114 protein-coding genes, 1 other RNA gene and 1 other annotated feature (2 of these 116 cut by a window edge) are annotated in these 115,343 nt (G+C 39.9%); of the genes, 90 read left to right on the top strand and 25 right to left on the bottom strand.

What is annotated here, in order from left to right; genetic code table 11:
- From queC to AC1TO5_RS12880, 15 genes are all read left to right on the top strand, one after another.
- Window positions 1-399: the 3' portion of a 7-cyano-7-deazaguanine synthase QueC gene (gene queC, locus AC1TO5_RS12810; RefSeq protein WP_482063643.1), read on the top strand. The gene continues 279 nt to the left of window position 1, outside the view; the window shows 399 of its 678 coding nt (coding positions 280-678); its start codon lies beyond the left edge, outside the window; the stop codon is at window positions 397-399.
- The gene (gene queD, locus AC1TO5_RS12815) at window positions 399-863 is read left to right on the top strand and encodes a 6-carboxytetrahydropterin synthase QueD (protein WP_482063213.1); all 465 of its coding nucleotides are present in this window, start codon (window positions 399-401) and stop codon (window positions 861-863) included. Before queC ends, queD begins: the two co-directional genes overlap by 1 nt.
- Window positions 860-1,591 carry a 7-carboxy-7-deazaguanine synthase QueE gene (gene queE, locus AC1TO5_RS12820; RefSeq protein ID WP_482063214.1) on the top strand — a complete coding sequence of 244 codons (732 nt, stop codon included), beginning with the start codon at window positions 860-862 and terminating at the stop codon, window positions 1,589-1,591. The genes queD and queE overlap by 4 nt, the downstream gene beginning before the upstream one ends.
- Before the next feature lie 806 nt (window positions 1,592-2,397).
- Complete coding sequence (gene queF / locus AC1TO5_RS12825) at window positions 2,398-2,895, top strand: preQ(1) synthase (protein ID WP_482063215.1); 498 nt, start codon at window positions 2,398-2,400, stop codon at window positions 2,893-2,895.
- A gap of 320 nt (window positions 2,896-3,215) precedes the next feature.
- The gene (locus AC1TO5_RS12830; RefSeq protein ID WP_482063216.1) at window positions 3,216-3,623 is read left to right on the top strand and encodes a cupredoxin domain-containing protein; all 408 of its coding nucleotides are present in this window, start codon (window positions 3,216-3,218) and stop codon (window positions 3,621-3,623) included.
- A 399-nt stretch (window positions 3,624-4,022) separates the two neighbouring features.
- Window positions 4,023-4,310 (top strand): Dabb family protein, encoded by a 288-nt coding sequence (locus AC1TO5_RS12835; RefSeq protein ID WP_482063217.1) that lies wholly within the window; start codon window positions 4,023-4,025, stop codon window positions 4,308-4,310.
- A gap of 151 nt (window positions 4,311-4,461) precedes the next feature.
- On the top strand, window positions 4,462-4,884 hold the full coding sequence (locus tag AC1TO5_RS12840; RefSeq protein WP_482063218.1) for a DUF86 domain-containing protein: 423 nt from the start codon (window positions 4,462-4,464) through the stop codon (window positions 4,882-4,884).
- 40 nt (window positions 4,885-4,924) lie between these two features.
- Entirely contained in the window at window positions 4,925-5,569 is a 645-nt protein-coding gene (locus tag AC1TO5_RS12845) for a helix-turn-helix transcriptional regulator (RefSeq protein ID WP_482063219.1), read from the top strand.
- Window positions 5,570-6,051: 482 nt separating this feature from the next.
- A complete protein-coding gene (locus AC1TO5_RS12850) occupies window positions 6,052-6,510 on the top strand; it encodes a DUF948 domain-containing protein (RefSeq protein ID WP_482063220.1) in 459 nt (152 codons plus the stop codon).
- A gap of 61 nt (window positions 6,511-6,571) precedes the next feature.
- Window positions 6,572-6,904 (top strand): YtxH domain-containing protein, encoded by a 333-nt coding sequence (locus AC1TO5_RS12855; protein ID WP_482063221.1) that lies wholly within the window; start codon window positions 6,572-6,574, stop codon window positions 6,902-6,904.
- Window positions 6,905-6,976: 72 nt separating this feature from the next.
- Window positions 6,977-7,882: a glutamate racemase gene (gene racE, locus AC1TO5_RS12860; protein ID WP_482063222.1), complete on the top strand. Its 906-nt coding sequence runs from the start codon at window positions 6,977-6,979 to the stop codon at window positions 7,880-7,882.
- Window positions 7,883-8,135: 253 nt separating this feature from the next.
- Window positions 8,136-8,372 (top strand): hypothetical protein, encoded by a 237-nt coding sequence (locus tag AC1TO5_RS12865; protein ID WP_482063223.1) that lies wholly within the window; start codon window positions 8,136-8,138, stop codon window positions 8,370-8,372.
- A gap of 40 nt (window positions 8,373-8,412) precedes the next feature.
- A complete protein-coding gene (locus AC1TO5_RS12870) occupies window positions 8,413-8,715 on the top strand; it encodes an iron-sulfur cluster assembly accessory protein (RefSeq protein WP_482063224.1) in 303 nt (100 codons plus the stop codon).
- Window positions 8,716-8,754: 39 nt separating this feature from the next.
- Entirely contained in the window at window positions 8,755-8,982 is a 228-nt protein-coding gene (locus AC1TO5_RS12875) for a YuzB family protein (protein ID WP_482063225.1), read from the top strand.
- An 80-nt stretch (window positions 8,983-9,062) separates the two neighbouring features.
- Window positions 9,063-10,490 (top strand): PDZ domain-containing protein, encoded by a 1,428-nt coding sequence (locus AC1TO5_RS12880; RefSeq protein ID WP_482063226.1) that lies wholly within the window; start codon window positions 9,063-9,065, stop codon window positions 10,488-10,490.
- A gap of 136 nt (window positions 10,491-10,626) precedes the next feature.
- Here AC1TO5_RS12880 and AC1TO5_RS12885 read toward each other — a convergent pair whose 3' ends face one another.
- Window positions 10,627-11,766 carry a THUMP domain-containing class I SAM-dependent RNA methyltransferase gene (locus AC1TO5_RS12885; RefSeq protein ID WP_482063227.1) on the bottom strand — a complete coding sequence of 380 codons (1,140 nt, stop codon included), beginning with the start codon at window positions 11,764-11,766 and terminating at the stop codon, window positions 10,627-10,629.
- Window positions 11,767-11,969: 203 nt separating this feature from the next.
- Window positions 11,970-13,121 (bottom strand): IS200/IS605 family element RNA-guided endonuclease TnpB, encoded by a 1,152-nt coding sequence (tnpB, locus tag AC1TO5_RS12890; protein ID WP_482063228.1) that lies wholly within the window; start codon window positions 13,119-13,121, stop codon window positions 11,970-11,972.
- A 206-nt stretch (window positions 13,122-13,327) separates the two neighbouring features.
- Here tnpB and AC1TO5_RS12895 point away from each other — a divergent pair, with 206 nt between their 5' ends.
- Window positions 13,328-13,975 carry an O-methyltransferase gene (locus AC1TO5_RS12895; protein WP_482063644.1) on the top strand — a complete coding sequence of 216 codons (648 nt, stop codon included), beginning with the start codon at window positions 13,328-13,330 and terminating at the stop codon, window positions 13,973-13,975.
- An 83-nt stretch (window positions 13,976-14,058) separates the two neighbouring features.
- Window positions 14,059-14,628, top strand: a complete 570-nt coding sequence (locus AC1TO5_RS12900) for an SF0329 family protein (RefSeq protein WP_482063229.1) — start codon at window positions 14,059-14,061, stop codon at window positions 14,626-14,628.
- 135 nt (window positions 14,629-14,763) lie between these two features.
- Here AC1TO5_RS12900 and AC1TO5_RS12905 read toward each other — a convergent pair whose 3' ends face one another.
- Window positions 14,764-15,978: an MFS transporter gene (locus tag AC1TO5_RS12905; protein WP_482063230.1), complete on the bottom strand. Its 1,215-nt coding sequence runs from the start codon at window positions 15,976-15,978 to the stop codon at window positions 14,764-14,766.
- 160 nt (window positions 15,979-16,138) lie between these two features.
- Between AC1TO5_RS12905 and hemE the strand changes: the two genes are divergently transcribed.
- From hemE to AC1TO5_RS12930, 5 genes are all read left to right on the top strand, one after another.
- Window positions 16,139-17,191 carry a uroporphyrinogen decarboxylase gene (hemE, locus tag AC1TO5_RS12910; protein WP_482063231.1) on the top strand — a complete coding sequence of 351 codons (1,053 nt, stop codon included), beginning with the start codon at window positions 16,139-16,141 and terminating at the stop codon, window positions 17,189-17,191.
- 106 nt (window positions 17,192-17,297) lie between these two features.
- Window positions 17,298-18,239 carry a ferrochelatase gene (hemH, locus tag AC1TO5_RS12915; RefSeq protein WP_482063232.1) on the top strand — a complete coding sequence of 314 codons (942 nt, stop codon included), beginning with the start codon at window positions 17,298-17,300 and terminating at the stop codon, window positions 18,237-18,239.
- A 4-nt stretch (window positions 18,240-18,243) separates the two neighbouring features.
- Window positions 18,244-19,680 carry a protoporphyrinogen oxidase gene (gene hemG, locus AC1TO5_RS12920; RefSeq protein ID WP_482063233.1) on the top strand — a complete coding sequence of 479 codons (1,437 nt, stop codon included), beginning with the start codon at window positions 18,244-18,246 and terminating at the stop codon, window positions 19,678-19,680.
- Between the two features lie 274 nt (window positions 19,681-19,954).
- A complete protein-coding gene (locus tag AC1TO5_RS12925; protein ID WP_482063234.1) occupies window positions 19,955-21,292 on the top strand; it encodes a CapA family protein in 1,338 nt (445 codons plus the stop codon).
- A 10-nt stretch (window positions 21,293-21,302) separates the two neighbouring features.
- Window positions 21,303-22,121 (top strand): DUF92 domain-containing protein, encoded by an 819-nt coding sequence (locus AC1TO5_RS12930; RefSeq protein ID WP_482063235.1) that lies wholly within the window; start codon window positions 21,303-21,305, stop codon window positions 22,119-22,121.
- A gap of 137 nt (window positions 22,122-22,258) precedes the next feature.
- Here AC1TO5_RS12930 and pepF read toward each other — a convergent pair whose 3' ends face one another.
- From pepF to AC1TO5_RS12945, 3 genes are all read right to left on the bottom strand, one after another.
- Window positions 22,259-24,049 (bottom strand): oligoendopeptidase F, encoded by a 1,791-nt coding sequence (pepF, locus tag AC1TO5_RS12935; protein WP_482063236.1) that lies wholly within the window; start codon window positions 24,047-24,049, stop codon window positions 22,259-22,261.
- 252 nt (window positions 24,050-24,301) lie between these two features.
- Complete coding sequence (locus AC1TO5_RS12940) at window positions 24,302-24,487, bottom strand: hypothetical protein (protein ID WP_482063237.1); 186 nt, start codon at window positions 24,485-24,487, stop codon at window positions 24,302-24,304.
- A gap of 48 nt (window positions 24,488-24,535) precedes the next feature.
- Window positions 24,536-24,769, bottom strand: a complete 234-nt coding sequence (locus AC1TO5_RS12945; protein WP_482063238.1) for a hypothetical protein — start codon at window positions 24,767-24,769, stop codon at window positions 24,536-24,538.
- 231 nt (window positions 24,770-25,000) lie between these two features.
- Here AC1TO5_RS12945 and AC1TO5_RS12950 point away from each other — a divergent pair, with 231 nt between their 5' ends.
- The gene (locus AC1TO5_RS12950) at window positions 25,001-25,198 is read left to right on the top strand and encodes a cold shock domain-containing protein (RefSeq protein WP_482063239.1); all 198 of its coding nucleotides are present in this window, start codon (window positions 25,001-25,003) and stop codon (window positions 25,196-25,198) included.
- Between the two features lie 77 nt (window positions 25,199-25,275).
- On the opposite strand, the gene AC1TO5_RS12955 is transcribed toward AC1TO5_RS12950, so the two are convergent.
- The gene (locus AC1TO5_RS12955; protein ID WP_482063240.1) at window positions 25,276-26,451 is read right to left on the bottom strand and encodes an MFS transporter; all 1,176 of its coding nucleotides are present in this window, start codon (window positions 26,449-26,451) and stop codon (window positions 25,276-25,278) included.
- Window positions 26,452-26,687: 236 nt separating this feature from the next.
- Between AC1TO5_RS12955 and AC1TO5_RS12960 the strand changes: the two genes are divergently transcribed.
- Window positions 26,688-27,716, top strand: coding sequence for a tetraprenyl-beta-curcumene synthase family protein (locus tag AC1TO5_RS12960; RefSeq protein ID WP_482063241.1), 1,029 nt, complete (start codon window positions 26,688-26,690; stop codon window positions 27,714-27,716).
- A 69-nt stretch (window positions 27,717-27,785) separates the two neighbouring features.
- Window positions 27,786-28,754, top strand: a complete 969-nt coding sequence (pfkA, locus tag AC1TO5_RS12965) for a 6-phosphofructokinase (protein WP_482063242.1) — start codon at window positions 27,786-27,788, stop codon at window positions 28,752-28,754.
- Window positions 28,755-28,841: 87 nt separating this feature from the next.
- Here the strand turns inward: pfkA and AC1TO5_RS12970 are convergent, their stop codons facing one another.
- A complete protein-coding gene (locus AC1TO5_RS12970; RefSeq protein ID WP_482063243.1) occupies window positions 28,842-29,036 on the bottom strand; it encodes a hypothetical protein in 195 nt (64 codons plus the stop codon).
- Window positions 29,037-29,214: 178 nt separating this feature from the next.
- Window positions 29,215-30,066, bottom strand: coding sequence for a YitT family protein (locus AC1TO5_RS12975; RefSeq protein WP_482063244.1), 852 nt, complete (start codon window positions 30,064-30,066; stop codon window positions 29,215-29,217).
- 145 nt (window positions 30,067-30,211) lie between these two features.
- Here AC1TO5_RS12975 and cshA point away from each other — a divergent pair, with 145 nt between their 5' ends.
- On the top strand, window positions 30,212-31,816 hold the full coding sequence (gene cshA / locus AC1TO5_RS12980) for a degradosome RNA helicase CshA (protein ID WP_482063245.1): 1,605 nt from the start codon (window positions 30,212-30,214) through the stop codon (window positions 31,814-31,816).
- Window positions 31,817-31,887: 71 nt separating this feature from the next.
- On the opposite strand, the gene AC1TO5_RS12985 is transcribed toward cshA, so the two are convergent.
- Complete coding sequence (locus AC1TO5_RS12985) at window positions 31,888-31,995, bottom strand: YjcZ family sporulation protein (RefSeq protein ID WP_482063246.1); 108 nt, start codon at window positions 31,993-31,995, stop codon at window positions 31,888-31,890.
- Window positions 31,996-32,142: 147 nt separating this feature from the next.
- On the opposite strand from AC1TO5_RS12985, the gene AC1TO5_RS12990 reads away from it, so the two are divergent.
- From AC1TO5_RS12990 to AC1TO5_RS13000, 3 genes are all read left to right on the top strand, one after another.
- On the top strand, window positions 32,143-32,952 hold the full coding sequence (locus tag AC1TO5_RS12990; protein ID WP_482063247.1) for a YesL family protein: 810 nt from the start codon (window positions 32,143-32,145) through the stop codon (window positions 32,950-32,952).
- Window positions 32,953-33,003: 51 nt separating this feature from the next.
- A non-coding RNA gene (gene ssrS, locus AC1TO5_RS12995) (6S RNA) lies at window positions 33,004-33,185 on the top strand.
- A 110-nt stretch (window positions 33,186-33,295) separates the two neighbouring features.
- Complete coding sequence (locus tag AC1TO5_RS13000) at window positions 33,296-33,688, top strand: DUF1499 domain-containing protein (protein ID WP_482063248.1); 393 nt, start codon at window positions 33,296-33,298, stop codon at window positions 33,686-33,688.
- A 55-nt stretch (window positions 33,689-33,743) separates the two neighbouring features.
- On the opposite strand, the gene tpx is transcribed toward AC1TO5_RS13000, so the two are convergent.
- Window positions 33,744-34,262 (bottom strand): thiol peroxidase, encoded by a 519-nt coding sequence (gene tpx / locus AC1TO5_RS13005; protein WP_482063249.1) that lies wholly within the window; start codon window positions 34,260-34,262, stop codon window positions 33,744-33,746.
- A 220-nt stretch (window positions 34,263-34,482) separates the two neighbouring features.
- On the opposite strand from tpx, the gene AC1TO5_RS13010 reads away from it, so the two are divergent.
- Together AC1TO5_RS13010 and gltC are read left to right on the top strand one after the other, a co-directional pair.
- Window positions 34,483-35,001, top strand: a complete 519-nt coding sequence (locus AC1TO5_RS13010) for a rhomboid family intramembrane serine protease (RefSeq protein ID WP_482063250.1) — start codon at window positions 34,483-34,485, stop codon at window positions 34,999-35,001.
- A gap of 26 nt (window positions 35,002-35,027) precedes the next feature.
- Window positions 35,028-35,921, top strand: a complete 894-nt coding sequence (gltC, locus tag AC1TO5_RS13015; protein WP_482063251.1) for a glutamate biosynthesis transcriptional regulator GltC — start codon at window positions 35,028-35,030, stop codon at window positions 35,919-35,921.
- Between the two features lie 90 nt (window positions 35,922-36,011).
- On the opposite strand, the gene AC1TO5_RS13020 is transcribed toward gltC, so the two are convergent.
- Entirely contained in the window at window positions 36,012-36,680 is a 669-nt protein-coding gene (locus tag AC1TO5_RS13020) for a zinc metallopeptidase (RefSeq protein WP_482063252.1), read from the bottom strand.
- 31 nt (window positions 36,681-36,711) lie between these two features.
- Window positions 36,712-37,152 (bottom strand): MerR family transcriptional regulator, encoded by a 441-nt coding sequence (locus AC1TO5_RS13025; protein WP_482063253.1) that lies wholly within the window; start codon window positions 37,150-37,152, stop codon window positions 36,712-36,714.
- Window positions 37,153-37,519: 367 nt separating this feature from the next.
- On the opposite strand from AC1TO5_RS13025, the gene AC1TO5_RS13030 reads away from it, so the two are divergent.
- From AC1TO5_RS13030 to AC1TO5_RS13040, 3 genes are read left to right on the top strand one after another with little or no spacing between them, the layout of a single operon-like run.
- Window positions 37,520-38,872: an ammonium transporter gene (locus AC1TO5_RS13030; protein ID WP_482063254.1), complete on the top strand. Its 1,353-nt coding sequence runs from the start codon at window positions 37,520-37,522 to the stop codon at window positions 38,870-38,872.
- A gap of 39 nt (window positions 38,873-38,911) precedes the next feature.
- Window positions 38,912-39,985: a DUF294 nucleotidyltransferase-like domain-containing protein gene (locus AC1TO5_RS13035; protein WP_482063255.1), complete on the top strand. Its 1,074-nt coding sequence runs from the start codon at window positions 38,912-38,914 to the stop codon at window positions 39,983-39,985.
- Window positions 39,986-39,998: 13 nt separating this feature from the next.
- Window positions 39,999-40,736 carry an exonuclease domain-containing protein gene (locus AC1TO5_RS13040; RefSeq protein WP_482063256.1) on the top strand — a complete coding sequence of 246 codons (738 nt, stop codon included), beginning with the start codon at window positions 39,999-40,001 and terminating at the stop codon, window positions 40,734-40,736.
- Here the strand turns inward: AC1TO5_RS13040 and AC1TO5_RS13045 are convergent.
- The gene (locus AC1TO5_RS13045; protein WP_482063257.1) at window positions 40,722-41,138 is read right to left on the bottom strand and encodes a M67 family metallopeptidase; all 417 of its coding nucleotides are present in this window, start codon (window positions 41,136-41,138) and stop codon (window positions 40,722-40,724) included. The two genes, AC1TO5_RS13040 and AC1TO5_RS13045, sit on opposite strands and share 15 nt — an antisense overlap.
- Window positions 41,139-41,297: 159 nt before the next feature.
- Between AC1TO5_RS13045 and AC1TO5_RS13050 the strand changes: the two genes are divergently transcribed.
- Both AC1TO5_RS13050 and AC1TO5_RS13055 read left to right on the top strand, forming a co-directional pair.
- On the top strand, window positions 41,298-41,846 hold the full coding sequence (locus AC1TO5_RS13050; RefSeq protein ID WP_482063258.1) for a TlpA family protein disulfide reductase: 549 nt from the start codon (window positions 41,298-41,300) through the stop codon (window positions 41,844-41,846).
- A gap of 136 nt (window positions 41,847-41,982) precedes the next feature.
- Complete coding sequence (locus AC1TO5_RS13055) at window positions 41,983-43,224, top strand: MFS transporter (protein WP_482063259.1); 1,242 nt, start codon at window positions 41,983-41,985, stop codon at window positions 43,222-43,224.
- Between the two features lie 66 nt (window positions 43,225-43,290).
- On the opposite strand, the gene cimA is transcribed toward AC1TO5_RS13055, so the two are convergent.
- A complete protein-coding gene (gene cimA / locus AC1TO5_RS13060) occupies window positions 43,291-44,910 on the bottom strand; it encodes a citramalate synthase (RefSeq protein WP_482063260.1) in 1,620 nt (539 codons plus the stop codon).
- 198 nt (window positions 44,911-45,108) lie between these two features.
- Between cimA and AC1TO5_RS13065 the strand changes: the two genes are divergently transcribed.
- Together AC1TO5_RS13065 and AC1TO5_RS13070 are read left to right on the top strand one after the other, a co-directional pair.
- Window positions 45,109-46,401: a DNA polymerase IV gene (locus AC1TO5_RS13065; RefSeq protein WP_482063261.1), complete on the top strand. Its 1,293-nt coding sequence runs from the start codon at window positions 45,109-45,111 to the stop codon at window positions 46,399-46,401.
- A gap of 93 nt (window positions 46,402-46,494) precedes the next feature.
- Window positions 46,495-46,731, top strand: a complete 237-nt coding sequence (locus AC1TO5_RS13070) for a ferredoxin (protein WP_482063262.1) — start codon at window positions 46,495-46,497, stop codon at window positions 46,729-46,731.
- A 71-nt stretch (window positions 46,732-46,802) separates the two neighbouring features.
- Here the strand turns inward: AC1TO5_RS13070 and AC1TO5_RS13075 are convergent, their stop codons facing one another.
- Window positions 46,803-46,943, bottom strand: coding sequence for a hypothetical protein (locus AC1TO5_RS13075; protein WP_482063263.1), 141 nt, complete (start codon window positions 46,941-46,943; stop codon window positions 46,803-46,805).
- 181 nt (window positions 46,944-47,124) lie between these two features.
- Between AC1TO5_RS13075 and AC1TO5_RS13080 the strand changes: the two genes are divergently transcribed.
- Window positions 47,125-48,222, top strand: coding sequence for a quinone-dependent dihydroorotate dehydrogenase (locus AC1TO5_RS13080; RefSeq protein WP_482063264.1), 1,098 nt, complete (start codon window positions 47,125-47,127; stop codon window positions 48,220-48,222).
- A gap of 16 nt (window positions 48,223-48,238) precedes the next feature.
- Window positions 48,239-49,042 carry a GTP diphosphokinase gene (yjbM, locus tag AC1TO5_RS13085; protein WP_482063265.1) on the top strand — a complete coding sequence of 268 codons (804 nt, stop codon included), beginning with the start codon at window positions 48,239-48,241 and terminating at the stop codon, window positions 49,040-49,042.
- A 97-nt stretch (window positions 49,043-49,139) separates the two neighbouring features.
- Here yjbM and AC1TO5_RS13090 read toward each other — a convergent pair whose 3' ends face one another.
- Both AC1TO5_RS13090 and AC1TO5_RS13095 read right to left on the bottom strand, forming a co-directional pair.
- Window positions 49,140-49,652 (bottom strand): PCYCGC motif-containing (lipo)protein, encoded by a 513-nt coding sequence (locus tag AC1TO5_RS13090; protein ID WP_482063266.1) that lies wholly within the window; start codon window positions 49,650-49,652, stop codon window positions 49,140-49,142.
- Window positions 49,653-49,664: 12 nt separating this feature from the next.
- Entirely contained in the window at window positions 49,665-50,177 is a 513-nt protein-coding gene (locus tag AC1TO5_RS13095) for a thioredoxin family protein (protein ID WP_482063267.1), read from the bottom strand.
- Window positions 50,178-50,320: 143 nt separating this feature from the next.
- On the opposite strand from AC1TO5_RS13095, the gene AC1TO5_RS13100 reads away from it, so the two are divergent.
- The 5 genes from AC1TO5_RS13100 (at window position 50,321) to AC1TO5_RS13120 (ending at window position 54,125) form a co-directional block, all read left to right on the top strand.
- Complete coding sequence (locus AC1TO5_RS13100) at window positions 50,321-50,707, top strand: RsmF rRNA methyltransferase first C-terminal domain-containing protein (RefSeq protein WP_482063268.1); 387 nt, start codon at window positions 50,321-50,323, stop codon at window positions 50,705-50,707.
- Complete coding sequence (locus tag AC1TO5_RS13105; protein ID WP_482063269.1) at window positions 50,707-51,459, top strand: pseudouridine synthase; 753 nt, start codon at window positions 50,707-50,709, stop codon at window positions 51,457-51,459. The genes AC1TO5_RS13100 and AC1TO5_RS13105 overlap by 1 nt, the downstream gene beginning before the upstream one ends.
- Window positions 51,460-51,590: 131 nt before the next feature.
- A complete protein-coding gene (locus tag AC1TO5_RS13110; RefSeq protein ID WP_482063270.1) occupies window positions 51,591-52,778 on the top strand; it encodes an acyltransferase in 1,188 nt (395 codons plus the stop codon).
- 23 nt (window positions 52,779-52,801) lie between these two features.
- Window positions 52,802-53,662, top strand: coding sequence for a polysaccharide deacetylase family protein (locus tag AC1TO5_RS13115; RefSeq protein ID WP_482063271.1), 861 nt, complete (start codon window positions 52,802-52,804; stop codon window positions 53,660-53,662).
- A gap of 211 nt (window positions 53,663-53,873) precedes the next feature.
- Window positions 53,874-54,125, top strand: a complete 252-nt coding sequence (locus tag AC1TO5_RS13120; RefSeq protein ID WP_482063272.1) for a hypothetical protein — start codon at window positions 53,874-53,876, stop codon at window positions 54,123-54,125.
- A 156-nt stretch (window positions 54,126-54,281) separates the two neighbouring features.
- Here AC1TO5_RS13120 and AC1TO5_RS13125 read toward each other — a convergent pair whose 3' ends face one another.
- The gene (locus AC1TO5_RS13125) at window positions 54,282-55,835 is read right to left on the bottom strand and encodes a bifunctional metallophosphatase/5'-nucleotidase (RefSeq protein ID WP_482063273.1); all 1,554 of its coding nucleotides are present in this window, start codon (window positions 55,833-55,835) and stop codon (window positions 54,282-54,284) included.
- Between the two features lie 202 nt (window positions 55,836-56,037).
- Here AC1TO5_RS13125 and AC1TO5_RS13130 point away from each other — a divergent pair, with 202 nt between their 5' ends.
- The 4 genes from AC1TO5_RS13130 (at window position 56,038) to phnE (AC1TO5_RS13145) (ending at window position 59,553) form a co-directional block, all read left to right on the top strand.
- Complete coding sequence (locus AC1TO5_RS13130; RefSeq protein ID WP_482063274.1) at window positions 56,038-57,078, top strand: phosphate/phosphite/phosphonate ABC transporter substrate-binding protein; 1,041 nt, start codon at window positions 56,038-56,040, stop codon at window positions 57,076-57,078.
- A gap of 82 nt (window positions 57,079-57,160) precedes the next feature.
- Window positions 57,161-57,931 carry a phosphonate ABC transporter ATP-binding protein gene (gene phnC, locus AC1TO5_RS13135; RefSeq protein ID WP_482063275.1) on the top strand — a complete coding sequence of 257 codons (771 nt, stop codon included), beginning with the start codon at window positions 57,161-57,163 and terminating at the stop codon, window positions 57,929-57,931.
- Complete coding sequence (gene phnE, locus AC1TO5_RS13140) at window positions 57,921-58,736, top strand: phosphonate ABC transporter, permease protein PhnE (RefSeq protein WP_482063276.1); 816 nt, start codon at window positions 57,921-57,923, stop codon at window positions 58,734-58,736. Before phnC ends, phnE (AC1TO5_RS13140) begins: the two co-directional genes overlap by 11 nt.
- A gap of 10 nt (window positions 58,737-58,746) precedes the next feature.
- Window positions 58,747-59,553: a phosphonate ABC transporter, permease protein PhnE gene (gene phnE / locus AC1TO5_RS13145; RefSeq protein ID WP_482063277.1), complete on the top strand. Its 807-nt coding sequence runs from the start codon at window positions 58,747-58,749 to the stop codon at window positions 59,551-59,553.
- Window positions 59,554-59,896: 343 nt separating this feature from the next.
- Here phnE (AC1TO5_RS13145) and AC1TO5_RS13150 read toward each other — a convergent pair whose 3' ends face one another.
- Entirely contained in the window at window positions 59,897-61,480 is a 1,584-nt protein-coding gene (locus tag AC1TO5_RS13150; RefSeq protein WP_482063278.1) for a DEAD/DEAH box helicase, read from the bottom strand.
- A gap of 695 nt (window positions 61,481-62,175) precedes the next feature.
- Between AC1TO5_RS13150 and AC1TO5_RS13155 the strand changes: the two genes are divergently transcribed.
- Both AC1TO5_RS13155 and leuS read left to right on the top strand, forming a co-directional pair.
- Window positions 62,176-62,619: a hypothetical protein gene (locus AC1TO5_RS13155; protein ID WP_482063279.1), complete on the top strand. Its 444-nt coding sequence runs from the start codon at window positions 62,176-62,178 to the stop codon at window positions 62,617-62,619.
- Between the two features lie 34 nt (window positions 62,620-62,653).
- Window positions 62,654-62,878 (top strand) — a binding site (T-box leader).
- Between the two features lie 375 nt (window positions 62,879-63,253).
- Entirely contained in the window at window positions 63,254-65,695 is a 2,442-nt protein-coding gene (gene leuS, locus AC1TO5_RS13160; protein ID WP_482063280.1) for a leucine--tRNA ligase, read from the top strand.
- Window positions 65,696-65,720: 25 nt separating this feature from the next.
- Here leuS and comER read toward each other — a convergent pair whose 3' ends face one another.
- A complete protein-coding gene (gene comER / locus AC1TO5_RS13165) occupies window positions 65,721-66,560 on the bottom strand; it encodes a late competence protein ComER (protein ID WP_482063281.1) in 840 nt (279 codons plus the stop codon).
- 174 nt (window positions 66,561-66,734) lie between these two features.
- On the opposite strand from comER, the gene AC1TO5_RS13170 reads away from it, so the two are divergent.
- From AC1TO5_RS13170 to AC1TO5_RS13205, 8 genes are all read left to right on the top strand, one after another.
- Window positions 66,735-67,283, top strand: a complete 549-nt coding sequence (locus AC1TO5_RS13170) for a ComEA family DNA-binding protein (protein WP_482063282.1) — start codon at window positions 66,735-66,737, stop codon at window positions 67,281-67,283.
- A gap of 117 nt (window positions 67,284-67,400) precedes the next feature.
- Window positions 67,401-68,696 carry a homocysteine synthase gene (locus tag AC1TO5_RS13175; RefSeq protein ID WP_482063283.1) on the top strand — a complete coding sequence of 432 codons (1,296 nt, stop codon included), beginning with the start codon at window positions 67,401-67,403 and terminating at the stop codon, window positions 68,694-68,696.
- A 98-nt stretch (window positions 68,697-68,794) separates the two neighbouring features.
- A complete protein-coding gene (locus AC1TO5_RS13180; RefSeq protein WP_482063284.1) occupies window positions 68,795-69,328 on the top strand; it encodes a deoxycytidylate deaminase in 534 nt (177 codons plus the stop codon).
- 89 nt (window positions 69,329-69,417) lie between these two features.
- Window positions 69,418-71,991: a DNA internalization-related competence protein ComEC/Rec2 gene (locus AC1TO5_RS13185; protein ID WP_482063285.1), complete on the top strand. Its 2,574-nt coding sequence runs from the start codon at window positions 69,418-69,420 to the stop codon at window positions 71,989-71,991.
- 208 nt (window positions 71,992-72,199) lie between these two features.
- Window positions 72,200-72,748 carry an RNA polymerase sigma factor gene (locus AC1TO5_RS13190; protein WP_482063286.1) on the top strand — a complete coding sequence of 183 codons (549 nt, stop codon included), beginning with the start codon at window positions 72,200-72,202 and terminating at the stop codon, window positions 72,746-72,748.
- The gene (locus AC1TO5_RS13195; RefSeq protein ID WP_482063287.1) at window positions 72,745-73,770 is read left to right on the top strand and encodes an anti-sigma factor family protein; all 1,026 of its coding nucleotides are present in this window, start codon (window positions 72,745-72,747) and stop codon (window positions 73,768-73,770) included. Before AC1TO5_RS13190 ends, AC1TO5_RS13195 begins: the two co-directional genes overlap by 4 nt.
- A gap of 200 nt (window positions 73,771-73,970) precedes the next feature.
- Complete coding sequence (locus tag AC1TO5_RS13200; protein WP_482063288.1) at window positions 73,971-74,921, top strand: helix-turn-helix transcriptional regulator; 951 nt, start codon at window positions 73,971-73,973, stop codon at window positions 74,919-74,921.
- Window positions 74,922-75,020: 99 nt separating this feature from the next.
- Complete coding sequence (locus AC1TO5_RS13205) at window positions 75,021-75,557, top strand: GyrI-like domain-containing protein (protein ID WP_482063289.1); 537 nt, start codon at window positions 75,021-75,023, stop codon at window positions 75,555-75,557.
- A 69-nt stretch (window positions 75,558-75,626) separates the two neighbouring features.
- Here the strand turns inward: AC1TO5_RS13205 and AC1TO5_RS13210 are convergent, their stop codons facing one another.
- Entirely contained in the window at window positions 75,627-76,685 is a 1,059-nt protein-coding gene (locus AC1TO5_RS13210) for a TlpA family protein disulfide reductase (protein ID WP_482063290.1), read from the bottom strand.
- Between the two features lie 106 nt (window positions 76,686-76,791).
- Complete coding sequence (locus AC1TO5_RS13215) at window positions 76,792-77,553, bottom strand: AAC(3) family N-acetyltransferase (protein ID WP_482063291.1); 762 nt, start codon at window positions 77,551-77,553, stop codon at window positions 76,792-76,794.
- A 259-nt stretch (window positions 77,554-77,812) separates the two neighbouring features.
- Here AC1TO5_RS13215 and holA point away from each other — a divergent pair, with 259 nt between their 5' ends.
- Window positions 77,813-78,859: a DNA polymerase III subunit delta gene (gene holA, locus AC1TO5_RS13220; protein WP_482063292.1), complete on the top strand. Its 1,047-nt coding sequence runs from the start codon at window positions 77,813-77,815 to the stop codon at window positions 78,857-78,859.
- 373 nt (window positions 78,860-79,232) lie between these two features.
- On the opposite strand, the gene rpsT is transcribed toward holA, so the two are convergent.
- Complete coding sequence (gene rpsT, locus AC1TO5_RS13225; protein ID WP_482063293.1) at window positions 79,233-79,505, bottom strand: 30S ribosomal protein S20; 273 nt, start codon at window positions 79,503-79,505, stop codon at window positions 79,233-79,235.
- A 190-nt stretch (window positions 79,506-79,695) separates the two neighbouring features.
- Here rpsT and gpr point away from each other — a divergent pair, with 190 nt between their 5' ends.
- The 16 genes from gpr to mtaB all read left to right on the top strand — a co-directional run bounded on the left by gpr (window position 79,696) and on the right by mtaB (window position 97,717).
- Window positions 79,696-80,700 (top strand): GPR endopeptidase, encoded by a 1,005-nt coding sequence (gpr, locus tag AC1TO5_RS13230; RefSeq protein ID WP_482063294.1) that lies wholly within the window; start codon window positions 79,696-79,698, stop codon window positions 80,698-80,700.
- Between the two features lie 275 nt (window positions 80,701-80,975).
- Window positions 80,976-82,106, top strand: a complete 1,131-nt coding sequence (locus AC1TO5_RS13235) for a stage II sporulation protein P (RefSeq protein WP_482063295.1) — start codon at window positions 80,976-80,978, stop codon at window positions 82,104-82,106.
- Between the two features lie 39 nt (window positions 82,107-82,145).
- Window positions 82,146-82,586 carry a hypothetical protein gene (locus AC1TO5_RS13240; protein ID WP_482063296.1) on the top strand — a complete coding sequence of 147 codons (441 nt, stop codon included), beginning with the start codon at window positions 82,146-82,148 and terminating at the stop codon, window positions 82,584-82,586.
- Window positions 82,587-83,055: 469 nt separating this feature from the next.
- A complete protein-coding gene (gene lepA, locus AC1TO5_RS13245; protein ID WP_482063297.1) occupies window positions 83,056-84,873 on the top strand; it encodes a translation elongation factor 4 in 1,818 nt (605 codons plus the stop codon).
- 246 nt (window positions 84,874-85,119) lie between these two features.
- Window positions 85,120-86,283: a radical SAM family heme chaperone HemW gene (gene hemW, locus AC1TO5_RS13250; protein ID WP_482063298.1), complete on the top strand. Its 1,164-nt coding sequence runs from the start codon at window positions 85,120-85,122 to the stop codon at window positions 86,281-86,283.
- A gap of 103 nt (window positions 86,284-86,386) precedes the next feature.
- On the top strand, window positions 86,387-86,857 hold the full coding sequence (locus AC1TO5_RS13255; protein ID WP_482063299.1) for an N-acetyltransferase: 471 nt from the start codon (window positions 86,387-86,389) through the stop codon (window positions 86,855-86,857).
- A gap of 144 nt (window positions 86,858-87,001) precedes the next feature.
- The gene (hrcA, locus tag AC1TO5_RS13260) at window positions 87,002-88,027 is read left to right on the top strand and encodes a heat-inducible transcriptional repressor HrcA (RefSeq protein WP_482063300.1); all 1,026 of its coding nucleotides are present in this window, start codon (window positions 87,002-87,004) and stop codon (window positions 88,025-88,027) included.
- Window positions 88,028-88,059: 32 nt separating this feature from the next.
- Entirely contained in the window at window positions 88,060-88,647 is a 588-nt protein-coding gene (gene grpE / locus AC1TO5_RS13265; protein ID WP_482063301.1) for a nucleotide exchange factor GrpE, read from the top strand.
- Between the two features lie 421 nt (window positions 88,648-89,068).
- Complete coding sequence (gene dnaK / locus AC1TO5_RS13270) at window positions 89,069-90,904, top strand: molecular chaperone DnaK (protein ID WP_482063302.1); 1,836 nt, start codon at window positions 89,069-89,071, stop codon at window positions 90,902-90,904.
- A gap of 138 nt (window positions 90,905-91,042) precedes the next feature.
- On the top strand, window positions 91,043-92,170 hold the full coding sequence (gene dnaJ, locus AC1TO5_RS13275; protein WP_482063303.1) for a molecular chaperone DnaJ: 1,128 nt from the start codon (window positions 91,043-91,045) through the stop codon (window positions 92,168-92,170).
- 197 nt (window positions 92,171-92,367) lie between these two features.
- A complete protein-coding gene (locus tag AC1TO5_RS13280) occupies window positions 92,368-92,544 on the top strand; it encodes a hypothetical protein (RefSeq protein WP_482063304.1) in 177 nt (58 codons plus the stop codon).
- Between the two features lie 111 nt (window positions 92,545-92,655).
- Entirely contained in the window at window positions 92,656-93,621 is a 966-nt protein-coding gene (locus AC1TO5_RS13285; RefSeq protein WP_482063305.1) for a hypothetical protein, read from the top strand.
- A gap of 242 nt (window positions 93,622-93,863) precedes the next feature.
- Complete coding sequence (gene prmA, locus AC1TO5_RS13290; protein WP_482063306.1) at window positions 93,864-94,841, top strand: 50S ribosomal protein L11 methyltransferase; 978 nt, start codon at window positions 93,864-93,866, stop codon at window positions 94,839-94,841.
- On the top strand, window positions 94,841-95,503 hold the full coding sequence (locus AC1TO5_RS13295; protein WP_482063307.1) for a site-2 protease family protein: 663 nt from the start codon (window positions 94,841-94,843) through the stop codon (window positions 95,501-95,503). The genes prmA and AC1TO5_RS13295 overlap by 1 nt, the downstream gene beginning before the upstream one ends.
- Before the next feature lie 62 nt (window positions 95,504-95,565).
- Entirely contained in the window at window positions 95,566-96,348 is a 783-nt protein-coding gene (locus AC1TO5_RS13300) for a 16S rRNA (uracil(1498)-N(3))-methyltransferase (protein WP_482063308.1), read from the top strand.
- Window positions 96,349-96,352: 4 nt separating this feature from the next.
- Entirely contained in the window at window positions 96,353-97,717 is a 1,365-nt protein-coding gene (mtaB, locus tag AC1TO5_RS13305; RefSeq protein WP_482063309.1) for a tRNA (N(6)-L-threonylcarbamoyladenosine(37)-C(2))-methylthiotransferase MtaB, read from the top strand.
- A gap of 306 nt (window positions 97,718-98,023) precedes the next feature.
- Here mtaB and AC1TO5_RS13310 read toward each other — a convergent pair whose 3' ends face one another.
- The gene (locus tag AC1TO5_RS13310; protein ID WP_482063310.1) at window positions 98,024-98,989 is read right to left on the bottom strand and encodes a Na/Pi cotransporter family protein; all 966 of its coding nucleotides are present in this window, start codon (window positions 98,987-98,989) and stop codon (window positions 98,024-98,026) included.
- Between the two features lie 132 nt (window positions 98,990-99,121).
- Between AC1TO5_RS13310 and AC1TO5_RS13315 the strand changes: the two genes are divergently transcribed.
- The 14 genes from AC1TO5_RS13315 to AC1TO5_RS13380 all read left to right on the top strand — a co-directional run.
- Window positions 99,122-100,480: a class I SAM-dependent rRNA methyltransferase gene (locus AC1TO5_RS13315; protein ID WP_482063311.1), complete on the top strand. Its 1,359-nt coding sequence runs from the start codon at window positions 99,122-99,124 to the stop codon at window positions 100,478-100,480.
- Between the two features lie 98 nt (window positions 100,481-100,578).
- Window positions 100,579-100,752 (top strand): hypothetical protein, encoded by a 174-nt coding sequence (locus AC1TO5_RS13320; RefSeq protein ID WP_482063312.1) that lies wholly within the window; start codon window positions 100,579-100,581, stop codon window positions 100,750-100,752.
- A 15-nt stretch (window positions 100,753-100,767) separates the two neighbouring features.
- Window positions 100,768-104,262 carry a helicase-exonuclease AddAB subunit AddB gene (gene addB / locus AC1TO5_RS13325; protein WP_482063313.1) on the top strand — a complete coding sequence of 1,165 codons (3,495 nt, stop codon included), beginning with the start codon at window positions 100,768-100,770 and terminating at the stop codon, window positions 104,260-104,262.
- A 5-nt stretch (window positions 104,263-104,267) separates the two neighbouring features.
- Entirely contained in the window at window positions 104,268-108,098 is a 3,831-nt protein-coding gene (gene addA, locus AC1TO5_RS13330; protein WP_482063314.1) for a helicase-exonuclease AddAB subunit AddA, read from the top strand.
- Between the two features lie 250 nt (window positions 108,099-108,348).
- The gene (locus tag AC1TO5_RS13335) at window positions 108,349-108,984 is read left to right on the top strand and encodes a hypothetical protein (RefSeq protein WP_482063315.1); all 636 of its coding nucleotides are present in this window, start codon (window positions 108,349-108,351) and stop codon (window positions 108,982-108,984) included.
- Between the two features lie 61 nt (window positions 108,985-109,045).
- A complete protein-coding gene (locus AC1TO5_RS13340; RefSeq protein ID WP_482063316.1) occupies window positions 109,046-109,390 on the top strand; it encodes a histidine triad nucleotide-binding protein in 345 nt (114 codons plus the stop codon).
- A 105-nt stretch (window positions 109,391-109,495) separates the two neighbouring features.
- Complete coding sequence (gene rpsU, locus AC1TO5_RS13345; protein ID WP_482063317.1) at window positions 109,496-109,669, top strand: 30S ribosomal protein S21; 174 nt, start codon at window positions 109,496-109,498, stop codon at window positions 109,667-109,669.
- 15 nt (window positions 109,670-109,684) lie between these two features.
- Window positions 109,685-110,128, top strand: a complete 444-nt coding sequence (locus tag AC1TO5_RS13350) for a GatB/YqeY domain-containing protein (RefSeq protein WP_482063318.1) — start codon at window positions 109,685-109,687, stop codon at window positions 110,126-110,128.
- A gap of 148 nt (window positions 110,129-110,276) precedes the next feature.
- Window positions 110,277-111,662, top strand: a complete 1,386-nt coding sequence (locus AC1TO5_RS13355) for an NfeD family protein (RefSeq protein WP_482063319.1) — start codon at window positions 110,277-110,279, stop codon at window positions 111,660-111,662.
- Window positions 111,663-111,715: 53 nt separating this feature from the next.
- Window positions 111,716-112,708 carry a flotillin-like protein FloA gene (gene floA, locus AC1TO5_RS13360; RefSeq protein ID WP_482063645.1) on the top strand — a complete coding sequence of 331 codons (993 nt, stop codon included), beginning with the start codon at window positions 111,716-111,718 and terminating at the stop codon, window positions 112,706-112,708.
- A 67-nt stretch (window positions 112,709-112,775) separates the two neighbouring features.
- On the top strand, window positions 112,776-113,342 hold the full coding sequence (locus AC1TO5_RS13365; RefSeq protein ID WP_482063320.1) for a hypothetical protein: 567 nt from the start codon (window positions 112,776-112,778) through the stop codon (window positions 113,340-113,342).
- A 206-nt stretch (window positions 113,343-113,548) separates the two neighbouring features.
- A complete protein-coding gene (gene yqfC, locus AC1TO5_RS13370) occupies window positions 113,549-113,827 on the top strand; it encodes a sporulation protein YqfC (protein ID WP_482063321.1) in 279 nt (92 codons plus the stop codon).
- Between the two features lie 79 nt (window positions 113,828-113,906).
- A complete protein-coding gene (yqfD, locus tag AC1TO5_RS13375; protein WP_482063322.1) occupies window positions 113,907-115,100 on the top strand; it encodes a sporulation protein YqfD in 1,194 nt (397 codons plus the stop codon).
- A gap of 6 nt (window positions 115,101-115,106) precedes the next feature.
- Window positions 115,107-115,343 carry the start of a PhoH family protein gene (locus tag AC1TO5_RS13380; protein WP_482063323.1) on the top strand. It continues 735 nt past the right edge of the window, so only the first 237 of its 972 coding nucleotides appear in the window; the start codon lies at window positions 115,107-115,109; its stop codon lies off the right edge, out of view.

Here is a 115,343-nt window from a genome sequence, read left to right on the forward strand (position 1 = left end):
TTTGTTGATGGTCGTAATTTGCTATTCCTTTCTTTTGCGGCCATTGTGGCGAAAGGAATCGGTGCAACGCATATTGTGACGGGTGTTTGTGAGACTGACTTCAGTGGCTATCCTGATTGTCGCGATATATTCGTGAAATCATTGAATGTTACATTAAACCTTTCGATGGACTATCCATTTGTGATCGATACGCCTTTAATGTGGTTAGATAAAGCTCAAACATGGGAGATGGCTGATCAGCTTGGTGCGTTTGACTTTGTGCGTGAACGTACATTAACATGCTATAACGGGATCGCTGCGGATGGTTGCGGGGAATGTCCGGCATGTGAACTTCGTCGTAGAGGGTTGGAACAATATCTTGAAAGACGACAATTAACTGAGGCTGGAGGTGCAAAGTAATGCTACAGCAAATATATCCTCAAGTCGAGCATCCTTTTGAATATGAGCTTAATAAAGATTTTCAATTCGCAGCAGCGCACTATGTACCATCACCTAAAGCGGGGCAATGTCAGCAGATGCATGGGCATACGTATTTTGTTAATGTGACGGTTGCTGGTGATCAATTAGATGATACAGGTTTTCTTGTTAATTTTGCATTTATCAAAAAGCTCATTCATGATCGCTACGATCACACATTACTGAACGATCATAATCAAGATTTCAATAATAATGAGCCTAACTATTTTCCTACGACGGAAGTCGTTGCACGTACTATTTATGAGCTTGTTAATGATTTCCTAGCCACAACAGATAATAAGGCAACTTGTGTGCAAATATTTTTGCGTGAAACACCAACAAGCTACTGTATCTATCGTCCGCGTAAGTTATTGCGTCAGTTAAATGCGGTTGGAGGTATACGATGAACGCTGTACGTACCATTCCTGTACTGGAAATATTCGGTCCTACTGTACAGGGAGAAGGAATGGTTGTAGGGCGAAAGACGATGTTTGTCCGAACAGCAGGCTGTGACTATCGTTGTAGCTGGTGTGATTCAGCATTTACATGGGATGGCTCAGCGAAAGATGAGATTCAGCAACTATCTGCTGGGCAAATTATTGCTTCATTAGATGAACTTGCTGGTGATGCGTACGATCATGTCACGATCTCTGGAGGAAATCCTGCGCTATTGCCGCAGCTAGATTATTTTATTGATGGGCTTCATGAGCGTGGGAAGAAAGTTGCACTAGAAACACAAGGCAGTCGTTGGCAGGATTGGTTCGTAAACATCGATGATATGACGATTTCTCCTAAGCCGCCTAGCTCGGGGATGGAGACGGATTGGGAGAAGCTAGATGAGATTGTAAGTAAACTAGTTGAGCATGGCTCGCATTTTTGTTTGAAGGTCGTTGTGTTCGATGATGCTGATCTTGCGTATGCCAAATTAGTACATCAACGATATGCTGGCGTTCAATTCTATGTGCAAGCTGGTAACGGTAATTTGACGGAGCAAGAGCCAGCGCGTATGCTGCCTTATTTGCTAGAGCGTTATGAATGGTTGATTGAATTAACGATGGCTGATAGCCAGTTGAACGCGGTGTACGTGTTGCCGCAGCTACACACCTGGATATGGGGCAACAAAAAAGGCGTTTAGAGGTAGTTCAAAAAGCGGGCTTTGATAACGATGCGTATGCTGACGTAGCATATTCGACTTCGCATCTGAAACGAACTTGGAAAGTACGGTTCGCGTGTACCAATAACGTACACTTGCGCTTCCGCCTTTCTCAAGTAGCGTTTCACCTGCTCGGCTTGCGAAAGCCCACTTTTTGAACTCTCATTGTAAAGGGTAGTTCAAAAAGCGGACTTTGATAACGATGCGTATGCTGACGTAGCATATTCAACTTCGCATCTGAAACGAACTTGGAAAATATAGCGTAATCTTCCGATGTATGTTTCTTGCAGAAACATTGTAGGTTCGCGTGTACCAATAACGTACACTTGCGCTTCTGCCTTTCTCAAGTAGCGCTCCATCTTCTTAGCTTGCGAAAGCCCACTTATTGAACTTCTATTTGAAGTTTCGAGCATTTGATCGCTCGTGTACTCAAACAGTACACATTGCTGGGTTTTGTTTCATTGTTCAAACGTAGCGTACTCGGCGTCGCATATGAAGTGAATTGATACTTTCGAGGAATGTTTCTTCCAGGAACATTGTATATCCGCGTGTACTAATTACGTACACAGGGCTGTAACGCTAAAATTGGTGCTACAGATCGAGAGTGTCTCCAAAAGTGTGGCTGTAACGCCAAAATTGGTGTTACAGATCGAGAGTGGCTCCGAATGTTTAGCTGTAACGCCAAAATTGGCGTCACAATGACAATCAGCTACGAACAGGGGTTTGAAGTATCATCGTATCTGAAGTGAATTTATGCAGATATAACATAATGAAAGCAGGGGTTCTAAATGGAAGGCAGACAAAAAGAAGAGCTTGATCGTATTACATTGCTTGGCAATCAAGGTACGCAATATTCGTTTAATTATGCACCGGAAATACTTGAATCATTCGATAATAAGCATCCAAATCGCGACTACTTTGTTAAATTCAATTGTCCTGAATTTACGAGTCTTTGTCCAATTACAGGGCAGCCAGATTTTGCAACGATCTACATTTCTTACATTCCCGATATAAAGATGGTAGAGAGTAAATCATTAAAGTTATACTTATTCAGCTTCCGTAATCATGGCGATTTCCATGAAGATTGCATGAATATTATTATGAACGATCTTATCGAATTAATGGAGCCACGTTATATTGAAGTGTGGGGTAAATTTACGCCACGTGGTGGTATTTCGATCGATCCATATACGAATTGGGGTCGTCCAGGCACGAAATATGAACAAATGGCTGACTATCGTCTGATGAATCATGATCTATACCCTGAGAAAATTGATAATCGCTAATAGGTATAGTTATTGTTAATAGATAACTACTAGTTTCTGCGATTGTTGAAGCTTATGTATGCGAAAAAGTGTACGACCTCTTCACTTGCATAAATATGCATCTATGGGATATAATGAGATCGTACGTTCTGTTATGTCCGAGGTTTTTAGAGTGGACGAGTATTAAATGAAAATATGTCTGTATAATTCGCGAAATGTTCATCATTTTGTCATAATTTCCAAAAAAAATTCAAGTTATATTAGTTATAGGTTGAGCAGATTGGGTATTGTTAGGTAATATAGAAATTAGACATTATGAGTATAAAGGGGAGCACTTTGCAATGCAAAAATGGATTATGTTCACATTAGTATCAATTGCTACAGTTATGGCTGTAAGTTTACTTGCTTTCGGCTTACCAGATAAGCCTAAAGATGAAACAGCAGATCTACCAGAAGGTGTAGAACTAATGAAGATTATTGCTGCAGATGATTTTACGTTTAACCAAGAAGAATTTACTGCTAAAGTTGGCGAAACTGTTAGAATGAAGTTCTCTAACAAGAGCGGTCTACACGGTATTGATATTAATGATCTAGTTGACGTTGATGGTGTGGCAATATCTTTGAACAAAGAAAACCCAGAAACAGATGTAACATTTGACAAACCAGGTGAATATCTAATTGAATGTAATATTCCTTGCGGACAAGGTCACTTAACAATGACTGCAAAGCTGATTATTACTGCAGCTTAATAAGGTAGAAGTAGAAGAGGCTGTCGAGTTGATCTCGACAGTCTTTTCTGTCGAAATGGTATATTCGTTGCCGAATCAACTCTAGCATAATCTGCGTGATCACAAGCATTATAACAATACCCAGCAACGTGTATGGTATGAGTACACGAGCGGTCAATATTAAGCACGAAGCTTCCAAAAAGGTTCGTTAACTGAGTTTTCACTTCCAATAGAGGTTCAAAAAGTGGGCTTTCATATTCGATGTCGAATATACTATCTGCGTTAATTCGTTATCAAAGTCTACTTTTTGAACTTCCTCAAAAAGTAGATAGTTGTCGGCTAGAAGCAACATAGGGTATCATTAGACTAGTACTAGCGTCATATAGACGTAATTATCGTGAATTTTAGGAGGCAATCTCATTGATTACACACATTGTATTTTTTAAGTTGAAGGATAATAGCCCTGAGAAAGTAGAAGTTACTGCTGAAGTGCTTCGCAATATGGAAGGTAAAATTGAGCAATTGAAATACATTGAAGTTGGAGTAGATATTATCCACTCTGAACGTTCATACGATATTGCACTTATTACGAAATTCGATACTATGGCGGATCTTGATGCATATCAAGTGCATCCCGTTCACCAAAAGGTGATCGAGCATATGAGCACTGTGCGTGAATCTTCTGTAGCAGTTGACTACGAAAGCTAAGAGGTAATTTATGCGCGATGTATATGAAATGGCCACATATCTTGTTATCATTATTGTAAGCTGTATTGTGATGGGAGTTTGGCTAAAGCGTAAAGCGAAAAAGAAAAATAAGTCTAACAACAATTAATGACTTGCTAGAGGCGGTGAATTTGTGTACTTCGTCAATCATGAACAAATAGCTGTTCGGCTCGCGACAATTCCGACGCTAACTGCATCAATGGAACAATTAAATGAGCAATGGGATGGCGCAGCACTACAAGCATTAGCGCAAGAGCGAGCATTACATCTAGCGATAGAAATTGTAACGGATATTGGTAGCTACCTGATAGATGGTTTTCTGATGCGCGATGCAAGTAGCTACGAGGATATTATAGAGATTACTAGCGGCGAGGGTGTCTATCCAGAAAGTATGGTTCCGGATCTATTGGAATTAGTACGTCTTCGCAAGCCGCTTGTACAGGATTATTATAAATGGAAAAGTTCAGAGTTACATTCGTTATTAGGGAAGCTACCGGCTGTATTAATTGGCTTCAAAGCAGCGGTCGAGCAGTATGTTGAGAAAGAGCTAGCTTAATAGATTAGCTCGTATTGCGATGGAAGCGAGGTGGGCAATAATGAAGCCGACGAGTTCAACCCGTGACGCTATACTGTACAAATTACGTAGTCAAGGGCGAATGCAAATTAGCACATTATCCCAACAACTTCAGCTGACAGAAATGGCGATACGAAGACATTTACACGAGTTAGCAAAGCAAGATTATGTGCAAATTATTTCAGTGAAGCAAAGTATGGGGCGGCCAAGTCATGCTTATGAGCTAACGCGTAAATCTGAAGAACTGTTTCCGCGAAATTATCATATGCTTACGGTTGACCTGCTTAGTGAACTAGATAATAATCCTGAAACTGCACCATATATCGATATGATGTTTCAAGGGCGTAAGCGTAAGCTAATAGATCGCTATGAAGCTAGAATGAGGCAGAAGGATTTAGCCGAGAAGGTTGATGAGCTTGTTGCTATTCAGAATGCTGGCGGTTATATGGCTGAAGCGAAGCGGGATCAGCATTACTACTATATCGAAGAATACAATTGCCCGATAAAAGGTGTTGCAGATCGTTATCACCAAGCATGCCAATGCGAGCTAGAGTTGTTTCAGGACTTACTTGGAACAAAGGTAGAGCGTACGGAATGTCTAGCTAAAGGTGGAACGAAATGCAATTATCGTATTCAAATGTCCAGTAAAGCCGTAGCTGAAGCTTGAAGCTAAGATGAACAGCGCCTACACATTGCGCTAGAAATAGATAAAGAGCAGCACCCAAAAGTCATGAAATAATGACGAATTGGGCGCTGCTCTTTTTTTGCTTTTCTCTCCGGAATCCGTGCTCCCGCCCGAACCAAAGCAAAAAGTTACTTTATTCACTCCCAAACCCATGCTTTCGCATGAAACAAAGCAAAAAGTCACCTTGTTCTTCATCCCTGCACCTTCGCCTTAGCAGAGAGAGCTAATCACACCCTCCGCACTAGCAATTAGTTCTCGGAGCAGCCTCCACATATTGGGTTAAAAACATGTACATGAAGTAGCTACTAATACTGATTTGAAAAATAAAATTAATTGTTGTGTCAACACAAGCCCAATCTGCTTATAATGTGTTACGCGAATAGGCATATGTCTAGTTAATAGAAAAATGGTTGCATGAGTGTAATCGATGACTATGTCCAAATTTATCGGTATGAGGAGGAGCTATGTTAACGATTGAATATAGTATTTGGATCGCTACAGGAGCCTTTGTCATTCTCGTTATTGCTTTAATTGTGACATTACGATCATTAGTTGTTCGTATGAACGCATTAACAGCAACTGCGACTGATATGAAGCAAGACATTAGTAGACTTTCACTTGAGTGCAGTATTCTCATTCAATCGACGGATGAGACTGTTAAGGCAATCTCGAGCAGCGTGCAAGCCGCACAAGGAATTGTTCAGGCAACAAAACAGATTAGCCAAACGATTGAACATACTGCTGTGATGGTAGATGAGGTAACAGGTAAGCTTTCACATCGAGCATTGAAGTATGTGCAGCAAGAGAAGGCTGAGCGTCAAGTGGAGGATGCTATACAATGGGCGGAGTTGGCGGTGTCTGCGTGGCAATTATGGCAAGGTGTACGCAAGAAGCCACAAGACAATAGTACAGCAAAAGAGTAATAACTTACCGAAAGTTAAGAAAGTTGAAAATGTACATGAAAATTAAGGAGGAGTGTTGACGATGAAATTAACGAAACGTGGAACAGCATTTTGGGCAGGAATCATTACGGGTGGGGTAGTAGGTAGCGTAACGGCGTTATTATTCGCACCGAAAAGTGGCAAAGAATTGCGTTCAGATATTAAAGTAGGAGCGGAAAAAGTTGCGGAAGTAACGGTGAAGGCAGTTGATCATGTAACAGAAACGGTCTATGAAGCGAGCAGACAACTTGAGGATCGCACGGTGAAGTTCGTGTCAGAAGCGAAGCATGGTGTGCAAAATATTATGAGCGGCAGGAAGCAAATTTGTCATACGACCGAACAGGAAGAGCCACAGCAAGAAATTCCTCATAATTAATTCTTGCAAATTAAAACGCAATAATTAATACTACTTAAGGGCAGAGTCAAGAACGGAGAAAGCGGTGGAATTGTGCAACGACCAATAGCGGTGTTAGATTCTGGTGTAGGTGGATTGACGGTAGTGAAGGAATTGATGAGGCAATTGCCGCAAGAAGAAATTGTCTATTTCGGCGATACACTTCGTGCACCTTACGGGCCAAGATCGAGCGATGAAGTTATGCAGTTTACGAAGGAAGTTGTACAATATTTACTTCAGTATGATCCGAAGCTTGTCGTCATTGCATGTAATACAGCAACTGCAGTAGCACTTGATCATATTCGTGCGAGTCTTTCAATTCCGATTATTGGCGTGATCGAGCCTGGTGCTAGAGCTGCACTTCGTAGCACAAAGACAGGTTATATTGGGGTAATCGGTACAGAAGGTACGATTAAGAGCAAGGCTTACGATCAAGCACTGCTTCAGCTTGCGGAAGATATCCAGATTGTAAGTGAGGCATGTCCAGCTTTCGTTCCACTTGTAGAGAAGGGTGAGTATGAATCAGCCAAGGCATACAAGATCGTATATGACTCCATTGTGCATATGCGTTCATATCCAATTGATTGCTTAATATTAGGCTGTACACACTATCCATTTCTAGCGGATACGATTGCCGAGGTCATGGGAGAGGCAGTTACACTTATTCATTCTGCTGAAGAAACAGCGATAGAAGTCATTGCCATATTGAATAAGCAAGGTCAACACGAGCAAGTTGAAGCTAATAATGAACATAATACAAGCGTGATGATAAATTCATTTGTAGATAAGACTGTAGATGATGAGTCTTCCAATATAACACTGAAAAAAAGCGAGATTTGCTTTGTATGCAGTGGAGATCTGATTAAGTTTCAAGCGATAGCAAGGCAGTGGCTAGCCGATGAACTTCGATCTTATGAGCCACAATGGATAAATAGCGTGAATAATATTCATTTATTATAATATATAAAAGCAGGGGGTAGTTTTGGGCAAGATGCCACAAAATTACCCCCTCTATAATTTCGCAATGGAAGTTCATAATGATTAACTAGCTAAAAGTCCAGTACGCAACCGCATAAATAGTAGGTTATACTAAATAACATAAAAGATGGAGAACATAACATAAAATTAACTCAGTAAGTTTATGCTTATGTAGTTACTTTTCATATGCAAGAAGTATTCCATTATCCCAATGAAAAGTTTTAGGAGCGATTATATGAGAAAATTATTGTCACTTGGACATTGGAAGCATACGTTCCAATTAATATATAAAATTATTACTTCTCCGACGGTAGCGTTATGGGAGAAAGGTTTGTTTGTTATACCTGTCCTTATTTATTGGATAGCACCTGATTTTATGCCGTTTCTACCCGTTGATGATATCGCATTTACAATGATTATTGCAGAATGGTTTGCGAGTAGAATGGCTAAGAAGTATAATATAACAAGATAGATCCATGTTTATTACATACAACTAAAGGAGCGGACAAGCAATGAAATGCAAAGTTTCTCGTAACGCAGCAAAAATGTTGAAGGTCGAATTAGACAAGCCAGAAAGTGCAGGTAAGCTATTACGCGTATTTGTTACTCATGCCCATGGCGATCATGCCCATTATGGTTTAGGCGTTGATGAGCCTACAGATAAAGATGTCGTTGTATCGACGGATAGTGGAATTGATGTTATTCTAGAAAAAGATAATGAGTTTTTGGATGGTATTCGTGTAGATTATTTCTATGCGCCAGAGGAAGGCTTTGAGATTTCAAATCCTTCAAAAGGTAATCACGGGGACCATTAATCGGAATATTAAGTATAATGGGAAATGGGAAGAGGAACAATGGCGACGAATGACATCAGAGTCTGTGATGAATGCAGACATATGAAAATGAAGACGACAGTTGCAAAAATAGAGAAGCTTGCACCGAACGCTGAAATTAGAGTAGGCTGCAAATCATATTGTGGACCATGCAAAAGAACTCCATTTGTATTCATTAACGGTCGATACATTAAGGGTGCAACTGAAGATGAAGCGATCGAAAAAGCGTTGGTTTATCTGAAAAAATAATAGCGTAGCATAAAGTCCTTCACTTAAATGGTTGTCCATAAGCTGAAGGGCTTTTTGTCTGCCGATAGAGAGCGAGCGTAATGATGAATAGAGGCTGGTACATTAGTGGGTTTGTTAGTATTCTATGTGCGATCATTATATTTCAGCTAATGTGGCTGCCTGCTTCATTCTTTTTTGCGAGTGGAAAGGAATGGATACAATATATTGATCAATTATATTATGTGGTTATGCTTATTCCGCTATGCTGGATCATTGGCGCGATATGGCGGAGTATGCAGAATGTACAACGTAGTCTAGGCGTAACGATATTACGGATCATTGTAATGATCGGATCAGTGACGATGATCGTCATTCTAACTCAACCATTACAGTATTTGCTGTTGCTTATTGTTGTAGCGATGATCACGGTCGGCTGTATTATTGGGGAGTTACTATGGTGTGCGATCATTGCTATGCGAAGTAATAAATATAGTAGAAGTCATACTATGATGCGCGCTGATCAACCGAAACCAACATATCGTTCAATCATTCAACTGATTGTGTTGTACGGCATTATTCTGCTCGTACTGCTCTGTCCAACTGGTTATAATGTGACGTACCCAGGGATGACGATGAATATGAATACATATGCCACAATTGGAGAGCCGTCTTCAGAGAACGATGGAATTATTGAAGGTGTGCTTGTATTCGAACGACCTGCGTTTCCAGTTGATTGGCTCTACGCAGCAATGTTTCCTGCTTACAAGATGGAGAAACAAGCAGAAAACGAGCCAAGTATATCTGAAACATACAGTCAAGTCGCAGCGATGAAGACGAATGCGAATCAGCTTGCAGCTGCAGTAGCATGGGAACGCGCTGGCCTGGGTGAGGCGATTATTTATGATGGAGTTCAAGTGATGGCTATCGTAGCCAATTCGCCAGCAGATGGTGTCATTCAAGCGGGTGATATTGTTACTCGTATTAATGGTGAAATATTACACGATGCTGCAGGACTCATTACGTATATGAGTTCACATGTAGTAGCGGGCGATGAGGTTCAATTAGAGTTACTACGAGATGGTCAGCCTGCGAATTATATTGTTTCTACTATTGTATCAACGGATGGGGATAATAGAGCAGTGCTTGGCGTAGCTGTACAAAATGCGTATCGTACAGAGCTGGAGGAAGAACTTACCTTTCAGTCATACCTTGCTCATGCTGGCGGACCATCGCATGGCGCGATGCTAACGTTAGCCTTTCTCGACCAACTAACAGAAGGTGATCTAACCGGAGGGTTGAAAATAGCGGGAACAGGTACAATAGAACCGGATGGAACGGTTGGTATGGTAGGAGGGATTGCGCAGAAGGCTTATGCGGTGAGTCGCACAACAGCCGATGTGTTTTTCGTGCCGACAGATGGGATGGATGAAGCGTTTTTATCGGCGCCAACGCTCAATATTGTGGCTGTAACTTCATTTGAAGACATATTGTTGTGGATAGAAGAGCACCAACCTGATACAACATTGTAATGAAACAATTGGGATAAATAGGAATTTATAGCGTAATGTAAGTAGTGTAACTACATAAGAATTCAATAGAAAAAGGGAAGCGACGAGACGGTAGCCAGGCTGATCATCTTATCGCATCCCTTATTTATTTGGTTTTCTATTTATTACGAGGAGGCAACGGGCCGAAAAATTGTACCAGGTTAGCTTGTATACGACCATTGTAAAGCTTACGTTTTTTGTCTGCTATTTTGCCCATATAATGTTCAACCTCAAGTGAAGGACTGAATATGAAATGTGACCAAGTTGGATAATAAAGCGATGCTTTACCAAGTTGACGAAGCGCTAATTCAGCTTCTGTCTCATCACCTAGACGCTCACCGTATGGTGGGTTAGAGATAATAACGCCATAGTCGCCTTCAGGCTTAATTTTAGCTACAGGTAAGACATGTAGCTTAATTTCTTTGCCAAAGCCAGCACGACGAACTGCTTGCGTCGCAATATCAATCGCATGCGGATCAATATCAGATCCTGTAATTTGCAGCTTAACATCGTCCTTAACAGAATCTAATGCTTCTTCACGAGCTTGCTCCCAAATTTCGCCTGGGATGTTGTCCCATGCTTCACTATCAAAGCTACGACGCGTTCCAGGTGCAATATTCCAAGCTTGCATAGCAGCTTCAATAAGAATAGTGCCTGATCCACAGAAGGGGTCATATAACGGACGGTCAGCTGTCCAGCGAGATAGTGAAACAATAGCAGCAGCCATCGTTTCACGCAGAGGAGCAGCAGTTGCTGCAATACGATAACCACGTTTATGAAGTCCAGAACCTGATGTATCAATCGTCAGTAATGCTTCATCATTCAGTAAAGTTACTTCGAGAACATATAGTGGACCGTCCTCTGGAAACCATTCGGTATTATGCTTTTCTTTCAATTTCTCAACAATTGCTTTTTTCACGACACCTTGTACAGCTGGAACGCTTGTTAGTTGTGATTTGTGAGAGCGACCATTGACAGGGAATTCAGCATTAGCAGGTAACCATTCATCCCAATTAAGTGCTTTTACACCTTCAAATAAGTCATCGAACGTTGTTGCTTGAAATCTCCCCATATTAACAAGCACACGACCAGCAGATCGTAACCACAGATTCGTACGAGCAATATCAAGGAAATCTCCTGTGAAATTAACTCTACCATTCTCTGTTTGTGTATCTGTATATCCAAGCTCTTTCAGTTCACGAGCTACAATTGCTTCTAGTCCCATTGGAGCAGTAGCGATTAAATTCAGTTTTGCCATCTGTTAACACTCATTTCTTTTTTCTATTAGCCTATAATCTTATAACGATATTGTATCTTAAATTAGCGTAATTACAAAGTACTATGTAATAATAGCACAGCTTGTCACAATACCTATAAAATCATACATTGAACTACCTCCGCTTTCACTTTGTTTAGAAGCGGAGGATTCCTAAGATCACCGATGTAACCATCAGTTATGGATTAGGCTAACTCCACAGTTCCTGCGGTTAGAAGTCTTATCGCTTCTTTTTCGAGATTGATACTTGCGTTAAGATCTCGGTCGTGCCGCGTGCTACATTCCGGGCACACCCATTCACGCAATGCCAGATTCTTAACGTCTTTATTCCGATAGCCACAGGTTGAACAACGTTGACTAGAAGGAAAATTTTTCGCAACCTTAACGACTGTCTTTCCATACCATTTTGCTTTGTATTCAAGCATGGTACGAAAGTGTGACCAACTGACTTCACTAATCGCTTTTGCTAAGTGATGATTTTTCAACAGATTCGATACTTGTAAATCCTCCAATCCAATCACATCGTGGTTTTTGATGATTTCGGTGGAGACTTTATGCAAGTAATCCTTTCGCTTGTTTGTAATTTTCTCTTGAAGGCAAGCCACTTTAATTCGCTGCTTCTGATAGTTTTTCGCTTCGGATAAAGGTTTCTTTTGACGGAGGGCTTGCTCTCTACTTCTTGAAAGAATCCGCTGGGCTTTAGCCAATTTCTTTTCTAATGTGCGAAAGAATTTAGGATTTTCATATACGGTTTTATCGGACAGGATTGCAAAATGGGTTAGACCAACATCGATACCGATCGAAGTATGGGTTAGAGGCAGCTTTAAACCTTCCGTTTCCACAAGAATTGAGATATAATACTTGCCACTTGGCTTGCGTTTAATGGTAGCATTCAAAATACGCCCCACGACTTCACGACTTTTTGCGAACTTTACAAACCCTAGCTTTGGCAATTTGATGGTATCTCCTACAACAGAAATATTGCCGTTTGTGTGCTTTGTAGTGTAAGATTGAACGGTATTCTTTTTTGATTTAAAACGAGGTGACTTGTTTTGCTTCTTAAAGAAACGGTCAAAGGAGTCGGCAAGGTGACGAACTGAGGATTGAAGGGCGATGCTATCGACTTCTTTTAACCAAGACCATTCCTTTTTCAGAAGAGGAAGACGAGCAGAACAACTAGAATAGGATAATCCTTCCGCGCTTTCTTTGTAGGCATGATTCCATTTATTCAAAAAATAATTAAAAACAAAACGGCTGCAGCCGATGGTTTTCGTAATAAGGATTTGTTGATCTTTGTTTGGATAGATACGAAATTCATAGGCTTTATTGATCATCACTGACGCTCACCTCGCTTCATAAGATCCTTGCTTTAATTATAGAACATATGATCTCTTAAAGATAGTCTTTTAGGCTATCTCCTATCCCGAATTCATTGCCCACTTATCATTGGGCTAAGTCCTTTAAATGATTAAAGTGGATGTCCTCTTTTGGAGAATTAATAAACTCTAGGCAAAAATATAGCTTTTTGCATAAATATTTAAAAATGAAGGGAAATATTATTGTGAACATAGAAGAACAGTATATAGATGGTTTATTCGAGCGTGATGAAGTACTAGAAACGATTCGTGAAGGAACAGTAGCGCAAGGCATGCCCGACATTGCCGTAGCTGATGGATATGGGAAATTACTAACGATGCTCGTAGCGATGAATCGAGTGACGAATGCATTAGAAATCGGAGCTTTAGGTGGCTATAGTGGTGTCTGTCTTGCTCGTGGATTGCAAACAGGAGGTCAGCTTACTTGTCTTGAGTTACTACCTCAGTATGCAGAAGTTGCACAAAAGCATGTGACAGAAGCCGGCTTTGGTCATTGTATTAGCTATAAAGTTGGCGATGCAAAGGCTAGCTTGGAGGAGTTATATCAATCAGGACAGAAATATCAACTGTTCTTTATTGATGCTGATAAGGAAGGGTATCCGATCTATTTGGAGTATGCGATCAAGATGGCAGATCCAGGTGCATTAATTATAGCCGATAATATATTACTACGTGGTCGTACAGTGAATGAAGCGAAGCAAGGTCCAGCAGTTCAAGCAGTTCGAGCATTTAATAAGCAACTCGTGAGCGATCCTCGATTAGAGAGCACACTTCTACCTGGATATGATGGACTGGCTATAGCAAGGGTGAAGTAAGCGATCATACCGCTAATCAACTCTATAGTCAGAGCCACATTTTATGGTCAAACGGTTGAAGTATAGTACACGAGGAGGAATACATGTCCTGGAGTAAATTGAAGCAACAACTTGAGAGTTTTCTTAGTCCTGCGTTACATGGAAGGGTCGAATATCGTTCAACTAGCTACCGTTATTTACTTGATAAAGCGGGAATTTGTTATATTGCAGTAGATAAAAAGAATATACTCAATATGAGTGATAAAACGTCATTAATTAGATGGTATCAGACGGATCTGGAAATTAAGAATGATCCAGCTATCCAAGTTCAGATTACCAATGAAGAAATTGAAGCTGTTAGAAAAGATACAAAGGGGCTAGTTCCGGAGGATCGTCTAAAAGTAATTGCGAGAAGTAGAAAAATATCAGAAGTTGCCAAGGAGCTTCTGTCAGCACAGTCAACAGTAAGTAAATCGAATTTTGTTGTTGTAGCTAATAAGTTTCTATCGATGTCGATAGAGGAGAGTCTAGAGAGCAATGATATCTTATTGAATATTCTAGCTTTGGTGGACAGACGAGTTGGAAAAAAACGAATTTTGAACATGTCCGAGAAGATGAAGTCAAAGCATCCGATTGTGCAGTATTTTTATGAATTACGGCTTAGTACGTTTTGAACTTTATAACGGATATTACTCTCTAGTGAAAACATTGATTGGGAAATGTTTTACAAAAGAAAAGTAATTAGATAGGTTTTTTCATATCTACATACAACAAAGGAGCTAAGTAGCGAGTATGCTACTTAGCTCCTTTCAATTTCCACTCGGTTTCGGTTGCCGTTTATGTAGAAGCGCAAACCATACCCATACACCATTAAGACTCATAAGAATTGCCGAAGCGACAAACAATCCATGAATACCAATCCAACCTGAGAAAACTCCTCCTGCAATAGGAGCGATAACATTTCCTAGACTAATCATACTGCTATTGAAGCTATACGTTCGCGTTGTCATTCCAGCTGGTGAGTATTTTGCTAGCAAAGAATTAACGGTTGGTACTAGACCTCCAAGGAAAAATCCGAGGAAAAACCTAGCAATAAGCAATTGCCATACCGTATTTGCGAGTGCTTGCGGAATGAAGCTAACTGCTGAACCGATAAGACAACACGCTAATATTTTTTCAGAGCCGATACGATCACCTAATTTACCTAATATAGGTGAGGCGAGCATATTAGATAAGCCTGTAGCAGAGGCAACTAATCCTGCAAGAAAAGCAATATTAGCAGCATGAGGACTTAATTGCTGTATATAAAGCGGAATTAATGTCATCGGGCTCATATTTGCAAATTGAATGAGCAATGTAACAGCAAACAATGCAGTAATTTGTGGAATAGATATAATTTTTTTGAAACCTTCCATAACGCTCATCTGAACTTCAGTCGCGGCTTGCTTACGATCAAATTTTTCTTTGACAATGAACAGCGAAAGTAGTGAAGCGATAAATATGGAAATTCCCGTTACATAGAAAATTGGGCGATAGCCGATAGAGTCTGCAAGAATTCCACCAATAAGTGGACCAAGAATTGTACCTGCAATTCCTCCAGATTGCAGCGTTCCCATAGCGAATCCTAACTTATTCTTTGGTGTAGTAGCAGAGACTAGTGCTATAGATGCTGGATTAAACCCTGAGATTACGCCGTTAAGTAAGCGGAGTAGCAACAAATGCCATGGGGTTGTTGCGAACCCCATAAGAACCATCACGATTGCCATACCGAATCCAGAGCGAAGTAGCATTAACTTACGCCCGTAACGATCGGACAGCTTTCCCCATAGTGGCTGAAATAAAAACGCAGTAATGAAATTACCTGCAAAAATAACACCAGCCCATATTCCTATTTTATGAGGATCAGTGACACCGAGCTCACTTTGCAAATACAGTGTAAGAAAAGGCATGATCATGGTCATTCCAGCCATAACTAAAAATTGACCAAACCATAAAACGACAAGATTCTTTTTCCATTGTGTCATGTATATAGTATAGCATGTTTGAAAAATATTATTTATGTACGGTAGAAAAAGAGAAGTGTCATGGGATTGTCATACGTAGTCAGGATGAAGAGTTGTTAGATAATAACAAAAGGGGCATAATAAAAGATAGAGATTAATACATAGAGAAGAGGTTTTAGCAATGGCTTATAATGACCTGTTCATACGTGCTTGTATGAAAGAAGAAGTTGAACGTATACCTGCATGGTATATGCGTCAAGCTGGTAGATATGATCCCGAATATCGTAAAATCAAAGAAAAATATACGCTTCTCGAAATTTGTAAGCAACCAGAATTGGCTGCAGAAGTAACATTGCTGCCAGTTAAAAAGCTTGGTGTTGATGCAGCAATTTTATATTCAGACATCATGAATCCGGTAGCCTCACTCGGGATTGACTTTGATATTGTAGCCAATGTCGGACCGGTCATTCATAATCCGATACGATCAGCTGCAGATGTGGAAAAGCTAAAGCCAATTGATATTGATAAAGACTTATCCCATGTGATTGAAACGATAAAAATATTAGATCGTGAGTTAGATGTACCGTTAATTACGTTTGCAGGTGCTCCGTTTACGATCGCTAGTTATCTCATAGAAGGTCGTCCTTCTAAAAATTACTTAAAAACAAAACAATTAATGTATAGTGAGCCACAAGTATGGCATCAATTGATGGACAAGCTTGGTGACATGGTCATTACGTATTTACGCGCTCATATCGCAGCAGGCGGTAAGGCGTTCCAAATATTTGATAGTTGGGTAGGCGCACTTTCTCCTGCAGATTTTAGAGTATATGTGTTGCCGACGATTGAACGGATTTTCGCTGAGCTTGATGATATTGTACAGCCGAAAATTTATTTCCCTGGAGTAGCTTCAGGTGAATTGCTACCTGAGCTATCCAATGTGAAGACAAACGTTATTGGCCTAGACTGGCGTGTTTCGATTGCCGAGGGACGTAGAAGATTGGATCACCAATTTGCGGTACAGGGTAACTTAGACCCTACGATTTTACAAGCTCCGCAGCATATTATTGAGCAATATGCGGCAGAAATTATCGATCAAGGAATTGAAGAACCAGGCTTTGTATTCAATTTGGGACATGGATTATTCCCAGAAGCATCACTTGAAAAGCTGAAGGAGCTTACTGACTTTGTTCATAGTTATTCAGAGCAGGCTATTGCAAGGTTGGTCAAATAGTATCCCAAGCAGCAACAAAAAGTTTAGTTAATGCTTCCGAAGTAACTTTTTGTCTCAAAGAAGTTATATCTGGTAGCAACAAAAAGTTTGTAGAAGGAGCAAGTGAATGGTACAGCAAAAAATAGGTGTGTTAGTAATGTCGTACGGTACTCCCCAATCTCTAGATGATGTAGAAGCATATTATACGCATATTCGTCGTGGACATGCTCCTACAGCAGAACAACTGAAAGAGCTAACTGATCGCTATGAAGCTATTGTGGGCGGCGTATTTCCATTACGTGAAAATACGAATGCGCAAGTCGCAGGGTTGCAAAAAAGACTGAATGAGCTTGCTGCAGACCGCTACGTTTGCTATCAAGGCTTAAAGCATGCAGCACCATTGATCGAAGACGGTGTAGAGGAAATGGCCCAAGACGGCATTCAACAAGCGATTGGTATTGTACTTGCACCGCATTATTCTGTGATGAGTGTTGGCGGCTATGTAAAGCGTGCGAAAGAAAAGGCAGCTGAACTAGGTATTAAGATGAAATTCGTCCAGTCGTACCATTTACATCCTAAACTTATCGAAGCGCTAACGGCCAGAGTGAGTGATGTATTTGAACAGCTGGCGCCATTGCAAGGGGATAAGCCGGTTAAAGTGTTATTCAGTGCACATAGCTTGCCTGAGAAGATTAGAGAATTAGGCGATCCTTATGAGCAGCAATTGCTACAAACATCAGAAGCAATTGCTGAAAATACGGAAATTGAGGATTGGCAATTTACTTGGCAAAGTGCAGGTCGCACCCACGAGCCGTGGCTAGGTCCGGATATATTAGATACGATGGAGCAATTGGCTCAAGAAGGCTATAAAGCGATTTTGTCAGCACCAATTGGTTTTGTATCGGATCATCTTGAAGTGTTATACGACCTTGATATTGAAGCAAAAGCAAAAGCGGAGCAGCTTGGCGTAGCATTTAAGCGGATCGCTATGCTGAACACCGATCCATTATATATGGAAACATTAGCAGAGTCTGTTATTACAATAAGTGCGCAACTAGGGAAGGACTGACAAAATGCGGAGTGCAGAAACGATTGATACAGTTGTCGTGATAGGCGGAGGGATCAGCGGACTGAGCTCCGCTTTTTACTTGCAAAAATTAGCAAGAGAAAGTGGTCAGGAGATTCGGATTGTACTAGTTGAAGGAGAAGATCATCTCGGCGGTAAAATTAATACGCTGCAAAAAGATGGATTCGTTATTGAAAAGGGTCCAGATTCTTTTCTTGCTCGTAAATTAGCTATTATTGACCTCGCGCATGATCTGGGCATAGAGGACGAACTAGTAGCAACAAATCCGAATGCTTCAAAAACATATATTATGAATAAGCTACATTTACACCCTATGCCACCAGGCTTAGTACTAGGCATACCGACAGACATCATTCGGTTTTTGCAAAGTGATCTCATTAGTCCTGAGGGGAAGCTTGCTGCGTTAGCTGATCTATTAAAAGAAGCGACACCAGCAGAGCGAGATGAATCACTTGGTGGTTTCCTCGCAAGACGGATTGGTATCGAGCTTGTTGCCAAAATTGCAGAGCCACTACTTGCAGGAATATACGCAGGGGATCTATACAAGTTAAGTCTCAATGCAACATTCCCGCAATTTGCCCAGTCGGAACAGCAATTCGGTAGTGTCATTGTTGGTTCCCGTCATAATAAGCGTGTAGCAGATGCACAGAATAATGGTAAAAAGCCAGTGACATTTATGACGTTCCGTAAAGGTCTATCCACAATGGTAGATGCGTTAGAGAAGGCATTGACTAATATTACGATACAACTCAAGAGTAAAGTGGAGCGGTTAGAAAAATCGGCAGACGGCTATATCGTTCATCTACAAGGCGGGGAACAATTACAGGCCAAAGGTGTTATTATGACCACGCCTGCCTTTGTATCTAGTAAGTTATTGAACCCTTATATTAATACTGAAGCGCTTGCTAATATTCGTTATGTATCTGTCGCCAATGTAGTGATGGCGTTTGACAGAGCTAGCTTTGGAGTGGACTTTGATGGATCAGGCTTTTTAGTTCCTCGTTCTGAAGGTTTGCACATTACGGCATGTACATGGACGTCGAATAAATGGTTACATTCCTCACCTGGAGATAAAGTATTATTACGATGCTATGTTGGACACTCTGAGGATCAACAGTCAGTTAAACTCGATGATGAATCATTAATTGCTGCTGTTCGTGAGGATATTAGAAAATCAGTTGGTGTAACAGCGGAGCCGATATTTACTGAGATTACTAGACTTAATCACTCGATGCCACAATATCCGATTGGTCATGTCGATGCGATTAGAAATATGCGGATCGAGCTGAGTGACCAGCTACCAGGAGTATGGGTAACAGGTGCAGCATTTGATGGTGTAGGATTGCCAGATTGTATTCGCCAAGGTAAAGCAGGCGCACAAATTATGCTAGACTATTTAGAAGAGATTGCAATACGAAAGTAATAATTGGAATAAGGTTGGTTAAATCGCCTACTTGTGATCACGACGGATAAATTCCGAAGTGAAATCGGTGGGGGACATGATGCTAGCTGATTCGTCATGTAGTAGAATGATGAATCAGCTAGTTTTTTTGCGTCAAAAATAATTTATTCTACTTCGATAGATGGACTGAGAATTAAGTAAATTAGAAAATATTAACTCAGACTGCCAAATAAACGATATAATGAGGGAAGTTCTGGAATATATGAATCTATTACATAGGTAAAGGAGTTCTCTTATGTCTTTATCGAGAATGGAAACGAAGCAGCACGAGCAACAACGCCGAACAGGAAATAAAAGAAAAAGGCGTCGATTATGGCTTCTGAATACGACGATACTAGCCATTATAATTATTGTCGTTGCCGTATTTTATCGTGGAGATCAGCTTTGGTCTACTGCAAAAGAGCAAGTTAGTAAATTGTCGATGTTCAAAGAAGCGACAAAGGATAGTGCTGCCGACAATGCTGTAACGATTAACGAGGAAGTCAAGCCAAATGATTCGCTAGCAGATGGGAATGAAGCTAATGATGAGGGTACGATTGTAATTGAGGATGGTCCAGTCATCAACAACACACCAATCGAAGCTACACCAATGATTGATCAAGAAGAGCTGACACCGATAGAAATAGCTTCTAGCACGGTCAATCTAGCCTTTGTCGGAGATATTTTACAAGGGGAATATATTAATGGTTGGCTACAGCAAGAAGGATATAGCTATCCTTTTCAGAAAGCATTATTACATCTAAGCTCAGCTGATATTACTTCGGGAAATCTAGAAATGCCGATTACAACACGAGGCATACCTCAGGATAAGACACATGTATTTAAAGGAGCGCCAGAAGGGCTTCAGGGACTAGTTGATGCGGGGATAGATGTCGTTTCATTAGCTAATAACCATACGTTAGATCAAGGCGTTGAAGGTATGCTTGATACGATTACTCATTTGGATGAGTACGGAATTAAGCATACAGGTGCAGGTAACAATGATACGGAAGCTTATACACCTGTTATTGAAGAAGTTAATGGGATTAAAGTAGCTTATCTTAGTATTAGTCATGTCTTGCCTGTTACAACGTGGAAAGCGAATAAGTATACTGCAGGTGTTGCTGAAGCATATGACTTAACTCGGGCAATACAGGCTATTGAAGAAACAGAGAAATTAGCTGATGTGACAATACTAATGATTCATTGGGGGGAAGAGCGGAAAAGTAAGCCTACTGAAGTGCATTTGCAAATGGCACGACAACTGATAGATGCTGGAGTCGACATTATTGTCGGAAGCCATCCACATGTATTGCAAGGCTTTGAGCAATATAATGGAAAATGGATAGCGTACTCATTGGGTAATTTTGTATTTGCTTCACATCCGAAGGGAAAACAAGCGGAAACAGGAGTATTAAATGCGACATGCAATATTAATGCGGAATGTGAGATGACGTTTTATCCGATGAAAATTGTCAATGCACAGCCTACACCAGTAGAGGATGAAGAAGCTGAAGAAATACTCCAATTTTTACAGGATGTATCTTTCGGTGGTGTTACTATTGATAAACGTGGCAAACTTTCAGTAAAGTGAGGATAAATTCGTGGTATCAATCGTTTCAGAATGGTGGATAAGAATCGTTCTAGGTTTATTAGGCAGTGGACTAGTGGGCTATACTGCATATCGAAAGCAATCATTATCTTTATCAGGTATGTTGTCGGCAATTGTAATGGGAACGGGTTTTGTATTATTTGGAGAGCCAATCTGGTTCTCGTTATTAATCGTATTTTTCTTAAGCTCAACAGTATGGTCTAAGTGGAAGCGTTCTGTAGCTAAGAAGCGGGAAGCCGAGGCTAGCTATGAGAAAAGTGGTAGACGTGACGCAGGTCAAGTATGGGCCAATGGTGGAATAGGTTTGCTACTATGTATTGGTCATGCGATTATACCACATGAAGGCTGGTTGTATGCTTATATTGGCGTTATGGCTAGCGTAACGGCAGATACATGGGCAACGGAGATTGGCGCACTAAGCAAAAGTGAGCCGATTTCCGTTATTACTTGGAAGCGAGTACGAGCAGGTACAAGCGGTGGTATAAGTTGGCTAGGGAGCTTAGCGTCATTAGCAGGAGCGTCATTGATCGGAATAGTTAGTAGTCTCTACATACAGCTTGATTACCGTTATATCGTAGCTGGGGCAATAGCTGGCTTCACAGGGGCAATGCTTGATTCAATAATGGGTGCTAGGCTGCAAGTGATGTATCGCTGTGAAATATGTAACAAAGTAGTTGAGCGTAAAACTCATTGTGGTACTGAGACACGATATTCGCGCGGGCTAGCTTGGATGAACAATGATCGGGTCAATGGTATATCAAGTGTAATAGGTGGAACAGTAGCTTTATTGTTATTGTTAATCATGCTTTAATAACAGCACAGAAACAATCATCACAGCGATATTAATGAATGCTAATTGATAGGTACTAATTATACAACAAAAGGCTTCCGCCTTATGTTCTCGCGAGTTGCGAAACATAAGGTGGAAGCCTTTTTATAATGCAGAGTTTATTTAACTAGCTCTTCCATTTGCGTAATAAGATCTTCGAACACGCTCATCGCCTGTTGAATTGGTTCTGGAGAAGACATATCTACACCAGCGCGTTTCAAAATCTCGATCGGATAGTCACTGCCGCCACTCTTTAGGAAGCCAAGATAGCGTTCAACCGCTGGTTCGCCCTCGTCAAGAATTTGTTTGGAGAAGCTTGTTGCAGCAGAGAATCCCGTTGCGTATTTATAGACATAGAAGCTTGTGTAGAAATGCGGAATTCGTGCCCATTCCATCGCAATATCTTCATCAACTTTAACACCTTTACCATAGTACAAGACGTTTAAGTCGTAGTAGATGCTGCTTAAATCTTCAGGTGTTAATGATTCGCCTTGTTCTGTACGCTCATGAACAATTTTCTCGAACTCAGCAAACATCGTTTGACGGAATACTGTTGTGCGGAATTGATCAGCATAGTACGTAAGCAGATACAACTTCTCTTTGGGATCCGTTGATTTCTTCAGCAAGTAATCCATAAGTAGTGCTTCATTCAATGTCGAAGCAACTTCTGCTAGGAAGATCGGATATTGCGCATCACGATAATTTTGTGCTTCATCTGAATGGTAAGAGTGAAGGGCATGACCCATCTCATGCGTCAACGTGAACATACTATTCAAATTATCATTGTGATTCAATAGTACATATGGATGTGTACCGTAAGCACCCCAGCTATAAGCGCCACTACGCTTGCCTTCGTTCTCATATACATCAATCCAACCGCTATTTAATCCTTCTTTCAATACAGTTAAGTATTGCTCGCCAAGCGGGTGTAAGCTTTCCTCGACAATCTCTTTGGCTTGGTCATATGTAATTTTCATATCGAACTCATCGACTAATGGAGCGAATAGATCATACATATGTAACTCGTCTACACCAAGCAGTTTTTTGCGAAGCTCCATATAACGGTACATTAATGGTAAACTTTCATGAATTGTGTCGATTAGATTTGTATATACAGTAGTAGGAACATTATCACCATACAGGTACATATCTAGCACAGAATCGTATTTTCTTGCTTTTGCATAAAATAGATTTTTGTTAACATTGGCGCTAAATGTTGCACCAAGTGTGTTTTTCAATGTGCTGTAAGTCGCATATACCGCTTTAAATGCTTCACGGCGAACATCACGGTCTTTACTTTCAAGAAATTGAATGTAAGTACCATGCGTTAGTTCAACTTCAGCACCTTGTTCATTTTTCACTTTAGGGAACTTCATATCGGCATTATTCAACATACTGAAAATATTGTTTGGCGAAGAGCTAATACTTCCGACTTGAGCTAGTAATGCTTCTTCAGCTTGTGATAGAATATGAGCCTTTGAACGCTTCATTTCTTCAAGCGAATGACGATATTTCTTCAGCTGTTCATTATTAATTAATGCATCTAGTTCTTCGTTAGATAATGCAAGGATTTCAGGAGTGACGAAAGATAATGCTTCACTCGCTACAACGTTAATTTTACGAGCTTTTTCAGATAAAGCTTGATACTTTGTATTCGCCATGTTTTGATGCAAACGCATATTAGCGTATACATATAAGCGCTCAAGTGAGATGGACAAAGTATCTTCTAGCTCGAAGCAATTATTAATTTCTGCAGCGGAAGATAGCTTACCTTGGAAGGCAGCGAATTGTGGGATTAATGCTTTTACTTGTTCGTATTCTTGATCCCATGCTTTCTCGCTTTCAAAGATATGTTCAAGCGTCCACTGGAATTCGGGTGCAACCTCTTCACGTTTAGGTACAGTACTCATACTATTCCTCCTTAGATCCTTTTTGGATTGACTTATGTACACATCGCTGGAAGCTTGCAATGTCGTCGATTGGAGCAATGCTACCAGCGTAATGCAACAAACTAATTTGGTAAATGTTAACTTATTCATAGGTTCACCTCAGATAGCATATATACCCATATACTATTTCCGAAATGAACAAAACTATGCGCAAGTTGAAGACTATTCAATATTCTAGCGTTGAACAATCATATTTTGTGGTCTTCACTTAGATTATGTGCCTAGATTGAATAAAGAATATACAATAATGAAAAATGCAAATCCAACCATTACGATTGCAAACAAAGCTAACCACTTCTTTATTCGAGCTGGAATGGTATTTTTATTCATTACTAAGACTAGACCCAAGGCAAGGGCAACAATAATGAAAATAAGACTAATCGATGGATCCATATCCATATGACTATTCACCTCCGTCATCAAGCATGAGAATGAATTACGATACCATTAGACATTACGGAAGTTATCGAGAATTGCTTGTCGCTCATCTTCGCGACCTATAAAGTCTTCGGCACGGAAGCGATTTTCAGCCCAATGAAGCATTTCAGGACGACTAATGAATTGATATCCTTGTTCACCCCACTGATCGGATATTTCACGAATTACAAGAGTTTTTCCTTGGACTTCGACTGTGAGCATATTGTATTTATCGCTTTTGTAAATTACATGTTTTTTGAACATAATGATCTCTCTTCCTCACTAAATGCGTTAATATTAATATCATAGCTATTATTGAGGTGACAATCAACAAAAGACAGTGAATTTACTAGTAATTCGTAGGCATAACTTTATATCATCACCAATATAATAGAAAATATTCATAAATTGTAAAAATTGCAATCATTATGGATTAATCGTATAATGACCGTATTCACTGTAATTGCAGTGGTCAATTTTAGGAGGTTGTTTATTTTGAAAGGTACAGTAAAATGGTTTAATGCAGAAAAAGGTTATGGTTTCATTCAAGCTGAAAATGGTGAAGATGTATTTGTTCACTTCTCAGCGATTCAAGACGAAGGCTTTAAGTCTTTAGATGAAGGACAATCGGTTGAATTTGATGTTACTGAGGGCAATCGCGGTGCACAAGCAGCGAATGTTATTAAGTTATAATAGATCGAAAATCGAGTGAAGTTAAGTAAAGAGGGCTACTGCCATCAGTTATTGATGGTAGCAGCCCTCTTTTTCAGCTAACTTTCTGCGTATTTGACATTGTAGAGGAAGAATCCGATTGCCCCTACAACAGCAAACGCGGTGGCGATTTGATAGAAAAGTTGATGACCAAAGCTGGCATAGATTTGTCCGCCTACTAGCCCACTCATACTACCTGCTATACCCATCCATACAATGGTGAATATCGCTTGGCCTGAGGCACGAAATTGGTCAGGAAGTAGCCGAGACATGTAGCGCAGCGCCGTTGTGAAGTAAATACCAAAGGTAATGCTATGCATTAGCTGAGTAACAACGACCCATTGTGGCTCGTTAATCGATGAAAGCAGAAACATCCGCAGCGCATACATCATGGACGCAAAAATTAATAATGGTATCTCCTTGAACTTATCTCCGTATTTACCTAATAGAAAGAGGACGGGGATTTCGCTCATTGCTGAGATTAACCATGCTAGTCCAATGAATGAATCAGAAGCTCCAATCTGACGAAGGGTTACAGCAAGAAATCCTTCATACATACGGTGTGCTGTCGAGATGAAAAAGAGTAAAATGAAAAAGTATACTACTTTAGGTTGTTTTATTATCGTAACTAGTCCAGAAAAATCGAATTTCTTCGAGCTGCCATAATAATCTTTAATAAATAGGGTACCAATTATTGAGGCGGCAATCGTGATGAGCAGCAAATTCAACGTCTGGCCAGTCCCAACTGCTTTCAGGATTAGACCGAAGCTATAGGCACTTAAAGCAAAGCCCAATGAACCAAATATGCGAACTAAAGCATAGGGTGTACCCGTATACTTACTGGAAAGTAATATTAAACTATCATTCAAGGGATTAATGGGAGTTTGGCAAAAATAGAATAAGGTCATAATGAAACAAGTAATGGAAAAAGAATCAACCTGATGTAATAATCCAATGGCAATAAATTGGAAAATAAATAATGTACGAACTAATTTCACAATCGTTTGATTTTTGTCGCTAATGAAGCCGGTGAACATATTTGCAAAGATAGAGATCATCGGTCCTATAGAGTAGAGAAACCCAATTTGACTGGCATTATAGCCTTTATCAAGAAAAAATAACGGTAAAAAGCTAACGACTAAAGCTTGTGTAGAATAAGATATAAAGCTGTAACTTCTTAGAGCTAGAGTCTCACGCTTCGCGTTGTGACTGGGGTGACTAACTGAGTCTTGCATGCTCGTGTTCACTCCAATATGATTATAATTAAGCAATTGTAAATTAAGTATAACAGAAATTGTGTAGGATGATGGCTAGATTATTGCAGTAATTATATGTTACATTACATGTAGATGATCTCTTATAGAAGTTTGCACTTTTCATCTGCATGTGCTGATCTAATTGATCAAGGAGGTGCATTGGGATTCTTATCACTAAAAGTCGAAGAAAGGCACCTAATGGTGCCATTAGATTAATGCATCGTGTGTACAAATATGTACTCCCAGATGTGGCACAAGAGCTAGAGAAGCTTAAAAACCGTGCAAAATTAATACCTGATCCGGAACTTAGAATGCAAGCCCTTAATAGTATTCAAGATAAGAAATTTCATTGTCAGGGCGGTGGCGTATACGCCGCAGCTAATTTGCAATATCGTACAGTTTTAATTCCGCTAATTGTAGCGCTGCAAACGATTAGTGATTATTTGGACAATTTGTGTGATAGAAGTACATCACTAGACGCTGAAGATTTCAGAATGCTACATCAATCGATGTTAGATGCTGTAACGCCAGGTGCTACATTGAAGGACTATTATGCATATCGTGAGGAAAAGGAAGATGGTGGATACTTGCATCATCTCGTTTCACAATGCCAACAACAAATTAAGTTGTTACCTTCCTATAGTGCTGTGCAATTTCATGTTATTCATTTGGTATCATTGTATGGTGACTTGCAAGTGTACAAGCATATTGCTAAAGATCTCCGTGAGGAGAAATTGCTAGGTTGGTGGGAAGAACATAAGTTTGAGTATCCACATTTGCAGTGGAATGAGTTTGCGGCAGCATCGGGATCTACTTTAGCTATGTTCATGCTTTTTCTGACTGCTACAGAAGAGGGAATTACCGAGGAAGATGGTATAAGAATCAAAAATATCTATTTTCCACATGTGTGTGCATTACATATTCTACTTGATTATCTTATCGATCAAGAAGAAGATAAGGTAGGCGGAGATCTGAATTTTTGTAATTACTATGAAAGTGAAGCTACACTTGTTGACCGTATCGCTACGATAGTGAATCGAGCTAGGAAGGATGTACAACAGCTTCCTGCATCGGGCTTTCACCGCTTAATTATAGAAGGCTTACTTGCTTTATATTTGTCAGATCCGAAAGTGCAGCAACAATCTGATGTTCGTAAAGTATCGAAGCAACTTATGAAGAATAGCCCATTAACTCGATTATTCTTTTTTGTGAATAGTGTGTGGATACGTAAGCAACAGGCTTAATATACAAAAGAGGAAGTTCAAAAAGCGGGCTTTTTGAACATTTACCTTAAGGAAATTGGAGGAAGATTTATGTCATCAGTCAAAAAAATTGCAGTGTTAACTAGTGGTGGAGATTCACAAGGGATGAACGCAGCCGTACGTGCTGTCGTTCGTAGTGCTATTTTCCATGGTATTGAAGTATTTGGAGTACAACGTGGTTATCAAGGGTTATTGAACGATGATTTGCGTCCAATGGATCTTCGTAGTGTTGGTGATATTATTCAACGCGGAGGTACGATCCTGCAAACAGCTAGATGTAAAGAATTTACAACGGCTGAAGGTCAACAACGCGGTGCGGAGATTTTGAAAGCAAGAGGAATCGATGGTCTAATTGTTATTGGCGGAGATGGTTCTTACCACGGAGCAAATAAATTAAGTAAATTAGGAATTAAAACGATGGGTATCCCAGGTACAATCGATAATGATATTCCATACACAGATTTCACAATTGGTTTTGACACTGCGGTTAGTGTAGTTGTTGATGCGATTAATAAAATCCGTGACACAATGTCTTCTCATGAGCGTACTTCTGTTGTGGAAGTAATGGGACGTCATTGCGGTGATATCGCACTTCACGCAGGACTTGCAAGTGGTGCAGAAACAATTATTGTGCCGGAAGTTCCATATGATCTTACGGTAGTAGCTGAACGTATGAAGGCAAATTTTGAAAAAGGTAAACGACATAGTATTATTATCGTTGCTGAAGGCGCTGGAAAAGGCGAAGATGTTGCGCAAAAAATTACTGAAATTAGTGGTATTGATGCACGTGTAACTGTACTTGGTCATATTCAACGTGGAGGTACGCCAACTGCACAAGATCGTATCCTTGCAAGTCGTCTAGGTGATTTTGCAGTGCGACAGCTTATGGAAGGTGTTTCAGGTAAAGGCTGTGGCGTTGTTAATGGCGAACTTGTTATTAATGATATTGATCTAGTTACAGCAACGAAACGCCCATTCGATATGGAAATGTATGACTTAGCACTTCGATTGTCTCAATAATTTTTCTATGAAAAACGAAAAATCCTATGCCGCACTTCAGGCATAGGATTTCTTTATTATTCAAGCAATAAGCGAAGTTCATTCCAGTTAATGCAAAATAGTACTCGTTTGACCTCGGCAAATACTAAATTGTACAATTTCCATTGCATCTTCAGTATCAAGCAGCTCGATGCCATCACGTAATACAATTTTCGTATCCAGTTCCTGGTTGGTCAAGAAGTTAACTAATTCAGGTGCTAGACGTTCTACAATTGTTGCAAGTGTAACAGTTTCGATATCCATTCAACAACACCCCAATCGTTAAAGTGTTACTCGCGAAAGAAAACTACATCTCGAAACAATTGATTAGAAGCGGAAGTTCAAAAATCCTGCTTTTTGAACATACACCGGAAACGTCTTTAGTATATCATAACGCTGACGATAAAATACAGAAAGTTCAAAATATAGGCGGTAAATTGTGCTATCTTTCCTTCATCTTTTGAAACTCCCCAAGCACGCCTACCGTCTCGACAATGGTGACAAATGCTTGCTTATCAACGGAATGAATATTCTTCTTCAGTTCAGCAAGCTCGTATCTAGTTCTAACGGTCATCAGCATATCGCGATCACTAGATGTATATGCACCTCTCGTTTTAATAATTGTTATTCCTCTCGGGTGTGATAATAAAATTTGCAGCATTTCTTCAGTACGAGTTGTAATAATAAATACGGTAACCTTTAGATGCTTAATATGAATACCATCGATAAGCTTACCAACACAGAAAATTGCTACAAGAGAATATAGCGCAAGCTCCCAATTGTGCGTGAAGAGTATATGCATAGCGATGACCAGTGCATTTAGTCCAGAAAGTATAACACCTATAGGCATATCTTTCTTTTGCGTAATGATGGAAGCGATAATATCGAATCCACCTGTAGAGCCACCGCTTCTGAGAGTGAGTCCACTTGCAAAGCCGACGACAATACCTCCAAACACGGATGCAAGTAAAATGTCATCTGCCAAAGCGTATACCGGTATAATTTGCATAAATATCGTTGAAGTTATAACAGAGTAAATACTCCACACGACAAATTTTTTGCCTAATGAGAACCAGCCCCATATTAGTATTGGTAAATTAAGTGCTAAGTACAGCCAGCCGATGTTGCTATTGCTAATATATCCGATGAGCATGGCAACACCCGAAACACCTCCGCTAAGCAGTTGGCTTGGAATGAGCAGCATATTAAAGCCGAAAGAAAGGCAAGCTGAACTTAGCGTGAAGATGATGAGACGCAATAAAAATTGTTTTTTGTTGAAATTAACTACAGTCATTGGCACTCGCTCATTTCGTTATGTTATATTAGTTATATTATAGTATAGGTAACAAACCGCAACTAGTATTCATGTAGTAATCTGTGCTATAATAGTAAAGACGTTTTTTTTAGAGGCTTTAAAATAGAAGGAGTATGAGAAAAGTTTGAAAACATTTGCTGAATTTGGCTTGGAACCTAAAGTGTTACAAGCAATTACAGAGCTTGGATTTGAAGAGTCAACACCTATACAGGATAAAGCGATTCCGATTGGATTAACTGGTAAAGACTTGATTGGCCAAGCTCAAACAGGAACGGGAAAGACAGCGGCATTCGGGATTCCGCTTATTAACAAAATTCCGGTTAGCGAAGTGCGCATTGTCGCGCTTATTATGACCCCTACACGTGAGCTTGCAATACAAGTTTCAGAAGAAATCGGAAAGCTTACGAAATACAAAGGACTTCGTTCATTGCCGATTTATGGTGGACAAGAAATTGGCCGTCAAATTCGCGCTTTGAAAAAGAACCCTCAAATCATTATTGGTACACCTGGTCGTCTACTTGACCATATTAACCGCAAAACAATTCGTTTGGATGATGTTCGAACTGTTGTACTTGATGAAGCGGATGAAATGTTGGATATGGGCTTTATGGAGGATATTCAAAACATCCTTAAGCAAGTTCCAGCAGATCACCAAACAATGTTGTTCTCAGCTACAATGCCTTCGAACATTCAACGTCTTGCACAACAATTTTTACGTGAGCCTGAACATGTGTCTGTTATTCCCACACAAGTAACTGCACCGTCGATTGAACAATCGTACATCGAAGTTCATGAACGCCAAAAATTTGAAGCGCTAAGCCGCTTGCTTGATATGGAGTCTCCAGATCTTGCTATTCTATTCGGTCGTACGAAACGTCGTGTAGATGAACTTAGTGAAGCATTGCAAAAACGTGGATACAGTGCAGATGGCCTTCATGGTGATCTATCACAAAATCAACGTGACGCAGTAATGCGTAAATTCCGTGACGGAAGCATTGATGTTCTAGTTGCTACTGACGTAGCAGCACGTGGACTAGACGTTTCAGGCGTAACACATGTTATCAACTTTGACCTTCCACAAGATCCTGAAAGTTATGTACATCGTATCGGTCGTACTGGTCGTGCAGGTAAAGAAGGTAAAGCTTGGTCATTCGTAACACCTCGCGAAGTGGATCATTTACACTTTATTGAAAAGGTTACTCGTCAAAAAATGGTTAAAAAACCTTTGCCAAGCTTAAGTGAGGCAATTGAAGGTAAGCAACGTATTACTGCTGAACGTGTAATCGAATTAGTCGATAATGATGATGTTGCAGAATACAAAGGTCTTTCTATCCAATTACTTGAGCAATATGATTCTGTGCAATTACTTGCTGCAGCAATGAAATTGCTTACTGGGGATAAGAAAGAAATTAATGTTGAATTAACTCCTGAAGAACCGCTTCGTGCGAAAAAACGTAGACCTGATGTTCGTTCAAGTGGTCGTCCGTTCAATCGTTCTGGTAGTGGATCAGGTGGTTCAGGTGGCGGTTACCGTGGTGGTAACAGCGGTTCAAGAGACCGTCGTCCAGGTGGCGGCTATAAAGGTAATAGTAGCGAAGGTTCTAAAGATGGCGCGCGCGGTGGCTACGGTAAACGTACTAGCAGTAGCAGCAGTGAAGGTCGTTCAGAAAACCGTCGTCCTTCAGAAAACCGTCGTCCTCGTCCAAACACAACAACTAGTAATGAGTAAAATCGGAAAAGTCCGTGCTGCCTAGCGGGCATCACGGACTTTTTCTACATATTATTTAGTAATTAATTAATTTAACAGCTAAGTGTGCAAGAGATGATAACAAGAAGAATGAATAATACTAAAATCCATGCAAATGAATTATTATTATTACCACAGTTTCCGTATGATGCGTTGCCCATATTAGCAACCTCCTTTAAGTTTTCTTGTTGGGGAACATACCATATACTATGTTGTAATTTCAAAATGGATTAGACGGATACCCATAGTTATGATTTTGGGCGTAATAACCAAAACTTTCTTCGCTATTGAAATTGGAGGCGTATTCAATGGAACCTAGAGGCATAATGGGTGGCTTATATCGTGCATCTGAATGGATTATGAGACTATCCTGTATTAACTTACTGTGGATATTATGTGGTTCTCCATTCTTTATATTTTTGGCGATGAGCTTACTATCCATGTTAAATGGCGGCGTACCTGAAGATCAGCTGCTTAGTTTTGTACAACAAACTTCAATATTGTTGGCGATATTAGCACCGTTCACATTTTTCCCAGCTACAGCTGCGATGTTTGCCGTTGCTCGTAAATGGGTAACAGGTGATGGGGATGTACCATTGTTTAAAACTTTCTTCCGAGGATACAAAGAAAATTTTAAGCAAAGTATGTTGACTGGAATTATTTATTCTATTTTAATTGTCGTGCTAGTAATAGATTATTACTTCTTCTTTAGTAGTGATGGTGGGAAAATTGTTTCTAGTATTTTCATTGGTCTTGTTGTTTTAGTCGTTATTTCATTGTTGAATTTCTTCTCTATGTTGGTTCATTACCATATGAAGACTTTTCAATTAATTAAAAATGCAATTTTGATTACGATCGGTAAGCCTTTCCGTTCTTTATCAACAGCTGTGATGTGTGGAGTGGTACTATATGTCAGCTTCACTCAATTTACGTGGTTATTAATATTTTTCACAGGTAGTATTATTGCGACGATCGCATATTGGAACTTCAATTTCATCTACAATAAGTTACAACAACAGCTAGATGATATGAAGAAGAGTGAAGAAGAGGAGCCTGAAATTACTGCAGAGCTAGATCGTGAAGATTTAGTGAAAACAGATTTTAAGGATTCCAAATAATTACAAGCTATTCTTCGTTTACTTTTTTGTTAATTCGGTCTATAATTACAATAGATCCTGCGGTGTTCGTAAAGGCTCTTCGTTGTTTTGAACCATTGGCTGTTTCGAGGGAGCTCGAATTTTTGTACTGCTGACATGCCCTGCACATGGGATCTCAAATGTATAAATGAGGGCACCCACCTGCTTAGAGCGGGTTCAGAAACATTTGGGCTTAACGGCATTGCGGGTATTTATTTGTAGATCGAGAGCGATTAACTGGTGACTACCAGTGAAAGCTCTTTTTTCATAGGTGGAAACATGTTATTATGGATGAAAGCGTAGAGATAAGAGGGGGAGATCTTAGTTGTTAAAGCGTACCTTAATCGGAATCATTCGTAGCTTTGAAGGAACGGGTGATAGAGTTAAAGATCCAGCACTGAAATCACATCTATATAAGCTTTCTAAAGATAAAGCTTGGGATGAAGTGGTTTCCATTTTGAAAAAAATGCAAGGATACCGTCTATTACACGAGGTTCAATCTGTAGGGGAAATTGTTCTTGAGAAACGTACAGTGTTTGGAAGAACGATGGATATTACTGTTTCTGTAATTGGTGTAGATCCATTACGTTCTGCAGTTGATATCTATTCGGCATCTCGTGGCTCATTAGGGGATTTAGGTTCTAATTATCGAGTAATTATGGATATATACCGAGTGTTAGACAAAAAGCTAGCTGCTTATAAATTGCATAACAACTAATGAAAAAGCGAGGAAGGTGATTACCTTCACTCGCTTTGTTTTGAGCAAAGACCAATTAAGTAAGTTGCTTAGCAGCAGCTAGGGCAGCTTCATAATCTGGGTGGTTCGTCATTTCACTTAAATATTCAACATATTGAATAACATTATTTTGATCAACAACAAAAATAGAGCGCATATCGATAGCGAATTCCTTAATGAATACACCGTAAGCAAGACCGAAATTGTTATCTCTGTAATCGGATAATAGGATGACATCATTAATGCCTTCAGCACCACACCAGCGTGCTTGTGCGAATGGTAGATCTGCACTTACAGTTAGAATAGCAACATTGTCGCCTAGCTTAGCTGCTTCTTCGTTAAAGCGGCGAGTCTGAGCTTCGCAAACACCAGTATCGATGGAAGGAATAACACTAATAAGTTTTACTTTTCCAGCAAAATCTTCAAGTGAAACAATTTCACCAAGTGACTTGTTAAGTTTGAAATCTGGAGCTTGGTCACCAATGTTTAATTGAGGACCAACTAAAGTAAGGGGACTACCTTTAAATGCTGCAACACCAGTACGTTCTTGAGACATATTAGAATTTCCTCCTTGGATTAAGGTTAACTACGTTCATATTATAAGCCTTCATGCATCACCTTGTCCAATTACGTTAAAGGAAGTGTTTGTTTCTATGATATTTTTGAGGTATGAAAGTTTTCGTGGATATCTGAAAAGTTTTCCAGTAACTTCGACGATTGTTGCCCTTTGTACAGTGTACTTTCTGTTTATATTCATTATGGGTGACCTAACTAACATGTTTGGATATGGAGTTTTTTATGCGCACCCTATAGACAATCCATTTGGCTTGGACGAGCCGTGGAGATATGTCACTTCTATTTTCATGCATGCAAATGGAATGCATCTCATCCAAAATATGATAATGTTAATCATAATGGCTCCACCGCTTGAACGTATTATGAAAAGTGGACGTTACCTCATCTTCTATCTTCTGTGTGGTATTGGTGGCAACTTTATTTCAGCGAGTGTTAATAATCTTGTGGGTGATGTGGGCATAGATGGTATACATATAGCTGTTGGAGCATCTGGGGCAATCTATGGTGTCTTAGGAGCGTATCTGTTTCTAGTTGTATTCCGCAAGAAATGGCTTGATCTTGCATCGATTAGGACCATCTATTGGATTGTAGGTACTGGTATTGTCTTTTCGCTTGTATATCCTAGTGTAGACTTCTGGGGGCATGTTGGAGGCTTAATAACGGGTTTTGTGTTATACCGATTGTTTGATCGAATACATGTAAAAAAGAGAATAGGATAAAAGTGGAGTAGGAGAGATTGTAACTTATGGAATTGCGACAGCTTTATTACTTTGTAAAGGTGGCACAAAAGGAACATGTAACGCAGGCTGCTGAAGAGCTACATGTTGCGCAATCGGCGGTGAGTAGGCAAATTCATCAGCTAGAAGAAGAGCTTGGCGTAAAGCTCTTTGTGCAAAAAGGACGTAATCTACAATTAACACCTGTAGGTCAATTGTTTCTAAAGCGTGCAGATGAAATCTTACGTGAACTAGACCGTGCCGTGCAGGAGGTTCATGAGTTTCTTGATCCAGAAAAAGGTGAGATTCGGCTAGCGTTTCCTCACAGCTTAGGTATTTCTTTGGTGCCACAAGTAGTAGCTGCCTTTAGACAACACCATCCTGATGTAAAGTTTAGATTCCGACAAGGAATGTATCCTACATTAATTCGTGATCTAGTTAAAGGTGATATTGATCTGGCGTTTATCTCTCCAGTACCTAATGAACAAGATCAGGTAACGGGCAAAGTATTGATTACTGAAGAACTTTTTGCGATCTTGCCGAGTAATCATCGTTTGGCTGACCGGGAAGAAATCCGTCTAGGTGAGCTAAAGGATGATCAGTTTATTGTGTTTGGTGAAGGGTATTCTTTACGACCTATCGTCATGAATGCCTGTGAAACTGCTGGATTTACACCGAATATTGCGTTTGAAGGCGAAGAAACAGATACTATTCGTGGACTTGTTGCTGCCGGAATGGGGGTAAGTTTATTGCCTAAAATGGCGGTTGAATTTGTTGCCCCAATTCCGATTGCGATCGTTAAAGTAATAGATCCAATCGTTACTCGAAATGTTGGGATTATACATCGGACTAATGAAAAGCTGCCACTTGTAGCAAAAGTATTTTATAATTTTCTTATGACCTACTTCGCACGAAAGCTCTAATAATAATCGATAATACGTAACGAAAATCAAAGAGCAGTTATTGCCCTAGGCAATAGCTGCTCTTTGATTTTCGTTTATAATGGTGCGATATTATTCGCGGTTTTGCGTAACGATCATAACGTAACGGATTAGCTCTAGTAGTGAAAGTAGCGCTGCTGCAACATATGTAAGAGCGGCAGAGTTCAATACTTTAGCTACTCCTTTTTCTTCATCGCTGCGAATGAATCCCTCTGATATCATAACATCACGTGCTCTGTTACTTGCATTGAACTCAACAGGTAATGTAATAAGTTGGAACAAAACAGTACAAGCGAAGAAAATAACACCAAGCTGAGCAAGGCCTAACATATTGAATAGGAATCCAGCGATCAATAGAAATGGCGCTACACCGGACGCGAAATTAACGATTGGAAAGATTCTGTGACGTGCAACTAGAAAAGGATACGATTCTTTATGTTGAATGGCATGCCCAATCTCGTGACAAGCAACTGCAATGGCACTAATTGATGTTTCGTAATAGACAGGCTCAGATAGTCTTACGACCCGATTGATTGGATCGTAGTGGTCTGTTAACGCTCCAGCGACAGGCTCAATTGGAATGTCATGCAATCCATTGCTATCTAGCATACGACGCGCAGCCTGGTAACCAGTCAAACCGCTAGAGGTTGGAACTGTTGACCATTTTTTGAATGTACCCTTTACTTTGAATTGGGCCCAGATGGTTAATCCAAAGGCTAGAATAACAAGAAATATCATCATAATAAATTCCTCCAAGTTCAAGATGAATACGTTACATAAGTGAGCTTTTGTTCATTAATAGCATTAACGCTTCTATACAAGCTGCCGTTTGCGGCAGCAATCGAGTATAAAGATGTTTTGCTTGTAGTGGCTTAAGTTGGTCTAGAACGGGCTCTAATTGCTTAACTTCACGTTGAAGCACGGAGAGTTGTTGTTCCAGTTCTGAAAGCTTTAGACTTAAGTCTTTTTGGGAAGTAATGCTTTCCCATTGCGCCAAAATCTCTTTTATCTCATCTAACGTATGTTTATCTTTTTTCAATGATTCAATACGTTCTAATCGCTGTAAGGTTTCAACATTATACAATCGATATTTATTATCTGTGCGCATAGTAGGTAGAATGAGTCCGATAGATGTATAGTAATCAATCGTTCGAGAGCTTATATTTGCAAGTTTCGAAAGCTCACCAATTCGATATAATATTGCTTCTTTCAAAAAAAATCACCGTCCTTATTCGTAGCCTCTCTACCAATTTTAATAGTAAAGGGTGGTTCTCGTCAAACGTCTCTTCATATTCATCTTAAATTTAACTATCTATTACATTTAAGTCCACGAAAGAAACTCTTCCGATTATGTTCCCAATAGCTATAAAGTGCAATAGGATTTCCTTAGAAATCAGAAAAATTATATTGGAAAATGTAAGGTAATGAAGGGTTTAATGACATTAAATTGTAAAGGTGTATTAAAGTGCAAACATCAGTACATATAATATATTCTCTGATCACTCCAATAAGCATACAATAACATTAATTCTTACGAAACATGTTAGATAACATTACATCAGATTGAAGGAGTGATTGTTATGATTAAAAAAACATTACTGGCTTTAGGATTAATATCGATGGTCTTCCCGCTTGCAGCATATGCTTCAGAAGCAGACATCAGTAACCTTACTATGGGATTAGATTCACTTTGGATCATGCTGGCCTTTATTCTAGTACTGTTAATGCAAGGTGGATTTATTCTACTTGAAGCTGGTTCCACTCGAATGAAAAATGCTGGGCATGTTGCAGGTAAAACAATGTTCACAGTAGCTTTGGCAGCAATTGTGTATTGGGCAGTTGGTTATGGTGTAGCTTTTGGTTCAAGTGGTGTGAATGGATTTATGGGTTGGGGTGAATTTTTCTTCTCGCCAGCAACAACAGTTTTAGAAAGGGAAAGTTTTCCAACGGCAGTATTCTTCTTATTCCAATTAGCGTTCGCTGCAATTTCGCTTTCGATTGCTTGGGGTGGTTTTGCAGAAAGAGCTAAATTAGGCTCATATGTAATCTTTACATTATTTTATGTATCCTTTATATATCCGATTGTTGCTCACTGGATCTGGGGCGGCGGCTGGTTAGCTCAACATGGTGCACAAGATTTTGCAGGTTCGACAGTAGTTCATTTATCTGGTGCAGTAGCGGCTTTAGTTGCAACGATTTTACTTAAACCACGTATCGGTAAATTCAATAAGGACGGTTCTCCAAATGAAATACTAGGGCATAATCAAGTATTTACAGCGCTATCAGTTCTTCTATTATGGGTAGGTTGGTTCGGTTTCAATGCAGGTTCAACTGTAGCGATAGGCGATGGGTTTTTCGCATACGTGGGCTTCACTACGATGATAGCTGCTGGTGCTGGTGGTGTGGCAGCACTGTTCATCTCTTGGGCAGTAAGTGGCAAAGCGGACATTACATCAATGCTTAACGGTATACTGGGAGGCTTGGTAGCCATTACAGCGTCGTGTGCGTTCGTAGACCCTTGGGCGGCTAGTGTTATCGGTCTTATCGCGGGTGTACTTGTATTCTATAGTGTGAAGATGTTTGAAAAACTTAAAATCGATGATCCGATCTATGCATTATCAGTTCACGGTATGGCTGGTATCTGGGGTACGCTTGCTAATGGTATCTTCGCTACTCAAGAACTAGCTGAAAAAGTTGGTGTTGGTCAAGGTGGTTTGATTGATACAGGTAGTTTCAAGCAACTGTGGGTACAAATCGAATCAGTTGTGTTCGCTGGTTTATTCGTAGCACTTGCTTCATTCATCGTACTTGGTGTTATGAAAAAAGTAATGGGCTTCCGTGTTACAGAAGAGCAAGAGATTGTTGGTCTTGATTTATCTGAACATGGTGCATATGGATATCCTGAGCAATTAACGAAAATTGAAAAAGCATAATACAATATAGGATAACTATGATTGGATAAGGAGTCGATAATGTTGGTTCCTGCTAAATTAGCTAAGCTGAAAGAAGAAATTTCAAGTGCGAAAAATATAACCCAGCTACGCGGCTTGAGAGATCGATTTCAACAATCAACACGGCATATAGAACAAACGCATGGAGCATACGACATTGAACGATGGAATGTTGAAATCAATGATGTACATGATACTTTGATTAGAAAAACAGTGGCATTAGCAGAATTAACAATGGTAGGAGAGGGCTTGGGGCCCCCTCCTACCTCATATTCATATGTACTACTCGGTAGTGGTGGTAGAGGTGAGCAAACATTAGCAAGTGATCAAGACAGTGCTCTAATTTATGAGGATACGTTGTATAGCGAGGAAGTGAGGAGTTATTTTATCAATTTCGCGCATCGAGTGGTAGATATGCTGATGCAATTAGGCTATCCGCCGTGTGATGGAAAAGTGCAAAGTAATGAATTGATGTGGTGTCAATCCGTATCGGAGTGGAAAAACAAGCTAGAAAATTGGTTTACAGATGCCAGTTGGGAATCGATTCGCTATTTACTTATATTTGCCGATGGGAGATGTATTTCCGGTAACGATTTGCTTTTTAATACTATTCGTGACTATTACCGATTAGGTTTAGTTCGTCATGTTACTATAATGGAACGAATGATTGAAAATACAGTACAGCATCAAATGTTAGTGGGGATTTTTGGTCAATTGATTACAGATCGCTATGGTGCTCATGTCGGCAGTATAGACATCAAGTATGGCGCCTATTTACCTATTGTCAATTCCATTCGTTGGTTAGCGCTGCGTAACAATATTTCCAGTACATCTACGCTAAATCGAATGGATCATTTGGTTGACAAAGAAGTCATCTCGGTACATGAATATGATCAATATAGAGCGGCTTTTTTACAGATGCAAAGCTTGCGGTTGAGAGCAGGACATCGTTTGGAGGCAGGGTATTATGAAGGCAATAGCAAGCTCAATCCAAAGAGGTTAGATCCAGATGAAATTCGAGATCTTAAGAAAAACTTGAAGATTGGCAAAGACATTCAAAAATATGTGTCAAGGGGATTGGATCGGATAAAGTAGGACGGTGTAAACGATGAAAGAGCCCAATGGCGTTGGCAGAATGTGGAGTCTGTATCGAACAGGTGGCTTTACGCCAGCTATCGCTTCCATGTTTGGAGCTCAAAATGCCCAACATATGGCGCAAATTCGAAATATGAATCGCGAACAACGCGGTATATCGGCACTTGAAACGACATTAGAAAGCTTAGAAATTGTGGTGTTTGATTTGGAAACAACGGGATTCAGTCCAACTAACGGTGATGAAATTATTTCGTTCGGAGCAGTTATTGTTCGTGGAGGTGTAGTTATGGAAGAAGAAAGCTTCTATTCATTAGTTAATCCGGAACGTTCTATTCCTCCTGCCATTACGCAATTAACAGGTATTAGCAATGAAATGGCGCAAGCTGCTCCCGAGCTTATCCAAGTATTAAGTAATTTCATGTCCTTTATTGGGAAAAGAATACTTGTTGCACATGCATCAGGGCATGATAAGCAATTTTTGAATCAAGCATTATGGCGAACTTCTAAGACAAAATTGAAGCATAGAGTCATTGATACGATAATGCTAGCAAAATGGCTTGAGCCTGGACTTGGTCAATATGATCTCGATACATTATTACTTCGCAATGACATTCCAATCGCCAATCGCCATCATGCACTAGCAGATTCCATTCAAACGGCAAAGCTGTGGAATAAATATGTAGAAAAAATAGTTCTTAAAAAAAACATTGTGACACTAGGCGACATGTACGCCTATTTAAGTCAACATTAATGGATAGTCCTTCATTCCAGTGGTCGGCAGATGCTGATATATGCGCAAATGGGGGCTATCTTTTTGTTTATAACTAACGATACACATTAAATGTCCACTTTGGTCATCGAAACCTAGTAGATCGGAGGAAGAAGGAATGGCCTCTTCAGTCGGATGGGTGTGAAAATATCCGATCAATTGCAACTTGGCACGCTGAAGCTCATATAAAGTATTAATCCAAGCTTGAGGCTGAAACGAAAAGTAGTGTACCGGGTTAGGATGATCGTTAATGATCGGAATGAATGTATCGATATGATTGCCATTACTGCTAGCTAATATGCCACATGCTTCATACGGGAGCTGGGCAAGACCATAACTAATTATTTGCTTATAGCATGTTGAAGGCATTGTAAGATACTGCAATATATTCACCTCTAGTTTTATTATTGAACATTAGTATAACGATCACTTGGCCTGTTAACAATAGAGTTATGTTCATCATTCTGCTATATCGTTATCTTGTTGCCGGTTGCAACTCATGATAGGATAAGGATAGAGTACTGTCTAGAGGAAAGGGACGACATGAAAAAAATATATTCCATTATTGTTGTGGCGTTGTTGCTTGCGAGTTTGGGGATTTATAATTACATAGATGGACGTCAGTCGGAAGCGATGGTCTCTAATGGCGGCGTATCTCTACAGGATTTCAAGCCTAAAGCAGGACAATTATCACCGACTCAAAAACTGCCTGATCTGAATGATCAAATCATTAGTTTTGGCTCTGCGCAACCCAAGCTGCAATTAGTTAATTTTTGGGCATCGTGGTGTGGTCCTTGTGAGCTTGAAGCACCGGATTTACAAAAAATTCATGAGAAGTATAGTGATTCTCTTGTTCTATATGGTGTAAATGCTACTCATAATGATCGTGAGCGACAAGCGAGACAATTCGTAGAAGATTATAAGTTTACGTTTGATATTTTATTTGATCGCGAAGGCGATATTACAAATTTATATAAAGTGGGAACATTTCCAACAAGCTTCTTAATTGACCAAGATGGTGTTATTCGTGAACGTATTAACGGGGTCATTACGCTAACAGAATGGGAAAGAATTATTGAGCAATATATGTAATCTAAAAGGGTTGTCTCATTGTCATTTACAAATGATATCTGAGACAACTCTTTTTTTATGGATGAAACAAAGGGTGACATTTATAGACGATGGTGAATAGGCTAATGCATAATTGCGTAATAAGAAGGTGGATATTATGGGAACTAAGATTGGCCAGCCCATGATTAAGATCCGAAGTGAACACGATATTGTCATTATACTGGTTCTGTTTTTTTCAGCTTTATTTGTTTTATCAGCAGTTTATTTCACGGTTCCAATTATTGATGAATTGAAATTAGCTTGGAATATTAATAATGTTGAAGCGGCATGGAGTAGTTCTGTATTTTCTATTTGTTTTGCTGTAGGTTGTCTTATATACGGACCAATCTCTAACTACTTCGGTCGTAAGCCAGTTATTGTTATCGGTTTAATTTCATTGTCAATTATTACGATATGTTGCTATTTTGTGAAAGCGTACGGGGATTTTCTATTATTACGTGCATTACAAGGTGCTGCAGCAGCAAGTTTTTCTCCAGTGGCACTTACTTATATTGCTGAACGGTTTACATTACCGAAGCGAGTACTCGTCGTTGGGTACATTAGTATGGGATTTCTACTAGGTGGAATTATAGGGCAACTCATAGCTAATTATTTTGCGACTTATCATTACTGGAAACAACTATATAGTTGGATGGGGATCATATATGGCTTGCTAGCAATAATTGTTTTCATATGGTTACCGAACATCGATCGTAGATCGAAAGATAAAATGAGGATTCGTCATTTTAAAATTAATCAGTTAGTGAAGCGAGCAACACTGGACAATACTCTAGAACGTATTGTTATTGCCCTAGAAGTCTTTCGGAATAGAAGGTTGTTATTGGTATACGTAATTACGTTTACGGTCTTATTTGGCTTTGTAGGCTGTTATACGATCTTCGCAAATGTGTGGCAATATCAATTATCAAGTACTCAATTACTGTGGTTTCGTGCGTATGGTGCAATTGGTATGTTAATTTGTCCATTTGTACGATTTATCCCATTGTCACTTGTAATGATGTTGCGACTTGCTTTATCACTAGCTATACTAGCTCTTCTGCTATTGACTTTTGAACAACAATTGAGTATCTATATATTGATTAGTATCGTCTTTACCTTCTCTATTGCATGTATTGTTCCGATTGTCATTTCTTTAGTTGGAATTTATGGACAGTTACATCGTGGATTGTCGACATCGATATATACATTTATTTTATTTCTTGGAGCAGCACTGGCACCAATTGTTGCAACTAATGTCGTCAATAGTTCTTATCGAGAGTTTTCATTTATATTGTTTGCCCTATCCTATGGGATAAGTCTAATTTGTGCGATGCATTTGCCAAGGTTGAGCTATAAGTAGATGGATTAGTGGAAGTCAAACCATAAAAAAGCTTGAATCTCTTTGATGAGATTCAAGCTTTTTATGTTATAGATTTGCAAGTCCTGCATGCTCTAGCGTAGCATTCGGCAGTAAATTGATATGAGCTTTTTCCAAACTGATTAGTGCGTAGTGGAAGCTATCAACGATCGCAGCCCAGCTAGCATCAATAACATTGCCGGATAAGCCAACGGTATTCCAACTATTCAACTTGCCTGTAGATTCAATTAATACGCGAACTTTAGCCGCCGTTGCATCTTTCTCATCAATAACACGAACTTTATAATCAGTCAGATGAACATGCTCAATATCAGGATAATACTGTACAAGCGCTTTACGAAGCGCAGTATCAAGTGCGTTAACAGGTCCATTACCTTCGGCAACGGTATAGATCTGTTTTCCATCAACAGTAATTTTCACAATAGCTTCAGAAATCATAACATCGTTTTTATTTTCACTATGGATTTTGAAAGAATCTACTTGGAAGGCAGGCTCCCAATCACCGAACGCTTTGCGAAGTAACAATTCAAGCGAAGCATCAGCAGCTTCAAATTGATATCCTTCATGCTCTAGTTCTTTAATATGATCCATAATTTCTTTGGTTTTTTCGTTATTAGCATTAATATTAAGTCCGAGAGCAGACGCTTTAGCAATGATATTACTTTGACCAGCAAGCTCAGAGACGAGAACACGTTGCTTGTTACCTACTAATTCAGGCTGAATATGCTCGTAAGTTTTTGAATCCTTCATAATAGCAGATACATGAATGCCGCCTTTATGGGCGAACGCAGCATTGCCGACGTAAGCTTGACCAACAGGCATATGAACGTTGGCAATTTCACTAATATAACGAGCGGTATTCGTTAACGTACTTATTTTATTGTCAGGCAGACAATCATAGTTCATTTTCAACTGTAGATTAGGAATAATAGAGCATAGATTTGCATTGCCACAACGCTCACCGTAGCCATTAATCGTACCTTGAACTTGAGTAGCGCCAGCACCAACGGCAGCAAGTGTATTGGCAACAGCTAGCTCACAATCATTATGAGTGTGAATACCAATCGGCACATTAAGCTCGGTTTTCACACGAGTAACAATCTCAGCGATTTCATTCGGCAATGTTCCACCATTCGTATCACAGAGAACTAGCCAATCGGCACCGCCTGATTGCGCGCTTTTCAATGCTGCAATTGCATATTCAGGATTGTTTTTGTAGCCATCGAAGAAATGCTCTGCGTCGTACATTGCTTCCATACTATGACGCTTCAGAAATGCGAATGAATCTTGGATCATCGCTAAGTTTTCTTCAAGCGTTGTTTGTAAGGCAATATGTACATGGAAATCCCATGCTTTACCGACTAGTGTTGCTGCAGGAACGCCGGACTCAATAATTCTGAGTAAACTCGCATCGTGTTCGGCAATACTATTTTTACGACGAGTACTTCCAAAAGCAGTCATCTTGGCATTCAATTTCAACGATTTTACACGCTGGAAAAATTCAATGTCTTTTCCATTGCTGCCTGGGTTCCCGCCTTCAATATAGTTAACTCCTAAAGAGTCGAGCTTTTGAGCGATTTTAAGTTTATCATCTGCGGACAGGCTAATACCTTCACCTTGTGTACCGTCGCGCAGCGTCGTATCGAAAATAAATATTTTAGATGACATAATTAAGATTGACGCCTCCTTAAATGCTATATTTAATTATTATAGCACTATCTCCATTTTAAGGGGTAGTTCAAAAAGCAAACATTGATAACGAAGTGAATTTTTATCTATATTGACTCAAGCGAAATGGTTGTCTATTCTGATAATATAATATAATGATCGGTTTGCATACTTGTTATAATGATGGCGGTGAAATTAATGGAGCATGTTAATGAATATTACCCAGCAAAAGGGAGAGTAATTTTGCATTTAGATATGAATGCTTTCTATTGCTCCGTACATGAAGCGGAGGAACCGGAAATCTATGCAGGGAAAGCAACAGCTGTGTCTGGAAGTGTAGAGAAGAGAAGGGGGATTATTGTTACCTGTTCCTATGCTGCTAGAAAACTTGGTATTCGTACAGGGATGAATGTACGAGAAGCACTGCGCATTAACGCAAACCTTATTCTAATTAGCCCGGACTTTGATTTGTACCGTCGTTATTCAAAGGGGTTTATGTCGATTGCAAACCAATATACACCACTTATTGAACAAGTTTCCATTGACGAATGCTATCTCGACATTACTGGCTCGAAGTTATTTGGTACGCCACTTCATATTGCGGAAATGATCCAGGAGCGAATTAAACAAGAATGGAATCTTCCTTGTTCGATAGGAGTTGCCCCTAATAAATTATTAGCAAAGATGGCTTCTGATATGAAGAAGCCGAACGGGATTACTGTGTTACGTCGAAGAGATGTACCACAAATATTATGGGAAAAGCCTTGTGTTGAACTATTCGGAATTGGCCAGAAAACAGCGGAGAAGCTAAAAAAGCTACACATTCATACGATCGGTGAGCTTGCCAAAACGAAGGAGTCTTTACTACTTAAGTCTTTTGGCGTGATGGGTGCATGGATGAAGGATGCTGCTAACGGCATAGATCATAATGAAGTGAAGGCGGAGCAGGAACTTAATAAGTCGATCGGACACACGACAACATTACCAGCAGATTTGACGAATAGCGAAGATATTAATCGAGTATTACTTAACTTATCAGATCAGACATCTAGAAGGTTACGTCATCAAGGACTTGTAGCTGGAACGGTACAAATAACGATTCGCAAGCCAGACATGGCAACGATTACTCGCTCTTATACAATGGGAACTCCAACACATAATATGGAGGAGATTCATAAGCAAGCTTTGCGATTGTTCGCGGAGCATTGGCGATATGGTGATCCTGTGCGCTTATTAGGTGTGACGTTGCAAAATTTACAGCCTTTACAATCATCTGCGATCCAGTTGGATCTGTTCAGTTATAATGAAGAACCGAAGAAGGAAGCACTTACGAAAGTGATGGACAAATTACGCGATAAATTCGGTGAAAGTGCTATACTGACGGCAGGGATGTTAAGTGATGATCCTTCCAGTCTCATTCGCGACAAAAAAAATCGTGGTACATCTCTTCAAAAACTCGAAAGAAATTATGAAAATAACGATAAAAGTTAATAAGCATATTAAATAATTTTGTGTTATAATGTTTTTTGATATATATATATAGTTTTATTTTGCTTTCTGTGATTGAACTAGGAGGGAATGGCATTGGCTAAGTTTACTTGGGTTGATAAAGACACTTGTATCGCATGTGGTGCTTGTGGTGCGACTGCTCCCGACATCTATGATTACGATGACGAGGGTTTAGCAGAAGTTATTTTTGAAGGTGACGCTAACAAAGGGATTACTGAAATCCCAGAAGATATGTTTGAAGATATGCAGGACGCTTGTGACGGTTGTCCAACAGATTCTATTCGCATTGCTGACGAGCCCTTCAACGCTTAATAATATAGCGTAAAGTAACAGCCCTACTTCGCTTGCGAGGTAGGGCTGTTCGTATGTATGCATATTATTAATTATGAGAACACAATAAGCAGTACAGAAATAATGATTACGACAACAACTGCAACGCCAACGGTCCAGTATAGAGCCTTTTTGTTAACCTCTTCTTTTGGTTTTACTTTCATTGTTGCTGGTTTGCGTTTAGGTGCGCTCATATTCATTCAACCCTTCTATATCTTTATTGGAATACATGTGTGTCTATTGTAATGCTTTTAAGTTCGACTGGCAATATGATAGCGCCGTCATTGTGTCAATCCAGTGTAGAATACTTTCTTTTTTGTGTTAAAAAGGATACAATTATTGTTATAGCGGTGATACTGAAACGGAGTGGACTAGATGTTATATAGTAAAGTATTAAAACCTTTTTTCTTTAAGATGGACCCTGAAAGGGCACATCATCTTGTAATAGATGGACTTGCAATGGGAAGTAAAGTGCCTGGCGCGCTGGCAATTATGAATGGAATGTACGGTGTGAAGCCTTCACCGCAATTGAAATCGAATGTATTGGGCTTAACTTTTGAACATCCTGTAGGCCTAGCTGCCGGTTTAGATAAAAATGGTGTATCAACAGATGGTTTTTCTAATATTGGATTCTCATTTGCTGAAGTAGGGACGGTTACTCCGAAGGCACAAACTGGAAATGAACAGCCGCGTTTGTTCCGTTTGCCACCAGATGAAGCACTTATTAATCGTATGGGCTTCAACAATGAAGGTGCCGAGGCAATGTCCAAATCACTGCAACATCGTAAACAACATAAAATGCCGATTGCTGTAAATATCGGAAAAAATAAAGTTACTGCTAATGAATTAGCGTATGAGGATTATTGTTCTTGTATTCGAACATTATATGATGATGGGGATTTCTTTGTTGTCAATATTAGCTCACCTAATACGCAAGGACTACGGGACTTGCAGCATGGTAATGAATTACATAACTTGCTAGTTCATGTTTGTGAAGAGATGGATATTCAAGCACGTAAGCGTAAAGCTCCTGTCAAGCCGATATTTGTGAAGATTGCTCCTGATATGACAGATGAACAGCTAGAGCATACGGTTGCAACGATCCAGAATAGTCAAATATCTGGTATTATAGCTACGAATACAACATTATCGCGCGATGGACTTTCGCATCAGAATCAAGGGGAAACTGGTGGATTAAGTGGAATACCGTTACGTGATCGTTCTACCGAAGTTATTCGCAAAGTGTATCAATTAACGAATGGAAATCTTCCAATTGTCGGTTCAGGTGGAATCTTTACTGCTCAAGATGCATACGATAAGATTCGAGCTGGTGCTTCATTGGTAGAAATATATACTGCATTAATATATAAAGGACCTGAAGTGTTGCGCGAGCTAACAGATGGTTTGAAGGAATGTCTACGTAGAGACGGCTTTAGTAATATTGCCGAAGCAATTGGTGCAGATCATCGATAAAACAGGAGGCGGCCAAATGGATGGCAGAGATTGGAGCCTATTTTTGCAGCCGTATGAGCAAGCGGTTGAAGAGTTGAAGGTAAAACTGAAAACGATGAGATCAGAATTAAAGGCTAGAGAGGATTACACGCCAATTGAATTCGTTACGGGACGTGTGAAAAGAATTTCTAGCATTCTCGATAAAGCAAAGCTATTGAATGTCAGTGAAGATCGACTGCATCTTGGAATAGAGGATATAGCAGGGATTCGTATTATGTGTCAGTTCGTAGATGACATTTATCGAGTAGCATCACTTATTCGTACACGTAAAGATTTGAAATTAGTATATGAAAAAGATTATATTACTAATTATAAGGAAAGCGGTTATCGTAGCTACCACATGATTATAGAATATCCAGTGCAAACTGCGCTCGGACATACTCTTATATTAGCTGAAATTCAAATACGTACATTAGCCATGAATTTTTGGGCGACAATTGAGCATTCCTTGAATTATAAATATAAAAAGGCATTGCCTGAAGAAGTTCAACAACGTCTGCAAAAAGCAGCAGAAGCCGCATCTCAGCTAGATAATGAGATGACTAGTATTCGTAAGGAAATTTTGGATGCCCAGACGACTTTTGAAGATAATTCGAATGTCGTATCGTCCATACTTTGGGGCATTCAAAAATTATATACATTCCACGAGGTACGCTTAGCTGCGCAATATCAGCATAAGTTCAATGAATACTATGATATCGAAGATTATTGGGCATTAGAACAGCTATCGCTAGATCTTGCAGCAGAAATCGCGAAGGCCAAAAAGAATCAAAATCCATAATCTTTCCTGTTCGCTCATTATGCGAACAGAATTTGCTATGTTATATAAGAAAAAGCACCGCTTTGGCCAATATGGCTGAGGCGGTGCTTACTTTTCGTTATGGTTGCTTATATTTCACATTAATCGCTTGCTTAATTTCGTCTAATGAACTACCGCTGTCCGACATTTCTATGACCATTTCCATCTCATGCTTACATACTCCACATGTTGTACTATGATCAGTCCATGTCACCGATCCGTCATCGGCAGGATGCTCCGCCCAATAACACCTTAGAAGTGAATCATGTGCCTCATCTGTCTCAGTACCGTCCATACAGCCACAATAGCAAGGAAGATCACCCATCATATGGGCATGTTCTCCAACGTGACTATATAACTCTGAACTAAGTTCTGTATGATTACTTAGGAAAGTAGGTAGTTCATCTGTTGCAGCGGTTGTTTCCCATGTTTCTGATCCAACCGTATGAATATGCTCTTCCTTTTCCATACCGCATGCTGCTAATAATGTAATTAGTGCGAAACCTACTAGAAATAGATACATGAATGAAGATGAATTACTTTCTTTCGATGGTGTGTGATTTGAATTTGTCGTTTGTTCAGTAGTTTCCATTATGAAACCTCTTTACTTATTATATTTTTCGAAAAATGCTTGGAAATCGCTAAGTGTAGCTCCTTCTGGAGAACCCTCTGCCACGATACCACCTACGAGACGTTCAACTTCAACGCCATCTTCGAATGCAAGTAGTGTTGGCGTATATTCCACACCGTATTTCGCTTGATAGTTAGGGGATTCTAATAAGTTGAATTGCGGTAAATCCATACCTAATTCATTAACGATGGGCATGATTTCCGGCGTTGTGTCTTTACAGTAATTACAGCTTGCTGAGAACATATAGACAACAAAATCTTCTTTATCCACTATCTTTTGATCTAGTTCTTCGGGTAAAATAATATTCTGGTAATTCGGATCGTTAAGTAATGCACGTGTTGCAGCATTGAGATCACTAGTAGGCTTATTATATAACGGGTTGTCCTTTTCTAGCTTACCAATTGCAAAAATCCCTACTAGCAGTACTACAATAATTCCGATGTAGACGAATATCATGTTTGATTTTTTTTTCTTTTTATTATTCACTTTATGATTCCCTCCAACGTGTTTTTCAAGTACTTGTAAGTAATAATGTTACTTACTTACTTTTTTATATTATACACGATTTTATACGTAGATGAAATATTTCTACACTATTGGTGGAAACTACATGTACGTTCTCTCCAGAAATGAATTATGAAGCCATATGCTATGAGAATCGTGTATACTTACAACCAGAGGGTATACCTTCATTAGCGGGCTTGAAAGTCGTGCGTGCTGGCTGGTATATCGGCGAACTAAAAAATGGAAGGTTCGTACCTTCTCATCCACTAGCAATGGGGATACGCAAACAGGAAGCGATTAGAAGTGTTAACTTTGAAAGTGCTGCTGATTTGTTACACCGTTATTTGAAAGGTGAAACGATATTTATTCATTCAGATCAGCTCACAATAAAGGATGGGGCCAAACAAAATGGCTACGTATTGATTTGTGTAGATCATTGTCCTGTAGGGTTTGGTAAATATGTAGATGGTATGATTAAAAATGAACTTCCAGCAGGATGGAGACTGATATAGTGTTAGAAAAATTAAGAATAGACAAGCTACTTTCTCATGCAGGCTACGGTACGCGTAGTGAAATCAAAAAGGCAGTAAAAGCAGGTCGTGTATTCATTGATGGTGTGAAAGTTAAAGATAGTGGAATTATAGTTCAACCCAATACTCAAATGATAAAATTTGATGATGAGCAGGTACGATATCGCTCAACAATTTATCTTATGTTGAACAAGCCTCAAGGGGTTATCTCAGCGACTGAAGATGGTCGCGAACGAACTGTAATTGATTTGCTGTTACCAGTAGATAAGCTGTTAAGTCCTTTTCCTGTAGGTCGTTTGGATAAAGACACGACAGGATTACTATTGCTAACGAATGATGGCCAGTTAGCCCATGAGCTACTGTCTCCGAAAAAACATGTAAATAAGACATATGAGGCTTTAGTACTGGGGGAAGTTACTGAGGCAGACAAGATCGCTTTCGAGCAAGGTGTAACTTTTGATGATGGCTACGTGACTAAGCCTGCACAACTTACGATCCTCGAAGGGTCACTGACTGATGAAGGACAATGTACTAGAATTCAGCTTACAATTACAGAAGGGAAATTTCATCAAGTAAAGCGGATGTTTCTGGCTGTAGGTAAGCAAGTATTAACGTTAAAACGATTGAGTATGGGACCATTATTATTAGACGAAAACTTACCTTTAGGTCAATATCGTGAACTAACGGATCAAGAAGTAGATTTACTCAGGCAGCATCGTGGAATAGGGAAATAATTTCTATCAAATATAGTTCCCATTTATTTGACATGAATTATAAATTAGTCGATAATTGTTAAGTGATATTGCTTAAAAGTAAATCGAGATACTTTGATGGTGCTAGAGTAATAGAAGGAAGGACTATAGTAATGAATTCAAGTTTGACAAAAAAGAATAGTATGATCCCTGAACTTTCGATCGTGAGAGCGATAGCGATTATTGGAGTATTATCCGTTCACTCGACATCGGTTGCGGTAAGTACTGGAATGATAGATTCTAATTTGTTTTTTCTATACAATTTCGCTAATATCTTTTTGAAATTTGGTACTACAACCTTTATTTTCTTAAGTAGTTTTGTTTTATTTTATAATTATTACTCAAGACCGATTACAAAGCAGTTAATAGGAAGCTTTTACAAAAAAAGAATGCTATATATTATTGTTCCATATATCGTATTTTCACTGTTTTATTTCTTCCTTAAATACTATCTTGGCTCAGCGGACCTTTCGATTGGTGAACTATTAACTAAGCTAGGGAATCAATTACTTAATGGAAATGCTCATGCTCATTTGTATTTTGTCTTTATAAGTATTCAATTTTATATTATGTTTCCACTTTTTCTATGGATTTTTCAGAAGAAACCGAAACTTACTAAATGGCTAATTGTAATTGGGATTCTCATCCAATGGAGCTTCATACTTATTAATAAGTATGGGTTGGAAACGCCAGTGCTTAGAAGAGGTAGCTGGTCATTAAGCTATTTCTCTTATTATTTCATGGGTGCATACATTGGAATCTACTTTAATGAGTTAAAACGATGGATCATCGTAGCGAAGGATAACGTCACAAAAAAACGACTAACGATCTGGATTTCTACACTGTGTCTATGGCTAATTGCAGGACTATATCACGTCTATATTTACTATCAAATTCGTCAACATTCAACTAGATATAATACGACATGGATGGATTTCGTATGGAATGCACATGCGCTATTAACAGCTATTGTGTTGCTACAACTCGCTTTTATATTGTACCGCAAGCTACCAAATTTTATACGAGGATTCGTTACCCAATTGGGAGACTTTTCATTCGGGATTTATCTTTTCCACCCGTTCTTATTATTGATTTATCGTAAAATACCTCCAGTAACAGGTAATATCTATGTTCATCATCTTTGGTATTTAGGTGGATTTATAGTAGCATTAGTAGGATCATGGGTGATCGTTAGCTTATTCGCTAGATTTGTTCCGCATCATTGGATAGTGTTCGGCAAGTTACCGAAGATCAAACGTAAGAAGACCTTGATAGAGAAAGAACAAGGAGTTCAATTATAGAAAAGAATATGGAGTGGAGAGCATTGAGTAAACGGAAAATATCGATTATTGTTCTTATTGTCGCAATTTTAATTGTTTGTATTCCAAGTGTTTATGCTAGTCAAATGAAAAAGGATAAAATATATTATAAAAACAAAGTTATTGTCCTTATGTATCATCATATCGATAAAACAGAAAGCGGAGCAACGATTTCCCCTGCAAGATTTGGCACTCACATGAAATTACTTGATGAAAAGGGCTATAATGTGATTAGCATTGAGCACTTTGCTGAATTTATGAAGAAGAAGGAAAAAGTACCTAACAACGCGGTAGTTATTACATTTGATGATGGCTATGATAGTTTCCGTCAATACGCGGTGCCTATTATGGACAAATATAATATGGTAGCAACTCACTTCATTATTGGTAAAAGTTCTGATCTGCACAATGTCAAAACTGCTCATTTGACGTGGGAAGATATGCGGGATATGAAGCAGGCTGGCCATAGCTTCTATAGTCATACATATGACCTCCATGATTACGGTCCACTTAATGAAGATGCAAGTAAAACAGGTCCAAAGCTATCTAATCCTTTATACTTAGCGGATAAAGGAAGAGTAGAGACAGATCAGGAATATCTAGCACGTATAACTGAAGATTTATCACTGATTGAGAACCGTTTGAAAGAAGAGTTGAATAATGATTATCAGATAATTGCCTTCCCGTTTGGTTCATTTAATGAAAAATCCAAAAAGGTACTGTCTGATCTTGGTGTCTCATTATTCTTGACGACTCGTCCAGGAATTAATAAGCCTGGAAGCGACGAAGTATATCGTATCAATGCTGGAACACCGAAATTGACAGCGAACAAGTTTTTAGAAAGACTTAAAGAATTTCACAACTAATTATCAATAATGATGTACGTTAAAAACAGTCTAATGCGGAGGATTATCCTCGAGCGTTAGACTGTTTTTGTTGTTGGGATACGATGCTTAATACTTCTGCGGCAAAAAAATCTAGTAAAGTAGGAATATATTAGAATCTGAACGCATTAAATATAAGAGATTCACCACTGAATCAGTGTGGATACTACTTATACATGTGGAGGAAAATATAATGGCAAAAAATAAACGAGGAAAATTATTATATAAACAACCTCAACGCAGTCGAGGTATTTGTCCGATTTGTCTAGCTACGAGAATAAAGCTGCTTGAGACTCAGAAAAAATCAGACGGTACAGTGCTTAAAGTGTGTAAACGTTGTGTGCATGCATCCCAAGCTAGAGTGGAAGCTGCGCTAGATGTGACTGCTCCAATTGCATTCCGCAGAAGACATAAGGCAGTATTTCATCAGTTGAAAGCGCAGTAATCAACATAAGCATTAAAGAACTAATCAATTCAATGGAAATATAAAGCGGGCTATCCTATCGTCATGACAAATGATGGGGTAGCCCGCTTTAAGTTGAAACCCATATTAGCGGATAAATTTGAAGTTAATTCCAAATTGATGATCTAGATCATGAAGTTACGTAATAATGGTCCAATTGTTCTCAACATGGGCATGAATAACTGGATGCTCTCGTAAGTAAGTAGCGATCACTTCTGTCATATCAATCTGCATATCAGAAATAACAGGACAGCTTGAAAAATAAGGGAAGTTTCCTGCTCCTGTAGCACGATAATTATTCATGACTACGTGGAAGATTTCCATAGGTTCAATCGGAAGTTCGTTAATTGTAGCTTGAACAATTCTAGAACCAATCGGCTTCGATATATCTATCGTATAGTTAATCCCTTCCCACATATCATAATTGTAAGGTTGTGCTTTAGGGTAAAGGAATGAAGGAGCTACAGTAATTATCCCGTTTTCCAATGAGAAATAGGAAGCACATTGCTCTAAAGCTAATAATAACTTTTCCCCTGTCACAGCAAGAACTTTAAGTGTGTTCGGATATATATAATTTGTTACAATATCACGCATTGTAACAATTGGCTTAAAGCCACCTGGTTGATCGTGAAATAATGAAGTGCAAGAAATTGGAGCACCTGTAACATCCATTTGAAGCTGTTGAAGAAACTGTACGTATGGATGCTTATGAATTCGTACATCCAATGCATTCTCATAGAGCATAATTCCTTGAACAGTAGCAATTGGTTCGTCGAGCCATTGTTCTGTCGCATTATGCAAGTCAATTACTGAAGCTACAACTTTAGGATGAAGATGGTCGTATTCATCAATCGATATTAAAGTCGGTTCATGATGAAATTGAATAACTTTATCTTTCTCGATCGTCAAATCTAACATAATCCGACCTACTTTTACCGCTCTCGATCCAGGCTGCACAATTGATTTTCCATAAGCTTTTGTGCTAATCTCACGATGTTGGTGCCCAGTAATTAATATATCAAAATCAAGTTGTTGCAACATCTGAAAGCCTTGATTCTCGCCAGAATCAGTTTCCTCTAATTCTCCGGTCTCTAATGAATGTGAAAACCCACCGTGATAACTAATAACCGATACATGTACTTTTTCTAGCTCCTTCATAACCCCAAGCCAATAAGTCACTGATGACAACGCATCATCAATTTGCAGTCCTGTTAAATGAGCAGGATCTTCCCAAGTCGTAATGAAATGTGTCGTTACGCCAACGACTCCAATACGTACGCCATCAACTACAAATATTTGATAAGGCTTAACCCAATTTGTGCCATCCTCGTTTCTAATATTACAGCTGAGCCAAGGGAATTTTGATTGTTCAATGATGCGATTTAAATTATCCATTCCATAGTTGAATTCATGATTTCCGAATATTGCTGCATCGTAATCAAGTTCATTGACAGCTTGAATAATTGGATTGGATTCTAACGGGCGATAAGCTTGTTGGAAATAGGTAAGTGGACTCCCTTGAATAAGATCACCGTTATCAATCAATATGGTTGGACAGGAGGAACGTAGCTCTTCTATTCGGGTGGCTAATTGAGCAAGTCCAAGAGCTTCATTCATACCTCGATATGCTGTAGGCATCATATATCCATGAACATCACTTGTAACGAGTAATTGAATCTTGTGTGACGACATTCGTTCACCTCTTAGTTCTTTATTGAATATGAAATGTACTTCTAATTATATGATCTAAAGTTGATCACACCTTAATTTTACAAAAAAAAATTATTTATTATGTACGTCCTAATATTAATCAATAATTAAAATGGGGATGACATTCCGCTTACAAATAATTGTTATATTATCCTAGTATTAGAAAACTAGGAGGGAAATATCGATGAGAAAATTAGGAATCGGATTAAGCTTATTAATGATTATTGTATTGTTAGCGGCATGTGGGGGCAATAACAACGGAACTGCTACAAATGGAGGAAAAGACAAAAAAATAGATAAGCTATCTATAAGCTTCGTTCCTTCTCGCGATCCACAAGAAATCATTACGGCAACTGAGCCTTTGAAAGAATTATTGAAAACGGAACTTACCGCACAAGGTTATGAAGTAGGGACGGTGGATATTACAGTAGGAACGAACTACGAGGCTGTAGGAGAAGCGTTATCCGCTGGAACGACAGATGTAGGATTAATTCCCGGAGGTACTTACGTGCTTTATGATGACGGCGCAGAAGTAATTCTCACTGCAACACGTGCCGGACTAAATAATGATTCAGATAATCCGGTAGATTGGAATAAAAACGAACCGACAGAAGGAACAGAAGTACAAGCTACTTCCTATCGCGCGTTATTAATCGCTGGTCCTTCAGAAAAAGGTCAAGCATTAGCGGCAAAAGTTAATGCTGGAACAGCTTTAACTTTTGAAGATTTGAATGATGTCTCATGGAATGTTATGTCTTCATCTTCTCCTGCTGGTTACATTTATCCGGCACTATGGTTGCAGGAAAACTTTGATAAAACGATTACTGATCTTTCTAAAGTTGTCCAAGCAGATTCATATGCAAGTGCATTTGCCCGATTAGCTCTTGGCCAAACAGATGTAATGGTCACTTATGCGGATGCTAGACGTGACTATGCTGACAAATGGAATTTAGAATATAATCGCAAGGCATCGATATGGGAAGAAACTGATCTAATAGGGGTAATGCCGGCGATTTATAATGACACAATTAGTGTAAGTAAAAACTCGGCAATTATGAATGATGATCTAAAGGCAGCACTACAACAAGCATTTATTAATATCGGTAAATCGGAAGCAGGGAAAGAAGTCATTGCGATCTATAGCCATGGTGGATATCAGATTGCAAAAGATAGTGATTACGACAATGAGCGAAAAGCACAAGAGCTTGTACAACAATTGAAGTAGTAGGCTCTATTAACTTAATACTATGGGGAAATGAGAACGATACTATATGTTCTCATTTTTTCAATGATTGGAGAGTCAAATAATGATCCGATTTGATCATGTTAACAAGCAATATCCGAATGGCTACCAAGCGTTAAAAGACATAAATCTATCCATCGAACAAGGAGAATTCGTAGCCATAATCGGATTATCTGGCGCAGGGAAATCTACATTGTTACGTTGCATAAATCGTATGCATCACATTACGGATGGTTCTTTGAAAGTGAACGGTACGGAAATAAAGCAGCTTAATGGAATAGAAATTCGTAAGTTAAGACGAAGTATCGGCATGATTTTTCAATCTTTTAATTTAGTGACTAGAATTTCAGTAATCAAAAATGTGTTGGTAGCTTTTGTTCCTGAGATATCTTGGTGGAGAAAACTTCTTGGCGTATTTAGAGAGGAAGAGAAAAAGAAGGCTTTGATGGCTTTAGACCGGGTGTCTATACTTGATAAAGCTTTCGTCCGAGTAGACCAGCTATCAGGTGGGCAACAGCAACGAGTTGCACTTGCAAGAACGTTAGCACAGCATCCGAGTATTATACTTGCTGACGAGCCAGTCGCATCATTAGACCCGATCACTGCCCATCAAGTCATGGATGATTTCAAAAGAATCAATGAAGAGATGAATATGACCATACTTATTAATATTCACCATGTTGATTTAGCGCTTGCTTATGCGTCTCGTGTCATTGGTATTCGCGCAGGTCAAGTCGTATTTGACGGAACTGCTTCAGAGGTGAATGATGAGGTGTTGCAATATATTTATAACGGGAAAGTTGAGGAGGGAGGCTTAGAACAGCATGCAAAGTAGTAAGTTGTTAACTAGAACGATTACTTTACCTAATGGAAAAGTTGTATATGAACGTCGTTCATTATTTCTATTATATCTCATTGTTGCGTTAGTTCTGATCTATTACTCGATTCAATTAACAGGCTTTAATATGGAGATTTTATTGAAGAGAATTCATGAATTTTTTGTTATTCTTCGAGATATGATTCCACCGACTTGGGGGTATATGCCACAATTATGGACACCACTTATTGCAACGATCAAGATGTCACTTTTTGGCTCACTACTGGGTTCATTATGTGCTCTGCCACTTGCAATATTAGCTTCAAGCAATATTAATGGTCTGAAGTGGCTATCAATAACGATGAAGTTCATACTCAGTTTGCTACGGACTCTTCCTACATTAGTCGTTGCATTGATTGCTACATTCGTATTTGGACTAGGAACAATGGCAGGTACTGTTGCTATTTTTCTATTCTCTATCGCTTATGTAGGGAAATTATTATATGAACAAATTGAAAATGCAAATATGGGAGCATATGAAGCGATGCATGCTATGGGGTTAACGACAGTTCAATCGTTCCGTTATGCGATATTTCCACAAGTTCTCCCGAACTATTTGTCTACATCTCTATTCTGCTTTGAAGGCAATGTTCGATATGCGGCAATTCTTGGTTATGTAGGTGCAGGTGGTATTGGATTAATGTTGAAAGAAAGTATAGGGTGGAGAAACTACAGTAACTTGGGGATGATTCTTATTATGCTTGTTATAACAGTATATATTATTGAGTCTATTAGTGAATATTACCGCAAAAAACTGACGTAGGAGAAACGCAATGAATGCGATTGATAAGCAATACTTAAATCGGCCGACGATGACTTGGATGCAAATTGTCTCAACGCTTGTTGTAGTTTTATTATTTCTTTGGTCGACATCAGCAATACAATTGAATAATTTGACGGCGAATGGGCTTGAAATAGCAGAAAATATATTGAAAGGTCTAGTTAATCCAGACCTTGATCTACTTTTTAACTTCACGCAAAAAGGTGTCCCATATTTGTTGCTGGAGACGATGGCAATTGCTTTACTTGGTACGATTGTTGGGGGCGTACTAGCGATACCACTTGCGTTTCTATCAGCATCTAATATCGTTCCCAAGCCAATATCCATTATTGTTCGATTTATATTAATAATCATTAGAACGATACCTGCAATTGTGTACGGACTTATGTTCATTCGTGTTACAGGTCCAGGTCCGTTTACAGGTGTACTTACTATGTCACTGACAAGTATCGGTATGCTCTCTAAATTATATGTTGACGTTATAGAGGATCTTGATACTTCAGTATTAGAATCAATGGAATCAATCGGCTGTACGACCATTGAAAAAATAAGGTTCGGCATTATTCCGCAGCTAACAGCGATGTTTCTATCTATCTTTATATATCGCTATGATATGAATTTACGGGATGCAGCGATACTCGGAATAGTAGGAGCGGGTGGTATCGGAGCTCCTTTAATTTTTGCTATGAATTCATATCGTTGGTCTGAAGCTGGCTCAATACTCATTGGCCTAATGATACTGATTCTAATTATTGAAATGATATCTAATAAAATAAGAACAAAACTAGTCCAAGGCTAGTTAACTTAATGCGCCCTTACGATTTCATGGAATGTATCAATTCTACATGAAATTGTAAGGGCGTATTTGCATTATGGGTCTCTTTATGATTCTATTTGCATGGTTCCGTAGACAAGAACGAGTGTTTTTTGTGTTTGGCTTATTGCTGAAATGAAACACTAGATGAAACGGTTAATCGTCGAACGGAGGAATTGCAGAAAGCGAATGAATTGTTAGAGAAGCAAGCGTTGCACGATGGCTTGACTGGTATCTATAATCGACATCGCTTTAGCCGCACAAAATAATAGGGATGCCTTCTCACTCTTCATTACGAAGCTTGAGAAGGCATCCCTATTTGTATTATTTATTTACGGCGAGTGCCGCTACTTCTTGAACTGCTTCTACCGCCAGAACGTCCACCGCTTGAACGATTGCTACTAGAGCTATCACCGCGCGAGCTAGTGCTGTTACGAGAAGAACCATATGATTTGCCACCAGATGGCTTAATACCTTGAGCAAGCTCTAGATCAGATTTTGAAATGCCCCAAGGGTTAGTATTGTCTTTGGCTCTTGGCTTAGACGCTTCAGAAGAGGCTGATGCAGAAACCGGGCGAGGGAATACTTTACCACTCCGTTCCGCTGGTCCTTTGCTATTGCGCTCAGCAGAACCTCTGCCAGTGCGTTCTGAAGATCCTTTACCGCCTTTGTTGAAGCGATTAGAATCGTTTCCATTACTACGACCTCTAGACTCATAGCCGCTACCAGGTTTGCTCTTTCTATTACGGTCACGAGAGCCTTGACGATCTTCGCTATATTGACGCGGAGCAACTTCAAGTCCATCAACTCTACGAAGTGGTAATCGAGCTGAAATACCACGTTCGATCGCTTCAAGCTTCAATCTATCATGTTGTGTTACGAAAGTAATGGCAGTACCAGTATGACCAGCACGACCAGTACGACCGATACGATGAATATAACTTTCAGCATCTAGTGGAATGTCGTAGTTGTATACATGAGATACACCTTCAACGTCTAGTCCACGAGCAGCAACATCAGTAGCTACTAATATTTGCAGTTTCATATCGCGGAACTTCTTCATAACTTGTTCACGCTTCGCTTGTGTCAAATCACCATGTAACTCATCTGCATTATAGCCTGCATCCTGCAAAGCTTCTGTGAGCTTTTTGGCACGAAGCTTCGTACGGCAAAATATAACTGCAAGAAAAGGACTGGCCGTTTGTAATAGATGTAGAAGAGCATCCTGCTTCTCGCGATCTGTTGTTTCGATAGCACGCTGCTTAATGTTATCAAGCGTTACGCGCTCTGATTTAATATGAACGTTGATAGCATTTTTCGAATATTGTACCGCTAATTTGCGAATTGCTTCTGGCATAGTTGCCGAGAATAGCATCGTTTGTCTTGCTTTTGGCGTCTGCATAATAATGGACTCTACCTCAGGAAGGAAACCCATATGAAGCATTTGATCGGCCTCATCCAGTACAAGGTGAGAAATTTTACCGATATTGATACTACCTCTTCGCATATGGTCCATTAGTCGTCCAGGTGTTGCAACGATAATATGAGGTGCATTTTTCAGTCTTTTTACTTGAGCGGCAACATCTTGTCCACCGTAACAAGCAAGAACAGTTGAGCCAATGCTGCTCGCAAGTTTTTTAACTTCGGCAGTAATTTGAATAGCTAATTCACGTGTTGGTGTAAGAATTAATGCTTGGACGTGATCCTTGTCAAGGCGGATCAACTGTAGAATAGGAAGTGTGAAAGCTAATGTTTTTCCTGTTCCTGTTTGTGCTTGGGCAATCATATCTATACCATTGAGTAGTTCAGGTATAGCAGTCTTTTGGATAGGAGTCGGCTCGATAATTCCTTGTAGCTTTAACTGCTCCGCAAGCTGCTCTGCTACTCCTAATTGGGTAAATGAATTTGTCATTAATTGTTATCCTCATTTCTACTTATCTTTTGATAGTATACCAGTTGTAATCAAGAAGTGCATCATATGCTTTCATATGGTATGCTAAACTATAGGGATTTTTATGCGAATATTGAGAATCGACAGATTTAATGAGTAACTTTTCTGTTTTTTTGAAGTATTATTGTAGGTGGAGAAGAGTATCAAGAGGCGATGAAAAGTTGGGTTTATGCTTACGAAGTAACTTTTCATTACAAGAAGAGTATCAAGAGGCGATGAAAAGTTGGGTTTATGCTTCCGTAGTGACTTTTCATTGCAATGAAGTATTTCGAGAGGCGATGAAAAGTTTTAGGAGGCGTTATGTATCGCTTTTGGTATTACCAGAGCTGAATTAGAAGGCTGGAAAGCTGCTGTTGAACAAGGTCATATCGCGTATTTGACGCATTATTGGCTAGATGAAAGATTTCCTGAAGCGCGAACGGTTACGAAGGTTGGCTGTAAGGACATTTCCAAATTAGTCGCTTGGTGTGAGCATTTTCAATTGAATCCGCTATACATTCATTATAGAGACCACTACCCGCATTTTGATTTAGTTGGACCGTATCAGTGTGAGGTGTTGAAAGCCGTTGGATTGCATGATCATATTTCCCGTTTTCATCTACATAAGAGCAATGAATAAAATGTGGAAAATAAAATTGGAAAGTTTGGTGTAGCATATGTTCTACCGAATCTCTCAAGTGGCCTTAGTAGCAGTGCTTACCTGTTTGGCGGGAATTAACTATACGTGGTATTCATGGTTTGATTATATGCTTTTAGGTATAGGTAAAGGCTTTTTATTACAAAGCTTAACGATATGGGGCTATGCCTCAATAGTGCTTGGAATTCTAGTGTTTGGGACATTGGCGTTTCGTAAGGTGATTAATGTTATTATGATCGATAAGCCATTAGAAATATTTATGGCGATTATATTTGTTATTCAATTGCCAATGTTAAGCTTATGGTTTATGGCTGTAATTATGCAAGGGGCAGAAGCTTTAATCGGAGTAGTGGTACATTCTACTTTATTAATAATGATTGGATACAGGTTTTTGACAAGTCACCGTACACCTCGAAAACAGAAAGATCAGCAACAAGAAGAGGTAAGCGACTTGACACTATAGTATTCGATTTATATAATCAGATTATCTGTAAATATGTAATGCGTAGATGAGGAGTAGTACAATCGATATCAAGATCCCAGAGAGCCGGCAGTTGGTGCAAGTCGGTACTTGATCGAACGGAACTCGCCTCGGAGCAGTGTATGAATGTGATCTATAAATACACCGTATACCTGCGATAAAGGTGAAAAGTGAGTAGTAGATCAAGTAGATCACTACTAACTAGGGTGGTACCACGTGAGCATATCCTCTCGTCCCTAGCGTTAATCCGCTAGGGATGAGAGGATTTTTTTGTTTTAGAAGTAGTTCAAAAAGCGGGCTTTGATAACGAAGTGATGCGTTGTAGCGTATTCGACATCGCATCTGGAGCGAACTTGGAAAGTACGGTTCGCGTGTACGTAATCATGTACACTTGCGCTTCCGCCTTTCTCAAGTAGCGCTCCAGCTGCTCGGTTCTGAAAGCCCACTTTTTGAACCTTTATTGTTAGTGAGGTTTATGCTTCCGAAGTAACTTTTCGTTAACTGAGAAGATAATTCGTGAAGACAATGAAAAGTTTGGTTTATGCTTCCGAGGTAACTTTTTGTTTCGAAGAAGTTATATCAGGTAGCAACAAAAAGTTTGTAGGAGGAATTCACAATGAGTACAGAGCAATCACGTAATGGATATAGTCCGTTAACGATTGAACCAAAGTGGCAACAATATTGGGATGCCAATAAAACATTTAAGACGGGTGAAGATAAAGATAAGCCTAAGTTCTATGCACTAGATATGTTCCCTTATCCATCAGGATCAGGTCTACATGTAGGGCATCCTGAAGGTTACACGGCGACAGACATTATGTCTCGCTACAAAAGAATGCAAGGCTATAACGTCCTTCATCCAATGGGCTGGGATGCATTCGGCTTACCTGCTGAGCAACATGCGTTAGATACTGGCCAACATCCTCGCGATATTACGTTTGTAAATATCGATAATTTCCGTCGTCAGATCAAATCTCTAGGCTTTTCGTATGACTGGGATCGTGAGATTAGTACTACGGATCCTGAATATTACAAGTGGACACAATGGATTTTCATTCAACTTTACAATCGTGGTCTGGCTTATGTTGCAGAAGTTCCAGTTAACTGGTGCGAAGCGCTTGGTACGGTTCTAGCCAACGAAGAAGTTATCGATGGTCTGAGCGAACGTGGTAATCATCCAGTTGTTCGTAAGCCAATGCGCCAATGGATATTGAGAATTACAGAATATGCTGAACGTTTACTTGAAGATCTTGAAGATCTTGATTGGACGGAAAGTATTAAAGATATGCAGCGTAACTGGATTGGTAAGTCTACTGGTGCAGAAGTGACTTTCCCAATTGAAGGCTACGATGAATCACTAGTTGTATTTACAACTCGTCCAGATACATTATTCGGTGCAACGTATTGCGTATTAGCACCAGAACATGAGTTAGTTGCTCAAATTACTTCTGCTGAGCAACAAGATGCAGTTAAAACGTATCAAGAGCTAGCTTCGCGTAAGAGCGATCTTGAGCGTACAGATCTTGCCAAAGAAAAAAGCGGTGTATTTACGGGGGCATATGCAGTAAACCCTGTGAATGGAGCTAAAGCTCCGATCTGGATTGCTGATTATGTTCTTGCAGGATATGGTACTGGTGCAATTATGGCTGTTCCTGGTCATGATGCTCGTGACTATGAATTTGCCAAACAATTTGACCTTCCGATTATCGAAGTTGTATCTGGTGGCAATGTAGCTGAAGAAGCTTATGCTGGCGATGGTCCACATGTTAACTCTGATTTCTTGAATGGTCTTAACAATGCGGATGCGATGGCGGCAATGATCAAGTTCCTTGAAGAGCATGGTAAAGGGGCAGCAAAAGTAACGTATCGTCTACGTGACTGGTTGTTCTCTCGTCAACGTTATTGGGGAGAGCCGATTCCAATTCTTCACCTTGAAGATGGCACGATGAAAACAGTTCCTGAAGATCAATTACCATTATTGCTTCCAGATGTGGATGCAATTAAACCATCAGGTACTGGTGAGTCACCACTTGCTAACGTAACGGAATGGGTGAACACGATTGATCCAGAGACAGGTATGAAAGCACGTCGTGAGACGAATACAATGCCTCAATGGGCTGGTAGCTGCTGGTATTACCTTCGTTATATCGATCCGAAGAACAATGAGCAGCTTTGTTCGCCTGAGAAGCAAGCGGAGTGGCTTCCAGTTGATCTATATATCGGTGGCGCTGAGCATGCTGTACTTCACTTGCTGTACGCCCGTTTCTGGCACAAAGTACTATACGATATCGGGATCGTAAATACGAAGGAGCCATTCCAAAAATTAGTTAACCAAGGTATGATCCTTGGTACTAATAATGAGAAAATGTCCAAATCTCGTGGTAATGTTATTAATCCCGATGAGATTGTTAATGAGCATGGGGCAGATACACTACGTATGTACGAAATGTTTATGGGACCGCTAGAAGCAACAAAGCCATGGAGCTCTAATGGTGTTGAAGGCTCTTACCGTTTCTTAGGTCGTGTATGGCGTCTATTCGTAACAGAAGATGGAGAGCTTAATCCACGTATTTCTGATGATGCGCAAGCTAGTGATGCATTTATGCGTACATGGCATCGCTCGATTAAGAAAATTACTGATGATATGGATCATTTACGTTTCAATACGGCGATTAGCCAAATGATGATTTTCGTTAATGAGGCATATAAAGCAGAAGTTCTACCACGTAAAGCAATGGAAGATTTTGCGCAAATGATTTCACCACTTGCTCCGCATATATCTGAAGAACTATGGGAATTGCTTGGACACTCAGGAACAATCACATACCAGTCTTGGCCAACCTATGACGCAGCGTGGACCGTTGATCAAGAGGTGGAGATTGTTGTTCAAGTTAACGGTAAAATAGTCGAGCGCTTGTCAATCGCAGCTGATCTTGATCAAGCAGCGATGGAAGCAGAAGCAAAAGCGTTACCGAAAGTTGCAGAACTGATCGAAGGCAAAACGGTTCGTAAAGTTGTTGCAGTAAAAGGGAAGCTTGTTAATATCGTAGCTAATTAGTACAAAAAGAGATGGCGGACAATAACTATTGTCCGCCGACCTCTTCTTTATCAAATGTTTGATTGACTACTTCTAAATCCTCGTAATATTTGGCGTGTGTCGTCCTTATTAACTGATTGAAAATGCCAGTTGTTTCTTTGTTGAGCATATGGAGTGCCTTTGCAGTAATTCCACCAGGCACAGCAACCCGCTTTTGAACCTCTTCTGTGGACATACCACCTTCAGTAAGGAGTAATCCTGTCCCAAGCAGCATATTGCTGGCAATTTTCATTGCCCCTTCTCTTGAAATTCCAGTTTCCTCCACCGCAGAATCAATAAACTGTTGCAGCAAAAAGGCGAAAAACGCAGGGCCACAGCTTGAAATATCCGAAACAATTCTAGTATAGCTTTCCTCAATTTTGATTGGCTCACTTATATAAGAAAGTAATTTTTCTAATTTTGCTTGATAGCTCTCTTCGATTTGCTTCCCATAAATACAAAGCGTAGCGCCACTCCACATTTTATTCGTAATGCTCGGTATTATTTTGGCTACTCTACAATTTAATTCTCCTTCAAGATGAGATAATAGAACAGGACTCGTAATGGAAACGATAATTTGCTCCTCATGCACATAAGGCTTAATTTCCGAAATTACGGTGGCGAATTCATGAGGCTTAATGCATAAAAACACAATGTCAGTTCCACAGACAACATGTACATTATTACTTTCAACTTCAATACCGGGGTATTTATATGCTAATGCTTGAGCTTTCGCTATACTTCGATTGCTTACTTTAATTTGTGTCGGTTCAACTGCTTCCGATAAAATAAAAGATTCAATCAATAGGCTCCCCATACTTCCTGCTCCGATAAATCCAATTTTCATCGCGATAACCTCCTAAAACTTTTCGAACGAATTATATTTACTTCTATGCAGCGAAAAGTTACCTCGTAAGTATAAGCAATTGTGAACGTGACGAAAGCTCTATTCTTTTATTTATCGTATTCCCTATGGCTTGTATGTTATGTCAATAAATAATGACAGAAGGTTGTGATTGTATTGAAACAAGATGGAACAAATATGTCACCGTTAACATTTATCATGATCGGAATGCTCGTAACGGGGTTATTATTAGTAATGGTTGCGATTTTTGTGCAAGTTTCTGGAAATGAAAAAGTGGATGATGTATCGTTAACAGTTCTAATCGAAGAGCAAATTAAGGGGCAAGAGGAAGCTATTGGCGAACTTATATTGAATAAAGCGGAAAATGAGGAACAACTAGCTGACCCTACAGCTAACAGAGCGGTAAGCGTAGAACAAAGCAATAGTGCAATAACTGATGTTGATTCTACGACAAATTCAACGAACACAAGCATTGTTGTAGAAGAAATAATTAGCACACCACAATCTAATAAAATAGATATCAATACAGCTACAGTCGACCAACTACAACAGTTGAAAGGTATTGGTCCTTCAAAAGCAGCCGCGATTATTGCAGATCGAGAACAAAAAGGGAAGTTTAAAAATATTGCTGACATTAAACGAGTGAAAGGTATTGGCGAAAAACTTTATAGTGGAATAGAAGAAAGTATTGTAGCAGAGAGATAGTTCGGTCATAATGGAATTGGAAGCAGTTACAAAAAAAAAGTTTACGCTTACGAAGAGACTTTTTATTAACTTAAGAAGTTATTCGAGAAGCGATAAAACGTTTAGGAGGAATTATTTATGTCTGAAGAAAAGAAACTTTCCCTTGAAACGATATCGGTACACGGTGGTCAAACGATTGATCCAACAACGATGTCACGTGCAGTACCAATCTATCAAACGACATCTTATGGATTCCGAGATACAGACCATGCGGCTAATCTATTTGGACTTGCCGAATTTGGTAATATTTACACACGAATTATGAACCCAACATCGGATGTATTTGAAAATCGTGTAGCGCAACTTGAAGGCGGAGCAGGTGCGCTAGCGGTTTCTTCTGGACAAGCAGCGATCACATATTCAATCTTCAACATCGCTGGTGCAGGAGATGAAATCGTATCAGCAGCTAGTTTATACGGTGGTACATACAATTTGTTTGCCCATACATTTAAAAAATTAGGTATTACAGTGAAGTTCGTCGATCCATCTGATCCTAACAATTTCAAAGCTGCAATAACTGACAAAACAAAAGCTGTTTTTGCAGAAACGATAGGTAATCCGAAAGGCGATGTTATTGATATCGAGGCGATAGCTGCGATTGCTCATGAGCATGGTATTCCGCTTATTGTAGATAATACATTCCCAAGTCCATATCTATGCCGTCCGATTGAACATGGCGCCGATATTGTCGTTCATTCTGCTACGAAATTTATTGGAGGTCATGGTACATCTATTGGTGGTATTATCGTTGACAGTGGTAAGTTCGACTGGGCAGCAAGCGATAAGTTCCCAGGACTGAATGAACCAGATCCAACCTATAACGGCATTGTATATACAGAAGCGCTTGGACCAATCGCTTATATTATTAAAGCTCGTGTGCAATTGTTGCGTGATATGGGGGCTGCATTATCTCCGTTCAATTCATTCTTGTTATTACAAGGTCTTGAAACATTACATTTGCGTATGGAGCGTCATTGCTCGAATGCACAAGCAGTAGCTGAGTATTTGGAAGCACATGAAGCTGTTGAGTGGGTGAACTATCCAGGCTTACAAAGTCATCCTTCCTATGAACTAGCTCAAAAGTATTTACCTAAAGGTCAAGGAGCGATTATGACTTTTGGCATTAAAGGCGGCATAGAAGCGGGTAAAAAATTAATTAATGCTGTTGAACTATTCTCTCATCTTGCTAATGTTGGTGATTCTAAGTCACTTATTATCCATCCTGCTAGTACGACGCATCAGCAGTTGAGTGCAGAAGCACAAGCAGCAGCAGGTGTTGAGGCAGGAATGGTCCGTCTTTCTGTTGGTACGGAAGGTATTCAGGACATTATCGCTGACCTAGAGCAAGCAATTGCAGCAAGCCAACAAGCGTAGTCACTGCTTCGGTTACTTTCTTTGCAAAAATGTTCGCTCAGCACTTATAATAGATTCAATATATATAGTGGACATGCAGCAGGGGAAGGAAGATTATTATGTTGGTCAATAGTAAAGAATCGGTCCGTAAAGACTGGGATACCTACTTTATGGATATCGCCTATATGGTTTCAACTCGTTCAAGATGTCATCGTCGTCATGTGGGATCTGTACTTGTTCAAGGCAAGAAGTTATTAGGAACTGCTTATAACGGTGCTCCGATGGGAGTAGAAGATTGTGAAGAAGCTGGTTGTATGATAATGGAAGAATATGAGGTTGCCGTTGATGATCAAGGCATTGAGCAAATGATCAAAAAACAACGCTGCATCCGCACCATTCATGCTGAACAAAATCTACTGCTGTTCACTGATCGGATAGACCGAGAAGGTTCAGTCGTCTATGTGACGGATCAACCATGCTGGACATGTGCTAATATGCTTGCGAATAGCGGAGTGAAAGAAATCGTATATCATCGACCGTATAAAAAAGATGATATTAAAGTTCGTCACTTAATGGAGCAAGTAGGAATTCTTTTCCGTTGTCTTGATCGCTATGAGCCACCTGCACATGCTGCGATGGAAATTCAGCAATAATACAATTATAGTTTGAAATAGGAAGAACCTAATCACTACTCTTTGGAGTGGCTGATTAGGTTCTTTTTTTTGTTGGGAGGCAAGGGTCAATGATGAATACACGACCAATTATAGTGATTACAGGCTGCTGGTTGCTTGGGAATATAATAATAAGTAGCTTCAATACTAACATTGCTCTTCTTTGGCTAGTAGCTTTTCTAATCAGCGTAATTATTGCAGTATTATTCCGTCAATGCACAACTATTCTGGCGGTGATATTAATCGCTTGCTTCGTAGCAGGAGCGGGTCAACGATATATTGTTGACCTACATAACAAAACTCAACTAGCTGAAGAGTGGAATGACAGTAATATTGAAGCATTTGAAACGAAAGTGATCGGAATGATAACATCAATAGTGGAAATTGATGGTGATCGGGTATCGTTTGATCTGCTATCATCTCAACTATATCGGACGGGTCAACTAGTACCTAATAATATGACTGAAAAGTTTAAAGTGTACGTAACATTAGAAGCAGAGGAAGAACTAGTTATTGCAAAACAATGGAAACGAGGATTAACGATCCAATTAATAGGTGAAATATCGCGTCCGGCCACAAGCAATAATGATGGCGGATTTGACTATAGAAAATATCTTAATTACAGTCGTATACATTGGTTGCTCAAAAGTAAAGGAATACAATCGTTGCAACAGCTTCCAGAAGATAAAAGTTTTTCTACTGCTCGCTTTAAGGCAATGATAGATGACCTACGAGTTATCGTTAGTGCGCCCCTTGACGAACTTTTTCCGAAGCAACAAAGCGGCTACTTAAAGGGACTAATATTAGGAATTCGCGAAGAACTTGATCCCGAACAATTCCGTCAATTTTCCACGCTTGGATTAACTCATATATTAGCGATATCAGGGCTGCATGTTGCCGTATTTATGTATATGGTCACAGCAATGCTGCGGATTTTTCGATTCAGCAAAGAGCGGATAATATATGTTCTACTTATCATTATTCCACTTTATGTTGCCATAACAGGGGCATCTCCATCTGTACTACGAGCCGGCTTAATGGCGATGCTTGGACTTATTGCCGCTAGAATGAATATATTGAAAGATGGGCTCCATTTAATAGCTATTGTAGCATTAGCGCTCGTTATCATTGATCCATATATGATCCATAATATTAGTTTTCAATTATCATTTATCGTTACGCTTGGGCTTATTATAGGCGTTCCGGCACTAAGTAAAGCTTTGCCGCGAACGAGAAAAAGTAAATGGTTGATGGATACATTATCTGTAACTCTCGTTGCCCAGTTTGTGTCATTTCCGCTTACGATATATTACTTCAATCAATTTCATCTACTTTCTTTTCTGGCTAATCTCGTACTAGTACCCTTTATTAGTTTTATCGTTATGCCATTAGCGAGTTTTGTTATGGTAATCAGCCATATTCATCTTGCCATTGCAAAGCCGTTCGTATTAGTCGTCCAATGGTGTAATCATGCTTCATTCGAGATTGTCGCATGGCTTAGTAAAGTACATCAACTACATTTTATATGGGCGACCCCACCGATTTGGTGGATTATTGGATGGTATATATTACTGCTATCGTTTTTTACGGTATTACAAACGCAGTATAGTAAGCTAGTCGATGAAACAAAAACAGCGAATGAAACGAATAAAGTGACTGAGCCGCTACATGGTATTGATGAGCTTGAAATTCTGTTTCCAATGCGAAAGACATCTTATTGGCACAGACATCGAAAATTAATAATGCTCATACTTTTAACTGTAGGTTTTTTAATTTACGCATATGAACCATTAATGTTTAGTCGCTCTGCTTATGTAAGCTTTTTGGACGTCGGTCAAGGGGATGCGAGTTATATACGCACTCCTTCGGGGAAACATATATTAATTGATGGCGGGGGCACGATACAATTTGGCAAAGAAGAATGGAAGCTTAGACAAGATCCATTTGAAGTAGGGAAGGATGTTCTCGTTCCACTATTAATGAAACGGGGAGTACATCGACTAGATGTGCTCGTTATATCACATCTTGATTCTGATCATATTGGTGGTTTGATCGAAGTATTGAGGAGCATACCGGTTAAAGAAATATGGTGGAATGGGAGTTACAAGGATACGGAGGACATTGAGAAATTATTTACGCTTATTATAGAAAAAAAGATTGCATTACGAAGCCCGATTATAGGAGAGGAGATTGAACTTGATAAAGCAACTACAATTGAAATTATATGGCCTTTAGAAGAAAAACCGGAGGAACTGTACATGGTTGCGGATCAAAATGATCAAAGTCTCGTCATGATGATACATTTATTCGATCACACCATTTTGTATACAGGTGATATTGGTGAGCAGGCTGAAGAAGCTATTGTTAATTATTTAGTTAGAAGCAATGGAGTGATGAACAATGTTTCCGTGATGAAAGTAGCGCATCACGGTAGTCGTTATTCGACAAGTTATTCATGGCTTTCCTATTTTGAGCCGCAGGCTTCAATTATCTCAGTTGGTCGGTACAATGTATACGGTCATCCTAATCCATTAGTATTATCTCGATTAGAACAATATAATTCTCTTATTTGGCGTACAGATCAACTCGGAGAGGTGAAGCTTCGGGTTGCAAATGACGATATCTATTATGTGGACTGGAAATAAGAAGTGTACGGGAGTCGTTATATTTGATATGCTTTTATGGAGTGTTTTTAAAGGTTGTTCAAAAAGCAGACTTTTTGAACGTTCACTTTTAGGTCTAAACTGAAAGTTAGCTGAAAATAATAAATATATTTCATAAAAAATTATAATTAATGCAACCTTCTTTTCTATTGTTCCGTCAATAAGGTTGCATGAGAGGGGGAGCTTTCGCGTGGTAGAGCCTTCACTGATTAAAGCTGCTCAATCGGGAGACCGAGAAGCGTTAGTCACTCTTTTGCGAGAGATCGAAAACCATGTGTATCGAACCGCATATTATATATTGAACAATGAGCAAGATGCGTTAGACGCTTCGCAAGAAGCATTGATTCGCATATATACTAAAATTGAAACATACGAAGAAAAAGCTCAATTCAAAACATGGGTTCAACGCATTGTAACTAATATTTGTATTGATAAGTTCCGTAAAACTAAGCCAACTATATCTATCGATGAGCATGAAATTGTTTTTCAAGATAAAAGTTGTGTTGAGCATGATGTAATGTCAGGCTTTGCAATTGAAGAAATTAAACAAGCCATTGATCAATTACCGGAACATCATCGTACAGTCGTAATTTTAAGGTATTTACAAGATTTCTCATATAATGAGATTGCTGCATCGCTTGATTTACCCTTGAATACTGTAAAATCTTATTTATTCCGCGCAAGGCAACAGCTACAACATTTACTTCAAGATTATCAGAAAGGTGGTGTAAGAGGATGAATTGTACAGAGGTTGGTGAATTGATGCAACGGAATTTGGATCGCGATTTGAATGAGCTAGAACTAGAAACATTAATGGCTCATTTAAGCGACTGTGCACAATGTACAGTTCTATTCGATAAATTAGCGTTATTGTCAGGAAGTTTAGAGCAATTACCTCGTGTAGTCCCTTCCATCAGCATTGTTGATGCTATATTGCCAGAACTTGAACGAATTGATAAAGCAAAGGCTAATTCATTAATTATAGCTAAGCAAAGACGTACAAGATGGTTAACTACAGCTGGAAGTATAGCGACTGCTGCGGCGATTATTGTACTGATGGTCAATTTGAATGGCACACCTACTTCGAATAATGCATCCATTGCTGATTTGGCGATGAAAACGGGGCACCCAAATGAGACGGCTAACGATCTAGCGCCTGCAAATTTATTTGCGACTACTGGAGATGAGGAAGAAGCTGCAGACTACTCATCTCAGAGATTAAAATCAACAGATGCGGTTGAGCAATATAGTATTTCATCGGGTGCAGTTTATGATGGTTTTAAAAGTGTTGGGGAGCAGACGATAGAGGATAATCGCATTGAAGAAGGTACATCCTTTACTTCGACATTACCTAGCAGTAATAACAATAGCGGTGCAGAAAAAACTCCTGGTGCTACAACTGATCCAGTTTTGCCTGAGCATATAGACTTATTAACAGAAAATATTGATAAATTAGGCGGTTTGAGTGAGTTTACGGTGAATGTTCAAGATCAAAATGGTAAAGCTGATCTCGATATCACTGCTATAACGATACCACAATATTTTAGTATCGATGAACAGGTATATTTACAGTTTGAAGAGCATATAATAGCGTTGTATGAGACAAGTTCACAGCAAGTGATACAACAATGGGAGTTACCGCAACAAGGCTTGTTTGAATTTATCCAATGGGAAAATGAAGGAAAGAGTTTTACTTTCCAAGTTACGGATGAAACAGGAGAAATTACTAGTTATACATGGGAAATAAGTGAACGACAGTAGTCACACAAAAGAACTACCGTGCGTATATTACACTATGTCAAAGTCTACGACAGGGAATCTACCGTCGTATGACCATTCTATAGCTAGTACCATGGAGCTAGCTAAGAATGTTAACATAATAACAAAGGGATGTTTTCATTGTTATGAAGCATCCCTTTGTTTTGTGCTGTAATAGTATGGCAAGAAGCTGGAGCTGAAATATGAAATTAGACCGATTGTTAGCGATCGTAATTATGCTATTAAATCGCAATATTATACAGGCAAAGGAGCTGGCTGAGCGCTTCGAAGTTTCCATCCGTACCATTTATCGGGATATTGAAGCGATTAATCAGGCAGGTATTCCTATTGTCACTTATCAAGGGATGAACGGGGGCATTGGGCTCGCTGAAGGATATAGGCTCGATCGCAATGTATTAACCAATGATGAATTAGCTGCTATTATTACGGCGCTAAGGGGCATGTCCAATTCATACATTAGTGATAGCAATGAACGACTAGTTGAGAAGATCAATAGTATTGTACCTTCAGCACAGGCAGCAGAGTTTCAGTTAAAGTCGGATCATCTATTGATCGATCTTTCTCCTTGGGGAGGTTCGGTACGTCTTGAATATAAGCTACAGCTAATTAAGCAAGCGATCGAGCAATTTAATCGTATGACCTTTGCATACTCCGATGCGAATGGAGAGCTAACAACTCGAATTGTCGAGCCATATACGCTCGTGTTGAAGGGAAGACATTGGTATGTTGAAGCGATTTGCCTGAAACGTGGTGAATTTCGGCTGTTCAAACTGCTTCGCATGAAAGAGCCAATGCTTTTGGATGAAAGCTTTACAAGAGGTACAGCGCCTTCACGAGAGAACAGCTTTGGTGAAAAATGGATTTCTCCACAACATTCAATTCAAATTACACTGCGTTTCCCTTCTCATCGACAGTTTGTTGCTGAGGAATGGTTTGGTGTTGAGGAGTTGCTATTTCAGGAAGATGGAACGATTATTGTTAAGCCTAATTTCCCTGAAAACCAATGGCTGTATAGCTTTATATTAAGCTTTGGTGCTGATGTTGAAGTCGTTGAACCACTCCATCTACGACAAATTATTTACAACTATGCGAAGCAAATAACAAATATATATGAATCGACGAAAGAAACCTGACAGATAGTTGTCAGGTTTCTTTCGTTATACTTACATTATAAGTGGTAGTTCAAAGTTTGTTCTTTGAACTACCACTATAACTAAAAAGGAGTGCAGAACATGACACAGAAGGCTAACAATCAAGTGGAGTCTAACAAGCAGGGAGGTTGTTTCGAGCCAGTACGTATTGAACATAAGGACAGTATGAGCTTGGCAGGGATTAGCGTCGTTACAACGAATGCAGATGAGCTTAGCGGAAACGGACAGCTTGGATCGCTATGGACGAAGTTTTACGCTGATAATATTAGCGCGCTACTGAAAGAGGGGGCTGACGATCACGCGATTTACGGTTGCTATACGGATTACGAGAATGGTGCTGCAGGACGATATCGGCTACTCATTGGTATGAGAATTCATAATGCAGCCGATAAGCCAGTTGGACTAGATGTTGTTACAACTCCCGCAGCAAAATACGCTATATTTACGACGTCTAGGGGTGCGATTCAAGAGGTTGTGGCTCAGGCATGGGATGCAATTTGGCAATGGTCGGCGTCATCTAGTATGAATCGTACATATACTGGAGACTTTGAATATTACGATGAGCGCTGTGCCGATCCAACGAATGCACAAGTTGATATTTATATTGCAATTGAGTAATCTAGTTGCTATTAATCAATAAAGAAGAGCTATCCCACGTCGTAAATATTGATTGTGTGGGATAGCTCTTTACTTATTAATGTCGCGGATAGCTTTGTTCATACTATCAAAGCTAATTGCACCAACCTGCTGTTTTCGTATAATACCCAGCTCATCCAAAATGAATGTTGTTGGATAGGCGTTTACTCTGTAGCGCTTACTAGCTACGCCTGCTTCGTCCAATAGGATAGGGAAGGTTAGTTGTTGTTCGTCCACATATCGCTCAATGTCCGCTATATTGCGCTCTTGACTCGTTACATTGACCGATAATATGACAACATTATCATCTTTATAATGTTCATAGAGCTTCTCTACATGGGGCATTTCTGCTTTACATACACGGCACCATGTTGTCCAAAAATTAATGATAACCTTTTGTCCGCGATAATCTGCCAAATTTACAACATTCTCTTGTAAATTAGTAAGCTGAAAGTTAGGCGCGCTTTGATCTGTTCGAATACCTATGACTGCTTGGTTCTGTTCATCTACAATTTGATTAGATGTTTTCTTCGAGAAGCGACCGTCTTGGATCTGGCCATGTATCATACTACCTACTAAGCCAATAACAAGAGCGAGTGAAAGTAGCTGCACAGTGTAGCGTGCAGTCATCTTTCGCTTTGAATTTTCTAATAATAGTAATAGCACGACCGAAAGTAGAAATGCTACATAGTGAATAAGCTGAGTAGAGCTAGACAATACAAGCTGTGCTCCGAAAAAGATTAGTGACCAGCCTGCAAGCATGATCACGATAGAGGCAGCTGTTTGGCGAGTACCTGCAATACGCTGATAGCGGTAGCCCATATAACTTATTGCAACGAACGTAGCTAGCCAGAATCCCTTCGTACCTCCATCGAAAAATAGTAATGATTGAGGATAACGAATGACGCTCATCGGATCGAAGAGAAGAAGACTGCCCTTCCAAATCATTATCCATAAGAAAATGGAATTCCAAGCATACGACAGCAGTAATTCCCTGTCTACATTACCTCTGCTTCTAAGACGTATGGCTAGCACTCCAGCAATTCCCGCCATTAAATATACGAGTAGGTCCATATTTAATACTAAAGGACCGAGCTGCAGATTTGGCATTTCATACTCTCCCTTCTTCGATGGCATATCCGATTATTAATCATCCTTCATCGGCTGCGTATCCGATCAATCCCCACTTTGTTGTAGTCACAAACGCAATGTCTGATCAATCACTTAGCGGCTCATTGTCTGAAAATAAATCTGGGTCTTTCTGCAGCATAGTAGTTAATACATCGGTAAGCTTCACAGTGTCGCATACCCACATCTCGGCATCACCAAATTCAGCTAGATAAATCGCTCTTTGCTGCTCAAGAATTCCTTCTACTTTCCAAAAATGCTCTGACCATGGTAAGCCATGGTGTCTGCGAGATGGTACTTCTATTTCTGTTCCATCAGGTAAAATGGTATACAGCATTTCATGACCATCGGTGAGTCTTCCTGGTATATCAACCCATTCCTCGATTCCATGAATGAATGTATTCCTTTTTTGGTCTACTCCGACTAATAATATTTTTGCTTTCCGATCTAGTAGCTTGCCCCATGCTGATTCGCGATGGCAAGGTGTATCGAACCGCTCGTCACCTGCCACGAATGAAGCTGCATCATGACCTAAAGCAGCAACGGAATGGGTTGGATGGTATGACCGAAGTACATTTTCGCGCTGGCGAAACAGTTCAGGCAGAATTCCTACACATACGGGAGATGATTCTACATAGAATCTAGGATTATTTGCGTTAATATCGGCCCATGTATGGGTTGGCAAAACAAGAAGTCCTTCCTGCATATATTGTGACAGTGCATCGAGAACGGTATCTGCTCCGCCTTCAACGTCACCGATACTTTTCATCGAGGAGTGCATGAGCACGGTACCCAATTTATGAATACCTGCCCGTTCAAGTTGTTCGATTAAACTATGTTTCGTATGCATTTCAATTCCTCCAATGTATAAAATAGTGAAAGCCTCGCTACCATTATACCTAATTATGCCGGTACAAACGACCTTCATTATAATAGATAGATTGAAAGAAAGCTGCTTGTTCAGCAGAATAGATCAATGATTGCACTTTTAGTTGGACAGTGTTACACTTTGTGTCGATAAAACGAATGCTATAGCGTTTCCGCTATTGAATAGTAGGTTGTTATTAGCCGCATTTATATAAGAAAATACATATTTAGGTGGTGATCAGGTGGATGCAAAAGATGTAATCAAGGATGTTCAAAATGGAAACTATAAACCATTTTATGTTGTGTACGGAAAAGATCGTTATCGTATGGAGCAGTTTATTGAATTGGTGAAAAACAAAATATTCACTATAGAAGAGCAGGGTATGGGGATTATTAAGTTTGATACATCGGAGACACCATTGGAAGAAATTGTACTAGAGGCAGAGTCTCCATCATTCTTTCTTGATAAAAAACTCATTATTGTACGTGATAGTTCAATTATGTGTGCTGCAGTTAAGGAAAGTAATAAGATAGAGCATCGTGCAGATTCTTTATTGAAGTATATGGAGTATCCGCTAGAAAGTTCTATTATTATTTTTGCAGTATACGCTGAAAAGCTAGATGAACGTAAAAAGCTTGTGAAGCAGATGAAGGAAAGAAAATGTATTGTTCATTTTCCGGAGCTAGATCATACTCAATTGAAGCAATGGCTTACGAAACTAGCTAGTGATCAAGGGAGAGTCATGCAAGTTGAAGCTGCCGAGCTATTGATTACCCGTGTTGGTGTATCGATGCAGCAACTTTCACAAGAATTGAATAAGCTATGTCTGCATGTTGGTGAAGATGGAACGATTACGGAGCAATTAGTGGCACAGCTAACAACGACCACTGTAGAAGAGGATGTATTCGCACTAGTCGATGCTATCGTCAATATTAAGCTAACGGATGCACTTTCTATGTATCGGCAATTATTAATTCGTAAAGAAGAGCCGATCAAGTTAGTTGCCTTAATTGCTCGCCAATTACGAATGATGCTTCAGATTAAAGAGCTAGAGCAGCACCACTATAGCCCGCAGCAAATGGCAGGCATTATTGGTGCCCATCCATATAGTGTAAAGCTTGCAGCTGAGAAGGCACGACATTATGAAATAAAGCAATTAGGTTTGCTATTAAGTTCGTTAGCTGATCTTGATTATGGGATGAAAACAGGTCAAGTGGATAAGGCGCTGGGCTTGGAGTTGTATATACTGTCACTGGGAAGCACATATCGAATGCAGTTCTCTCATTGAGGAAGTTCAAAAAGCGGGCTTTGATAACGATGGGTATGCTAACGAAGCTTAATCGACATCGCATTTGAAACGAACTTGGAAAGTACGGTTCGCGTGTACGTAATCATGTACACTTGCGCTTCCGCCTTTCTCAAGTAGCGTCTCAACTGCTCGGTTCTGAAAGCCCACTTTTTGAACCTTTATTTAAAGTTTCGGGAATTTGATCGCTTGTGTACTCGTGCCGTACACGTTGCTGGGTTTTGTTTCATAGTATTGGGATTAGTATGCTCATGTAGTGTATTTGACGTTGAATATGAAGTGAACTTATAACTAAAAATAAACATAAAAAAATCCTCTCCTTGAATAAGGCGAGGATTTTATCGTTCATTAGCTATTATGCTTGAGCGCTAAGAGCGTTCAGTCTTTTAGCAAGACGAGATTTTTTACGAGCAGCAGCATTTTTATGAATTAGGCCTTTAGTAACAGCCTTGTCCAATTTTTTTGAAGCATTGATCAAAGCAGATTTAGCTACTTCAACATCAGTGCCTGCGATTGCTACATCAGCAATTTTAACTACAGAACGAAGTGCAGAACGTTGAGAAGCGTTCAAAGCGCGACGTTTTTCATTCGTTTTAACACGTTTGATAGCGGATTTAATGTTTGGCATGGAATTCACCTCCTAGACTAGTCAAGCGTTTCTTTCCAGAAACCTTATCAACACAACTTAAAATATATTATCATGATGGATTCTAAAAAGCAATAGCAGGGCGGTTCTTAATCAATAATTTCAATATTGCATGAAAAGGATATAGATCGCTAACAATATGTTTATTACGTATTGTGAAGGAGCGAAAATAATGAGTTCAATCGATATGCAGCAATATAATGTCCGAACGGATCTCGCATTAGAAGCTGTTGAGATGGCAGTTGAGCTAAGTGGTGATGCGATTACCGGTGTTGAGATGGAAACGGTTGAGGATGATGGGATTAAGATTACTAGACTACATGTTCAGGATCAGGCTGGTTCTGATGCAATTGGGAAAATGATCGGGCATTATGTCACTCTTGAGGTGCCAGAATTACGCAATGGGGATACTACATTACAGGATCGAGTTGCGACATTTATGGCAAAGGAGTTTGAACAGTTTCTCATTCGTTTAAACATTCCAAAAGACGCAAAAATACTTATTGTTGGACTTGGCAATTGGAATGTCACACCTGATGCGCTAGGTCCGGTCGTCGTAGAAAATGTGATGGTGACGCGACACTTCTTTGAATTAATGCCTAGCGATGTTGCACCTGGATATCGACCTGTAAGTGCAGTCTCGCCTGGGGTATTAGGTATTACAGGTATTGAATCCAGTGAAATAGTGAAAGGGATTGTCGATCAATCAAAGCCTGATGTCATTATTGCAATTGATGCTCTCGCTTCTAAATCGATTGAACGAGTAAATACGACGATCCAAATTGCAGATACGGGGATTCATCCTGGTTCAGGGATTGGCAATAAACGAAAAGGTCTTACTTACGAGACGCTGGGCGTTAAGACGATTGCGATAGGGGTGCCAACGGTTCTCTATGCAGCTACTATTGTAAATAACACTATTGATCTAATGCGCAAGCATCTCGCCGAAGAAAATGGGGATAATGATCGCATATTTGGTTTATTGAACAAGATGAGTGAAGTGGAACGGCTAACATTTGTTAAAGAGGTATTAGATCCAATCGGACACAATATGCTTGTAACGCCGAAAGAAATCGACGAATTTATCGAGGATATTGGAAATATTATTGCGAGTGGATTGAATGCCGCTTTGCATGAAGCGATTGATTCTAGTAATGTAGCAGCCTATACACATTAATTCGAAGGAAAGTTAAAAAGTGACTAATGTTGGCTGACAAGCGATATATCAATTAGGTGCGAATAAAAGTTGTAAATGAAAAGCGACCAAAAGCAATAGCTGTATGCTACTGTTTTTGGTCGCTTTTTTGGTTTGCGCATCATTGTGAGAAAGCCACTTAAGTTAAGTTGTATAAATTTATACTAAATGAAAGATTTTGTTCTACTATATTATGTTGTTTCATAGAGTGTTAATAGATTACTAGACAATGTAGTAGAGAGAAAGGGAGACCTATAATGGAAAAAAGATTGACGATTCCGCGCTATGAACAAGACTGGAACGAATGGAATGAAATTTGGAAACATGCAAAGAGATTTATAATATTGGTATTTCTAACAATGCTTGCTGTAGTTGTCATTGGCGCAGGGGCATTACTACGAGTTAATTTAGCAGAAGCGAATACTCAAACGGAATCTGGACTTACTCTTCAAGTGGAAAATCAATATGTACATGCAATGCTAGCTGAGGAGTTACCTATATATGCTTCATATCAACCGACAAAATTATCTTTATTGGATCAACTAGGTCAATGGCTATTAGAACAAATGTCAGGTAGCAGAGTAAGTGATCCTAATATAGCTGCTATTGACGATCATCGATATACTGATCATGGGCTTGACCAACAGCAGATGAATGATCTACTTGACGAATGGAACGAACCTAATAATAGCGGCGACATTGAAGCCATTACACCTATAGAATCAACAGTACAACCAAGTAACACTACTCAGGCGGAAAATGATGACAGTGTAGTGTTTATCTATCATACGCACAATCGTGAGTCGTGGACTAATGAGGTTGAAGAAGGAGAAAGCAATGCTAGCTCTAAATCGAAAAATATAACTTTAGTCGGTGAGCGTTTAGCAAAGCAGCTTGAGGAACGGGGAATGGGCGCAATGGTGTCTAATACCGATTATCCAACTACCATTCCTAATTATGAATGGAGTCACAGCTATAAATATTCGAAAAAGACGGTAAAAGAAGCTATTGCTAGTAATGATAATCTCAAATACTTCTTTGATCTGCATCGCGATTCGCAAGCCCGTAAATATACAACGGTAGATATTGATGGAGTTAGTTATGCCCAAGTATATTTTGTTATCGGGGAACGTAATCCTCATTGGAAAGAAAATGAAGCATTTGCTAAGCAGATGAATGAAAAAATAGAGGAGAAGTATCCAGGTTTATCCCGAGGTATATTAGGGAAAACTGCTGCTACTGGTAACGCGGAGTACAATCAATCTCTTGCCGATCAAAACGTATTGATTGAGGTGGGTGGTGTAGATAATACGCTAGAAGAATCATACCGTACAGCTGACGTGCTTGCTGAAATCATCGCTGAATTATATGAAGAAAGTAAAAAATAGCTGGGATTGACAATGGATTAGAAGGGATGGGTGAACGAGATGTTTCGAGGTAAAGCTTGGAAATGGCTATTAGTAGGAAGTGCTATGACAATTATCATCCTTTATATGTTGGAAATGACTACAACAGGCATCGAGCGTGTATACGGACCTTTAGCTCCATTACAATCGGTTGGGCTGCAACCCAATGAAGCGTATCAAGCTCCAACTACGAATACTGAGCGTTTAGAAACGACCATCATTGATCCTTCACTTTCGCCCATTGATCAAGAGATTGCCGCACTAGAACAAGAAGTAGCTCGCTTGAAGAAGCAAACTTTGGAAAATGAAAAGATGCAGCTGCAATCCCAATTACTCTTGAATGAAGCTTCGCAGCAACCTGCTGTAAACCGTCTAGCCGATACAACTTCGGGCGTACTGCAGAATGCATCGAGTTCTGGGATGCAGTACATCGCCCAACTCTTCAGCAAAGTCATAAATTAGGTAATTCAAAAAGTGGACTTTGATAACGATGATTAGCTTCGGAGTTTATTCGACGTCGAATATGAAGCGAACTTGGAAAGTATAGCATAAGCTTCCGATGTATGTTTCTTGCAGAAACATTGTAGGTCCGCGTGTACCAAACACGTACACTTGCGCTTCCGCCTTTCTCAAGTAGCGCTCCATTTTCTCGATTCTAAAAGCCCACTTTTTGAATTTTTATTGGAAGGGAAGTTCAAACCTTCATTGAAAGTTTCGGGCATTTGGCCGCTTGTGTACTCGTGCCGTACACGTTGCTGGGTACATAGCTTAGTTAGCGGCGAAATTGAATAGAAATCGGTCATATTTCAATCAAGCGATATTCTTCCAGAATATCGCTTGAAAAGTTTTCAGTCTTGTCCATTGATGTACCTTACGCTTACTGTTATAATAGGTTGATTGATTTCATACAAGGAATGTGTGGGGGTTTAGCATGACCGACGTTCGTGAAAGACAGAAGAAAATTAGAAACTTTTCTATTATCGCTCATATTGACCATGGTAAGTCAACATTGGCAGACCGATTATTAGAAATGACGGGTTCGTTAACATCCCGTGAAATGCAAGCTCAGTTTCTCGATAATATGGATTTGGAACGTGAGCGCGGAATCACAATTAAATTACAATCGGTTCGATTATCGTATCGTGCAAAAGATGGAGAAGATTACATTCTTAATCTCATTGATACGCCAGGGCATGTCGATTTTACATATGAGGTTTCACGTAGCTTAGCTGCTTGTGAAGGGGCATTGTTAGTCGTGGATGCGGCACAAGGGATTGAAGCTCAAACTTTGGCCAATGTATATTTGGCATTGGATAATAACCTAGAAATTCTTCCGGTTATTAATAAGATTGATTTACCAAGTGCAGAGCCTGAGCGTGTTAGGCAAGAGGTAGAAGATGTTATCGGGATCGATGGTAGTGAAGCTGTGCTTGCTTCAGCAAAAGCAGGAATCGGAATTATTGAGATTCTTGAGCAAGTTGTTGAGAAAGTACCAGCGCCTAATGGTGATCCTGATCTACCGTTGAGAGCACTAATCTTTGATTCGCATTATGATCCTTATAAAGGTGTCATTGTAAATGTGCGTGTAATGGACGGTGGAATTAAAGCAGGTCAGAAAATTCGCTTTATGGCGACAAAAGCGGAATTTGAAGTGCTCGAGGTTGGCGTATTTTCGCCAAGAGCTACAGTCATTGATGAATTACGTGTCGGCGATGTAGGTTTTGTTGTAGCGGGCGTTAAAAATGTTAAGGATACTCGTGTCGGTGACACAATTACTAATGCAAGTAAACCTGCATTAGAGGCTTTGCCAGGCTATCGTCGGATTAATCCGATGGTATACTGTGGTCTTTATCCGATTGAATCTACAGATTATAATGCACTTCGCGATGCGCTTGAAAAGCTTGAACTTAACGATGCTTCATTGCGCTATGAACCAGAATCTTCAACAGCGCTAGGTTTTGGATTCCGTTGTGGTTTCCTTGGACTATTGCATATGGAGATCATTCAAGAACGTATTGAGCGTGAGTTCAATATCCCGTTAATTACGACGGCGCCGAGTGTTATTTACCAAATCACGTTAACTAACGGTGAGCAGTATAATATTGACAATCCATCTAACTATCCAGAAGTTGGAAAATTAGATCATGTTGAAGAGCCTTATGTTAAAGCGAGTATCATCGTTCCTAATGATTTTGTGGGAACTGTTATGGAACTTTGTCAAAACAAACGCGGTGAGTTTGTTAATATGGAGTATTTGGATGAAAACCGAGTTACGATCATTTACGAAATGCCGTTAGCAGAAATTGTATATGATTTCTTTGATCAATTGAAATCAGGTACGAAAGGCTACGCATCATTTGACTATGAGCTGTCTGGCTATCGTCGCTCTAATCTTGTGAAGATGGATATCATGTTGAACGGAGAACAAGTTGATGCATTGTCTGTCATTGTTCACCGTGATCGTGCCTTCCATCGCGGACGTATCATTTGTGGTAAGCTTAAAGGGCTTATTCCAAGACAAATGTTTGAAGTGCCTATTCAAGCTTCGATCGGAACGAAAATTATTGCTCGTGAGACAGTAAAAGCGATGCGTAAAAACGTTCTTGCAAAATGTTATGGCGGTGACATTAGCCGTAAACGTAAATTGTTAGAGAAGCAAAAAGAAGGTAAAAAACGTATGAAGCAAATCGGTAACGTTGAAGTGCCTCAAGAAGCTTTCATGGCTGTTCTGAAGATCGACGAGGATTAATGGAATAACATACACTTCATTGTAAGATGAAGTAGCTATTGAGGGTTGCCCAATCGTCGTTTCGAGGAGCGATAATGGGCAGCCCTTTTTATATTTTAAGTGAGTGCTTACGAAGCTACTTTTCGTTTTGCAAGAAGTAGTTTATGTAGAGCAACGAAAAGTTTTAGGTGAATGCTTACGAAGCTACTTTTCGTTTTGCAAGAAGTAATTTAAGAAGGTTAACGAAAAGTTTTAGGAGGGTAGCATATGCAACCGATACCAGAAGCGTTATATATTCACATCCCATTTTGTACGAATAAATGTCACTATTGCGACTTTACTTCCTATATATTGAAGGGACAACCAGTTGACGCTTACTTAGATGCGTTGGAGCTTGAGATGCAACGAACAGTGGAAATCTGGAAGCCAGAAACAATCAAAACCGTATTTGTTGGTGGTGGTACACCTACGGTATTAACACCTCCACAGATGGAGAAGTTTCTTGCTTCTGTAAGACGTTGGTTCCCACTTGCTAATGATGTAGAATTTTCGATGGAAGCTAATCCAGGTACAACGGACAAGGATAAGCTACAAGCGATGTTCGATGGTGGAGTCAATCGTCTTAGCTTCGGTGTTCAATCATTTGATAACGAGCTGTTGAAGCGGATTGGACGTATACATGAAGTAGAGGATGTCTATCGTAGCCTAGAAAATGCGAGGGCAATCGGTTTTACGAATATGTCGATTGACTTAATGTTTGGCTTGCCTGGTCAAACTGTGGAATTATTAGAAGATAGTGTGCGTAAAGCGTTAGAGCTTGATTTGCCGCATTATTCACTTTATAGTTTGAAAATAGAAGAAAATACATTGTTCCACAAGCTTTATGAAAGTAATCAACTCGTACTTCCTCATGAAGATGATGAGTTTCAGATGTTTCTACTATTGATGGAGCGGATCAAAGAACGTGGCTATAAGCATTATGAAATTAGTAATTTCGCTAAGCCTGGTTTTGAGAGTAAGCATAATTCTACCTACTGGCGGAATGAGCCTTACTATGGGCTAGGTACTGGTGCACACGGCTATGTCAACCGAGAACGTCATGTTAATATTAAAGGCGTACAGCCTTACATTGAAGCATGCAAAACGAAGCTACCTCGTCTAGATCAATTTGAAGTATCTGAGCAAGAAGCGATGGAAGACTTTATGATGGTTGGCTTAAGACTGGCTGATGGCGTGAAATCCTCCGTTTTCCATGCACAATTCCCTAATGAGACACTAGAACATCATTTTGGAACGATAATCAAGGATCAGATGGAAAAAGGGCTGTTAGAACGTGTAGAAATACAAGACGATGCGATCTATCGATTGACGGATAAAGGGTTGCTGCTGGGTAATGAAGTGTTTGCTGCATTTCTTGAAGATCGGGAATAAAATAGTGAATAAATAGGATTGCATAATCTTCCGAAATGATGTATATTCATTCATATTGACTGTATAATTATGAATGAGTATTTTTTCGGAGGTGAAGGCAGCAATGCAAACACTACATGTATTATGTAGAAATGCGACATCGAATGATGTTGATTCTTTGTATCAATTAATTCAGGGTTACGCTGAGAAAGGAATTATGCTGCCTCGTTCGAAGGAAGCACTAATTCGTAGTATAGATACGTTCGTTATTGCTGAAGTAGACGGACAATTTGTTGGATGCGGAGCATTAACAAGACTTGGCGAGGACTTAGTAGAAATTCGTTCATTAGGTATGACCGAAGGCTATAAAGGATATGGCATCGGCGGAAAAATTGTCGACAGTCTCATTGAAAATGCGCAAGCTCAAGGCATTAGCAAAATTATGGCCTTAACATATGCAGTATCTTTCTTTTTGAGAAATGATTTTCATGTTGTTGAGAAAGAGATTTTTCCTGAGAAAGTTTGGACAGATTGTATGAACTGTCCAAAGCTTCACGCATGCGATGAAATCGCAGTCATGAAAAAAATACTATAAAATATTAAGATAAATGCCAAATCGACTTGACAATAATCAGACCGATTTGGTATTTTTGTATTAACGATTAGCACTCGGAGTTGATGAGTGCTAACGAAATGGTTTATAATAGATTTATCAGCCTAGTGAATGGAGGAATGTGAAGTGCTAACAGAACGACAAAGGTTGATTTTAAAAGCGATAGTGGATGACTATATCCGATCTGCTGAACCGGTCGGATCAAGAAGCATTTCCAAGCGCGATGATATTGGTTACAGTCCAGCTACCATTCGTAATGAAATGGCGGATCTTGAGGAACTTGGATTTCTGGAACAACCTCATACATCTGCAGGCCGTATTCCTTCAACAAGAGGTTACCGTTATTATGTAGATCATCTGATTAATAAAACTGAGACTTCGGAAATTGATCATTCCGTCATTCGCTCTTTTGTAACTGATGAGATGAATCGTATGGAACAAGTTATTCAGCATGCAGCACTTGTATTGTCTAATTTAACGAATTACACATCGATTTTACTTGGACCTGAATTATTTACTAATTCATTACAGCATTTTGGTTTAATACCATTAACCGATACGTCCGCAGTCGCGATTATAGTGACGAATACGGGGCATGTTGAAAATCGTACGATCCAATTGCCTCAAGGGTTATCGATGGACCAGCTACAGCAGGTTACTAATATTTTGAATGCTAAGCTTGCAGGAGTGCCGCTATTCCATTTGAAAGCGAAACTTTATGCTGAAGTAGGTCAGGAATTAGAACGTTATGTAGGCCATTTTGAAGGCTTACTTAATGTCATCGATGATGCATTGAAACAAGGGGACGAGCATCGCGTATTTATGAGTGGTGCAACGAATATGCTAATCCAGCCTGAGTTCAAGGATGTTGATAAGGTTAAGACGATTCTGGATATGCTAGAGGAGACACCTACAGTCATGAAGCTGTTTTCTGCATCTCCACAAGGAATACAAGTTCGCATTGGATCTGAAAATGATCATATAGCCATTACAGATTGTAGTTTAATTACGGCAACTTATGCGCTAGACGGAAATGTGCTTGGAACGATTGGAATTCTTGGCCCAACAAGAATGGAATATGAAAAAGTAATTCGTTACTTAGATCTCATTTCCAAAGATGTGGGTACAGCAATGAGTCGTTGGTATAAATAAGTAGGTCCGAACTAATTCAAGGAGGTGATAGGGTGAGTACGAATGAGCAAACAAAAGAATTCGTTGATACTGCTGCTGAGCAGATCGATTCAGATATGAATCATGATGAAGTAAATGAGACTACCCAATATGCTGCTGAAGAGCCGCAAATTAATGAGGTGACTGAGGCAGATTCGCAAACAGCTGAATTGCTAGCGCAATTGGATGAAGCAGGGCAAAAATTACTTCGAGTTCAAGCAGACTATGATAATTTCCGTCGTAGAACTCAAAAGGAAAAAGAAGAGCTTGCGAAATATGCATCATCTAAATTAGTCGAAAATTTACTTCCAACTGTTGATAATTTTGATCGAGCTATTACAGCTTCTGCTGCTAATCAAGACTATGAAGCTTTGGCAAAAGGCGTAGACATGATTTTCCGCCAACTGATGACGATAATGGAAGCTGAAGGCTTAGTAACGATGGAAACGGTTGGTCAACCATTCAATCCTGAATATCATCAAGCAGTTATGACTGTAGAGACTGATGAATATGAAGAGGGAATTATCGTTGAAGAGCTTCAAAAAGGATTTATGATTAAGGACAAGGTAATAAGACCAGCAATGGTAAAAGTAAGCGGGTAAGGTAGTTCAAAAAGCGGACTTTGATAACGATGATTAGGCTAATGTAGGTTAGTCGCGTCGAATATGAAGTTAATTTGGAAAGTACGGTTCGCATGTACCAATTACGTACACTTGCGCTTCCGCCTTTCGAAAATTAACTCCATCTTCTCGGTTCTGAAAGCCCGATTTTTGAACCTTTATTTTAAGGGAAGTTCAAAAAGCAGACTTTGAACCTCTATTGGAAGCTTTGAATAATTGACCGCTTGTGTACTCATGCCGTACACGGTGCTGGGTTTCGTTTCAACGTAGTTTTTTGAACCTCTATTTGAAATAAAGTGCTTCAAGAAATATACAAAAAAAAATTAGATTATGCTTTCGAAGTAACTTTTTATTAAAGAAAGTATCTCGAGAAGCGCCAAAAAAGTTTTAGGAGGAATTTAAAATGAGTAAAGTTATTGGTATTGACTTAGGTACAACAAACTCTTGCGTTGCGGTTATGGAAGGCGGAGAAGCGGTAGTAATTCCAAACCCAGAAGGTAGTCGTACGACTGCATCTGTTGTAGGATTCAAAAAAGATGGTGAGCGTATTGTAGGTGAAACTGCAAAACGTCAAGCGATTACTAACCCTGATCGTACAATTATGTCTATTAAGCGTCATATGGGTAGTAACCATAAAGAAACAATTGATGAAAAAGAATATTCTCCTCAAGAAATTTCTGCAATCATTTTGCAAAAGCTTAAATCTGATGCAGAAGCTTATCTTGGACAGACTGTAACTCAAGCAGTAATTACAGTTCCTGCTTACTTTAATGATAGCCAACGTCAAGCTACAAAAGATGCTGGTAAAATTGCTGGCCTTGAAGTACTACGTATCGTTAACGAGCCTACTGCAGCAGCACTTGCATACGGTATGGAAAAATCAGAAGATCAAACGATTCTTGTATATGATCTAGGTGGCGGTACGTTTGACGTATCTATTCTTGAACTAGGCGATGGTTTCTTCGAAGTTAAAGCGACAAGCGGTGACAACATGCTTGGCGGTGACGACTTTGACCAAGTAGTTATTGATTATATTGTTTCTGAATTCAAAAAAGAACAAGGTGTAGACCTTTCTAAAGATAAATCAGCTGTGCAACGTCTAAAGGATGCTGCTGAAAAAGCGAAAAAAGAACTTTCAGGTGTACTTACAACGACGATTTCTCTACCGTTTATTACGATGGTAGATAGCGTTCCTCAGCATTTAGAGTTGAACTTAACTCGTGCGAAATTCGAAGAAATTACTGCTGCACTTGTTGAACGTACAATGGTACCAGCTCGTCAAGCATTGAAAGATGCTGGTTTGTCTACAAGTGAAATCGACCGTGTTGTACTAGTTGGTGGATCTACTCGTATTCCAGCTGTACAAGACGCAGTTAAAAAACTTATCGGTAAAGATCCTCATAAAGGCGTTAACCCGGATGAAGTTGTTGCACTTGGTGCTGCTGTTCAAGCTGGTGTATTAACTGGTGAAGTGAAAGATGTTGTACTTCTAGACGTAACTCCATTATCTCTTGGTATTGAAACAGCTGGTGGTGTGTTTACTAAAATGATCGATCGTAATACGACGATTCCAACTAGTAAATCTCAAGTTTATTCCACATATGCTGATAACCAACCAGGTGTAGAAATCCATGTTCTACAAGGTGAGCGTTCAATGGCAACAGGTAACAAAACATTAGGTCGTTTCCAATTGAGTGATATTCCTCCAGCACCACGTGGAGTACCACAAATCGAAGTTACATTTGACATCGACGCGAACGGTATTGTTAATGTTTCTGCACTTGATAAAGGTACAGGTAAGAGCCAAAACATTACAATTACATCTTCTGGCGGTTTAAGCGACGCTGACGTTGAAGCGATGATGAAAGAAGCAGAACTTCATGCTGAAGAAGATAATAAACGTAAAGAACTAGTTGAAGCGAAAAATAGCGCGGACCAACTTGTATACCAAACAGAGAAAACATTAAAAGATCTTGAAGGTAAAGTTGACGAAGCTGAAGTAGCTCAAGCGAACGAAGCAAAAGAAAAAGTTGTAGCAGCTCTTGCTACTGACGAGCTTGAAGCGATCAAATCAGCTACTGATGCATTGATGGAAATCGTGCAACAATTGTCTACAAAGCTTTACGAACAAGCAGCGCAAGCTGAAGGTCAAGGCGAACCAGCACAAGAAGAAGGTTCCGCAAAAGGTAAAGATAATGTTGTTGATGCTGAATATGAAGTGGTAGATGACAACAAGTAATACGTAATGGGTGAGAGGTCGAGGTGGGCTAACCCTGCCTTCGACCTCTCTCTGCTTGTTACCTGTGAACACGATGATTATGCGAACAGATAACAATATTGCACTTATATTAATAGATTAGTACGGAGGTGAGATCAGTTGGCAAACAAGCGTGATTATTATGAAGTGCTGGGAGTTGGTAAAGATTCCTCGGCAGAAGATATGAAGAAGGCGTATCGTAAATTAGCACGTCAATATCATCCGGACGTTAATAAAGAAGCGGATGCTGAAACGAAGTTCAAAGAAGTGAAAGAAGCTTATGATGTACTAAGTGATGAAGGCAAACGTGATACGTATGATCGTTATGGTCATGTTGATCCTAACCAAGGCATGGGAGGCGCAGGTGGCGCTGACTTCGGAGGCGGTTTTGGAGATATATTTGATATGTTCTTTGGTGGCGGAGGTAGACAGCGTGATCCTAACGCCCCACAACGTGGTAATGACTTGCAATATACGATGACTATTGAATTTAAGGAAGCTGTATTTGGTAAGGAAACTGAAATTACAATTCCACGCACAGAAAATTGTGACCCATGTCATGGTTCGGGTGCGAAGCCAGGGACATCACCGAAAACATGTTCGACATGTCATGGTTCTGGACAACAAGAAGTGGTTCAGAATACACCATTTGGTCGTATTGCTAATCGTCGTGTATGTCAAACTTGTCGTGGAACTGGTAAAATTATTCCAGAGAAATGTACAACTTGCCAAGGCGAAGGTCGTGTGAAGAAACAACGTCGTATTAAAGTTAATATTCCTGCAGGTGTTGATGAAGGTTCTCAAATTCGCATTAGTGGCGAAGGTGAGGGCGGTTCAAAAGGCGGCCCAGCAGGTGATCTATATATCGTTCTGCGTGTGAAGAGTCATGAATTCTTTGATCGTGAAGGCGATGATATCTATTGTGAAGTGCCGATTAACTTCGTGCAAGCTGCATTGGGTGCTGAGATCGAAATTCCGACATTGAATGAACGAGTTAAGTTGAAAATTCCAGCAGGCACGCAAACAGGCACATACTTCCGCCTAAAAGGGAAAGGTGTACCTAAGCTTCGCGGAATAGGTGCTGGTGACCAGCATGTGAAGGTTACTGTTGTCACGCCAACTAAGCTATCAGATGAACAGAAGGAATTGCTTCGCCAATTCGGTGGTTCTAGCGAACCAGCTACCGTGACTGAAGAACATCACGAATCGATTTTCGATAAAATGAAAAAAGCATTTCGTGGAGAGTAATCAATCCAAATAAGGGAGAGGATTCTGTACCTATACGTAGGTAGAGGTCCTCTTTTTGCTTTCTACGTTAATCTGACTACACAGTAAAGATGAATAGAACGTCATATCATGCTCATACTATAGTCGAACAGAAAATTTACTTCAGGTTCACTTAATTAAGATGAGAAGTTTGCTCGTCGATTATGGGAGGGCATCGTATGTATGACGAAAAAAATGAAATGAAAAAAGTTAATTTCGGAGATTTGCCTGTTAATTGGGATGAAGAAGAGTTTGCAGAAGAATTGACAGTGGACGATCAAGAGGATAGCCGTTCATTAGATGTGAACAGAAATAGGGTTAGTGTAATAGTGCAAAGATCTAATAAGAAATTGTAACATAACAAGCTACAAATGGTGTTTGTGTTAGTATTATCCCCTTATGGTAGACGGTGAGAATAAAGTTCGGATAAGATGGACTTAACACTGTTAACTATAGGGGGATTTTTTATGGATAAGAAGAATGTGATCATTGTATTATTAGTTTTGAATCTAATAGTAATGTTGTATTTCGGTAATTCCCTCGGAAAGAAAATCGGCAATTACCAAACGCAAACTAGTGCAGACATGAACTCTATGCAAAATAATATGATGTCATTAGAAAACAGAATTATTAACGGTGTAGGTAACGAGCTAAGGGCTCAGACAGATAAGATTTCCCAGGTTGACTATACTTTGCTGGATGTTGATCCCGTGCAGAAAAAGGCACAGATCGAGTTAAAGGTCACTTTAAAAGAGGTGGCGCCATTAGCCGAAATCTCAATCACTTATAGTGCCCAAGATGATGATCAGCCGAAGGATGCTACTCTAGTTGGGCAAAGCGGGTTGAGTTACGGGACTACGCTAGAGATGTCACTTGATCATAATTACCGATTTGATGTATGGGAGCAAAGCGCTGTAACAGGGCAAAAGAAATTGAATGTTTCCGAGCAACTACTTCCGCTCTATGATGATATTTATGTAAACCGTGTTTCCATGAACGGTAGCGGGACTGAAACTTCACAGGATCGGCTGAATATAGACTTCGCATTTTCCATCAAGGATTTGGGCTTTACAGGAATGGAAATGGAGCAGGTACTCATTCAAGTGTGGAAAGGTAACGAGCGGTATGATGAGGTCGATGTGACGCAGCAAGTAGAACAGCGGGCAGGCAATTATACTCAAATAGAAAATAAATATAAGATTGCACTTGCATCTGGGCAAATTGATCAATCCGTCACTTTGGAGCAATTCGCGATCGACAATGGACTTGAACCTGAACAGGGCAAACAAGACGACAACTCGCAATACTCATTTAAGCATAACATTGTGTTTAGAGAGGACTACCCGGAATTAAAATTAGATATGGAATCTGCTACACAACTAAGCTTCAAATTGATCGTCAAGTTTAAGGATGGTTATATTTATACTTATTGAACTCGGCACAACGATACAAACAAATCAGGCAGTGACAAAGTCATTTTTCCTCAACGACGTTGTCACTGCCTTAATTAATTTATCGAATTATCTAAAGTGACGATAATCATTCTCAAGGTCAATCGAAAAAGATAAGTAACTCTTTCAATATTTCTAGCAAGACTTTGTCAAGAGCATCTAGCTGTTGTACAATAGAGAATAGGCTTGCTGTAATTTGCCGTAAAAAGATGGAGGTTTACATAATGAAATGGTATGAACTTACGATTGCAACAACTGAGGTTGCAACTGAAATGATATCGAATTTTTTACATGAGCATGGTGCGGGCGGCGTTTCGATCGAAGAGTCTGAAAATATGAATAAACCTCGTGATACGAAGTACGGTGAGTGGTATGATCGTGCGCTTAATGATATTCCTGAAGGTGTAGCGATTATTAAAGGCTACTATACAGAAGAAATCGATATGGATCAGCTTATTGCAGACATAACTCCTCGTGTGGAGGAACTTAGAGAATTTGGCATCGATCCTGGTAATGTCGAGTATAGCTACGTGGAAGTTGATGATGAGGATTGGGCTAATGCGTGGAAGGAATATTTCCACCCGATTAAAATTACAGATCGAATCACGATCAAGCCAACCTGGGAGCAGTATGAGGCTTCCGAAAATGAACTAATTATCGAGCTTGATCCAGGAATGGCCTTTGGAACGGGTACACATCCGACAACATCACTTTGCTTGAAAACACTTGAAGCCGTCATTAAAGGTGGAGAGGAAATGATTGATGTAGGAACGGGTTCAGGAGTGCTAGCTATTGGAGCGTTGAAGTTAGGTGTGAAAAATGTGCTAGCTCTAGACCTTGATCCAGTTGCCGTATCAAGTGCGATCGAAAATATTAGCTTGAACAATTTATCCGATCGTGCAGAGGTGAAGCTTAGTGATCTGCTAGGCGTACTTGAAAGTAAGGATAATACCGATGAATTAACAGTGAAACTACCGGTTGATCTTGTTGTAGCGAATATATTGGCAGAGATTATTATGTTATTTGTTGATGATGTATTTGCAGCGTTGAAACCGGGGGGAACTTATATTGCATCTGGTATTTGGAAAAACAAAGAAGAATTAGTGGAACAAGGATTAATTGCAGCAGGGTTTGAAATTGCCGACAAACATCGTGATGAGGATTGGCTTGCTTTCGTTGCTCGTAAGCCACAGGTGAACTAATGAGTTTTAGTAATTTTCCGTTTGACGAACTTCCGTTTATTATATTAGTTTTACTTATTGCATTTACTGTACATGAATTTGCTCATGCTTATAGTGCTTATAAATTTGGTGATGACACGGCTTATCGTGAAGGGCGTGTCTCACTAAATCCGATGGTGCATCTGGATTGGTTAGGCTTCATCTTAATTATCGTAGCTGGCTTTGGTTGGGCGAAGCCAGTTCCTGTTAGAGCTAGTCGTTTCAAAAACCCTCGTACCATGAGTGTTATTGTGTCACTAGTCGGGCCATTGAGTAACTTAATATTAGGTATTATTTCGATTATTGTTTATGTTGTTTTTATAAAAACTGGATGGTTATTTGCTGGATCTGAAGGCGTTACGAATGCACTTACTTTGTTTTTTGAATTAATGATTCGATATAACTTCTTGTTATTCGTATTTAACTTAATTCCGTTGCCACCACTTGATGGCTACCGTATCGTATCGGAATTCCTTCCTTTACGTACGCGCTTCAAGTTGGAACAGAATGCTCATTGGGGTTCAATAATATTTTTATTAATGGTATTTATTCCACCGTTGAGAGCAGTTACTATTAGCCCTGTATTACAGCTTGGTCAGAACATGAGTGTTAATATATTTACTTTCTTTATGTCAATTTTTTAGAATGAATTGGAAATAAGTATTTGAGAGATTAGGTTAGTTATATTGATTAAAGGATGAATGAAATGCAAAGATATTTTGTAAGTAAAGAGCAGTTCGTGGATAATGGCATTATCATTCAAGATGAAGATGCTCATCATATCATTCGTGTCATGCGGATGAAGGAAGGCGATCAAGTTATTGTAAGCGACGGACAGGAGCGAACGGTTCTAGCGGAAATTACAGAGCTTGAGGCAAAGCAGGTTCAGCTTACGATTGTGGAGCAATTGCCACTTGATGCAGAGGCGAAGTGGAGAGTTTCGATAGCACAAGGACTGCCGAAGGGTGACAAAATGGAACTTATTGTTCAGAAATGTACAGAAATAGGCGCATCTTCGTTTATTCCATTTGAATCTGAACGAGTCATTGTGCAATATGATCGTAAGAAAGAAGCGAAACGACTTGAACGCTGGAGCAAAATTGCCAAAGAGGCAGCTGAGCAAGCGCATCGAAATAGCGTTCCGACGATTGTCGAGCCATTGAGCTGGAAGCAACTACTTAATAGTTTTGATTTATACGATCTTGTTCTATTCTGCTATGAAAAAGTAGATGGAGATGGTCAAGGTATTCATCTAAGAAATGTACTGCTACCATTTAAAGAGCAATGTATAGCCGATGGTATTAGTTCTCCGAATGTATTGCTTATTGCTGGTCCAGAAGGTGGATTTGCCCAGCGAGAGGCTAGTCAAGCTGAAAGTGCAGGAGCTAAGCTAGTAGGGTTAGGGAAAAGAATATTGCGTGCTGAAACCGCGGGAATAGTTGGACTATCCTGCGTACTATATGAATCAGGTGAGATGGGGGGCATGTGACCTTATGTCAACGGTCGCATTTTATACGCTAGGCTGTAAAGTAAACTTTTACGATACAGAGGCAATTTGGCAAGTTTTTAAGGACAATAACTATGAGCAGGTTGATTTTGAATCAACCGCTGATGTATATCTGATTAATACTTGTACTGTAACGAATACTGGTGACAAAAAAAGTCGTCAAATTATTCGTCGTGCAGTTCGTCGTAATCCTGATGCAATTATTGCTGTAACAGGTTGCTATGCTCAAACTTCTCCAGCGGAAATTATGGCGATCGAAGGCGTCGATCTTGTTATTGGTACACAAGATCGCGAAAAAATAATGACGTATGTGAAGCAAATTCAAGAAGAGCGCCAGCCAGTTAATGCTGTCCGCAATATTATGAAAACTCGTCATTTTGAGGAGCTTGACGTGCCGAACTTTACGGAACGCACACGAGCATTTCTGAAAATACAAGAAGGCTGTAATAACTTCTGCACATTCTGCATTATTCCATGGTCACGTGGCTTGTCTCGTTCTCGTGAGGCCGGGACGGTTATCGAACAAGCGAAGCAATTAGTCGCTTTTGGTTATAAGGAAATCGTACTGACTGGCATCCATACTGGTGGGTACGGGGATGATATGGAAGATTACAATCTAACACGTCTACTATGGGATTTGGATAAAGTAGAAGGTTTGGAACGTATTCGTATTAGCTCCATTGAAGCTAGTCAGATTGACGATGAGATGATTGAAGTATTGAACAAATCAACAAAAATGTGCCGGCATCTACATATTCCACTTCAAGCGGGTGAGAATAGTGTCTTAAAGCGAATGCGTCGTAAATATACAACGGAGCAATTTGCAGAGAAAGTGAGACGGTTGAAAGAAGCGATGCCTGGCGTTGCGATTACAACAGATATTATTGTTGGCTTCCCAGGTGAAACGGATGAGTCATTTGAAGAGGGCTATCGCTTTATGGAAGAGCTAGGTTTTTCCGAGATGCATGTATTCCCATATTCTAAGCGTACAGGAACTCCTGCTGCACGTATGACTGATCAGGTTGATGAAGAAGTGAAAAATGAGCGTGTCCATCGTCTCATTGAACTATCAGAAGAGATGCAATTGAAATATGCGCAGAAGTTCGTGGGAGAACTGTTAGACGTTATCCCTGAACGTCAGCATAAAGGCCATGAAGGTAGCGGTCTAATTAGCGGTCATTCTGATAACTATATTACTGTCGTATTTGAAGGATCAGAAGAACTTATCGGTCAAATTTGCCGCGTGAAAATTACCGAAGCAGGCGTGAACGAATGTAAAGGTCAGCTTGTTCGTGTGATGGATAGCTATTCTAATGTAATAGATACACAAAGCATTGCAGCACAAGGCTAACTTAGAGGGCTACAATGATTTGAACAATATAGATTAAGGATTTCTTATGGACTTCTTGAAGAGAAGGAATAAGGAATCCTTTCTTCTCTTTGTAGAGGTTGTTCAAAAGGGCGGACTTTCAGAACCGAGAAGATGGAGCGCTACTTGAGAAAGGCGGAAGCGCAAGTGTACATGATTACGTACACGCGGACCTACAATGTTTCTGCAAGAAACATACATCGGAAGCTTATGCCGTACTTTCCAAGTTCGCTTCATATTCGATGTCGAGTATGCTACGTTAGCTCACTCATCGTTATCAAAGTCCGTCTAGTCGAGGCGTTTGAACCATTTTAGATAGCATATCGGTAATGCGATGAATGAACAGATGATGTTGAATAACGTTTGTGCATGTGCGATCGCTGTTGCTATAGAGGTTGTCGTCCACATTACGGCAGTTGCAAGTATGTCGATAAATGGGAAGAATAGTAATGCTCCTCCTATATTAAGAACGAGATGCGCTATAGCGACGTATCGTCCCCCTTTTGAACCGCCAAGTGAGGCGATGATCGCAGTTACACATGTACCTATATTACAACCTAGAACGATTGCAATACTTAGATCTAGCGGGAGTACACCAAGTGCGGCAATCCCCATAATCATACCGATGACAGCTGCTCCACTATGGATAAGTGCTGTTAGTACTGCGCCCGATAGTATGCCCCACCAAAGGGTAGTCTGCGCTTGTGCTAGAAACCAATGAAATAATTCTGAGCTTTGAATAACAGGTCCAATTCCTTGCATAACGGTTAATCCAAGCAGTAGCGTACCAAACCCGAATAATACAATGGAAAGTGATCGAATCAATTCGCTGCCTTTCCATTGATATAGTGAAGGTATAATGCGATACTCGACAAGTAGAACTGTGATCCCCCAAAGAATAAGTGCACCAATCATTAACGGTTTGGCAAGGTGATGAATATTTAGTCCTATTAACTCAGTCGTTAGGCATGTCCCGATATTAGTGCCGAGAATAATGCCTAAAGTGCGTGAGAAGGGGAGTAAGCGGCTATTAACGAAGCCAATTGATAATACCGTTACGGCAGTGCTACTTTGTAAGAAGGCGCTACTTGCAGTACCTAGCATAAGACCATGGAGTGGAGTGCGAGTAGAACGCTCTAATAGGCGTAGAAAAGTAGGTCCACCTAAGCGGAATAATGCTAATTCCATTAATTTCATCCCACACATAAAGATTGAAAAGCCTAAAATACTATGAAAGATTATTGCGCTTATCATGTCCCGTTTCCTTTCACTAACATATTGTCATTGATTTAACGTATGCGAAAAAGTAGACAAGCATGACAAGGTTAAGATAAAAGCAAAATGCAACATTAATAACAATTTGTAAACACGAGAGGAACATATACAATGGCAAATGCAATTGTGAAATTAATAAAAGCACGTAAAAAGAGAATAGAAGAAGCTCATCCTTGGGTATATGCAAGTGAAATTGAACAAGTAGATCAGGAAGGTCTTGAACCTGGTAGCTTGGTAGATGTCGTTGCCCATAATGGGAAATATTTGGCGACAGGATATTGGAACCCTGCTTCACAAATTACAGTACGTATCGTTTCCTATGAATCTATTGAGACAATGGATCAAGCCTTTTTTGTAGAACGATTAATTCGTTGTAAAGTACACCGTGCTCGTTTTGTGAAGGATCAAGATTGTCGGTTAGTATATGGCGAGGCTGATTTCTTACCAGGTCTTATCGTCGACCGTTTTGAAAATGTATTAGTATTACAAATTTTGTCTTTAGGTATGGAAAAGCATAAGGAAGCACTGATCGCAGCTCTGATCGAAGTGTTTCAACCAAAAGGTATTTACGAGCGTAGCGATGTAAGTGTTCGTAAGCTTGAAGGATTAGAAGAACGTACAGGTGTTATTTATGGTGAATGTCCTTCGATTGTTGAAATTAGTGAAAATGGTTTATTGATGGAAGTCGATATCGTTCAAGGTCAGAAAACCGGCTATTTCTTCGATCAACGTGAAAATCGTGCATCACTTGAGCCGTTAATGAAAGGCTGGGGAGAGCGTAGTGGAATTGCGCTATCTACACTTGAAGATGGTCGTACTGCACCAGTTAATCGCAATGGAAAAGAAGTTACATTCCCTTATTGGGATGGTGCAACCGTATTAGAATGCTTTGCGCATACAGGAAGCTTCACATTGCATGCTTGCAAATATGGTGCCAAACAAGTCACTTGCTTAGATGTATCCGCACATGCGATTGATACGGCAAAGCGTAATGTGGAACGTAATGGTTTTACAGATCGTGTAGAATTCGTAGTTGCCGATGCATTTGAATATTTACGTACACAAGTTAAAGGGTTAGATGATCGCAAACAGCGTGCTAACGGCGGTGTTGATACATCTAAAAAGCTGGAAAATGAAGGACGTTCATGGGATGTAGTTATTCTTGATCCGCCAGCATTTGCAAAAACTCGTTCTGCAGTCGAAGGAGCGAAGCGTGGCTACAAAGATATTAACCTACAAGGACTTAAGCTTGTGAATGAAGGTGGCTATCTTGTAACAGCAAGCTGTTCATACCATATGCGACCTGAATTGTTCCTTGAAGCGATTCAAGAAGCGGCCAAAGATGCTGGTAAAGTACTGCGCCTCGTAGAATGGCGTGCAGCAGGCAAGGATCACCCACAAATTTTAGGCGTAACTGAAAGTCATTACTTAAAGTTCGCAATATTTGAAGTAACTTCAAAACGTAATTAATATAAAGGTTCAAAAAGATGAGATAATGAAACCCAGCAACGTATACGGTACGAGTACACAAGCGGCCACGCCCGAAGCTTCAAATGAAGGTTCAAAAAGTGGGCTTTCAGAATCGAGCAGGTGAAGCGCTACTTGAGAAAGGCGGAAGCGCAAGTGTACATGTTTGGTACACGCGAACCGTACTTTCCAAGTTCGCTTCACCTGCGATGCCGAGTATGCTACGTCAGAATATTCATCGTTATCAAAATCCGCTTTTTGAACTACCTATATAGGAAGGGGGAGAGAGAATGTCTATTAGATTCGTATTAGGCCGTGCCGGAAGCGGTAAAACACATTACTGCCTAGAACAAATAAGAAATGAATTAAAGAGCGACCCACTCGGTTCTCCCCTCATTTTACTTACGCCAGAGCAAGCTTCATTCCAAATGGAATATGAATTAATTGATCAAGGTGAACCTCAAGGGATGCTGCGAGCGCAGGCACTTAGCTTTCGCAGACTTGCGTTTCGAGTGATGCAGGAAACGGGTGGCACTGCGCTTGTTCCGATTACGGAGACGGGTAAGCATATGCTTCTATACAAACTTGTTAATCGCTATGCCTCTGAGCTGCAATTATTCAAAAACAGTGAAGATCAAGCCGGTTTTATTGAGCGACTTGTTAATATGATTACAGAGTGGAAGCGATATGGCGTTTCGGCGGAGCAAGTGCAGCAATTAATTCAGACGGATCGATCAGATTACTCTCAGCTGCTGCAGAAAAAACTTCATGATATGGGTTTGCTTTATGCGCAAATGGAGCAAGAACTTCTGCAAAAGTATGTGGATTCTGAAGATTACTTATCGTTTATGGTTCAAGGATTACCACAGGCTAGTTCGCTCAAGGGATGCCGTGTATGGGTAGATGGCTTTCATGGTCTAACACCAACGGAATATGAAGCGCTTGGCGCGCTAATGGCTAATAGTGCCCATATGACGATCGCATTGACACTTGATCGTGAGTATGGCGTTGATGAACCAATTGATGAATTGAATTTATTCCATCAAACTGCGGAGACTTATCAAAGGATTACGCAATTAGCCGAGCAGTATGGGGTTGAAGTTGAAGAGTCGATCATTCTAGAACCTACTACAGCTTCGAGATTTGGAAATGTTGAGTCACTTGCTTTTCTCGAGAAAAGTTACGGTACTCGTAAAGTGTACCAACTATCGGAAGCGCAGCAGAATGAAGGTTTAGCTATTCAGTTAGCAGCCTCGGCCAATCGACGTACTGAAATTGAAGAGATAGCACGTCAACTATTAATTCAAGTCCATGAACATGGTTATCGTTGGCGCGATATGGCCGTATTAGTACGGAATCTAGAAGGCTATAGTGATTATATTGAACTTGTTTTCCGTCGCTATCAAATTCCATTTTTTATGGATCAGAAGCAGAAAACATTATATCATCCGTTCGTTGAATTTATTTCATCTGCTTTGGAAAGCATCGTTCATGGTTGGCAATATGATGCGATGTTCCGTTGTATTAAGACGGAAATGTTATTTCCACAAGATGAATCGATCCCTCGTGAATGGTTTGATATATTAGAAAATTATGTACTCGCTTCCGGTATTAATGGCTGGAAATGGAATGATACGAACTACTGGAAGGCGTTAGCCACCGTATCACTCGATGAAGAAGAAGAGACGGCTTATCATATATCAGATAAAGCGCAACGTGAATTAGATATTTCAATAGCTGCTAGAGGATGTATTATGCCTCCACTTGAGCAGTTAGCCGAGAAGCTGGCACAAGCAAGTAATGTGCGTCAAATGTGTCAGGCGTTATATGAATTACTTGATTATGCACAAGTCGCACAGCGGTTAGAGCGTTGGAGTGATGCAGAGCATGAACGTGGCAATTTGATGATGGCTCGTACGCATCGCCAGCTTTGGGGTAATGTGATGGGGCTATTAGATGAACTCGTAGAGCTAGCAGGTGACGAACAAGTTTCAACGGAATTATTTTCTGGAATGATTCAAGCTGGATTAGATAGTCTACAGTTAGCATCTATACCGCCAGCAATGGATCAAGTTGTGATTGGCACGATGGAGAGAACTCGTCTATCGAATGTGAAGGCATGCTACATTATCGGAGCATCAGATGGTGTATTGCCGATGAGGATGCAAGAGGATGGCTTATTATCTGAAGCAGACCGTGAGCAATTAGCTACAGATGGACTTGCTATGGCACCTAGTTCTCGCCGTAAATTGCTTGATGAACGCTTCTTGATCTATCAAATATTAACGAGAGCCTCCTCTAAATTATGGATTAGTTATCCGCTAGCAGATGAAGAGGGGAAAAGTATTCTACCTTCAGAAATTATTCGCCAAATGCGTTATCAGTTTCCGATGGTACATGTTCAGCATATTGCAATTGAACCTCATTTGACGATGAGTGAGCAAGACCAACTTGCCTTTCTAGCTCATCCAGATGCGGCAATGACATATCTAATCGTAATGCTGCGTGAATGGAAACAAGGAAAAAAGCTCCCTCAACTATGGTGGGATTTGTATAATTGGTATGCGATACGACCACAATATGCTCCCAAATTAGTAGCGTTGCTTCGTTCGCTACAGTTCCAAAACATTGAATTGCCCCTGCAAATAGAAACGGCTAGAGGGCTATATGGTGCACAAATGCGAATGAGTGTGTCGCGCGTAGAACGCTTCGTCTCATGTCCATTTCAGCATTTTTCGATCTATGGACTACGTCTCAAAGAACGGAAGTTGTATCGGCTAGAAGCACCTGATATGGGGCAATTATTCCATGCTGCGCTCGGTAAACTTGCCAATGAACTCGGTAGTAGCTGGGGTAGAATGTCTCAAGATAAGGTGAAGCAAGAAGTTAGTCTTATCGTTGATCAGCTAGTACCTAGACTGCAATCGCAAATATTATTAAGTAGTGAGCGATTCCGATATATCGCACGTAAATTGAAAGAAATTGTGATGCAAGCTGCGATTATGCTTGGCGAACATGCAGGACGCGCAGAATTTAACCCTGTAGGTACGGAAGTTGATTTTGGACCAAATGGTAGTATGCCTGCCTTGCAAATAAGGCTTGATAACGGCAATGTATTAGAAATTGTCGGTCGCATTGACAGAATAGATGCCGCGCAGAGTGATCAAGGACTTTTGCTGCGTGTATTAGATTATAAATCTAGCAGTCAATCGTTGAAGCTAGATGAAGTCGTTCACGGTTTATCCCTGCAAATGTTAACTTATCTTGATGTATTAATGACGCATGGTGAAGGATGGCTGAAGCAGAAAGTATCACCAGCCGGAGTTCTATATTTCCATGTTCATAATCCACTACTACAAGTAAAAAATAGAATTAGCAGTGATGAAGCAAATGAGCTTATGTTGAAGCGCTATAAGATGAAGGGCTTATTAACTGCTGATACAACCGTGGTACGAATGATGGATAGTGAGTTAGAAACAGGCTATTCGCAAATTCTTCCTGTTGCGGTGAAGAAGGACGATAGCTTCTATAGTAGTGCATCGGTTGTTAGTCATGATCAATGGGATACGTTACGTGGATTTGTGAAAGGGAAGATCAAGAATATTGGACAAGACATTCAAGCTGGCGTCGTTTCTATTGAGCCTTATCAATTAGGAGATCGAACACCTTGTCAATTTTGCGACTATAAAGCAGTATGTCAGTTTGATCCAATGATTGAAGGTAATCATTATCGAAAATTAGCTAAAGCGTCTGAGGATGAGATTTGGCGTGAGTTAGGGGAGTGACTGTAATGAGTGGACAATCATCGGCGAATGCACCTCGCTGGACAGATGAACAGTATGAAGCGATCGTGTCTGATGGATCTAATATATTAGTAGCGGCGGCGGCTGGTTCGGGAAAAACAGCCGTATTAGTGGAACGGATTATTCGAAAAGTCGCTTCCAACACTGACGTCGATCGCTTACTTGTTGCTACGTTTACTCATGCGGCAGCAGCAGAGATGAAAGATCGTCTGAAAATTGCATTGGAGAAGAAACTTGAGGAAGAACCCGATTCAGATCATTTGCGCAAGCAGCTGGCATTGATGGGGAAATCGTCAATTACAACGCTCCATTCCTTTTGTATGGAAGTGATTCGCAAATATTATTCATTGATTGATCTTGATCCCGGCTTTCGGATTGCTAACGAGACGGAAATTGAATTAATTCGTGCTGATGTGATGAATGAGCTATTTGAGCAGCGTTATAGTGATGTGGATGGAGCGGGAGGTGGAGATTTTCTTAGGCTAGTTAATAGCTATGGTGGAGAGAAAGGTGATGATCCACTATTTCAGCTTGTGGAAAGGCTATATCTATTCTCGCGATCGCATCCGTGGCCAGCTCAGTGGCTTAACGATACACTTAAGCCTTATCACATTTCGAGTATCGATGAGCTAGAACAAAGTGTATGGGTGCAGCAAATTACGGATGATGTGCATTTGAAGCTTGAAGGAGCGATAAGTGCTTTCGAGCAAGCACTATCATTAACAAAGCTACCAGCAGGTCCGTATGCGTATGCCTCAACTTTCGAAGCTGATATTGAAGTGATCACAGCATTGCAGCATCAATTGCAACAGCTGCCTTGGCGAGAATGGGCTGATCTATTCGCTAACGTTCAATTTGCAAAATTAGCACCGTTGCGCGGGAAAGATCATGATAAAGATTTGCAAGATCGCGCCAAAAATTATCGTGAGCAAGGGAAAGATACAGTTCAATCGATTGCCAGCGATTACTTTGGAAGAAGCGCAGAGCAATTTCTAGAAGAGTTAACGGAGCTTGCTCCGCTAATGAAAGCATTGGTAGCGCTCATTCATGACTTTAGTTCGACATTTGAAGCGACGAAACGTGCAAAAGGATTGCTTGATTTTGGTGATCTAGAGCATTATAGCTTAGCTATTTTATTAGATAAAGCGTCAACTTCAGAACGTCTCATTCCATCAGAAGCGGCAAAGGATTATCAGCAGCAATTTGATGAGATATTGTTGGACGAATATCAAGATACGAATATGGTACAGGAAACCATTGTACGATTAATTGCTAATCAGCATATAGGAAATCGCTTTATGGTTGGCGATGTGAAGCAAAGTATATATCGTTTTCGCTTGGCAGAGCCTAAGTTGTTTCTAGAGAAATATAAGAAGTATAGCTCGGAATCAGCCTCTACTACTGAGGGTGGAAAACGTATTGATCTTGCTCGTAATTTCCGTAGTCGCTCACAAGTTGTTGATGCAGTTAACGAAGTATTTCGAGCGATAATGAAAGAAAAAGTAGCTGAGATGGAATATGATCATCGTGCAGAGCTTGTGCACGGTGCTACTTATTATGAAGCTCCAATATCAATGGAGCAATGCAAAGTTCAGCTTACAATCATTGATCGTGGAGAGCGTGTTGCCGAGGAACAATCGAGTGAGCAAGATGAGCAATCGGATAGCTCTACTGCTGAGCAGGTAGAAGAATTGAATGTTGCACAACTAGAAGCACGCTATATCGCGCAACAATTATTAGCGCTGCGTGAACAACAAAGTAAGGTTTTCGATAGTAAATTAGCATCATATCGTCCTATGAAATGGCGCGATACCGTGATACTATTGCGTGCCACTTCAGCATGGGCGCCCGTCTTTCTTGAAGAGCTACAATTAGCAGGGATACCTGCCTACTCTAGTATTGGAAGTGGCTATTTCGAAGCGATTGAAGTACAGACGATGTTATCTTGCTTGCAAGTTATTGATAATCCCTATCAAGATATACCACTAGCAGCAACTTTACGTTCACCGTTATTCAGTCTAACTGCTGAACAATTATCGCAAATTCGAATTCTTTCCATGGAACGGAATTTCTACGATGCGATTATATATGCAGCTGGAAGTGATAACTATGAACTAGAAGGTCGTCAGAAGTTGTCTTTCTTCTTACATAAGCTTGAGCAATGGCGTAATCGTGCACGCGAGGGCTCGCTATCTGATCTGCTTTGGTTGATCTATGAAGAAACAGGTTACTATGATTTTGTAGGCGGTCTTCCAGCCGGAGTGCAACGGCAAGCGAATTTACGAGCACTACATGACAGAGCACGCCAATATGAGGCTACTTCATTCCGAGGGCTGTTCCGTTTCTTGAAATTCATTGAGCGGATGCGTGCGAATGGTAATGATCTTGGTACTGCACTGGCAATTGGTGAACAAGAAGATGTTGTAAAGATTATGACGACACATGCAAGCAAAGGACTGGAATTTCCGATTGTGTTCGTTGCAGGTCTAGGTAAAAAATTCAATGAACAAGATTTGAATGCTTCATTTCTCTACCATAAGGAATTAGGCTTCGGTCCGAAATATGTTGATTCTACAATGCGCATTAGCTATCCATCATTGCCCTATTATGCGATTCGACGTTCAATGAAAATGGAATTGTTAGCTGAAGAAATGCGCATATTGTATGTGGCTTTGACGAGACCGAAAGAAAAGTTGTACTTGCTTGGGACAAGTGGTAGATTACCGAAGCAACTACCGAAATGGAGCTCATCACTAGCTACTGACGGCACATTACAACAATCTAGTATTGCTGCCGCATCTTGCTACTTAGATTGGATTGCACCGCTAGTTGCATCAGAATTGCAATTATCCGCAGACGAGCCAATGAAAGGGTCAGTCGTTAGTCCTCTAGACTGGATCGTATCTATTGTGGGTGCTGAGTCACTTATAATAATGGACGATGCTCAAGCTGAGACAACTTCAGATGATGAGCTTGTAAGAACAGAGAGAATGACTGCCCTGCAAGTGTTAGCTCAGTTAGATGATGTTGTTGAAGATCAGCAATTGCGTGCTCAGTTGGATCGAGAATATGCTTATATCGGGGCGACGACGATTGGCTCGAAGGCATCGATCACAGAGATGAAGCGACTTCAGGCTGCCTTTGCAGAGCAAGCGGAAACGTTCTATGAAGCAGGTAACGGTATAGTTAAAGATGGAACTAGTAATGAAGATGGTGCCGGAGAACATACTGGGGCTACTATAGCAAAAGAGTATACACTACATCTTGAACGACCATCTTTTATGGAAGCCAAAAAGATTACAGCTACAGAAAAAGGTTCAATCAATCATTTGATGATGCAGCATATTCCGTTGACATTGAATATAGATGAACAAGTAATTAAGCAAAGTATAGAGCGAATGTTACATTTGAAAATTATTACGATGACCCAAGCTCAAGTTATTAACATAAAGGCAATTGCAGAGCTATTTCAAACTGAGCTAGGTCATCGTATGCAGCATGCTACTTGGCTGAAACGAGAGCTTCCATTCAGCTTTATGTTGCCTGCACACGAAGTTCATCGTAATATGGATGTAACGATAGTTAACGAAAAAGTATTTATCCAAGGTATTATTGACTGTATATTTGAAGATGAACGTGGTCTAGTATTAGTCGATTATAAGACCGGTCGCATATTTAATGGAAATTGGGCAGAGCAGGCAGAAGTACATCGTTTCCAATTAGAAATGTATGCTCGTGGCTTAGAGATGATTTTGCATCGTAAAGTTGATGAGATTTATCTGTTCTTCTTCGACGGAGGTCAAGCAATCCAACTTTAGCAGTAGTTCAAAAAGCAGACTTTGATAACGAAGTGATGCAGGACGGTTATTCGACATCGAATATGAAGCGAACTTGGAAAGTACGGTTCGCGTGTACCAAACATGTACACTTGCGCTTCCGCCTTTCTCAAGTAGCGCTCCATCTTCTCGGCTTTCGAAAGCCCGCTTTTTGAACCTTCATTGAAAGGGTAGTTCAAAAATCTTGCTTTTTGAGCTTGATTAAATATTCACAGTAATCGGAGGGAAAAAAGTGAGTCAACAGATTTCAGAAAAGCAGGTTGAATCAACAGGGAAAAAGCCAATTGCATTGGCTGTAACGTTAGTTCTGCTAGTTGCTTGTGCAATGCTTACTGTTTTGTTTGCAACAAAAAATATGAGTTATGGTCAAGATCAAAAAGCCGAAACGGGCAAACATATTTTTTCTCATGTAGCTACGTTCAATGAGAAAAACACACTGCTGCTACAGTACAATTACGATATTGTAGATTTTTCATCAGAAGATCATAAGCTGGCAAGATTAACGGCAGCACATGCTATTCCGTTAGTGGTTGAAGTGAAACAAGAACTGTCTCATTTGATTGCAATTGCTCATGATTATGAAAAAACTGCTTTTACTGCTCAAGCTATAGAGGAGCTTCAATGGATACAACTAATTGAGGAGCAACTTCAATTGATCTCTGCTCAAGAAGGCGAGCTTACGCAAGCCGAACTTGACCAATTGAATGCGATGATCGAAGGGTCCGAGTATTTAGCTCAGGTCGTGAATAGCTTTAACTTTAAGGTTGAAGGTAACAAAAATGCGATGATCAGATTAGCTAACGGTTTTGATTGGATTGAGCAAGTCCAGGCGATCGAGCAATATGTCAATGTTGAAGCAGTACAATAAAATCAACTAAACTAGATGTATAGGTTACATAATGATAACCGACAATAAGGAGGGAAAAACAATGGATTGTTTATTTTGTAAAATTATAGAAGGTACGATTCCTTCGACTAAAGTATATGAAAATGAGCATGTACTTGCGTTCAGAGACATTTCGCCGGTAGCACCTACCCATATTTTAATCATTCCGAAGAAGCATATTGCTACGATGAATGATGTCTCGCGCGAGGATGATCTAGCTGTTGCTGAGATTTTTGCAGCTGCTCGTCATATTGCAGAAACTGAAGGTTATGCCGAGGCTGGATACCGTCTAATTAACAATGTTAACGCTGATGGTGGGCAGGTTATATACCATTTACATTTCCATCTATTAGCTGGAAAAATGATGGGTCCTTTATTAGCAGAATAAGTTCTGATTAAGAAGTTGACATTGCCTTATTTTTTAACGTATAATTAAGGTTGATAAACCGTGTAATTAACTCTGGACGGTCTGTTTCGGAGGGAGGGATAACTGGTGTCTGAAATTAAAGTTCGTAAAAACGAAACTATTGATGCTGCGCTTCGTCGCTTTAAGCGTTCCACTGCAAAAGATGGTATCTTGGCAGAGGTTAAGAAACGTAAGCACTATGAAAAGCCAAGCGTAAAGCGTAAGAATAAGTCTGAGGCTGCGCGCAAGAGAAAGTTTTAGGAGGATCCTTCCATAATGAACCTGAGCGATAGATTGATCGATGATATGAAACAAGCAATGAAAAGTCAGGACAAGTTGAGACTCAGTACAATTCGTATGATGCGTGCATCTGTTAAAAACTTGGAGATTGATCTAAAACGTCCATTGGACGATAGTGAAGTGCTTGATGTATTGAGTCGTGAGATCAAACAACGTAAAGATTCCCTCCAAGAATTTGAGAAAGCTGGTCGTGATGACCTTGTCGTAAATCTTGCAACAGAAATTGATATTATTAGTAAATACCTTCCCGAACAGCTAACTGAAGAAGAGATTCAAGAGATAGTAAGGCAGACCATCCAAGAACTCGGTGCTTCTTCGAAAGCCGACATGGGAAAAGTGATGGGCGCCCTTATGCCAAAAACTAAAGGACGCGCTGACGGTAGACTAGTAAATAATGCAGTGCAACAATTTCTGCAATAGAATACGTGCGGACTCAAAAACACCCCTTTTGGGGTGTTTTTTTTACTTGTAATAACAAGCCAACTTTATATGAACAATGTGTTATAATAGATGAAACATTTAACTAAGATAGACGTATATAGAAGAGTGGTAAAAGAGGAGGGAAAGCATGTCTAGCAAATTTTTAACTCATCGCTTCCGTGAACTGCTTACTGTATTTGTTATATGTTTATTTGCGACATTACTTGTTGCGGGATTAATTGTCCCAACTGTGGCTCAGGCGCAGGTCAAATCCGCGGGTCCAGCAGTATATGAAATACCTCTGAAAGGAAAAGTAGACCAAAGTATGGTTTCTTTTCTTGAAAGAGCTTTCAGCGAAGCGGATGAAGCTCACGCGAGTCATATCATTATCGTCCTTAATACATATGGGGGGCGCGTCGATTCCGCAAGTGAAATAGGCGAATTATTACGAGCGCAGCAAATTCCTATTACTGTATTTGTCGAAGGGAAAGCAGTTTCAGCCGGTACTTACATTGCGCTGAATGCTGATTACATCGCTATGCAATCAGGAAGTACGATTGGTTCAGCAGCAGTTGTCGATGGCAGTGGTACACTAATTGATAATCCCAAAACAATTAGTTTCTGGGTAGATCAGATGCAAGAGGCAGCAAGACTTCATGGTCGCGATGTCAATGTTGCTGCAGCGATGGTCGATCCTCGAATTGAGATCGATTTATCAGACACATTAGGCAAAGTTAAGACTGTAGGCGATGTCATTGCAATATCAGCAAGTGAAGCATTGCGAATTGGATATTCTGATTTCAATGCGGAGAATGTAGCTGATGTACTTAGTTTTCATGACCTTGGCGGTCGCGATATTATAACGATGGCGCCGAGTGCGGCTGAAAATGTGGCAAGTTTTCTTGTTAATCCTATTGTATCCACAATATTATTAATATTAGGTTTTGCAGGTCTAGCCATTGAATTGTTCGTGCCTGGCCTCGGATTACCTGGTATTCTAGGAGCGATTAGTATGGGCTTATTCTTCTTTGGTTCATTCGTGTCAGGATTTGCAGGTATGGAAACAGTCGTACTCTTTATTATTGGTATTATTTTGGTTATTTTAGAATTAATAGTTCCGGCTTTTGGTATACTGGGATTATTGGGAGGAGGAGCTATTATCGCAGGCATATTACTTGCTTCACCGGATTGGAAGTCTGGACTTACATCCATCGTTATTGCATTAGTGATTGCTATTATTTTAGTCGTTATTGTTTCACGTACGAAAAAAGGTCGAGGGGTTTGGAATAAATTCGTTCTACGCGAGAAACTTACAACAGAAGAAGGATTTATATCTGCAGACTCGAAAGATTCACTATTAGGATTACAAGGTATTACGGCAACCCCACTTCGACCAGCAGGAGCAGCATTCATCGGCAATGAACGTGTTGACGTTGTAACTGAAGGTGGATTCGTTGAGTTGAATCGACCAGTCGTTGTTATAAAGGCTGAAGGTACATGGGTAGTGGTTAGAGAAGTGAAGGAAAACGTTTAAGTTGATTACAAATTGAGAGGAATGATTGGATGTTAGGTTTAGACTCAGGATTGATGGCGATATTCGGATTAGATCCAGGTTTGGTTGCAGTGATTTTTGTAATATTGGCAGTTATTGTAATAAGCGTGTTATTAAGTTTCTTCCCGATTATGCTGTGGATTTCAGCACTTGCTTCAGGCGTTAAAGTAGGAATTATTACACTATTTGCGATGAGATTACGTCGCGTAGTTCCTAGTCGTATCGTAAACCCATTAATTAAAGCTACAAAAGCAGGACTTGGTTTATCAATCAATCAGCTGGAAAGCCATTTTCTAGCAGGTGGTAACGTAGACAGAGTAGTTAATGCATTGATTGCAGCACAGCGTGCAAATATCCCATTGCCATTTGAACGTGCAGCAGCTATTGATTTGGCTGGTCGTGACGTACTACAAGCAGTACAGATGAGTGTTAACCCGAAAGTTATTGAAACTCCAATTGTTTCAGCAGTAGCGAAAGACGGTATCGAAGTTAAAGTTAGAGCGCGAGTAACTGTTCGTGCAAACATTGAACGTTTAGTCGGTGGTGCTGGTGAAGATACCATTATCGCTCGTATTGGTGAAGGTATTGTCTCCACAGTCGGGGGCTCAACCTCACATAAAGATGTTCTAGAAAACCCAGATAAGATTTCCCGTACCGTTCTTGAAAAAGGTCTTGATGCGGGTACGGCGTTTGAAATTCTGTCGATTGATATCGCAGACGTAGATGTCGGTAAAAATATTGGTGCACATCTTCAAACGGAACAAGCTGAAGCGGATAAAAAGATCGCTCAAGCAAAAGCTGAAGAACGTCGTGCAATGGCTGTTGCCCAAGAACAAGAAAACAAAGCTAAAGTTGTTGAGATGGAAGCTCGCGTAGTTGAATCTGAATCTCAGGTACCTTTAGCGATGGCAGAAGCATTGCGTAATGGAAAAATTGGTGTTATGGATTATTTGAATTTGAAAAACATTGAAGCTGATACATCTATGCGTTCATCACTTAGTGATTCTACTGATCCGAAAAATAAATAAGGCTAATTCTTATCTCAAACGTTCACAAAATGTGTAACATAGTTGAGGCAGATAGGAGGTGCTAGCCTTGAACATTATTGAGTTTATACAAAATAACATTATTTTGGTAATCGGTGTTGTGTTTTTCATCTTTAAGATGTTTGGTGGATCGAAAACCAAAAAGGGCAACTCGATGCCTACTTTTGGTGGTGGAACGGATCAGACGAATCGCGATCAGCGTGAGCATGACTATGATGAGGACGAGGAAGATGATTATTCCCGCCAACAATATGACGATGAGAATAGTGTTGAGCAGCGACGTAGAGCGGAATTACAACGTCTGCAAGAAGAGGAAATGCAAAGGGAGCGTCAAATGCAACGTGCGGATCAGTTGCGTGAAGAGCAACTGATGCGTTATGAACAGCAGCAACGACTTCGCCAAGCCGCTACAACGCTTCAGGCGCAACAGGGCGATCAGTCGGTTGATTACTTTGCTCAGAATGAATTGGGCTCGGAATCGCAGACTGTGGACCCCTTTGCAAGCCGTGAGGATAAACTTAAGGAATCAGTACTAACAGCTGGAGAATTGCGAAAAGCGTTAATATGGTCTGAAATTTTAAGATCTCCCAGAGCGAAACGACCATACAGAAGATAGAAAACGTGTAATCCATAGGTAATTATCAATCAAGCTCCAAATAATTTTCTTCGCTATGAAGAGAATTGTTTGGGGCTTTTTTGGTTTTGAATTTGAAACTATTTCATTTTTTCATATTTACTGTCATTGCTGCATATTTTGGTATAGTACCGATGTGTCTCTTGGCAGGTAACAAATCGATGTTTGAGAAAGGGGAACCTTCATCAATGCGACAAATTAAAAAGAAATTACATAGATTAACAGCGGCTATGCTAGATATGCCAGAGGACGTTGTATTTGAATTGCCGAGAATGACTTTGATCGGAGATCGTCAACTATATATTGAAAACCATAGAGGAGTTATTCATTTTAGTGAGGATGTATTACGACTTTCGCTGAGTAAAGGCGAATTAGAAGTTACAGGTGAGGGTTTAATTATACGTACGATATGGACTGATGAAGTATTTGTTGAAGGTGTTATTAAAGCTATTCAATTATTTCCATAACAAGCTAATGCTTTCGTAGCTACTTTTCATTTGCGAAGTAGCAATCCAAGATGAATGAAAAGTTTTAGGAGGGGTTGGAATGAAAGGATCAATAGTAGATTGGATGAAGGGCCGAGTTGAGGTCGAGTTGCACGGAGGAGACGTTGCTCGTTTCCTTAACGAGGTGTTATCTGCGAAATTAGCACTAGCTAATATTCGTTGGACAAGCCCGGAAGTTGTCAGATTTGAAGTAAGCTTGGCACAATACTTTGCACTCAAAAAATATATTCGAGTAGCTGGGAGTAAGATGCGACTGATCCGCAAAGAAGGGTTCCCATTTTTGTTGAATCGGATAGAAAAGCGGATCTGGTTTTCCGTAGGGGTAGCATTATTTTTCTCTATTATTTTTGTACTATCTTCATTAGTTTGGACTGTTGAGGTTGAAGGGAATGAGCGTATTCCAAAAGATGAAATCATTGCAGCTGCAAAAGCGGAGGGACTCTATCCGCTGCAATGGTCCTTCCGCTTGCAAGATACGGATATTATTTCGAAAAGTTTGGTTAATGCAATACCAGGTACGAATTGGATTGGCGTGGTGAAGGAAGGTACGAAGGTGAAAATACAAGTTGTAGAAATGACCATCCCAGAAGTACAAGAGAAGTATAGTCCGCGCCATCTTGTTGCAACAAATGATGCTGTCATTACGTACATAATAGCAGAAGAAGGAAAACCACTTGTTCGCAAAAATAACCGTGTAAAAAAGGGACAAACATTGATTTCAGGAATTATTGGAACCGAGGCACATTCTGAGGTTGTTGTTGCCAAAGGAAAAGTTACAGGGCTTGTCTGGTATGAATATAAAGTCTCTTCACCGTTAATACAGAAGTATAGAGCATATACTGGTGAGAGGCAGCAACGGAACTACTTTGTAATCGGTAATCGAGCGATGCAGATTTCAGGATATGGGCAAACACCATATGGGAAGTCGGAAGTACTTACTACAAGAGAGCAGCTTCATATAGGGCCATTCGAATTACCACTTGGTACGATGAAAGAAGTTGAGCATGAGTCAGATTTTGCACAAGTAGAGTTAACTGTGGAGCAGGCAAAACTTGCAAGTTTAGAGCAAGCACGAATTAACGTTAGATCATTTGCTGGTGAAGATGCACGTATTGTTAGTGAAATTGTTTTGCATGAAGAGTCGGACAATGGTAAAGTTGTTATGAAGGTGCTTTTTGAAGTGAATCAATTAATTACGAAGGAATTACCAATAGTCCAAATGCAGGGAGATTGAGTATAGTTGCAAACTGAAGCGAAAACAGTCAAAATACTAGTCCAAAATGCGGAAGAGGCTTTAGCTATTTTTGGTCCGCAAGATAAATATTTACGTCTAATTGAACAAAGAGTTAGTGCGAAAATTTCTTCAAGAGATGCAGAAATTACGATTAGTGGTCCTAGTAATGAAGTAGATTCTTTGGAGCAGTTGTATCAAGTGCTACTACAATTAGTTCGAGAAGGATATACGCCTTCTGAAAGA

Source organism: Paenibacillus sp. Y930 (genome assembly GCF_056786375.1).

What these genes read in the sequence shown, in the direction of transcription:
- queD (WP_482063213.1), top strand. Translation starts at nt 399, where the DNA reads ATGCTACAGCAAATATATCCTCAAGTCGAGCATCCTTTTGAATATGAG.
- queE (WP_482063214.1), top strand. Translation starts at nt 860, where the DNA reads ATGAACGCTGTACGTACCATTCCTGTACTGGAAATATTCGGTCCTACT.
- queF (WP_482063215.1), top strand. Translation starts at nt 2,398, where the DNA reads ATGGAAGGCAGACAAAAAGAAGAGCTTGATCGTATTACATTGCTTGGC.
- AC1TO5_RS12830 (WP_482063216.1), top strand. Translation starts at nt 3,216, where the DNA reads ATGCAAAAATGGATTATGTTCACATTAGTATCAATTGCTACAGTTATG.
- AC1TO5_RS12845 (WP_482063219.1), top strand. Translation starts at nt 4,925, where the DNA reads ATGAAGCCGACGAGTTCAACCCGTGACGCTATACTGTACAAATTACGT.
- AC1TO5_RS12850 (WP_482063220.1), top strand. Translation starts at nt 6,052, where the DNA reads ATGTTAACGATTGAATATAGTATTTGGATCGCTACAGGAGCCTTTGTC.
- AC1TO5_RS12855 (WP_482063221.1), top strand. Translation starts at nt 6,572, where the DNA reads ATGAAATTAACGAAACGTGGAACAGCATTTTGGGCAGGAATCATTACG.
- AC1TO5_RS12865 (WP_482063223.1), top strand. Translation starts at nt 8,136, where the DNA reads ATGAGAAAATTATTGTCACTTGGACATTGGAAGCATACGTTCCAATTA.
- AC1TO5_RS12870 (WP_482063224.1), top strand. Translation starts at nt 8,413, where the DNA reads ATGAAATGCAAAGTTTCTCGTAACGCAGCAAAAATGTTGAAGGTCGAA.
- AC1TO5_RS12875 (WP_482063225.1), top strand. Translation starts at nt 8,755, where the DNA reads ATGGCGACGAATGACATCAGAGTCTGTGATGAATGCAGACATATGAAA.
- AC1TO5_RS12880 (WP_482063226.1), top strand. Translation starts at nt 9,063, where the DNA reads ATGATGAATAGAGGCTGGTACATTAGTGGGTTTGTTAGTATTCTATGT.
- AC1TO5_RS12885 (WP_482063227.1), bottom strand. Translation starts at nt 11,766, where the DNA reads ATGGCAAAACTGAATTTAATCGCTACTGCTCCAATGGGACTAGAAGCA.
- AC1TO5_RS12895 (WP_482063644.1), top strand. Translation starts at nt 13,328, where the DNA reads ATGAAGGGAAATATTATTGTGAACATAGAAGAACAGTATATAGATGGT.
- AC1TO5_RS12900 (WP_482063229.1), top strand. Translation starts at nt 14,059, where the DNA reads ATGTCCTGGAGTAAATTGAAGCAACAACTTGAGAGTTTTCTTAGTCCT.
- AC1TO5_RS12905 (WP_482063230.1), bottom strand. Translation starts at nt 15,978, where the DNA reads ATGACACAATGGAAAAAGAATCTTGTCGTTTTATGGTTTGGTCAATTT.
- hemE (WP_482063231.1), top strand. Translation starts at nt 16,139, where the DNA reads ATGGCTTATAATGACCTGTTCATACGTGCTTGTATGAAAGAAGAAGTT.
- hemH (WP_482063232.1), top strand. Translation starts at nt 17,298, where the DNA reads ATGGTACAGCAAAAAATAGGTGTGTTAGTAATGTCGTACGGTACTCCC.
- hemG (WP_482063233.1), top strand. Translation starts at nt 18,244, where the DNA reads ATGCGGAGTGCAGAAACGATTGATACAGTTGTCGTGATAGGCGGAGGG.
- AC1TO5_RS12925 (WP_482063234.1), top strand. Translation starts at nt 19,955, where the DNA reads ATGTCTTTATCGAGAATGGAAACGAAGCAGCACGAGCAACAACGCCGA.
- pepF (WP_482063236.1), bottom strand. Translation starts at nt 24,049, where the DNA reads ATGAGTACTGTACCTAAACGTGAAGAGGTTGCACCCGAATTCCAGTGG.
- AC1TO5_RS12940 (WP_482063237.1), bottom strand. Translation starts at nt 24,487, where the DNA reads ATGGATATGGATCCATCGATTAGTCTTATTTTCATTATTGTTGCCCTT.
- AC1TO5_RS12945 (WP_482063238.1), bottom strand. Translation starts at nt 24,769, where the DNA reads ATGTTCAAAAAACATGTAATTTACAAAAGCGATAAATACAATATGCTC.
- AC1TO5_RS12955 (WP_482063240.1), bottom strand. Translation starts at nt 26,451, where the DNA reads ATGCAAGACTCAGTTAGTCACCCCAGTCACAACGCGAAGCGTGAGACT.
- AC1TO5_RS12960 (WP_482063241.1), top strand. Translation starts at nt 26,688, where the DNA reads ATGCATCGTGTGTACAAATATGTACTCCCAGATGTGGCACAAGAGCTA.
- pfkA (WP_482063242.1), top strand. Translation starts at nt 27,786, where the DNA reads ATGTCATCAGTCAAAAAAATTGCAGTGTTAACTAGTGGTGGAGATTCA.
- AC1TO5_RS12970 (WP_482063243.1), bottom strand. Translation starts at nt 29,036, where the DNA reads ATGGATATCGAAACTGTTACACTTGCAACAATTGTAGAACGTCTAGCA.
- AC1TO5_RS12975 (WP_482063244.1), bottom strand. Translation starts at nt 30,066, where the DNA reads ATGACTGTAGTTAATTTCAACAAAAAACAATTTTTATTGCGTCTCATC.
- AC1TO5_RS12985 (WP_482063246.1), bottom strand. Translation starts at nt 31,995, where the DNA reads ATGGGCAACGCATCATACGGAAACTGTGGTAATAATAATAATTCATTT.
- AC1TO5_RS12990 (WP_482063247.1), top strand. Translation starts at nt 32,143, where the DNA reads ATGGAACCTAGAGGCATAATGGGTGGCTTATATCGTGCATCTGAATGG.
- tpx (WP_482063249.1), bottom strand. Translation starts at nt 34,262, where the DNA reads ATGTCTCAAGAACGTACTGGTGTTGCAGCATTTAAAGGTAGTCCCCTT.
- AC1TO5_RS13010 (WP_482063250.1), top strand. Translation starts at nt 34,483, where the DNA reads ATGTTTGGATATGGAGTTTTTTATGCGCACCCTATAGACAATCCATTT.
- gltC (WP_482063251.1), top strand. Translation starts at nt 35,028, where the DNA reads ATGGAATTGCGACAGCTTTATTACTTTGTAAAGGTGGCACAAAAGGAA.
- AC1TO5_RS13020 (WP_482063252.1), bottom strand. Translation starts at nt 36,680, where the DNA reads ATGATGATATTTCTTGTTATTCTAGCCTTTGGATTAACCATCTGGGCC.
- AC1TO5_RS13030 (WP_482063254.1), top strand. Translation starts at nt 37,520, where the DNA reads ATGATTAAAAAAACATTACTGGCTTTAGGATTAATATCGATGGTCTTC.
- AC1TO5_RS13035 (WP_482063255.1), top strand. Translation starts at nt 38,912, where the DNA reads ATGTTGGTTCCTGCTAAATTAGCTAAGCTGAAAGAAGAAATTTCAAGT.
- AC1TO5_RS13040 (WP_482063256.1), top strand. Translation starts at nt 39,999, where the DNA reads ATGAAAGAGCCCAATGGCGTTGGCAGAATGTGGAGTCTGTATCGAACA.
- AC1TO5_RS13050 (WP_482063258.1), top strand. Translation starts at nt 41,298, where the DNA reads ATGAAAAAAATATATTCCATTATTGTTGTGGCGTTGTTGCTTGCGAGT.
- AC1TO5_RS13055 (WP_482063259.1), top strand. Translation starts at nt 41,983, where the DNA reads ATGGGAACTAAGATTGGCCAGCCCATGATTAAGATCCGAAGTGAACAC.
- cimA (WP_482063260.1), bottom strand. Translation starts at nt 44,910, where the DNA reads ATGTCATCTAAAATATTTATTTTCGATACGACGCTGCGCGACGGTACA.
- AC1TO5_RS13065 (WP_482063261.1), top strand. Translation starts at nt 45,109, where the DNA reads ATGGAGCATGTTAATGAATATTACCCAGCAAAAGGGAGAGTAATTTTG.
- AC1TO5_RS13075 (WP_482063263.1), bottom strand. Translation starts at nt 46,943, where the DNA reads ATGAGCGCACCTAAACGCAAACCAGCAACAATGAAAGTAAAACCAAAA.
- AC1TO5_RS13080 (WP_482063264.1), top strand. Translation starts at nt 47,125, where the DNA reads ATGTTATATAGTAAAGTATTAAAACCTTTTTTCTTTAAGATGGACCCT.
- yjbM (WP_482063265.1), top strand. Translation starts at nt 48,239, where the DNA reads ATGGATGGCAGAGATTGGAGCCTATTTTTGCAGCCGTATGAGCAAGCG.
- AC1TO5_RS13090 (WP_482063266.1), bottom strand. Translation starts at nt 49,652, where the DNA reads ATGGAAACTACTGAACAAACGACAAATTCAAATCACACACCATCGAAA.
- AC1TO5_RS13100 (WP_482063268.1), top strand. Translation starts at nt 50,321, where the DNA reads ATGAATTATGAAGCCATATGCTATGAGAATCGTGTATACTTACAACCA.
- AC1TO5_RS13110 (WP_482063270.1), top strand. Translation starts at nt 51,591, where the DNA reads ATGAATTCAAGTTTGACAAAAAAGAATAGTATGATCCCTGAACTTTCG.
- AC1TO5_RS13120 (WP_482063272.1), top strand. Translation starts at nt 53,874, where the DNA reads ATGGCAAAAAATAAACGAGGAAAATTATTATATAAACAACCTCAACGC.
- AC1TO5_RS13125 (WP_482063273.1), bottom strand. Translation starts at nt 55,835, where the DNA reads ATGTCGTCACACAAGATTCAATTACTCGTTACAAGTGATGTTCATGGA.
- AC1TO5_RS13130 (WP_482063274.1), top strand. Translation starts at nt 56,038, where the DNA reads ATGAGAAAATTAGGAATCGGATTAAGCTTATTAATGATTATTGTATTG.
- phnC (WP_482063275.1), top strand. Translation starts at nt 57,161, where the DNA reads ATGATCCGATTTGATCATGTTAACAAGCAATATCCGAATGGCTACCAA.
- phnE (WP_482063276.1), top strand. Translation starts at nt 57,921, where the DNA reads ATGCAAAGTAGTAAGTTGTTAACTAGAACGATTACTTTACCTAATGGA.
- phnE (WP_482063277.1), top strand. Translation starts at nt 58,747, where the DNA reads ATGAATGCGATTGATAAGCAATACTTAAATCGGCCGACGATGACTTGG.
- AC1TO5_RS13150 (WP_482063278.1), bottom strand. Translation starts at nt 61,480, where the DNA reads ATGACAAATTCATTTACCCAATTAGGAGTAGCAGAGCAGCTTGCGGAG.
- AC1TO5_RS13155 (WP_482063279.1), top strand. Translation starts at nt 62,176, where the DNA reads ATGTTCTACCGAATCTCTCAAGTGGCCTTAGTAGCAGTGCTTACCTGT.
- leuS (WP_482063280.1), top strand. Translation starts at nt 63,254, where the DNA reads ATGAGTACAGAGCAATCACGTAATGGATATAGTCCGTTAACGATTGAA.
- comER (WP_482063281.1), bottom strand. Translation starts at nt 66,560, where the DNA reads ATGAAAATTGGATTTATCGGAGCAGGAAGTATGGGGAGCCTATTGATT.
- AC1TO5_RS13175 (WP_482063283.1), top strand. Translation starts at nt 67,401, where the DNA reads ATGTCTGAAGAAAAGAAACTTTCCCTTGAAACGATATCGGTACACGGT.
- AC1TO5_RS13180 (WP_482063284.1), top strand. Translation starts at nt 68,795, where the DNA reads ATGTTGGTCAATAGTAAAGAATCGGTCCGTAAAGACTGGGATACCTAC.
- AC1TO5_RS13185 (WP_482063285.1), top strand. Translation starts at nt 69,418, where the DNA reads ATGATGAATACACGACCAATTATAGTGATTACAGGCTGCTGGTTGCTT.
- AC1TO5_RS13195 (WP_482063287.1), top strand. Translation starts at nt 72,745, where the DNA reads ATGAATTGTACAGAGGTTGGTGAATTGATGCAACGGAATTTGGATCGC.
- AC1TO5_RS13200 (WP_482063288.1), top strand. Translation starts at nt 73,971, where the DNA reads ATGAAATTAGACCGATTGTTAGCGATCGTAATTATGCTATTAAATCGC.
- AC1TO5_RS13205 (WP_482063289.1), top strand. Translation starts at nt 75,021, where the DNA reads ATGACACAGAAGGCTAACAATCAAGTGGAGTCTAACAAGCAGGGAGGT.
- AC1TO5_RS13210 (WP_482063290.1), bottom strand. Translation starts at nt 76,685, where the DNA reads ATGCCAAATCTGCAGCTCGGTCCTTTAGTATTAAATATGGACCTACTC.
- AC1TO5_RS13215 (WP_482063291.1), bottom strand. Translation starts at nt 77,553, where the DNA reads ATGCATACGAAACATAGTTTAATCGAACAACTTGAACGGGCAGGTATT.
- rpsT (WP_482063293.1), bottom strand. Translation starts at nt 79,505, where the DNA reads ATGCCAAACATTAAATCCGCTATCAAACGTGTTAAAACGAATGAAAAA.
- gpr (WP_482063294.1), top strand. Translation starts at nt 79,696, where the DNA reads ATGAGTTCAATCGATATGCAGCAATATAATGTCCGAACGGATCTCGCA.
- AC1TO5_RS13235 (WP_482063295.1), top strand. Translation starts at nt 80,976, where the DNA reads ATGGAAAAAAGATTGACGATTCCGCGCTATGAACAAGACTGGAACGAA.
- AC1TO5_RS13240 (WP_482063296.1), top strand. Translation starts at nt 82,146, where the DNA reads ATGTTTCGAGGTAAAGCTTGGAAATGGCTATTAGTAGGAAGTGCTATG.
- lepA (WP_482063297.1), top strand. Translation starts at nt 83,056, where the DNA reads ATGACCGACGTTCGTGAAAGACAGAAGAAAATTAGAAACTTTTCTATT.
- hemW (WP_482063298.1), top strand. Translation starts at nt 85,120, where the DNA reads ATGCAACCGATACCAGAAGCGTTATATATTCACATCCCATTTTGTACG.
- AC1TO5_RS13255 (WP_482063299.1), top strand. Translation starts at nt 86,387, where the DNA reads ATGCAAACACTACATGTATTATGTAGAAATGCGACATCGAATGATGTT.
- dnaK (WP_482063302.1), top strand. Translation starts at nt 89,069, where the DNA reads ATGAGTAAAGTTATTGGTATTGACTTAGGTACAACAAACTCTTGCGTT.
- AC1TO5_RS13280 (WP_482063304.1), top strand. Translation starts at nt 92,368, where the DNA reads ATGTATGACGAAAAAAATGAAATGAAAAAAGTTAATTTCGGAGATTTG.
- AC1TO5_RS13285 (WP_482063305.1), top strand. Translation starts at nt 92,656, where the DNA reads ATGGATAAGAAGAATGTGATCATTGTATTATTAGTTTTGAATCTAATA.
- prmA (WP_482063306.1), top strand. Translation starts at nt 93,864, where the DNA reads ATGAAATGGTATGAACTTACGATTGCAACAACTGAGGTTGCAACTGAA.
- AC1TO5_RS13295 (WP_482063307.1), top strand. Translation starts at nt 94,841, where the DNA reads ATGAGTTTTAGTAATTTTCCGTTTGACGAACTTCCGTTTATTATATTA.
- AC1TO5_RS13300 (WP_482063308.1), top strand. Translation starts at nt 95,566, where the DNA reads ATGCAAAGATATTTTGTAAGTAAAGAGCAGTTCGTGGATAATGGCATT.
- mtaB (WP_482063309.1), top strand. Translation starts at nt 96,353, where the DNA reads ATGTCAACGGTCGCATTTTATACGCTAGGCTGTAAAGTAAACTTTTAC.
- AC1TO5_RS13310 (WP_482063310.1), bottom strand. Translation starts at nt 98,989, where the DNA reads ATGATAAGCGCAATAATCTTTCATAGTATTTTAGGCTTTTCAATCTTT.
- AC1TO5_RS13315 (WP_482063311.1), top strand. Translation starts at nt 99,122, where the DNA reads ATGGCAAATGCAATTGTGAAATTAATAAAAGCACGTAAAAAGAGAATA.
- addB (WP_482063313.1), top strand. Translation starts at nt 100,768, where the DNA reads ATGTCTATTAGATTCGTATTAGGCCGTGCCGGAAGCGGTAAAACACAT.
- addA (WP_482063314.1), top strand. Translation starts at nt 104,268, where the DNA reads ATGAGTGGACAATCATCGGCGAATGCACCTCGCTGGACAGATGAACAG.
- AC1TO5_RS13340 (WP_482063316.1), top strand. Translation starts at nt 109,046, where the DNA reads ATGGATTGTTTATTTTGTAAAATTATAGAAGGTACGATTCCTTCGACT.
- AC1TO5_RS13350 (WP_482063318.1), top strand. Translation starts at nt 109,685, where the DNA reads ATGAACCTGAGCGATAGATTGATCGATGATATGAAACAAGCAATGAAA.
- AC1TO5_RS13355 (WP_482063319.1), top strand. Translation starts at nt 110,277, where the DNA reads ATGTCTAGCAAATTTTTAACTCATCGCTTCCGTGAACTGCTTACTGTA.
- floA (WP_482063645.1), top strand. Translation starts at nt 111,716, where the DNA reads ATGGCGATATTCGGATTAGATCCAGGTTTGGTTGCAGTGATTTTTGTA.
- yqfC (WP_482063321.1), top strand. Translation starts at nt 113,549, where the DNA reads ATGCGACAAATTAAAAAGAAATTACATAGATTAACAGCGGCTATGCTA.
- yqfD (WP_482063322.1), top strand. Translation starts at nt 113,907, where the DNA reads ATGAAAGGATCAATAGTAGATTGGATGAAGGGCCGAGTTGAGGTCGAG.